79 protein-coding genes (1 of these 79 running past the window's edge) are annotated in these 87,775 nt (G+C 71.5%); 54 read left to right on the plus strand and 25 right to left on the minus strand.

The features are described 5' to 3' along the window. The 4 genes in view from AC3RJ7_RS16235 to AC3RJ7_RS16250 are tightly spaced (at most 15 nt apart) and all read left to right on the plus strand, a layout consistent with a single transcriptional unit that may run on beyond the window. A protein-coding gene (locus AC3RJ7_RS16235) for a radical SAM protein (protein WP_491456875.1) crosses the window boundary here: on the plus strand, positions 1-690 show its end. 936 nt of this gene lie to the left of the window's left edge; the window shows 690 of its 1,626 coding nt (coding positions 937-1,626); the start codon falls outside the window, past its left edge; its stop codon occupies positions 688-690. Positions 691-699: 9 nt separating this feature from the next. Then, a complete protein-coding gene (locus AC3RJ7_RS16240) occupies positions 700-1,077 on the plus strand; it encodes a hypothetical protein (protein ID WP_491456876.1) in 378 nt (125 codons plus the stop codon). A gap of 15 nt (positions 1,078-1,092) precedes the next feature. After that, positions 1,093-1,887, plus strand: coding sequence for a prolipoprotein diacylglyceryl transferase (locus AC3RJ7_RS16245; protein ID WP_491456877.1), 795 nt, complete (start codon positions 1,093-1,095; stop codon positions 1,885-1,887). Beyond that, positions 1,871-2,419, plus strand: coding sequence for a hypothetical protein (locus tag AC3RJ7_RS16250; RefSeq protein WP_491456878.1), 549 nt, complete (start codon positions 1,871-1,873; stop codon positions 2,417-2,419). The genes AC3RJ7_RS16245 and AC3RJ7_RS16250 overlap by 17 nt, the downstream gene beginning before the upstream one ends. A 15-nt stretch (positions 2,420-2,434) precedes the next feature. Here the strand turns inward: AC3RJ7_RS16250 and AC3RJ7_RS16255 are convergent, their stop codons facing one another. Then, positions 2,435-3,172 (minus strand): sirohydrochlorin chelatase, encoded by a 738-nt coding sequence (locus AC3RJ7_RS16255; protein WP_491456879.1) that lies wholly within the window; start codon positions 3,170-3,172, stop codon positions 2,435-2,437. 80 nt (positions 3,173-3,252) lie between these two features. Between AC3RJ7_RS16255 and AC3RJ7_RS16260 the strand changes: the two genes are divergently transcribed. Further along, positions 3,253-4,491, plus strand: a complete 1,239-nt coding sequence (locus AC3RJ7_RS16260; protein ID WP_491456880.1) for a glycosyltransferase — start codon at positions 3,253-3,255, stop codon at positions 4,489-4,491. Positions 4,492-4,501: 10 nt separating this feature from the next. Here AC3RJ7_RS16260 and AC3RJ7_RS16265 read toward each other — a convergent pair whose 3' ends face one another. Together AC3RJ7_RS16265 and AC3RJ7_RS16270 are read right to left on the minus strand one after the other, a co-directional pair. Further along, entirely contained in the window at positions 4,502-5,302 is an 801-nt protein-coding gene (locus AC3RJ7_RS16265; RefSeq protein WP_491456881.1) for a cache domain-containing protein, read from the minus strand. A 52-nt stretch (positions 5,303-5,354) separates the two neighbouring features. Further along, entirely contained in the window at positions 5,355-6,143 is a 789-nt protein-coding gene (locus tag AC3RJ7_RS16270; RefSeq protein ID WP_491456882.1) for a FadR/GntR family transcriptional regulator, read from the minus strand. A gap of 148 nt (positions 6,144-6,291) precedes the next feature. Between AC3RJ7_RS16270 and AC3RJ7_RS16275 the strand changes: the two genes are divergently transcribed. From AC3RJ7_RS16275 to AC3RJ7_RS16290, 4 genes are read left to right on the plus strand one after another with little or no spacing between them, the layout of a single operon-like run. After that, positions 6,292-7,386 (plus strand): ABC transporter ATP-binding protein, encoded by a 1,095-nt coding sequence (locus AC3RJ7_RS16275; protein WP_491456883.1) that lies wholly within the window; start codon positions 6,292-6,294, stop codon positions 7,384-7,386. A gap of 43 nt (positions 7,387-7,429) precedes the next feature. After that, positions 7,430-8,608, plus strand: coding sequence for an ABC transporter substrate-binding protein (locus AC3RJ7_RS16280; protein ID WP_491456884.1), 1,179 nt, complete (start codon positions 7,430-7,432; stop codon positions 8,606-8,608). Then, positions 8,608-9,510, plus strand: coding sequence for an ABC transporter permease (locus AC3RJ7_RS16285; protein ID WP_491456885.1), 903 nt, complete (start codon positions 8,608-8,610; stop codon positions 9,508-9,510). Before AC3RJ7_RS16280 ends, AC3RJ7_RS16285 begins: the two co-directional genes overlap by 1 nt. Before the next feature lie 7 nt (positions 9,511-9,517). Then, positions 9,518-10,318, plus strand: coding sequence for an ABC transporter permease (locus AC3RJ7_RS16290; RefSeq protein ID WP_491456886.1), 801 nt, complete (start codon positions 9,518-9,520; stop codon positions 10,316-10,318). A 183-nt stretch (positions 10,319-10,501) separates the two neighbouring features. Here the strand turns inward: AC3RJ7_RS16290 and AC3RJ7_RS16295 are convergent, their stop codons facing one another. From AC3RJ7_RS16295 to AC3RJ7_RS16305, 3 genes are all read right to left on the minus strand, one after another. Continuing rightward, entirely contained in the window at positions 10,502-12,400 is a 1,899-nt protein-coding gene (locus tag AC3RJ7_RS16295; RefSeq protein WP_491456887.1) for a vWA domain-containing protein, read from the minus strand. A gap of 219 nt (positions 12,401-12,619) precedes the next feature. Then, complete coding sequence (locus tag AC3RJ7_RS16300) at positions 12,620-13,201, minus strand: hypothetical protein (RefSeq protein WP_491456888.1); 582 nt, start codon at positions 13,199-13,201, stop codon at positions 12,620-12,622. 68 nt (positions 13,202-13,269) lie between these two features. Next, positions 13,270-13,920: a MarR family winged helix-turn-helix transcriptional regulator gene (locus AC3RJ7_RS16305; protein ID WP_491456889.1), complete on the minus strand. Its 651-nt coding sequence runs from the start codon at positions 13,918-13,920 to the stop codon at positions 13,270-13,272. 145 nt (positions 13,921-14,065) lie between these two features. On the opposite strand from AC3RJ7_RS16305, the gene AC3RJ7_RS16310 reads away from it, so the two are divergent. The 3 genes from AC3RJ7_RS16310 (at position 14,066) to AC3RJ7_RS16320 (ending at position 18,069) form a co-directional block, all read left to right on the plus strand. Beyond that, positions 14,066-14,677, plus strand: coding sequence for a MarR family winged helix-turn-helix transcriptional regulator (locus AC3RJ7_RS16310; protein ID WP_491456890.1), 612 nt, complete (start codon positions 14,066-14,068; stop codon positions 14,675-14,677). A gap of 353 nt (positions 14,678-15,030) precedes the next feature. Further along, positions 15,031-15,675, plus strand: coding sequence for an RNA polymerase sigma factor (locus tag AC3RJ7_RS16315; RefSeq protein ID WP_491456891.1), 645 nt, complete (start codon positions 15,031-15,033; stop codon positions 15,673-15,675). Positions 15,676-15,762: 87 nt separating this feature from the next. Then, entirely contained in the window at positions 15,763-18,069 is a 2,307-nt protein-coding gene (locus AC3RJ7_RS16320; RefSeq protein ID WP_491456892.1) for a cell wall-binding repeat-containing protein, read from the plus strand. 45 nt (positions 18,070-18,114) lie between these two features. Here AC3RJ7_RS16320 and AC3RJ7_RS16325 read toward each other — a convergent pair whose 3' ends face one another. The 3 genes from AC3RJ7_RS16325 to AC3RJ7_RS16335 form a co-directional block, all read right to left on the minus strand. After that, positions 18,115-19,542 carry an MFS transporter gene (locus AC3RJ7_RS16325; RefSeq protein ID WP_491456893.1) on the minus strand — a complete coding sequence of 476 codons (1,428 nt, stop codon included), beginning with the start codon at positions 19,540-19,542 and terminating at the stop codon, positions 18,115-18,117. 88 nt (positions 19,543-19,630) lie between these two features. Then, positions 19,631-20,563 (minus strand): serine protein kinase RIO, encoded by a 933-nt coding sequence (locus AC3RJ7_RS16330; protein WP_491456894.1) that lies wholly within the window; start codon positions 20,561-20,563, stop codon positions 19,631-19,633. Between the two features lie 291 nt (positions 20,564-20,854). Continuing rightward, positions 20,855-21,838, minus strand: coding sequence for a LacI family DNA-binding transcriptional regulator (locus tag AC3RJ7_RS16335; protein ID WP_491456895.1), 984 nt, complete (start codon positions 21,836-21,838; stop codon positions 20,855-20,857). Positions 21,839-21,974: 136 nt separating this feature from the next. Between AC3RJ7_RS16335 and AC3RJ7_RS16340 the strand changes: the two genes are divergently transcribed. Beyond that, on the plus strand, positions 21,975-23,618 hold the full coding sequence (locus AC3RJ7_RS16340) for an ABC transporter substrate-binding protein (protein WP_491456896.1): 1,644 nt from the start codon (positions 21,975-21,977) through the stop codon (positions 23,616-23,618). Positions 23,619-23,716: 98 nt separating this feature from the next. After that, positions 23,717-25,330, plus strand: a complete 1,614-nt coding sequence (locus AC3RJ7_RS16345) for an amidohydrolase (RefSeq protein ID WP_491456897.1) — start codon at positions 23,717-23,719, stop codon at positions 25,328-25,330. Positions 25,331-25,332: 2 nt separating this feature from the next. On the opposite strand, the gene AC3RJ7_RS16350 is transcribed toward AC3RJ7_RS16345, so the two are convergent. After that, positions 25,333-26,400: a LacI family DNA-binding transcriptional regulator gene (locus AC3RJ7_RS16350; RefSeq protein WP_491456898.1), complete on the minus strand. Its 1,068-nt coding sequence runs from the start codon at positions 26,398-26,400 to the stop codon at positions 25,333-25,335. Between the two features lie 142 nt (positions 26,401-26,542). On the opposite strand from AC3RJ7_RS16350, the gene AC3RJ7_RS16355 reads away from it, so the two are divergent. The 8 genes from AC3RJ7_RS16355 (at position 26,543) to AC3RJ7_RS16390 (ending at position 35,360) form a co-directional block, all read left to right on the plus strand. Next, positions 26,543-27,616, plus strand: a complete 1,074-nt coding sequence (locus tag AC3RJ7_RS16355) for a C45 family autoproteolytic acyltransferase/hydrolase (protein ID WP_491456899.1) — start codon at positions 26,543-26,545, stop codon at positions 27,614-27,616. Then, positions 27,616-29,292 carry an amidohydrolase gene (locus AC3RJ7_RS16360; protein ID WP_491456900.1) on the plus strand — a complete coding sequence of 559 codons (1,677 nt, stop codon included), beginning with the start codon at positions 27,616-27,618 and terminating at the stop codon, positions 29,290-29,292. The genes AC3RJ7_RS16355 and AC3RJ7_RS16360 overlap by 1 nt, the downstream gene beginning before the upstream one ends. Further along, positions 29,289-30,299: an ABC transporter permease gene (locus AC3RJ7_RS16365; protein ID WP_491456901.1), complete on the plus strand. Its 1,011-nt coding sequence runs from the start codon at positions 29,289-29,291 to the stop codon at positions 30,297-30,299. Before AC3RJ7_RS16360 ends, AC3RJ7_RS16365 begins: the two co-directional genes overlap by 4 nt. After that, positions 30,296-31,177 carry an ABC transporter permease gene (locus tag AC3RJ7_RS16370; RefSeq protein WP_491456902.1) on the plus strand — a complete coding sequence of 294 codons (882 nt, stop codon included), beginning with the start codon at positions 30,296-30,298 and terminating at the stop codon, positions 31,175-31,177. Before AC3RJ7_RS16365 ends, AC3RJ7_RS16370 begins: the two co-directional genes overlap by 4 nt. Next, the gene (locus tag AC3RJ7_RS16375; protein WP_491456903.1) at positions 31,174-32,196 is read left to right on the plus strand and encodes an ABC transporter ATP-binding protein; all 1,023 of its coding nucleotides are present in this window, start codon (positions 31,174-31,176) and stop codon (positions 32,194-32,196) included. Before AC3RJ7_RS16370 ends, AC3RJ7_RS16375 begins: the two co-directional genes overlap by 4 nt. Then, complete coding sequence (locus AC3RJ7_RS16380; protein ID WP_491456904.1) at positions 32,193-32,990, plus strand: ABC transporter ATP-binding protein; 798 nt, start codon at positions 32,193-32,195, stop codon at positions 32,988-32,990. Before AC3RJ7_RS16375 ends, AC3RJ7_RS16380 begins: the two co-directional genes overlap by 4 nt. A 28-nt stretch (positions 32,991-33,018) precedes the next feature. Further along, on the plus strand, positions 33,019-34,665 hold the full coding sequence (locus tag AC3RJ7_RS16385; protein ID WP_491456905.1) for an ABC transporter substrate-binding protein: 1,647 nt from the start codon (positions 33,019-33,021) through the stop codon (positions 34,663-34,665). A 116-nt stretch (positions 34,666-34,781) separates the two neighbouring features. After that, positions 34,782-35,360, plus strand: coding sequence for a TOPRIM nucleotidyl transferase/hydrolase domain-containing protein (locus AC3RJ7_RS16390; RefSeq protein WP_491456906.1), 579 nt, complete (start codon positions 34,782-34,784; stop codon positions 35,358-35,360). Between the two features lie 118 nt (positions 35,361-35,478). On the opposite strand, the gene AC3RJ7_RS16395 is transcribed toward AC3RJ7_RS16390, so the two are convergent. The 3 genes from AC3RJ7_RS16395 to AC3RJ7_RS16405 all read right to left on the minus strand — a co-directional run bounded on the left by AC3RJ7_RS16395 (position 35,479) and on the right by AC3RJ7_RS16405 (position 38,647). Further along, on the minus strand, positions 35,479-36,270 hold the full coding sequence (locus AC3RJ7_RS16395; RefSeq protein WP_491456907.1) for a sulfite exporter TauE/SafE family protein: 792 nt from the start codon (positions 36,268-36,270) through the stop codon (positions 35,479-35,481). Further along, a complete protein-coding gene (locus AC3RJ7_RS16400) occupies positions 36,267-37,826 on the minus strand; it encodes a gamma-glutamyltransferase family protein (protein ID WP_491456908.1) in 1,560 nt (519 codons plus the stop codon). The genes AC3RJ7_RS16395 and AC3RJ7_RS16400 overlap by 4 nt, the downstream gene beginning before the upstream one ends. 77 nt (positions 37,827-37,903) lie before the next feature. Beyond that, complete coding sequence (locus tag AC3RJ7_RS16405) at positions 37,904-38,647, minus strand: FadR/GntR family transcriptional regulator (RefSeq protein WP_491456909.1); 744 nt, start codon at positions 38,645-38,647, stop codon at positions 37,904-37,906. A 205-nt stretch (positions 38,648-38,852) separates the two neighbouring features. Between AC3RJ7_RS16405 and AC3RJ7_RS16410 the strand changes: the two genes are divergently transcribed. The 6 genes from AC3RJ7_RS16410 to AC3RJ7_RS16435 are packed head-to-tail and all read left to right on the plus strand — an operon-like array spanning position 38,853 to position 45,288. Continuing rightward, positions 38,853-40,034, plus strand: coding sequence for a M24 family metallopeptidase (locus tag AC3RJ7_RS16410; RefSeq protein WP_491456910.1), 1,182 nt, complete (start codon positions 38,853-38,855; stop codon positions 40,032-40,034). Positions 40,035-40,066: 32 nt separating this feature from the next. Next, on the plus strand, positions 40,067-41,713 hold the full coding sequence (locus AC3RJ7_RS16415) for an ABC transporter substrate-binding protein (RefSeq protein WP_491456911.1): 1,647 nt from the start codon (positions 40,067-40,069) through the stop codon (positions 41,711-41,713). Positions 41,714-41,760: 47 nt separating this feature from the next. Next, positions 41,761-42,711, plus strand: coding sequence for an ABC transporter permease (locus AC3RJ7_RS16420; RefSeq protein ID WP_491456912.1), 951 nt, complete (start codon positions 41,761-41,763; stop codon positions 42,709-42,711). Then, positions 42,708-43,580 (plus strand): ABC transporter permease, encoded by an 873-nt coding sequence (locus AC3RJ7_RS16425; RefSeq protein WP_491456913.1) that lies wholly within the window; start codon positions 42,708-42,710, stop codon positions 43,578-43,580. Before AC3RJ7_RS16420 ends, AC3RJ7_RS16425 begins: the two co-directional genes overlap by 4 nt. Beyond that, a complete protein-coding gene (locus AC3RJ7_RS16430) occupies positions 43,577-44,464 on the plus strand; it encodes an ABC transporter ATP-binding protein (protein ID WP_491456914.1) in 888 nt (295 codons plus the stop codon). Before AC3RJ7_RS16425 ends, AC3RJ7_RS16430 begins: the two co-directional genes overlap by 4 nt. Beyond that, entirely contained in the window at positions 44,461-45,288 is an 828-nt protein-coding gene (locus AC3RJ7_RS16435) for an ABC transporter ATP-binding protein (RefSeq protein ID WP_491456915.1), read from the plus strand. The genes AC3RJ7_RS16430 and AC3RJ7_RS16435 overlap by 4 nt, the downstream gene beginning before the upstream one ends. A 39-nt stretch (positions 45,289-45,327) precedes the next feature. On the opposite strand, the gene AC3RJ7_RS16440 is transcribed toward AC3RJ7_RS16435, so the two are convergent. Further along, entirely contained in the window at positions 45,328-46,086 is a 759-nt protein-coding gene (locus tag AC3RJ7_RS16440; protein ID WP_491456916.1) for a sulfite exporter TauE/SafE family protein, read from the minus strand. A 145-nt stretch (positions 46,087-46,231) separates the two neighbouring features. Here AC3RJ7_RS16440 and AC3RJ7_RS16445 point away from each other — a divergent pair, with 145 nt between their 5' ends. Continuing rightward, positions 46,232-46,636, plus strand: coding sequence for an SRPBCC family protein (locus AC3RJ7_RS16445; RefSeq protein WP_491456917.1), 405 nt, complete (start codon positions 46,232-46,234; stop codon positions 46,634-46,636). Positions 46,637-46,732: 96 nt separating this feature from the next. On the opposite strand, the gene AC3RJ7_RS16450 is transcribed toward AC3RJ7_RS16445, so the two are convergent. From AC3RJ7_RS16450 to AC3RJ7_RS16460, 3 genes are all read right to left on the minus strand, one after another. Beyond that, positions 46,733-47,299: a hypothetical protein gene (locus tag AC3RJ7_RS16450; RefSeq protein ID WP_491456918.1), complete on the minus strand. Its 567-nt coding sequence runs from the start codon at positions 47,297-47,299 to the stop codon at positions 46,733-46,735. 73 nt (positions 47,300-47,372) lie between these two features. Continuing rightward, positions 47,373-47,810 (minus strand): pyridoxamine 5'-phosphate oxidase family protein, encoded by a 438-nt coding sequence (locus tag AC3RJ7_RS16455; protein ID WP_491456919.1) that lies wholly within the window; start codon positions 47,808-47,810, stop codon positions 47,373-47,375. 53 nt (positions 47,811-47,863) lie between these two features. Continuing rightward, positions 47,864-49,042, minus strand: a complete 1,179-nt coding sequence (locus tag AC3RJ7_RS16460) for a GTP pyrophosphokinase (RefSeq protein ID WP_491456920.1) — start codon at positions 49,040-49,042, stop codon at positions 47,864-47,866. Positions 49,043-49,301: 259 nt separating this feature from the next. Between AC3RJ7_RS16460 and dnaK the strand changes: the two genes are divergently transcribed. From dnaK to AC3RJ7_RS16480, 4 genes are all read left to right on the plus strand, one after another. Then, positions 49,302-51,173, plus strand: coding sequence for a molecular chaperone DnaK (gene dnaK, locus AC3RJ7_RS16465; RefSeq protein ID WP_491456921.1), 1,872 nt, complete (start codon positions 49,302-49,304; stop codon positions 51,171-51,173). A 2-nt stretch (positions 51,174-51,175) separates the two neighbouring features. Next, a complete protein-coding gene (locus tag AC3RJ7_RS16470) occupies positions 51,176-51,799 on the plus strand; it encodes a nucleotide exchange factor GrpE (protein ID WP_491456922.1) in 624 nt (207 codons plus the stop codon). 128 nt (positions 51,800-51,927) lie between these two features. Then, positions 51,928-52,914 (plus strand): DnaJ C-terminal domain-containing protein, encoded by a 987-nt coding sequence (locus AC3RJ7_RS16475; protein WP_491456923.1) that lies wholly within the window; start codon positions 51,928-51,930, stop codon positions 52,912-52,914. Between the two features lie 2 nt (positions 52,915-52,916). Beyond that, positions 52,917-53,333, plus strand: coding sequence for a heat shock protein transcriptional repressor HspR (locus AC3RJ7_RS16480; RefSeq protein ID WP_491456924.1), 417 nt, complete (start codon positions 52,917-52,919; stop codon positions 53,331-53,333). A 103-nt stretch (positions 53,334-53,436) separates the two neighbouring features. On the opposite strand, the gene AC3RJ7_RS16485 is transcribed toward AC3RJ7_RS16480, so the two are convergent. Further along, on the minus strand, positions 53,437-54,516 hold the full coding sequence (locus AC3RJ7_RS16485; RefSeq protein ID WP_491456925.1) for a ScyD/ScyE family protein: 1,080 nt from the start codon (positions 54,514-54,516) through the stop codon (positions 53,437-53,439). 167 nt (positions 54,517-54,683) lie between these two features. Further along, positions 54,684-55,367 (minus strand): hypothetical protein, encoded by a 684-nt coding sequence (locus AC3RJ7_RS16490; RefSeq protein ID WP_491456926.1) that lies wholly within the window; start codon positions 55,365-55,367, stop codon positions 54,684-54,686. Positions 55,368-55,478: 111 nt separating this feature from the next. Between AC3RJ7_RS16490 and AC3RJ7_RS16495 the strand changes: the two genes are divergently transcribed. The 6 genes from AC3RJ7_RS16495 (at position 55,479) to AC3RJ7_RS16520 (ending at position 63,156) form a co-directional block, all read left to right on the plus strand. Then, positions 55,479-56,630 (plus strand): class I SAM-dependent methyltransferase, encoded by a 1,152-nt coding sequence (locus AC3RJ7_RS16495; RefSeq protein ID WP_491456927.1) that lies wholly within the window; start codon positions 55,479-55,481, stop codon positions 56,628-56,630. A gap of 261 nt (positions 56,631-56,891) precedes the next feature. Beyond that, positions 56,892-59,588 carry a beta-eliminating lyase-related protein gene (locus AC3RJ7_RS16500; RefSeq protein WP_491456928.1) on the plus strand — a complete coding sequence of 899 codons (2,697 nt, stop codon included), beginning with the start codon at positions 56,892-56,894 and terminating at the stop codon, positions 59,586-59,588. Next, a complete protein-coding gene (locus tag AC3RJ7_RS16505; RefSeq protein ID WP_491456929.1) occupies positions 59,585-61,051 on the plus strand; it encodes an amino acid permease in 1,467 nt (488 codons plus the stop codon). The genes AC3RJ7_RS16500 and AC3RJ7_RS16505 overlap by 4 nt, the downstream gene beginning before the upstream one ends. Before the next feature lie 91 nt (positions 61,052-61,142). Then, on the plus strand, positions 61,143-61,433 hold the full coding sequence (gene clpS / locus AC3RJ7_RS16510; RefSeq protein ID WP_491456930.1) for an ATP-dependent Clp protease adapter ClpS: 291 nt from the start codon (positions 61,143-61,145) through the stop codon (positions 61,431-61,433). Continuing rightward, positions 61,430-61,951 (plus strand): DUF2017 family protein, encoded by a 522-nt coding sequence (locus tag AC3RJ7_RS16515; protein WP_491456931.1) that lies wholly within the window; start codon positions 61,430-61,432, stop codon positions 61,949-61,951. Before clpS ends, AC3RJ7_RS16515 begins: the two co-directional genes overlap by 4 nt. 74 nt (positions 61,952-62,025) lie before the next feature. Then, a complete protein-coding gene (locus tag AC3RJ7_RS16520) occupies positions 62,026-63,156 on the plus strand; it encodes a DUF998 domain-containing protein (RefSeq protein WP_491456932.1) in 1,131 nt (376 codons plus the stop codon). Positions 63,157-63,225: 69 nt separating this feature from the next. On the opposite strand, the gene AC3RJ7_RS16525 is transcribed toward AC3RJ7_RS16520, so the two are convergent. Further along, the gene (locus AC3RJ7_RS16525) at positions 63,226-63,615 is read right to left on the minus strand and encodes an SHOCT domain-containing protein (protein WP_491456933.1); all 390 of its coding nucleotides are present in this window, start codon (positions 63,613-63,615) and stop codon (positions 63,226-63,228) included. A gap of 181 nt (positions 63,616-63,796) precedes the next feature. Between AC3RJ7_RS16525 and AC3RJ7_RS16530 the strand changes: the two genes are divergently transcribed. From AC3RJ7_RS16530 to AC3RJ7_RS16560, 7 genes are all read left to right on the plus strand, one after another. Beyond that, complete coding sequence (locus tag AC3RJ7_RS16530) at positions 63,797-64,642, plus strand: mechanosensitive ion channel family protein (protein WP_491456934.1); 846 nt, start codon at positions 63,797-63,799, stop codon at positions 64,640-64,642. Between the two features lie 96 nt (positions 64,643-64,738). Beyond that, positions 64,739-66,013, plus strand: a complete 1,275-nt coding sequence (locus AC3RJ7_RS16535; RefSeq protein WP_491456935.1) for an ion channel protein — start codon at positions 64,739-64,741, stop codon at positions 66,011-66,013. After that, positions 66,010-67,674 carry a SulP family inorganic anion transporter gene (locus AC3RJ7_RS16540; protein WP_491456936.1) on the plus strand — a complete coding sequence of 555 codons (1,665 nt, stop codon included), beginning with the start codon at positions 66,010-66,012 and terminating at the stop codon, positions 67,672-67,674. The genes AC3RJ7_RS16535 and AC3RJ7_RS16540 overlap by 4 nt, the downstream gene beginning before the upstream one ends. Then, positions 67,671-69,104: a DUF1254 domain-containing protein gene (locus AC3RJ7_RS16545; protein ID WP_491456937.1), complete on the plus strand. Its 1,434-nt coding sequence runs from the start codon at positions 67,671-67,673 to the stop codon at positions 69,102-69,104. The genes AC3RJ7_RS16540 and AC3RJ7_RS16545 overlap by 4 nt, the downstream gene beginning before the upstream one ends. A gap of 21 nt (positions 69,105-69,125) precedes the next feature. After that, the gene (locus AC3RJ7_RS16550) at positions 69,126-69,797 is read left to right on the plus strand and encodes a GAP family protein (protein WP_491456938.1); all 672 of its coding nucleotides are present in this window, start codon (positions 69,126-69,128) and stop codon (positions 69,795-69,797) included. Further along, positions 69,798-70,982: an AI-2E family transporter gene (locus AC3RJ7_RS16555; RefSeq protein WP_491456939.1), complete on the plus strand. Its 1,185-nt coding sequence runs from the start codon at positions 69,798-69,800 to the stop codon at positions 70,980-70,982. Next, the gene (locus tag AC3RJ7_RS16560) at positions 70,960-72,213 is read left to right on the plus strand and encodes an AI-2E family transporter (RefSeq protein WP_491456940.1); all 1,254 of its coding nucleotides are present in this window, start codon (positions 70,960-70,962) and stop codon (positions 72,211-72,213) included. The genes AC3RJ7_RS16555 and AC3RJ7_RS16560 overlap by 23 nt, the downstream gene beginning before the upstream one ends. Positions 72,214-72,306: 93 nt before the next feature. Here the strand turns inward: AC3RJ7_RS16560 and AC3RJ7_RS16565 are convergent, their stop codons facing one another. After that, positions 72,307-74,631 (minus strand): arylsulfatase, encoded by a 2,325-nt coding sequence (locus AC3RJ7_RS16565; protein WP_491456941.1) that lies wholly within the window; start codon positions 74,629-74,631, stop codon positions 72,307-72,309. 228 nt (positions 74,632-74,859) lie between these two features. Here AC3RJ7_RS16565 and AC3RJ7_RS16570 point away from each other — a divergent pair, with 228 nt between their 5' ends. Next, on the plus strand, positions 74,860-75,294 hold the full coding sequence (locus tag AC3RJ7_RS16570) for a DUF6325 family protein (RefSeq protein WP_491456942.1): 435 nt from the start codon (positions 74,860-74,862) through the stop codon (positions 75,292-75,294). Positions 75,295-75,296: 2 nt separating this feature from the next. Then, positions 75,297-75,671 carry an SHOCT domain-containing protein gene (locus tag AC3RJ7_RS16575; protein ID WP_491456943.1) on the plus strand — a complete coding sequence of 125 codons (375 nt, stop codon included), beginning with the start codon at positions 75,297-75,299 and terminating at the stop codon, positions 75,669-75,671. Positions 75,672-75,740: 69 nt separating this feature from the next. Here AC3RJ7_RS16575 and AC3RJ7_RS16580 read toward each other — a convergent pair whose 3' ends face one another. Continuing rightward, positions 75,741-77,369 (minus strand): MFS transporter, encoded by a 1,629-nt coding sequence (locus tag AC3RJ7_RS16580; protein ID WP_491456944.1) that lies wholly within the window; start codon positions 77,367-77,369, stop codon positions 75,741-75,743. Positions 77,370-77,552: 183 nt separating this feature from the next. On the opposite strand from AC3RJ7_RS16580, the gene AC3RJ7_RS16585 reads away from it, so the two are divergent. The 3 genes from AC3RJ7_RS16585 to AC3RJ7_RS16595 are packed head-to-tail and all read left to right on the plus strand — an operon-like array spanning position 77,553 to position 80,635. Continuing rightward, the gene (locus tag AC3RJ7_RS16585; RefSeq protein ID WP_491456945.1) at positions 77,553-78,695 is read left to right on the plus strand and encodes a type III polyketide synthase; all 1,143 of its coding nucleotides are present in this window, start codon (positions 77,553-77,555) and stop codon (positions 78,693-78,695) included. Positions 78,696-78,702: 7 nt separating this feature from the next. Next, a complete protein-coding gene (locus AC3RJ7_RS16590) occupies positions 78,703-79,467 on the plus strand; it encodes a methyltransferase domain-containing protein (protein ID WP_491456946.1) in 765 nt (254 codons plus the stop codon). A 34-nt stretch (positions 79,468-79,501) separates the two neighbouring features. Continuing rightward, a complete protein-coding gene (locus AC3RJ7_RS16595; protein ID WP_491456947.1) occupies positions 79,502-80,635 on the plus strand; it encodes an FAD-dependent oxidoreductase in 1,134 nt (377 codons plus the stop codon). A gap of 18 nt (positions 80,636-80,653) precedes the next feature. Here AC3RJ7_RS16595 and AC3RJ7_RS16600 read toward each other — a convergent pair whose 3' ends face one another. Continuing rightward, positions 80,654-81,097, minus strand: a complete 444-nt coding sequence (locus AC3RJ7_RS16600; RefSeq protein WP_491456948.1) for a nitroreductase family deazaflavin-dependent oxidoreductase — start codon at positions 81,095-81,097, stop codon at positions 80,654-80,656. An 80-nt stretch (positions 81,098-81,177) separates the two neighbouring features. Between AC3RJ7_RS16600 and AC3RJ7_RS16605 the strand changes: the two genes are divergently transcribed. Beyond that, positions 81,178-82,065 carry a LysR family transcriptional regulator gene (locus AC3RJ7_RS16605; protein WP_491456949.1) on the plus strand — a complete coding sequence of 296 codons (888 nt, stop codon included), beginning with the start codon at positions 81,178-81,180 and terminating at the stop codon, positions 82,063-82,065. A 77-nt stretch (positions 82,066-82,142) separates the two neighbouring features. On the opposite strand, the gene AC3RJ7_RS16610 is transcribed toward AC3RJ7_RS16605, so the two are convergent. Both AC3RJ7_RS16610 and AC3RJ7_RS16615 read right to left on the minus strand, forming a co-directional pair. Next, positions 82,143-82,862: a type 1 glutamine amidotransferase domain-containing protein gene (locus tag AC3RJ7_RS16610; protein WP_491456950.1), complete on the minus strand. Its 720-nt coding sequence runs from the start codon at positions 82,860-82,862 to the stop codon at positions 82,143-82,145. Between the two features lie 105 nt (positions 82,863-82,967). Next, positions 82,968-84,404, minus strand: a complete 1,437-nt coding sequence (locus tag AC3RJ7_RS16615; RefSeq protein WP_491456951.1) for a PucR family transcriptional regulator — start codon at positions 84,402-84,404, stop codon at positions 82,968-82,970. 119 nt (positions 84,405-84,523) lie between these two features. Between AC3RJ7_RS16615 and AC3RJ7_RS16620 the strand changes: the two genes are divergently transcribed. Then, complete coding sequence (locus AC3RJ7_RS16620) at positions 84,524-85,621, plus strand: alcohol dehydrogenase catalytic domain-containing protein (RefSeq protein WP_491456952.1); 1,098 nt, start codon at positions 84,524-84,526, stop codon at positions 85,619-85,621. Between the two features lie 123 nt (positions 85,622-85,744). Beyond that, positions 85,745-87,118, plus strand: a complete 1,374-nt coding sequence (locus AC3RJ7_RS16625) for an APC family permease (RefSeq protein WP_491456978.1) — start codon at positions 85,745-85,747, stop codon at positions 87,116-87,118. Positions 87,119-87,775: the final 657 nt, after the last annotated feature.

The following is an 87,775-nucleotide window of genomic DNA, read 5'->3' on the forward strand; positions in this document are numbered from 1 at the left end:
CGGCTCACGCACACGGGCGTGCTCGCGCGGCTCGAGGCGCAGACCGACGGCGAGGTCACCTGGCGCGACCTCACGGCGCTGCCGTGCAGCCATCCGCACTGCTGCTCGGTCGGCTACCTGCTGAAAGACGACTCGGGCACCTGGAACTCGCTCACGAAGCTCGTCGGCCACGACCGCCTCAAGGAGTTCCTCGACCTGAACCCCGACCTCATCGCGAACCGCATCGCCGACAGCGACATCAACCAGGCCTTGAAAGACAGCGTCAAGCAGTCGCTGCTCGACCTGCTGAGCGAGCAGTCGTCGCTCTCGCACCCGTCGATCGGCTCGCTGTGGAAGGACATCTGCACGGGCTGCGACCTCGGCATCGGCACGCTCACGCAGCTCGCGACCTCGGCGCTGCCGGGGCAGCACAAGCGGTTGCGCCGGTTCCTCGGTGAGCGGGTCAAGCGCATCACGGTGAAGCCCTTCATGGACATCAACACGATGATCGAGGAGCGGCTCACGCAGTGCTGCGTGCACGTCGCGACGGTCAACGCCGAGACCTCGGCGCACCAGTGCGCGCCGTTCTGCGCGGTGCAGGCATGGGCGCCGCTCGGGCGCACCCGCATCTCGACGGCGACGGGTTCGGTCGCGGCATCCTCGTCGGACGGCGCGGCCGGCCGGCGGCAGCTGCCGGTGACGGTGGCGTAGGGGGATCGCATGGACGAGTCGGGGGGCCGCGGTCTCGAGGCGGGGGATGCCTCGGGCTTGAAACCGTTCGCCGGGCTGAACCGCTTCGACGAGACCGTCGGCGCGCCCCCGGCCCCGGCGCCGTACGATCCGCTGCGCCTCTGCGTCTTCACGACGATCGCGCTCATCACGTGCGTGTTCGGCCCGATCTCGCTCGCCGTGTTCGCGGGGATCGCGATCGCCGGGTACGCGAAGGCGCGCCGGGCGGGCCTCCTGAGGTCGAAGTGCAAGCTCGGCGACACCCGCAACGTGCTCGCGTACCTCGTCGTGCTCGAGGTGCTCGCGATCGTCGCCGTGCCGTTCTGGGTGATGCTCTGGGCGAATGCGCTCGCGGGGATCGGGGCCTGACCCGTGTATCCGACGTTGCCCGATCTCATCGGCTGGGGTCCGCCGATCGACACCCACTCGTTCTTCGTCGCGCTCGCCATGCTCGCGGCCGGTTTCGTGTTCGTCGTCGAGTCGCGCCGCCGCGGCCAGACCGACGCCCGGGTGGCGGCGCTCGTGCTCGGCGCGCTCGCCGGGGCGGCGATCTTCTCGCGCCTCGGCACGTGGGTGCGGCACCTCGATCCGTCGCAGAACCTCGACCTCATCACGCAGTTGACGCAGGGCAACGCGTCGGTGCTGAGCGCCCTCGTCGGCGCGTGGCTCGGCGTGCACATCGCCAAGCGGCTCGTGAAGTACCCGCTGCGCACGGGCGACCTGTTCGCGCCCGCGGTCGCGCTCGCGATGGCGATCGGCCGGTTCGGATGCCTCTTCACCGAGCTGCCCGGAACGCCGACGGAAGCCGGCTGGGGCATCGTGCTCGACGAGGCCGCCGCCGCCCGCGTCGGCGGGCCCGCCGGGGTGCCGCTGCACCCGAGCTTCGCGTACGAGATCGTCTTCCAGGCGGTCGCGTTCGTCGCCCTGTGGTTCTGGCTGCGCCACCGCCCGATCGCCGCCGGCGAGACGCTCACGATCTACATCGCGGCGTACGCGATCTTCCGCTTCCTCGTCGAGTTCGTCCGCGGCAACGAGGTCGCATGGATGGGGCTCACCCGTCCGCAGTTGTTCCTGCTGGTCACGATTCCCCTGCTGCTGGCGCGTCTCGCCTGGAAGGCGTCGCGCGGCCGGCTCACCGCGAACCGAGAGAGGATGGCCGTCCATGGCGCCGGATCCTGAAGAGCCCACGCCCGGGGAGCCCACGCCGGAGGAGCCCACGCCCGGGCCCGACGAGCCCACGCCCGGGCCCGAGGTGCCCGCGCCCGAGGAGCCCGCACGCGAGGCATCCGAGTCGGAGCAACCTCCCGCCGGCGCCGTGCCGCCCCCGCCACCTCCGCCGCCCCCACCGGCCGGCGCCGTGCCGCCGTACGGCCCGCCGCCCGGGAGCGCGCCGACGCCCCTGCCCTACGACCCGTCCGCTCCGCCGCAGGCCGCCGGCCTCTCCACGGGCGCCGGCATCGGCATCGGCGTCGGCATCGGCTGCGGTGCGCACGTGATCGCGTTCGTGCTGCTGCTCGTGACGCTCATGATGGGCGGCTTCTTCAGCTCGACGGTGATCGGCATGATCTGGCCGTTCGTGCTCGTCGCGCTCGCCGCGGTCGTGATGCTCTTCATCAAGAAGACCCGCGGCATCGCGATCGGCATGCTCATCGTCGCGGCGGCCGCGTGGATCGTCGTGCTCGGTCCCTGCCTCGGCATGACCCAGCTCTGACGAGCGCTCGCGGCATCAGACGGAGTGCGTCGCTGCGGCCTCGTAGCGATCGAGCACGATGTCGACGAGCTCGGGCGGCGTCGCCGAGTCGGGCACGAGCAGCGGCTCGGTGACGACGTGGGCGCCGGCGGCCTCGGCGAGGTCCTGGAAGTACCCGGGCGCGAGCAGGTAGCTCGCGACGACGATGCGCGCGCCCGAGGCATCCGCCCTCGCTCGTGCGACCGCCTCGGGCAGCAGCGGCTCGGCCGCCGAGAGGAACCCGAGCCGGATGTCGCGCCCCGTCGCCGTGGCGAGCCGATCGCGCATGTCGTGGCAGTCGCGCACGGCGCGCTCGTCGCTCGAGCCGGCGACCGAGAGCACGACGAGGTCGTCGTCGCGCACCCCGGCCTCATCGAGCCGGCGGGCGAGCACGGCCGCGAGGCGGTCGTCGGGCCCGAGCGCTCCCGCGAGCACGACCGTGCGGTCGGCAGTCGCCTCGACGGCCTCGGTCAGGTCGACGTGCACGTGGTACCCGGCCGACAGCAGCAGCGGCACCACGACGGCCGGCTCTCCCGGCGCGAGCGACGCGAGGGTCGCGGGCACGTCGGGCTGCTCGACGTCGACGTGTCCGAGCCGGGTCGATGGCGACGCATCCGGATGCCTCGTGCCGAGCGCCTCGGCGACCGCGTCGTGCAGGGCTCGAACCGCCCGTCGCCCTTCGGGCGACGAGGTGCCGTGCGAGATGCCGACCAGGGCGGGAGCGGGCGTCGTCATCGTGCCATGGTCGCAGACGGCGGGGAATCGGCGCTCGCCTGTTCCGTCGTGTGACCGCGTCGGGCCGATAGCGTTCTGGCATGGCGACCGCCCTGTTCTGTCCGGTGACCTTCAACCTCGCCGAGACGACCCGCATGATCCAGGTCGCACGCGCGCTCGACCCCGCGCACCGCGTCGTGTTCCTGGGGTACGAGACCGACTTCGCCGACCTCGTGCGCGAAGCGGGGTTCGACTACCGCGCGGGAACGCCCGCGTGGGGGCGCGCCGAACGCGACCAGGCGATCGCGTTCGACCAGGGGCGGACGTTCCGCAGCCCCTTCACCCGCGAGCTCGTCGAGGCGCGCGTCGCGCTCGAGCGCGAGCTGATCCGCGAGCTCGACGCGGCCGCGGTCGTCACCGGATCGAACCTCACGTCGTTCATCTCGGCGCGCGCCGAAGGCGTGCCGCTGTTCTACCCCGTGCCGTTCCCGCTCACGCGGCCGCAGGTCGCGCAGACGCGGCGCATGGGTTTCGTCACGGGGTCCGGATGGTTCTCACGGGCCGCCGATCGGGTGGCGACGTCGGTGTTCCGGTGGGTCTACAACTCGGCGCCGCTCGCGCCGAAGGCGTTCACGAGCGTCGCGACGGCGAACGGCGTGCCGCCGCTGCGCACGATGTCCGACCTGCTCACGGCCGACCGCAACCTCGTCACCGAGATGCCGTGGGAGATGGACGGGTTCGACCTACCCGAGGCCTTCGAGCTCGTGGGGCCGATCTTCGCCCACCTCGACGCCCCGCTGCCCGACCTCGTCGGCGAACTCGCGGCGGCGCCCGAGCCGCTCGTGTACCTCGGGCTCGGCTCCTCGGCCGACCGGAAGCTCGCGCTCGCGGCCGCCGGGGCGCTCGGTGCGCTGCCCGTGAACGTCATCGCGCCGATCGGCCACTACCTCGAACCCGGCGATCTCGATCGCCTGCCCGCGAACGTGCACGTGACCCCGCTGCTGCCGGCGCATCGGCTCGGCGGGCTCGTCGACGCCGCCGTGCTGCACGGCGGGCAGGGCACCGTGCAGACCGCGTGCGCGACGGGAGTGCCCTTCGTCGGCATGGGCCTGCAGCCCGAGCAGACCTGGCACGTGCGCAGTTGCGCGAGGCGGGGCAACGCGATCGCGGTGTCGCCGAAGCACGTCGGCCGCGCCGAGTTCACGGCCGCGGTGCGGCGAGTGCTCGACGACCCGGGGATCCGCACGGCGGCCGACGAGGTGCGGGTCGCCTACGAGGGTGCCGACGGCGCCGCCGCCTCGGCGCGGCTCATCGAGGCGGCGGTCGCGGTTCGCGGCTGAGCGCCGCGACCTACCCCTCGAGCACGAGCGCGAGCGACGTGTCTCCGCACGGCACGACGATCGCGCCGCCGGGAAGCTCGGTCGACGGGGATGCCGCGACAGAGGCATCCGCACCGCCTTCTCGTTCGCGGAGCGGCGCGAGCGCCTCCGCGAGGCCGTCGAGGCGGAGCAGCGCCCCCGTCGCGCGACGCGCGTCGGTCGAGGTCACGATGCGGCCCGAGGCGTTCACGAGCGTGCACGGATGTCCCGACTCGCGCAGCACGGGCAGCAGCTCGCGTTCGAGGCTCGCGACGTAGAGGTCGGTGCCGACGAGGCCGACCATCGCGCCGTCGACCTCGACCGGCATCGTGATCGTCACGGTGTAGTCGTCGGTGCAGAGGTAGTCGACGTACGGGCCGGTCAGGTGCCTCGCGCCGGTGCGCGCGGGCACGCGCCACCACTCGAGGCCCGTGTAGTCGCGGAACTGCTCGGAGTCGGGGTCGCTCACGGCGTCGAGCCGGCGCAGGCCCGCGCCCGACCCGAACGTGTTCGCCCCGCTCAGCCACCATTCGAGGTGCCAGGGCGCGTCGACGAGGTAGCCCGGGGCCGCGACGAAGCCGGCGCCGGTGATGAGGCTTCCGGCGCGTTCGAGCGGCTCGCCGACGAGCTCGGCGACGACGGGATCGAAGGCGGCGGCACTCGGTTCGGGCAGCCCGGCGAGGATCGCCTCGAGCCGCGCCCGCCAGTCGTCGATCATCGCGAAGACGGGGTCGATGGTCGAGGCGATGCGCTCCGCGATGCGGAGGGCGGAGACGTCGACGGTGACGGCCATGGCCTCGGTCCTTTCTGTGGGGGATGTGGTCCGGTGGTCTCGATACGCTTCGCTAGATCTCGATCCGGCGCTCGACCGACCGGTGATCGACGGGGGATGCCTCGAGTCGGGCCTTCTCGTCGATGAGCCACTCGACGGCGGTGGCGATGTGGTCGGTCGTCGCCCGGCGGGCACCGGCGGCGTCGACGGCGCGGATCGCCTCGATCACCTCGAGACGGGCCTGCCTGCTGCGGTCACGATACGCCTGTTCGCGCATGCACAGCCAGAGCAACGGGCCGGCCTCGGCCTGCAGCCGAAGCTCCTCGTGCACGAGCCGGGGCGACTGGCTGACGGCGGCGATCTCGAGCTGGAACCGGCCGATCGCGCGGCGCGCCCCGCCTGCGTTCGTGAGATCGGCGCGCGCGTCGATGTCGGCGAGGCTCGTGAGGTCGTCGTCGCTCGCCCGGTCGGCGGCGACCTCGGCCGCCATGCCGGCGATCGCGGCGTAGTGCAGCGAGAGGTCGCGCAGCTCGATGCGGCTGAGGGCGCGGACGCGCGCGTCGAGCATGCGCGCGGCGGCGTCGCGGTCGTGGGTGACGAAGCTGCCGCCGTCGCGGCCGCGGCGGGTGAGCACGAGGCCCTTGTCGCGGAGCGAGAGGAGCGCCTCGCGAGCGGTGACGACGGCGACGCCGAGCCGTTTCGCGAGCTCGGACTCGCTCGGCAGTCGTTCGCCGTCGCGCAGCACGCCGGCGACGATCGCGTCGGTGAGGCGCTGCTCGACGAGTTCAGCGCGCCCGGCGCCGTCGAGCGGTGAGAAGACGACCGCGTGCGTGGCGTCGGCGCGGCCGGTGGCCTGGGGCATTCACCCTCCCGTGCTCGCCGTCGTGCAGATCTGTGACACGACCGTAACACGGGGGACTGGACATTTACATCTGGAGTCATATGATTTGAAACCGACGAACATCTGGTTCCAGATGTTTGATCGCAGCGCAAGCATCGAAGGAGATGTGATGACTGAAGCACAGCCGGCGATCCGGCTCTCCGGGCTCACGAAGGAGTTCGGCGCCGTCACGGCGGTCGACCACGTTGACCTCGAGATCGCGGCCGGCGAGTTCTTCTCGATGCTCGGCCCGTCGGGATCGGGCAAGACCACCGTGCTGCGGCTCATCGCCGGATTCGAGCAGCCCACCGGGGGCACGATCGAGCTCTTCGGCGAGGAGGTCACGAAGCGGGCGTCGTTCGACCGCGACGTGAACACGGTCTTCCAGGACTACGCGCTGTTCCCGCACATGAGCGTGCTCGACAACGTGGCCTACGGGCTGCGGGTGCGCGGCCTCGGCAAGAAGGAGCGGAACGAGCGGGCCCGTCGGGCACTCGCGAGCGTGCGGCTCGACCAGCTGGCCGACCGCAAGCCCTCGCAGCTCTCGGGAGGACAGCGCCAGCGCGTCGCCCTCGCCCGCGCGACCGTCGTCGAGCCGAAGGTGCTGCTGCTCGACGAGCCGCTCGGCGCCCTCGACCTCAAGCTCCGCGAGCAGATGCAGGTCGAGCTCAAGCAGATCCAGCGCGAACTCGGCATCACGTTCATCTTCGTCACGCACGACCAGGAGGAGGCGCTCACCCTCTCCGACCGCATCGCCGTCTTCAACGCCGGCCGCATCGAGCAGCTCGGCACCCCCGCCGAGCTCTACGAACGGCCGGTCTCGCGGTTCGTCGCCGACTTCGTCGGCACCTCGAACCTCTTCGGCCCCGAGCACTCGCTCGCGCTGCTCGAGCGCGAGGGCCACCACTCGCTCCGGCCCGAGAAGATGACCGTCTCGACCGACGGCCAGGCGGGGGAGGGCGTGCGCAACGCGGCCGGCACCGTCGTCGAGGCGATCTACCTCGGCAGCGGCGTGCGGCTCGTCGTCGACCTCGACGCGGGCCCGCGCGTGAGCGTGCTCGAGCAGAACGTGCGCGGCCGCATGCACGACGACGAGCACGGCGACCGGGTCGTCGTCTCATGGCACGACGACGACGTCGTCGCAGTGGACGGCACGGCCGTCGGCCCGCAGAACCCCACCCCGACCGCCGCGGTCGGGTCGGTCATGCCGGGGATCTCCGGCTGAGGCATCCACCTTCGAAAACCACCAAGAGAAACAGGAGAGAACCATGATGCGGATGCGGAACGCGCGACGAGGCGCGACCGTCGGACTCGCCCTCGCCTCGGTCGCGCTGCTGACCGCCTGCGGCACGTCGGGCGGCGGAGGCGGCGACGACAACGAGGCGGCGACCGAGCTCGGGGAGACCGAGGGCCAGGTCTCGATCCTCGCGTGGCCCGGCTACGTCGAGGACGGGTCGAACGACCCCGCGATCGACTGGGTCACCCCTTTCGAGGAGGAGACCGGCTGCATGGTCACCACGAAGACGTTCGGCACCTCCGACGAGGCGCTCAACCTCATGAAGACGGGCGAGTACGACGTCGTCTCGGCCTCGGGCGACGCCTCGCTGCGACTCGTCGCCGGCGGCGACGTGGCCCCGGTCAACACCGACCTCCTCGAGAACTACGACGGCATCTACGACTTCCTGAAGGACCAGGCGTGGAACACCGTCGACGGCGTCAACTACGGCGTGCCCCACGGCTACGGTGCCAACCTGCTCATGTACAGCACCGACGTGTTCACCGAGGAGCCCACCTCGTGGGACGTCGTGTTCGACGAGTCCGACCCGTACGCGGGCAAGGTGACCGCGTACGACTCCCCGATCTACATCGCCGACGCCGCGATGTACCTCATGGAGCACCAGCCCGACCTCGGCATCGAGAACCCGTACGCCCTCGACGAGGAGCAGCTCGCGGCGGCCGTCGACCTGCTGAAGCAGCAGCGGGAGAACGTCGGCGAGTACTGGAGCGACTACCTCAAGGAGATCCAGGCGTTCCAGACGGGCGACACCGTCGTCGGCACGAGCTGGCAGGTCATCCAGAACGTGCTCGAGGCGGAGGGCGGCAAGACCGCGGTCACGCTGCCCGAAGAGGGGGCGACGGGATGGTCGGACACCTGGATGATCTCGTCGCAGGCGAAGAACCCGAACTGCGCGTACGCGTGGCTCGACTACATCGCGAGCCCCGAGGCGAACGCCGCGGCCACCTCGTACTTCGGGGAGGCACCCTCGAGCGACGCCGCGTGCGAGTACCGCGAGGACTGCGAGGCGTACCACGCCGGCGACGCCGAGTACGCGTCGCAGATCTGGTACTGGACGACGCCCATCGAGGAGTGCCTCGACGGCCGCACCGACGTGCAGTGCACCGACTATGCCGCGTGGACCTCGGCCTGGCAGGAGATCAAGGGCTGATGACGGCCACCCGTGCGGTGCCCGCCCCGCGTCGCAGTGCGGCGCGGGCGGGCTCCGCCTTCCTCAGTGCGCACCCCCGGGCGAGGCTCGCGCTGCTGCTCGGCGCTCCGCTGTTCTGGCTCGGCGTGGTCTACATCGTCGCGCTCGTGCTGCTGCTCGTCACCGCCTTCTGGTCGGTCGACAGCTTCACCGGCGAGATCACCACCGAGTTCACGTTCGACAACATCATCGAGGTGCTCACCGGCTCGCTGTACCAGACGGTGACGCTCCGCACGATCGGCGTCGCGCTCGCCGTGACCGTGATCGACGTCGCGCTCGCGCTGCCGATCGCGTTCTTCATGGCCAAGGTCGCGAGCCCGCGCATGCAGCGGGTGCTCCTCATCATGGTGCTCACGCCGCTCTGGGCGTCGTACCTCGTCAAGGCCTACGCCTGGCGGTCGGTGCTCTCGCAGGACGGCATCCTCGAATGGCTCGTCTCGCCGTTCGGAGGCAGCACGCCCGGGTACGGGCTGCCCGCGACGATCATCACGCTGAGCTACCTCTGGCTGCCGTACGTGATCCTGCCCATCTACGCCGGGCTCGAGCGCGTGCCGGACTCGCTGCTCGAGGCATCCGGCGACCTCGGCGGCAAGACGTGGTCGACCCTGCGGCTCGTCGTGCTCCCGCTCGCCCTGCCCGCCATCATCGCCGGCACGATCTTCAGCTTCTCGCTCTCGCTCGGCGACTACATCACCGTCAACATCGTCGGCGGCACGAGCCAGATGCTCGGAAACCTCGTCTACACGAACGTGGGCGCCGCCAACAACCTGCCCCTCGCCGCCGCGATCGCGCTCATCCCGATCGTGATCATCTTCGGCTATCTCTTCCTCGTGCGCCGCACCGGCGCGCTCGACAACCTCTAGGGGTCCCATGCGTCTCTCACGCCTGTCTCGCACGGTGCTCGGCGTCGTCACCGGGCTGATCCTGGTCGTCGTCTACGTGCCGCTGTTCGTCGTGCTCGTGAACTCGTTCTCGACCTCGACGTCGCTCACCTGGCCGCCGCCCGGGTTCACGCTCGAGTGGTGGGGCAAGGCGTTCCAGAGCGCCGGCGCGCTCGACGCGGTGGGCACGAGCGTCGGCATCGCGCTCATCGCGACGGCGATCTCGCTCGTGCTCGGCACGCTCATCTCCCTCGCGCTGCAGCGCTTCTCGTTCTTCGGGCGCGACGCGATCAGCCTGCTCGTGATCCTGCCGATCGCGCTGCCCGGCATCATCACCGGTATCGCGCTCAACAACTTCTTCCGCACGATCATGGGCGTGCCCCTCTCGATCTGGACGGTGGTCATCGCGCACGCGACGTTCTGCATCGTGACCGTGTTCAACAACGTGATCGCCCGCCTGCGCCGTCTCGGCACCAACCTCGAGGAGGCGTCGGCCGACCTCGGCGCCGGCATCTGGACGACGTTCCGGCTCGTGACCTTCCCGCAGCTGCGGTCGGCGCTCCTCGCAGGGGGCCTGCTCGCGTTCGCGCTGAGTTTCGACGAGATCATCGTGACGACGTTCACGGCGGGCTCGGGCGTCACGACGCTGCCGATCTTCATCCTCAACAACATGTTCCGGCCCAACCAGGCGCCGATCGTCTCGGTCATCGCGGTCGTGCTGGTGCTCGTGTCGATCATCCCGATCTACATCGCGCAACGGCTCTCCGGCACCGAGGAGCGGCGGCGCTGAGGCATCCGCGCCCCTCACCGATTCAGGAAGAAGGACGCTGCTCAGGACGTTTCGGGGGAACGCGTCCTGAGCAGCGTCCTGTTTCCTGAAACGCGGTGGATGCCTCGGCGCCGGCGCGACGGTCGTCGACGCGGCACGGATGCCTCGGAGTCGACGACGCCGACCCCCGAGGCAACCGCCTGCCTAGAAGCTCGTGACGAGGTCGCCCAGCACGTCGGTGACCTTGGTCGGGTCGGTGGCGTCGTAGAAGTGCGCGCCCGTCGCGGTCGAGATCTCCTGCAGGGTCTTGATATCGGCGTCGGCACCGTAGGCGAGCGTGAAGACGAGCACGGGGGACTCGTGGTGCAGATGCTCGAGGGTCTCGAGCATCTGCTTCTTCGTCGTCGACGGCCCGAGCGTCTCGTTCTTGCCGTCGCTGAGCAGCACGATCGCGTTGATGCGGTCGGGGTCCCAGGCCTCGCCCTGCTGCTTCGCGAACTTGTCGACGGCGGCGTAGAGGGGCGTGAACTCGATCGGCTTGAGCGCGCCGAGCGCGTCGAGGAACTTGGCTCGCTCGGTGCGGGCATCGGCGACGGGGCTCACGAGGCCCGGCGTGATCGGGCCGTCGTCGACGGCGCTGAACGCGGCGAGGCCGATGTTGTCGCCCGCGGTGAAGTGGCCGAGCGACTTCTCGATCGCCTCCTTCGCCGCCGCGAGCTTCGTCTCGCCGGTGGCGATCTTCTCGCCCATCGAGCCGGAGACGTCGAGGAGGAACAGCACCTCGGCGCGCTTGCGGACGTCCGGGAACGCGCTGTCGATCGCGGCGATGACCTCGCGGCTGGGGAAGGCGAGGGAACCCGAGGGCGTCTCGGCCAGTCGCCCGACCTCGCTGACGACGGGGTCGAGCTCGCCGTTGAGGTCGTGGTACCCGGCGGCCCGCACGATCTGCTGGCCCTCCTTGGTGCCCGCGAACCGCAGCAGGTCGGCCGCGGCGGCCGCCTCGGCGTCGTCGACCCACGGACCGGTGAGCACGGTGAACGGGTTGTCGGCCACGTAGTACCCGTCGCTCGGGTAGATCGGCACGAGCTGCTCCTCGGGCGGCGTCGACTCGATGCGGGTCACGCCGTCGCGGCTCGTGATGCCGCGGTTGTAGTCCCAGACGGACTTCTCGTCGACGATGACCGCCGAGAGGAAGTCGGCGACCGATCCCTTCTCCTCCGACTGGCGGGCATGCCAGAGGAAGTGCTCGGGCGTCGCCATGTAGTGGCTCGTGGCGAGTTCGTCTTCGCGCACGCCGTCGACGACCTCGGGTTCGTGGATCTGGTTGACGGTGAGCTCGGGGACGGAGCCGGCCTCGCTGCCGAACTCGGCGAGCATGGCCGCCTGGCCCGAGCTCGCGATGAGCGGACTCGTCTTGCCGAGCTTGAAGGTGCCCCACTCGGGATGGCTCAGCCAGCTCCACGTGGCGTCGTCGCGCGCCGCGTTGAACACGTCGCTCCACGTCGGGCGGGTCTCGCTCCAGCCGATCGCCTCGGCCATCTGCTCGGGCATGGCGAGCACGATCGCCGACGATCCCACGCTCGTCCCCTCGTCGGGCACGTTCGCCGCGCCGCCCGCGTCCTGCGCGACCGAGAGCCACGAGCTCGCGTCGGGCAGCCACACGGTGGGTCGTTCGTCGGCGGGCAGGTCGGGGAAGCCGGCGGCCGCATCGGTCGCCGAGATGCCCGACTTGTCCTTCGTGGCGACGGCGGTCACGCACGCCCCGTCGACGCTGCGCGGCTGGGCGTTGTAGCCCTCCACGAGGCGCGAGACCATCTCGGCATTCTCGAACGACGACAGCACCGAGAGCTCGATGCACGGTTCGGCGCCGGGCTCGGCGGCGGGTTCGTCCGCGGGGAAGACGATGGGCTCGGCGGGCGTCTCGGACACGGCGGCCGGTGGACCCGACGGGGAGCCCTGGGCGAGCACGATCGCGGTCGCGACGCCGCCGCCGACGAGCAGCAGCACGAGGGCGCCGCCCGCGATCGCCCACACCCGGCGCTGCCGGCGCCTGCGCTGCTGCCGCTCGGAGCGATCGCGGCGGGGCGTGCCCTCGGCGCTCATGCCCGCCGTCCGAGCGGGCGGCGGAGTTCGGCGCGCAGGGTCGCCGAAGCGCCGCGGGGCGTCGGATTCGGGGCGGGAGTGACGAATGCGTCGGGCATCATACGTCCTGGGGCTGGGTCGGGGGATTCAGGCGATAGTATCCTGCGCGCGCCTGTGAACCAATGGGATGACGCGACACGGCGCGCGCCGGGGGTCGCGGTGCTCGACGGACGACCCTCGTCAGGCCGTCGAATTGAGCATGCCGATGAGCACGGCCGTCCACCACGCGACCTGCGAGACGACGGCGCTGGTGATGAAGGCGGCGCGGACTCGTGGGCTCAGCGAGCGGAACCGGGTGCGCGCCGGAAGGCGGGTGAGCTCGAAGGTCCAGCGGGTGAGCGCGACGCCGTTGAGGCTCAGCACGAGCACGGCGACGAGCTTGACCTGCGTCATCGGGCTCTGCAGGTTCGGTTCGAGCAGGGCGCCGCTCGTGAGCAGGCCGGCGAGGCCGACCCAGACGGGCAGCACGAGGGTGCGGTCGGCCTGGCGCAGCTCGCGCACGTCGCTCCACTCCGTCATCCAGAGCAGGCCGTGCCAGTCGATCATGAGGACCGCGCCGAAGCCGACGATGAGCGAGGCGAGGTGCACGAAGAGCACCGCCGTGTGCAGTTCGGCGGGCAGGGCGATGACCGTGCTCAGGAAGATGCTGAGCGCCCACGCGACGACCACCGCGGTGTAGGCGAGGGCGCGCCGGTTGCGCCGGCGGCGCTGCTTCTCGCGGAGCGTCATCCGCACGGGGATGACCACCGGTTGCTCAGACATGGCGCTCGCTCTCGCCCTCGGGTTCGGGCGGGGATCAGAATACCGCCCCGCCCGGCCCGGTTCGATGCTCAGCTCGCCGGTGCGTGCGGCTCGTCGAGGTGCACGTGCACGTGGACGTGGCGATCGGCCGAGTGCGCGCGGTCGTGGCCGTGGCGGTGCCGGTCGTGCCCGTGGCGGTGCCGGTCGTGGTGGGCGTGATGCTCGTGACCGTGGTGGCCGTGGCGGTGACCCTTGCCGGAGCCGCGCCCGCGCCGCGCTTCGGGGCGACGGCGAGGCATCCGCTCGCCGTCGTGCCAGCCGAGCTCGCGGGCGATGGCCTCGAGCGTCTCGAGGGTCGTCTGGAAGTCGGCGGGCGCGACCGCGGCCGCGACGCGCGAGCGCAGGTCGACGACCCGCTCGCGGAGGGCGGCGTACGAGGCTTCGCCCTCCTCGGTGAGCCGAGGCGTGGGCTCGTCGGTCACCCAGCCGCGGTCGACGAGCGGCGCGAGGCGCTCGGGGTGAGCCTCGAGCTTCGCGCGAAGGCGCTCGTCGTCGACGGTGCCCGCGATCACGTTGAGGCGCCGCCAGTCTCGACGGCTGATGCCCTCCTCGGCGAAGAGCTCGCGCATGGCGTCGTCGAGCCGGCGGTCGACGACGCGCAGCCAGTAGCCGATCGGGCGGGTGCCCGCGGGCTCGTGGCCGGACGACGGAGTCGGGGTGGAGTGGTTCTCGGAGTTCATGGTGTTCCTTTCCGGACGCGTTGGTGCGTCGAGGCCGGTAGCCGGAGGCCGCCGGCCGGGGCGAGGTCGTCGCGCCGCGGGAACGGTGCGTGCACGACCTCGATCGATTGCATGTCGCATGACATGTATATGTACAATGACATACATGAATGCGGCTCGTCAAGATCCTCCCGGCGAACGCCCAGGCGGCGGTCGGGGCGAGGCGGCGCCGAGCCGGGCCGATGACGCGGTGGCGTCGATCGAGGCCGCCCTCGTCGCGATCCGGCGCGACCAGGGCCGGCGCCGCCTGCAGCGCCGGGGCGAGCACGGCGATCCGCACCACGGGCGCGGCTCGCACGTCGGCGACCACGGCCACCACCACGAGCCGGATGGCTCGGGGCCGGTGCCTCACCATGGTCGGGGCGGCCCGGGGCTCGCCCATGCGGCGCGATTCCGGTTGCTCGACGCACTCGAGGCCGCGCCGCAGCCGCCCTCGATCGGCGAGCTCGCCGAGGCGATCGGGGTCGACCAGCCGCGCGCAAGCCGGCTCGTGCAGGCGGCGGTCGAGGCGGGCCACGCCCGTCGAGAGATCGACCCGTCGGACGCCCGCCGCAGCGCGATCGTGCTGACCGCCGCCGGGCGACGCGTGCTCGCGGGCGCCCGCGACACCCGGCGCGGCGCGGTCGAGTCCGCGCTCGCCGGGTTCACGCCCGAGGAGGCGTCGGAGTTCGCACGACTGCTGTCGCGATTCGTCGCGGCGTGGCCGCGCGAGCGCTGAGCCGGTCGCCGCGTCGCCGCGTCGCCGGGTCGCCGATTCACGGTCGGGAGCACGGAGAAGCGGGGACCGACGCGAACCCGAATCGCGGCGGCCCCCGCACGATCGGACCCATCCGACCGTCGGCCGGGGTTACCCGACCCTGACCTGAACCCGATGCCCGACGCATCCGGTTCTACGGGTTAAGGAGTCGCGGATCCGCCCGCCATTACGCGAGCCGGCCGGAACGTCGGCTTCGCACGTTCTGTGGGATGGCACCTCACCGGCACCTCGGTAGCTTGCTCGGTACCTCGGGGCGGGAGGTCGTCGCGGGGTGCGGTCCTGCCCTACCCGAGACGGATGCCGAGGTACCCGAGATGTCGAAGCCGCCTCCATCGAGCGGCCTGGCCGGCCATACACCCACCGGGCCCGACGAGCGCGCGGAGCCCAACGAGTCGACCGACCCCGCCGAGCCGACCGATCGCGAGCTGCTGCAGCGCACCCGGCTCGGCGACGACGAGGCGTTCGCGCTGCTCTGGCGGCGGCATCACGGGCCGGTCCACCGATGGGCGCGCACGATGACGATGCGGTTCGAGGCGGACGAACTCGTCTCCGAGGCGTTCGTCCGCCTGCTCCAGGCGATCAGGAACGGCCGCGGGCCCGACGCGGCCGTGCGCCCGTACCTGCGCGCCGTCGTGCGGAACCTCTCCATGGAGTGGGCGCGTCGCAGCGTGCCCGTCGCCGTGATGGACGGGCACGACGACCTCCTCGTCGCCGACGATCCGTTCCTGGCGGTCGACGAGGCCGTCGACTGCTCGGCGGCGGTGCGTGCGTTCCGCTCGCTGCCGGCCAGCTGGCAGCGGGTGCTCTGGCTCGGCCAGGTCGAGGGGCTCGGCCCGGGCGAGATCGCGACGGCGCTCGGCATGAACTCGAACGCCGTCTCCGCGCTCCGCTTCCGCGCCGTGCACGGGTTCCGTCGGGCCTACTCGGCGATCGACACGCCGACGGACCGCGTCGCGTAGCCCGTCCCCCGAATGGGGGAGGATGCGTTCGGGGGAGTTTCGCGATCGTTCGGGGGGAGATTCGCGATGGTTCGGGGATGTTTCGGGGTGCGGCGGACTCGGTTCGCCGCTGCGGCGGCCGTGGCGGCGACCGCGGTCGTGCTGTCTATCCTGTCGCCGGAGGGGGCGGGCCACGCGACGGCGGGCTCCGAGGACGCACCGCAGGGCGGTCCGATTCGCGCGATCGACGTCGCGTACGCGCCCGGCGACCCGCAGGATCACGCCGCGGAGGCCGGGGCGCTGCCGGCCGAGCTCGCGACCGCGATCGAGCGCGACCTCGGGATCTCGCCGGCCGAGTACCTCGCCGCCGGCGAGGCCGCAGTCGAGGCCGCCGATCTCGTCGACACGGTCGAGGCCGCCGGCATCGAGGTGCTCGGTTCGCGGCTCGACGGCCTCGAGGCGGTCGTCAACGTCGCCGATGCCGCCTCGGCGGAGGCCGTCGCCGCGACGGGTGCCCGGGCGGAGATCGGCGAGCCCCAGCCGTACCGGCAGGACTCCGGGACCCCGCTCGAGTTCAAGGACGACGTGCGGGGCGGCGCCCCCTACACGTTCTCGAGCTCGGGCCGGATCCGGCGATGCTCGCTCGGATTCTCGGGATACGAGGTGTCCGACGGCAGCCGTCGGAGCCTGACGGCCGGTCACTGCCTCGGCGACGCGTCCGCCATGCGCCGCACGGTCACGGCCTCCTCACCCGGCCGCTTCGACTGGGGTTCTGGCGTCGACCTCGGGCTGCCCGTGCCGGGGTCGTACCGGCTCGGCGGCGGCTACGACCACGGCCTCATCGAGGCCAGGAGCGGCAGGAACACGGTGCCCGAGGTCCTCACCTGGGGCGGCGGCAGCGGTGCGCCGCTCGCGAGCGCACCGGTGAAGGTGCGGGATGCCGCGCGCGCCGTCGTCGGAGCGCCGCTCTGCCGATCGGGGTCGTCGAGCGGCTGGCGATGCGGCGAGATCGTCGCCGTCGACACGCCCGTCTCGGTCGACGGCAAGATCGTCAACACCATCGCCGCGGAGGTCTGCCTCACGAGGGGCGACAGCGGCGGAGCGGCGCTGTCGGGGACGACCGCGGTCGGCATCAGCTCCGCGAGCGACGCGGACGACGTCTGCGAGTCGAACGACGTGTCGTTCTTCTCGGTGCTGTACTCGGACGACGAGCCGAGTGCCCGCAGCCTCTACGGCGGCGGTTGGGAACCGGCGGTCGCCGTCGAGCGACCGGTCGTGACCGCGCCCGACGGCGCCGCCTACCGGGGCGGGGTCATCTCGGGCACCCTCCGGTACGGATCGGTTCGGCACCGCGTCGTCGTCGTCATCGACGGCACGATCACGCGCACGGCCAAGGTGTCGTCGAACGGCTCGTGGTCGGTCGACATCTCCGACCTCGCGGCGGGCCGGCACACGTACTCCGCGCGGGCCTGGTGGGGGAAGCACTCGCGATCGAGCGCGGTCACCGGCGAATGGGACGCGATCACCGCCGATCGCATCGCCGGCGCCGACCGCTACGCGACCGCGGTGGCGATCTCCAAGCAGGGCTTCCCCCGCACCGCGCCCGTCGTCTTCGTCGCGTCGGGCGAGAACTACCCCGACGCCCTCAGCGCCGGGCCGGTCGCGGCTGTCCAGGGCGGGCCGCTCCTGCTCACTCCGCGCGCCTCGGTTCCGTCATCGGTGCGCGCCGAGCTCGACCGGCTGAACCCGCAGCGGATCGTGGTCGTCGGCGGCACCGGTGCCGTCTCGGGCTCGGTCGAGCGCGTCCTCCGCACGTACGCGCCGAAGGTCCAGCGCCTCGGGGGCACCGATCGCTACGGGACCTCGCGTCTCGTCGCCGACTTCGGGTTCGACCATGCCCCGGCGGTCTTCGTCGCGACCGGCCGGAACTTCCCCGACGCGCTCTCAGCGGGCGCGGCGGGGGCCTCGATGAACGCGCCCGTGGTCCTCGTCGACGGCGCCGGCCGCTCGCTCGACACCGCGACGAGGGCACTGCTCGCCGAGCTGGACCCCGACCGGGTGCTCATCGCGGGCGGGGAGGGCGTCGTGTCGCGCGGCATCGCCGATGGCGCCGAGCGCATCGGCGCCGTCGAACGCCTCGCCGGGCAGACCCGTTACGGCACGTCGCTCGCGATCAACGACTACGCGTTCGGTTCGGCAGACCGCGCGTTCCTCGCGCTGGGCACGAACTTCCCCGACGCGCTCGCCGGCGGCGTGCTCGCGGGTCGCAGCGACGCGCCGATGTACATCTCGATGTCGACGTGCGTGCCCCGCGAGATCGTCGATCACGTGCTCGACCTGGACGTCGCGCGGGTGACGCTCTACGGCGGTACGGGCGCCCTGTCGAGCGCGGTCGGCAGGCTTCGCGGTTGCTGATGGCGTGCCGTCGATGCCGACTGCGCGGAGCGAGCAGGTCCGGTGCTATTCGCCGCCGCTGCCGATGCCTGCGCGCGCCGGCGCGTTCGCCTTTACGGGGATGAGCAGTGCGAGCCCGAGCGCGATCACAAGCACGATGCCGAGGATGCCGAAGTACGGCGCCCCGCCGATTGTGACGAACAGCGCGAACGCCGTCGGTGCGAGGAAGCTCACCGCGCGGCCGGTCGTGGCGTAGAGGCCGAACACCTCGCCCTCGCGGCCCGCGGGGATTAGGCGCGCGAGGAACGTGCGGCTCGCCGACTGTGCCGGGCCGACGAAGAGGCAGAGGGCGAGCCCCGCCGTCCAGAACACGATCTGCCCGCCGTCGTGCAGCATGAAGATGAGCAGGCCGCTCACGACGAGTCCGATGAGGGCGGTCATGATCACGGGCTTCGCGCCCAGGCGATCGTCGAGTGCGCCAACGGCGATGGTCGAGACGCCGGCGACGACGTTCGCCGCGATGGCGAAGATGATCACCTCGCCGGCCGAGAAGCCGAACACCGAGGCGGCGAGTACGCCGCCGAAGGTGAAGACGCCTGCCAGTCCGTCGCGGAATACGGCGCTGGCGAGCAGGAACCATACGGTGTTGCGCTGCTCCGTCCAGAGCCGCTTGATGTCGCGACCGAGCCGCGCGTACGAGGCGAAGAATCCGACCTTCTCGCGTTCGACGGCGGCCGGACTCCGGTACTCGGGCACCGCGAGCAGCACCGGGAGCGCGAACAGCCCGAACCACAGGGCCGAGACGACCATGGTCACGCGCACGTCGAGGCCGTCGTCGCCGGTGACCCCGAACAGGCCGACCTCGGGCTGGATGAAGCCGAAGTAGACGATGAGCAGCAGCACGATGCCACCGACATAGCCCATGCCCCAGCCGAAGCCCGACACTTTGCCGATCGAGCGCGGCGTCGACACCTGCACGAGCATCGCGTTGTAGTTGACCCCGGCGAACTCGAAGAACACGTTGCCCGCGGCGACGAGGAAGAGACCGAGCATGAGGTACTCGGGCGCCGGCATGACGAAGAACATCGCGAGCGTAATCGCCACGACGATGTAGGTGTTGATCGCTAGCCAGAACTTGCGTCGCCCGCTCGTATCGGAGCGCTGGCCGGTGATGGGTGCGAGCACCGCGATGAGGAGGCCGGCGATCGCGAGCGCCCAGCCGAGCTGCGCCTCGACGGTGCCGCTCGTGCCGAAGGCTTCGCTCGTGAGGTACACGGTGAACACGAACGTGGTCACGACGGCGTTGAACGCGGCCGAACCCCAGTCCCACAGGCCCCACGCGAGGATGCGTCCCTTGCGGGCCCCCGCGTCGGTGACCGCATCGACCTGGCTCGTCGAGACGCCGATGGTGGCGGCCGCGCCGTCGGGCGGCGTCAGGGGCGACGGCGGGAAGTTGCGCGGCGCGGCGGGGGCGTCGTGATTCGGGTCGGTCATGTGGGCAGTCTCCCGGCGTCCGGTGAACGGGTGGTGTCGGCGCGCACCGGTCGGGCCGATCCGCGTCGATCGAGTGCACTGTATCGCCTCAGAACGCGACCATGCCGACGAGTTCGCCGAACAACTCCTCCGGATCGCACTCGAGGCGCTGCCTCGTGAACCAGGAGCACACGTTGACGCAGTCGCGGTGCAGCAGGTCGAAGCCCTGCGGGTTGGCGATGAGGTCGACGACCTGCGGCAGGTCGATGACGACCACCCGACCGTCCTGCACGAGCAGGTTGTAGGGCGAGAGGTCGCCGTGCGCGAGCCCGCCGGCGGCGAGCACGTGCATGAAGTCGACGATCTGGTGGAACAGCTCGCGCAGCTCGTCGGGCGTCGCGCGCACCTGGGCGAGCCGGGGTGCGGCGACGCCGCCCTCGTCGCCGATGAACTCCATGAGCACCTCGGTGCCGGCGACCTGAACGGGGTAGGGCACCGAGGCGCCGAGCTCGGTGAGGCGCGACAGCGCCTCGAACTCGGCGTACGCCCACTGCACCTTCGCGACCTCGCGGCCGAAGGTCGTGCCCTTCGCGACGGCGCGGGCGTCGCGGCTGCGGCGGGTGCCGCGGCCCTCGGTGTAGATCTGCGACCGGTGGAAGTCGCTGTGCTCGGCGCCGCGGTAGCGCTTGGCCGCGAGGAGCACGGCGTTGCCGGCGATCGCGGGGTCGGCGCCGGGAACGGCGCGTTCGATGAGGAACAGGTCGGCCTCCTTGCCGCTCTTGACGACCCCGAGTTCGGTGTCGATCGCCGCGGCGGAGGTCACGAGCCAGTCGGGTCGCGGCTCGGGGCCTCGCTCCGACGGGGTGGTGGCCGGCCAGGTCGACCAGCGCTGGTCCTCGCCGGGTTCGACCTCCTGGAAGGCGAGGTCGCCCGCGTCGAAGCGCGGGGTCGCGGCGGGGCGCGGGGTCGTGGCCGGGCGCGCCGAGAAGGGGCGCGCCGTGAGGGGCTGGGAATTCGCGCGCGAGTTCACGATGGAACGCACGACGGTGGTCTCGTCGAGTGACGACGTCAGATGCAAGGTGGTTTCTCCGAAGAACGCGGAGGCCACCGCCGCGGGTCAGCGACTGAGGGCGGCCTCGCAGGATGAAGGGATCTCGAGGGGCATGGTGAAGACAGCCATGGTCATCTCTCCTCTCCTTCACCCGGATGCTCCGGGGCCGGCGCCCGTGGTGAACGCAGCTTCGGCAGTCTAGGGCGTTCGCGGGGCCGCGTCCAGAGTCCGGCCCGAATCGGGGCCGACGGGCGGGGCCGGCCGCGAAGGGCCGTGCGCGGATCAGGCGGCGAACCGCACCTTCGCGCCCTCGAACCAGCGGTGCACGGTCGGTGCGGCGGGTGCGTCGAGCAGCTCAGTGAGCAGGCATGCCGCGGCGACGCCGTATCCCGCCGGGTCGAGGTCGATCACCGTGATCGCCGGGTCGGCCAGCTCTGCCGGCGAGGCCGCGAAGGAGACGAGGTCGAGTGCATCGGCGGCGCGGTCGTCGCGGTCGACGGAGAGCAGTCGCAGGATCGCCGCATGCCCCTGCGCGCTGCACACCACGGCGTCGGCGGCATGGCGTCGCCAGGCCAGGTCGAGTGCGTCGGCGAGGGCCTCGGGGGCGAGCTCGGCACCGACCTCGACGACGGCGCCGTCGAGGCTGTTCCGGCGGTTCCATTCGGTGAACGCGGCGGTGGTCTCGGCCGCCCAGGCGGAGTCGAGGGCCTCGTCGACCGCGAGCAGCACAGGTCGGCGTCGGCCGCGCTCGGCGAGGTGGTCGAGGATCGTGCCCTGCAGCTCGGCGTGGCGGGCCTCGAGGACGGCGGTGATCGCGTCGGCGTCGTGACCGCGGTACCGCCCGACCGAGACGACGGGGAGCCCGGCGCCGACGAGCGCCGCGACGACCGGTTCGTCAGGCCCGGGGTCGACGACGACCGCGCCGTCGACCTGGAACGAGCGCGACGGGTTGAGGTCGCTCGTGAAGAGCGTGAGGTCGCAGTGGGCGAGGTCGGCGCCGCGGGCGGCGCCGAAGGCGAGCTCCATGTAGAACGGCAGCTCGCGGGCGATCGCCGGCACGTGCAACCCGTAGGCGCCGAGCCGACCCGATCGCAGGCTCTTGGCCGCGCGGTTCGAGACGTAGCCGAGTCGGGCCGCCGTCTCGTGCACGAGGGCGCCGGTCTCGGCCGAGTAGCGGCCGGTGCCGCTGAGCACGTTCGCGACCGCTGATTTCGAGATGCCGAGCTCGCGGGCGATGTCGACGATCGTCGCTTTCGGCTGGGACATGCCCACATCCTAGGCCGCAGGGGTCTTGACACGGTCGGGGTTCGAGCTCATGATGGTCGCAATGCTGGAACGTTCCAGCATCGCCGTCCACCGGACGCGAACCCCCACCGAGCGCACCTCACCACAGGAGCCCCACATGCACACCCACCCCCGACACCGCGTCGCCGTCGCAGCTGCCGGCGTCGCCGTGCTCGCCGCACTCACCGCCTGCACGGCGTCGGCCGAACCGTCGAAGACAACGCCGCCTGCCGGCGAGCTCACGACGACGACCCCGGCCGCGACGAGCGAGGTCGACCGAGTCGTCTGGAACGTCTTCGCGGGCGAGCCGTACACGATCGACCCGTATCGCTCGGCGAACTATTCGCCCAACATGATCAACTCGAACCTGTGCGAGAGCCTCTTCGTGCAGACGCCCGACTTCGAGATCGAGCCGAACCTGGCGACCGGATTCGAGAACCCCGACCCGCTGACCTGGGTCTACCAGCTGCGCGACGACGTGACCTTCTGGGACGGCACGCCCATGACGGCCGAAGACGTCGCGTTCAGCCTCGACAAGAACCGCACCGACCCGACGAGCTTCCGGCACTCGCTCTACGCCAACGTCGCATCGGTCACTGCGACGGGCGAGCACGAGGTCACGATCAAGCTCACCCAGCCCGACTACCTCATCAACGACGAGCTCGCGAGCTTCGCCGGCGTCGTCGTGCAGAAGCAGTTCACCGAGGAGCACGGCGACCAGGTCGGCACCGCCGACGTCGGGCTCATGTGCACCGGTCCGTTCGTGTTCGACAAGTGGACCCAGGGCACGTCGATCACCGTCAGCCGCAACGACGACTACTGGAACGACGAGCTCCAACCGAAGGCGAAGGAGATCGAATTCACCTTCGTGACCGACGAAGCAGCGATCACCGCGGGCCTGCTCGCGGGCCAGATCGACGGCGCCTACGGCGTGCCCACGTCGGGCCTCGCCCAGCTGCAGAACACATCGGTGGGCAGCTACTACCAGGGCCCTGCCCCCATGGAGACGACCCTCGTCATCGCGAACGCCGAGGGCGCCCTCGCCGACCTGGACGTGCGCAGGGCGCTGCAGATGGCGATCGACTGGAAGGGCATCGGCGAGCAGGTCTACGGCGGCGCAGGCACCCCGAGCGCCCTGCAGACGCCGCCCGCCGCCTACGGCTACGCGGCCGACGCGCTCACGGAGCTCGCCGAAACGGTGAAGACCGACGGCACCCCGCGCATCGATGAGGCGAAGCGGCTCCTCGACGACGTGCCGGCCGACGTGCTCGCCGACGAGATCAGCCTCGTCGTGCCCCAGCAGGCGCAGACCCAGCAGCTCGGCGTCGCGATCGAGTCGGCGGCCGACGCGATCGGCCTGAACTTCCGCCTAGAGGTCGTGCCGGCCGTGAGCTACGGCAACTACCTGTACGACCCCGCGACCCGGGGCGACACCGACCTGCTCTACACGCAGTTCTGGCCCGGCATCCCCGACCCGCTCGACTGGCTTTCGTACACGGCCGTCTCAGGAGCGACCTTCAACCAGTCGAACTACAGCGGCGTCGACGAGCTCTTCGCCGAGGCGCGCGGCACCGCCGACGAGGCCCGTCGCATCGAGCTCATCGTGCAGATGGAACAGCAGCTGCACGATGACATGGGCCCGATGTTCCCCGGAATCGAGGTGCGCAACGACGTATTCATGAATGAGCGCATCACCGGCGCACCCGCATCGTTCGATTACGTCTGGTACCCCTGGGCCGCCTGGCTCGGCGGCACCGAATGAACCCGGCGGGGCGGCTGGCGGGCCGCCCCGTCGCTCATCCGCAACCGTCCCCTCTCGGTGCGCCCCTCCGGCGTGCCGGCACCGCGAAGGAGCTGAACGTGCCCGCAGAGGCGATCATCCGAGCCCGGCGAATCCGCACGCTCGACCCCGAACACTCCGTCGTCACCTCGATCGCCGTCGGCGGCGGCCGCATCCTCGCGGTCGGCGACGGCGACAGCGATGCGGCGGTCGAGGCGCTGCGCGACTCGGCGACGGTCGACCTCGACTTCGGCGACGCCGTCGTGACGCCTGGACTCACCGACAGCCACACCCATGTCGTCTTCGGGGTCGACGTGTCGCGCGGCATCCGCCTCACCGACGTCGGCCCCCTCGCCGAGGTACAGGGCATGATCGAGGATGCCGCGCGGCGAGCCGGCCCCGGCGACTGGGTGCTCGGCTGGGGGCTCGACCCCAACCTGTTCACCGGCATCGGGTTCGGCGGTCGCGTCTTCGACGCGTCGACCGGTGACGTGCCGCTCTACCTGCGCATGCGCGACGGGCACTCGGCGATCGTGAACAGTGCGGCGCTGAGACTGGCGGGCGTGACGGGTGCCGAGCGATTCGACGACGAGGCCGTCGTCGCCGTGGGCGCCGACGGCGCGCCCACCGGGTACCTGCGCGAGCTCTCCGCGATGGAGGTCGTCTCGAGGGCGATCCCGGCAGAGCCGTTCGCCGATCGGGTGGCGCGGCTCGGCGCGGTGCTCGCCGAGATGGCGGGCACCGGCATCTGCGCGACGCACGTACTCGACCTCGAGGGCGACGCCCTCGACCTCGTCGAAGCGCTCGAAGCCCAGGGCGAGCTGCCGGTGCGGTTGAGCTTCTCGCCGATGGTGTCGGCGTCCGACGACGACGAGCTCGAACGGGTTCTCGGCCTGCAGGGCCGTGCCGGCCGCCGATGGGTCGTCGACGGCGTGAAGTTCATGATCGACGGCACCGTCGACAACGGCTCGGCGTGGCTCGAACGACCCGACGCCTACGGCCAGGGCGTTTCCTCGGTCTGGACTCACCCCGCCGCCTACGTCGACGCACTGCGCTTCTTCGCCGAACGCGGCGTGCCGACGGCGACCCACGCGATCGGCGACCAGGGTGTGCGTTACGTGCTCGACGCGCTCGAGTCTCTCGGCTCCGACGTGCGCGCGCGGGCCGCTCATCGCATCGAGCACATCGAGACGATCCCCGACGACCTCGTGCCGCGGTTCGCCGCACTCGGCGTCGCCGCGAGCATGCAGCCCGTGCACGGCACCCACCACACGCGGGCCGACCGTACGGACAACTGGTCGGTGCGGCTCGGCGCCGAGCGGGCGGCGCACGGCTGGCGCTGCCGCGACCTGCGCGATGCGGGGGCCGTGCTCGCACTCGGATCGGATTGGCCGATCACGCCGTTCGATCCACGCGCGATGATGGCCGACACGATCCTGCGTCGGCCGGTCGAGCGGCCCGAGGTCGAGCCGGTGCAGCCCGAGCAGGCGTTGACCGCGTTGCAGGCGCTCGAAGGCTACACCGTGCACGCCGCGATCGCGTGCGGACTGGGCGCCGTCGCCGGCACGATCACGGCCGGCAGACGGGCTGACCTCACCGTATGGGCGCGCGACCCGCTCGAAGCGAGCCCGGAGGCGCTCGCCGCGACGCCGATCATCGCGACCGTCGTCGACGGTGTCGTGGTCCGCGCCTGAGGTCAGCGCCGTTCGGCCGCTGCATCGGCCGTTCGCCCGGTTCTGCGCCTCGTCGAGGCGCGCGGGTGGAACTTCGCCGACGCGAGCACGGGGCCGGCGCTCGGCCGCCCGGCGATGCGGGCCTCGAGCAGGTCGAGCAGCGCCGCCGACGTCGCACGCGAGCTGAGCTCGAAGGCCGAGATCGCCGGACGGCTGTGCCGTGCGTGCTCGGAGTCGGAGGCGGCGGCGACCATGACGTCGTCGGGCACGCGCAGCCCGGCCTCGCCGAGGCGGGCGACGAGACCCGACGCGTGCCGGCCGGTGCCGCACAGCACCGCGTCGGGCAGCGGCCGTCCGGTCGCCGCGGTGTCGAGCAGGCGTTCCGCGGCGACCCGGCCGCCGGGCTCGCCGTCGCGCTCGGGCACCCGGTCGACGAGGGCGTCGAGCCCGTGCTCGTCGCACCACTCGCGATAGGTGAGCTCGGCGTCGATGTTCCACGAGTTCTCGCCCGTGCCGCGCACGAGTGCGAACGTCCGGCCGCCGGCCGCGAGCATGTGGTCGAGCGCGCGCCGCGTCGCGGCCGGGCCGTCCTCCGCGGCCCAGTCGGTGAATCGGGGTCGGTCGGGGTCACGGCCGAGCGTCACGTAGGGGATGCCGCGACGCTCGAGCAGCGCCACGACGGGATCGTCGACGTGCGGCAGGTCGATGATGTAGCCGTCGAGCCCGAGCGCGAGCGGCGGGATCGGCGGCTTCGTGAGGTCGGGTACCAGCATCACGCTGAGCCCCCGCGCCATCGCCTGCGAGCTCGTCTCGCCGATGAAGCGGGCGAAGATGTCGACGCCCTCGGGGGCGTAGTCGCCGAGCAGGTCGAGCGAGCGGATGACGAGGCCGATCGCGCCGACGGAGGAACGCCGGAGGCCGCGTGCGAGCGCGTCGGCCTGGTATTCCATCTCCTCCGCGACCGCGCGGACGCGCGCCCGGGTGGCGGCGCTGAGCGTGCCCGTGCCGTTGAGCGCCATCGACACGGCCGCGATCGACACCCCGGCGCGTCGCGCGACGTCGCGGATCGTGACACCGCCGCTCCTGGCCATCGACGCCCTCCGATCTCCGGTTCGGGACGGTCGGCGAGAATTTCGCCCCTCCGATTGTATAAAACGTTTTACGCGCCTAGCGTGATCCGCGCCACGTCGAAGTGCCCGGCGTGAAGCGATCAACGGAGACCGAGAACACGCGATGAAGCTGCATCACCTGACCACCCAGACGACCGACCCGGCCGAGCGCGGCCGCGCCATCGGACGCCTCTACGGCGGCTTCATCCGGCAGTCGAGCGAGCGCTACCTCGAGCACTTCGCCGTGCTCGGGGTGCCCGACGAGCAGGTGCGCGCCATCGTCGACCGCAGTCGTGCGGCGCTCGAGGCGTGGGCCCCGGCGCTCGTGATCGAGTCCGATGCCACCGCGGCGGCCGCCGGCCTCGAGCCGTGGCAGGCCTTCGCGGTCGGCGCCCGCACCGAGGTGCTCGCCGTCGCTCCCTCGGCGGGCGAGGGCGAGTGCTCGACGGCCGTCCGCGTGCCGATGAGCGGCGCTCCCGAGACGATCCAGACCTGGGACTGGCACGACGAGCTCGCGACCGACGGCCTCCTGCACCGCTTCGCGACCGAGTCGGGCCGCGACGTGAAGCTCTTCACCGAATTCGGCACGGCCGCGAAGATCGGCGTCAACGACGCCGGCCTCGGATTGCACTTCAACATCCTCGCCCACCGGAGCGACAGCGATTCCGGCGGGGTTCCGGTGCACGCCATCGCCCGGCGCATCCTCGAGGAAGCGACGACGGTGGACGAGGCGCGCGCCATCGCCGCCTCCGCCGCGGTCAGCGCCTCGACCGTCTTCACCGTCGTCGCGTACCACGACGGCGTCGCCGAGGCCGCGAGCATCGAGGTCGCCCCTGCGGGCGTCGGCGTCGTGCGCCCGAACGCCGAGGGCTGGCTCGTGCACACGAACCACTTCCTCGACCCCGTGCTCGCCGCTGGCGACACGATGCGCGAGGAATCGACCACTCGCGAGCGCTACGCCCACACGGTCGCCGCCGGCGCCGCCATGGCGGGCCTCGGGGCCGAGCGCCGGGCCGCCGCGTTCTGCGGCGCCGACGGCGCAGCCGCCCCGATCTGCATGCGCCCCGACACGTCCAAGCCGCTGCACGAGCAGTGGGGCACCCTGCTCACGATCGCCCTCGACCTTCCCGCGTTCGAGCTCGCCGTGCACGCCGGCACCCCCGACGAGGTCGCCACGAGCGGGCTGGAGCGATTCTGATGATCACCGAGCTCTACCTGAACGCGCGCGCCTTCACCGCCGACGATCGGCGCCGCGCCGAGGCGTTCGTCGTGGAGGCCGGCCGGTTCCTCTACGTCGGCGACGAGGCATCCGCCCGCCGTATCGCCGGACCCGACGCCCGAGCGACCGACCTCGAGGGCGCGACCGTGCTGCCCGGCTTCGTCGACGGCCACGCGCACGTGGTCGGCACGGGCGAGGCCGCCGCGCAGGTCGACCTGTGGGGCGCCGCCGACCTCGCCGAGATCCAGCGCCGCATCACCGACTGGGCCGAGGCGCACCCCGAGGCGCCGCGCATCCGCGCACAGGGGTGGAACCACGGCATGCTGCCGGGCGGCGTGCCGGACCGGGCCATGCTCGACGCCGTCGTCGCCGACCGCCCGGTCTACGCGCAGGCCTACGACTTCCACTCGATCTGGCTCAACACCGCCGCGCTCGCCGAGGTCGGCATCGACGACCGCACGGTCTCGCCCCCCGGCGGCGCCGTGCACCGCGACGCCGACGGGCAGGCGACGGGCTACGTCGACGAGACCGCGATGCACCGGCTCGTGTGGCCCGTGCTCGATGAGCTGGTCACCGACGCCGATCGCGACGCCGCCCTCGCCGCCGCCCTCCGCGGCTACCGCGAGACGGGCGTCACGGCGACGACCGACATGGCGCTCGACGAGGGCGACCTCGCCGCCATGGTGCGCGCCGACGTCGCCGGCACGCTGACGACCCGCATCGTCGCGCACTGGCGGGTGCAGCCCACGGGCGACGAGGCGCAGAACCTCGCGCAGGTCGCTCGGGCGGCGGAGCTCGCCGACCTGCACCGCGGCGAACGGCTGCGGGTGACCGGCATCAAGGTGCTCATCGACGGCACCGTCGACGGCTGCACGGCCGCGGTCGGCGCGCCCTACGCCGACGGGTCGACCGCCGACCCCGTCTGGAGCCTCGACGAGCTCGCCCCCGTGGTGATCGCGGCCGACGCGGCGGGCCTCCAAGTCGCGATGCACGCGATCGGCGACGAGGCGATCCGCATCGCGATCGCCGCCGTCGAGCGCGCCATCGCGGTGAACGGCCCGCGCGAGCGCCGGCACCGCATCGAGCACCTCGAGGTCGTCGGCCCCGACGAGATCGCGCGGCTGGCCGCGATCGGCATCACGGCGAGCATGCAGCCCGTGCACGCCGACGCGTCGATCCAGGACAACTGGCGGGCCATGCTCGGCGACGAGCGCGTCGAGCGCGGCTACCCGTGGCCCGAGATGACCGACGCGGGCGCCCCGCTCGTCTTCGGCACCGACTCGCCGACCTCGCCCCACCCGCCGCTGCCCAACATGTTCGTCGCCGCGACGCGCCGCTCGGCGCTCGACCCGGCACTGCCGGCGAACCTGCCGCACTACGCGGTGCCGCTCGAGACCGCCGTCGAGCACGGCACCAGGGATGCCGCGTGGGCCTGCCGCGCCGAGCACGAGTTCGGCCGGCTCGCCGCCGGGTTGCACGCCGACTTCATCGTGCTCGACCGCGACGTGTTCGCGGCCCCCGTCGACGAGCTGCTCGAGGCCCGAGTCATCCGCACCGTCGTCGGCGGCCGCACCGTGCACGAACTCGCGCCGGCCGAAGTGGTCGCGCACCCGAGCGACGAGGAGGTCGCCGTGAACCGACAGGATCCAGCATGAGCGAGACGACCGCGGTCGCCGCCCAGACCGCCGCGCGGAAGCGCGGCGCCGGGTGGGGCACCGCCCGATTCATCGGGGGCCGCGTCGTCGGCCTCCTGGCCACCCTGTTCGTGGCGAGCCTCGTCGTCTTCGGTGCGCTCTACGCCGCGCCGGGCAACCCGCTGACGTTCCTCACCCAGGGGCGTTCGATGAGCCCCGAGGCGATCGCGACACTCGCCGCGCAGTATCACCTCGACGACCCGATCTGGCAGCAGTACCTGCTGTGGCTCGGCGGCGCGCTGCACGGCGACTTCGGCACCTCGATCATCTTCAACCAGCCGGTGTCGTCGGTGCTGGCGGCCCGCGCCCCCGCGTCGATCCTGCTGATCGTGATGGCGGCCGCAGTCGTGCTCGTCGCGGGCCTCGCGATCGGGGCGTTCGCCGGCCTCAAGCCCGGCATCCTGTCGCGGTCGACGATGGCCGGCGCGACGGCCGTGATGGCCGTGCCGACGTTCGTCGCGGCGGTCGTGCTCATCCTCGTGTTCGCCGTCCAGCTCGGATGGTTCCCGGTGTTCGGCGCCGGGGTCCCCGGCATCGACGCGGTCTACCACACGGTGCTGCCGGCCATCGCGCTCGCCCTCGCCTCGGTCGCGTTCGTCGCCCGGCTCACCCAGGCCGCGCTCCGCCAGGAACTCTCGGCCGACCACGTGCAGACGGCGATCAGCCGCGGACTGCCGCGCCGGTTCGTCGTGCAGCGCCACGTCATCCGCAACGCGGCGATGCCCGTGCTCACCGTCGCCGGCCTCACGATCGCCGGCCTCATCGCGGGCAGCGTCGTGATCGAGCAGGTCTTCCAGCTCGGCGGCCTGGGCCAGCTCCTCGTGTCGAGCGTGCAGCAGAAGGACTTCCCCGTCGTGCAGGCGATCTGCCTCGTCTACGTCGCCGCGTTCATCGTGCTCAACACCCTCATCGACCTCGCCTACGCGCTGCTCGATCCGCGCGTGACCCCCGGAAGGACGAACTCATGAGCGCCGTCGCCGACAACGTCGCCGTCGAGGCCCGCATCGTCCAGCGCAACGCCCGCCGCCTGCGTCACGCTGGTGCGCTCGGCGCCTCCGGCTGGACCGCGGTGGCCGCCCTGGCCGTGATCGTGCTGATCGCCGTCATCGGGCCGCTCGTCATCGCGGCCGACCCCAACTCGGTCGATCTCTCGGCCGCGTACCAGGGCCCGAGCGCCGCCCACCCGCTCGGCACCGACGCCAGCGGCCGCGACCTGCTCGCCCGGCTCGTGCTGGGCTCGCGCACCGCGCTCATCGGTCCGTTCCTCGTCGTGCTGGCCTCGACCGTGCTCGGCGTGGCGATCGCGCTCGCCGCGGTGTGGTTCGGCGGCTGGTTCGACTCGGCCGTGGTCCGCGTGATCGACGCGATCTTCGCCTTCCCGGGACTGCTGCTCGCGATCCTCGCGACCGCGCTGTTCGGCGCCGGCCTGCCGGCCGCGATCGCCGCGCTCTCGATCGCGTACATCCCGTACATCGCCCGCATCGTGCGCAGCGCCGCGCTCCGCGAGCGCAACCTGCCGTACGTCGCCGCACTGCGCGTGCAGGGCGTGCGCGGCTTCTGGATCTCGACGCGCCACATCCTGCCGAACGTCGCCGGGCTCATCGTCGCGAACGGCACCCTGGCGTTCGGGTTCGCCCTCATGGACCTCGCGGGCCTGTCGTTCATCGGGCTCGGCGTGCAGCCGCCCACCCCCGACTGGGGCGCCATGGTCGGCGCCGGCATGGCCGGACTCCTCCAGGGCCACCCGCAGGAGGCGCTGTACGCGTCGGCGCTCATCGTCGTCACGGTCGCCGCCGTCAACGTGCTCGGCGACCGACTCAACGAACGATCGGAGGCCCGCGCATGACCGCGCTGCTCGACGTCGAAGGCCTCACCGTGCGACTCCCCGTGAAGGGCGAACTGCGCACCGTGCTCCGCGACGTCTCGTTCGACCTCGAAGCGGGCAGGACCCTCGGCCTCGTCGGTGAGTCGGGCTCGGGCAAGTCGATGACCGTCCGTACGATCGCCCGGCTCCTCCCCGACGGTGCCGACGTGCGCGGGCGCATCCGCTTCGACGGCACCGACGTGTTCGACCTGCGCGGCGAGGCACTCCGCCGCTACCGCGCCGGCGACGTCTCGATGGTCTTCCAGGATGCCCGGGCGCACACGAACCCGGTCCGCCGCATCGGCGACTTCCTCACCGAGGCGCTGCGCCTCAACGAGCGGATGCCGCAGAGGGCCGCTGAGGCGAAGGCGGTGCAGCTGCTCGCCGACGTCGGCATCCACGATCCCGAACGCCGACTCCGGCAGTACCCGCACGAGCTCTCGGGCGGCCTCCTGCAGCGCGTCATGATCGCCGCATCGGTCGCGGTGCGGCCGCGGCTCATCCTCGCCGACGAGCCGACGACCGCGCTCGACGTGACGACGCAGGCCGAGGTCATGGCGATCCTCGGCCGCATGCAAGCCGAGTACGGCATGGCGATGCTCTTCATCACGCACGACCTCGAGCTCGCCGGTGCCGTCTGCGACGAGACCGTCGTGCTCTACGCCGGCCAGGTCGTCGAGCGGCAGGCGTCGTCGCGCCTGCACCGCGACCCGCTGCACCCGTACACGGCCGCGCTCGTGCAGGCCCGGCCCGAGATCGACCACCGGGCGGAGCGGCTGCCCGCGATCCCCGGCCACCCGACGACCGCGTACGAGGCGCCCGACGGCTGCGCCTTCGCGCCGCGATGCCGCTTCGCGCAGGATGCCTGCCGCACGGCGGTGCCGCCGCTCCTGCAGATCGGCCGGCCCGGCGAGGCGCCGCAGGGCGACACGCGCTGCATCCGCATGCCCGAGTTGCACGGCCGGCTGCTGACCGACGAGAACGAGGAGGTGACCTCGTGACCGCACTGCTGCAGGTCGAGGGACTGACGAAGCGGTTCGGCAAGGGCCAGGCCGAGACGACCGCCGTCGACGGCGTCGGCTTCGAGCTCGCCGAGGGCGGCTCGCTCGGCATCGTCGGCGAGTCGGGCTCGGGCAAGACCACGACCGCCCGCATGATCATCGGGCTCGAGACGCCGAGCGACGGACGCATCCTGTTCCGCGGCGAGGACCGCACCGAGCCCGCCCGCTCGGTCAAGGTCCTCCGCGAGCGGGGCCGGAACATCCAGATCGTCTTCCAGGACCCGTACACGTCGCTCGACCGGCGGCAGCGCATCGGCGACTGCCTCGCCGAGGTGCTCGGCGTGCACTTCCGCCTCGGACGCGACGAGACGAAGCGCCGCGTGCGCGAGCTGGGCGACCTCGTCGGCCTCGACGAGCGCCAGCTGAACGCGCTGCCGAGGGCGCTCTCTGGCGGACAGCGGCAACGCGTCGCGATCGCCCGGGCCCTCGCGGCCGAACCCGAGATCCTCATCCTCGACGAGGCGGTCTCCGCACTGGACGTCTCCATCCAGGCGCAGATCCTGAACCTCCTCCAAGACATCCGGGAGGAGCGCGGCGTGAGCTACCTGTTCATCAGCCACGACCTCGCCGTGATCCGCCAGGTGTGCGACGACACGATCGTCATGCGTCACGGCGCCGTCGTCGAGCAGGGCCGCACGGCCGACGTGCTCGACGACCCGCAACACCCCTACACCCGGCTGCTGCGCGACAGCGTTCCGCGCGACGGCTGGGACCCCGCCACCATCCGATCCTGACCCCCACCGAGAAACCAGGAGCACCGCCATGCACATCACCACGAGGCGCACCCGCGCAGCCGCCGCCGGCGTCGGCCTGCTCGCCGTCGCCGCACTGACCGCCTGCACCGCCGGCGGCTCGACGACGTCGCCGAGCCAGGGTGCCGAGGAGCTGACCACCTTCACCCCGGCCGCGACGAGCGAGGTCGACAAGGTCACCTGGAACGTCTTCCAGGGCGAGCCGCAGACCATCGACCCGTACCGGTCGGCCGACTACACGCCGAACATGATCAACTCGAACATGTGCGAGACCCTGCTCGCGCAGACGCCCGAGTTCGAGATCGAGCCGAACCTCGCGACGTCGTACGAGAACCCCGACCCGCTGACCTGGGTGTACGAGCTGCGCGACGACGTGACGTTCTGGGACGGCACCCCGATGACGGCCGACGACGTGGTCTACAGCCTGAACCGCAACCTCACCGACCCGACGAGCTTCTACAACTACCTGTACTTCAACGTCGACTCGATCGAGAAGACGGGCGACCACCAGGTCACCGTGCACCTCAAGAACCCCGACTACCTGTTCAACGAGGAGCTCGCCAACTACGCGGGCGTCGTCGTGCAGCAGAAGTTCGCCGAGGAGGCGGGCGACGCGTTCGGCGCCCCCGACACCGGCGTCATGTGCACGGGACCGTTCCAGTTCGAGAAGTGGACCCAGGGCCAGTCGATCACCGCCACGCGGTACGACGGCTACTGGGACGAGACGCGGCAGCCGAAGGTGAAGGAGATCGAGTTCACCTTCCTCACCGATGACGCGGCGATCACCTCGGGCCTGCAGTCGGGACAGCTCGACGGCACGTTCGGCGTGCCCGTCTCGGGCGTCGCGCAGCTGCAGGCCTCGGGCGTCGGCAGCTATTACACGGGCCCGGCCCCGCTCGAGACGACGCTCGTGCTCGCGAACCCCGACGGCCCCGCGGCGAATGCCGAGGTGCGCAAGGCCCTGCAGCTCGCGATCGACTGGAAGGGCATCGGCACTCAGGTCTACGGCGGCCTGGGCACGCCGTCGGCGCTGCAGACGCCGCCCGCGGCCTACGGCTTCGCGACCGACGAGCTCACCGAGTACGCCGACTCGGTCGCGACCGACGGCACGCCCGACCTCGACGCGGCGAAGGAGATCGTCGACGGGCTGCCGGCCGACGTGAAGGCCGACTCGATCAGCCTCGTCGTGCCCCAGCAGGCGGAGACGCAGCAGCTCGGCGTCGCGATCAAGGACGCGGCCGACAAGATCGGCCTGAACTTCGAGCTCGAGGTCGTGCCGGCCACCGGCTACTCGAACTACCTGTACGACCCGGCGACGCGCGGCGACACCGACCTGCTCTACACGCAGTTCTGGCCGGGCGTGCCGAACCCGCTCGACTGGATCGCGGCGACCGCGGTCACCGGCGGCCTCTTCAACCAGTCCGGCTACAGCGGCGTCGACGACCTCTACTACCAGGCCGTCGCGACCGAGGACGAGGCCGAGCGCTCCGCCCTCGTCGTGCAGATCGAGGAGACGCTCCACGACGAGATGGGCCCGATGTTCCCGGGCGTCGCGCTCGACAACGACGTCTTCATGAACAAGCGCATCACGGGCGCGCCCGCCGCGTTCGCGTACACCTACTACCCGTGGGCCGCGTTCCTCGGCGGAACCGAGTGAATCGGTCGGTCGAGTAGGCGCGCAGCGCCGTATCGAGACCACCCCGCGAAGGGCCCGGCCACCCGGCCGGGCCCTTCGCCGTACCCCCATCACGTCACCCCGGGTAGGGTCGGCACATGCACGACATGGTGTTCGTCGAGGCATCCACGGTGGTGCTCGTCGAGGGGGAGAGCGACCGGCTCGCCCTCGAGGCGCTCGCGGCGCGCCTCGATGCCGACCTGCCGGCCGCCGACGCGGCGGTCGTGCCGATGGGCGGCGTGACGAACCTGCGCCACCACCTCGCGGCGCTCGCGCGCGAGTCCGTGCCGCGACGCGTCCTCGGGCTCTTCGACGCCGGCGAGGTCGCCTACGTGCGCAGGGTCGTCGACGACTCGGGGCTCGGGCGCCCCGGCGCCCCGCTCGAGGCGACGGGATTCTTCGCGTGCGAGCCCGACCTCGAGGGCGAGCTCATCCGGGCGCTCGGCGTCGACCGCGTCGAGGACCTGCTCGCCGAGCACGGCGAACTCGGCAGGTTCCGCACCTTCCAGCACCAGCCGTTCCAGCGCGAGCGGGCCGTCGAGGCGCAGCTGCGCCGGTTCATGGGTACGCACGCGGGCCGCAAGGCGCAGTTCGCGCCGATCATGGTCGCCGCGCTCGAGGCCGGGCGCATCCCGCCCGCGATGTCGGGCCTCGTCGCCGCCGCGGTCGCGCGCTGAGGTTCGGTCGGCCGACGATGCCGCCGCGATACCGAGGCGATCTGCCGTTCCGAGGGCCCGCCGGCGGGTTCCCCTCCTCAGTTCGGCAGATCTCCTCGGAACCGCCGCCGACGCGACGTCAGCTCGCCGCGGCCCGCTTCGCCTTCACGTGCTTCTGGATGAGCTGCCACGCGGCGAACGCGAGCAGCAGCGAGAAGGCGACGTTCGAGGCGAACGGCGAGATCGCCTGCGCCGTGAGGGTGCCGAGCGGCGACACGAGGCACGCCGCGATGCCGATCGCGGCCGCCATCCGCAGGTCGACGTTGTTGCGGCGCAGGTTGCCGATCGTGCCCGAGATCGAGCCGGGCACCATCATCGCGAGCGACGTGCCCTTGGCCACGAGATCGCTCGCGCCGAAGAAGAACATCAGGATCGGCACGAGGATGATGCCCCCGCCGACGCCCATGAGCCCCGACAGCACGCCGGTGAGCAGGCCCGCGACCACGAGCAGCGCGCCCGTGAGCACCCCGAGCTCGATCGCGGCGTCGCGCTGCGGCACGACGAGCCAGAGGCTCACGCCGACCACCGCGAGGAACGCGAGGAACGACCAGAACAGGATGTCGCGGGGCAGGCGGGCGAGCAGCCAGGTGCCGAGCTGCGCGCCGAAGACGACGCCGACCGCGATGAGGGCGGCGGCGATCCAGTCGACGTGGCCCGTGATGCCGTAGCTGACGGCACCGACGACGGCGGTCGGCAGGATCGCGGCCGTGGACGTGCCGGCGGCGAGCCGCTGGTCGACGCCGAGCAGCATGAGCAGCGGCACGACGACGACCCCGCCGCCGACGCCGAAGAGGCCGGAGAGGTAGCCGGCGACGAGGCCGATGCCGATGAGCGCGAGGAGTGGGCGGCGGTCGGTCTGCTCGACGGTCATCGGGTGGCCCCCTCGCTCGAGGCCGAGGACCAGACGACGATCGCGGAACCGTCGGAGCGGGGGTCGCTCGCCGCGTCGAAGCCGTCGGAGGTCACGCGGATCAGGTTGGAGTGCCCGAGGCCCTCGTCGCGCGGCCGCACGATCTTGACGTCGAATCGCGCATCCGCGTCGAGCGCCGCGCGGGCCGCAGCCGCGACATCCGATTCGACGGTGACCGTGGTCGCCGTGTCGCCGTCGTCCTGCGCGCCGACGACCCAGCGCGGCGCACTCGTCGCCTCGATGGCGGAGGCGCCGGCGAGCGTGCGCAGCAGCAGGTGGGCGTGGATCTGGGGCTGGGCCTGGCCGCCCATCGTCGCCTGCGCCTGCAGCAGCTCGCCGTCGCGCAGCACGAGCACGGGCATGAGCGTGTGCGGCGGACGCAGGCCGGGCGCGAACGCCGCGGGATGCGCGGGGTCGAGCGAGAACGAGGTGCCCCGGTTCTGGAACAGGATGCCGGTCGAGGGTTCGAGCACGCACGCGCCGAAGGCCCAGTACACGGACTGCACGAGCGAGACCGCCCAGCCGTCGGACGAGACGGCCGTGAGCCCGACCGTGTCGCCGTGGGCCGGGCGCGCGTCGACCGCCTCGGGCGGCGCGTCGACCGCGATGAGCTCGTCGGCGGTCAGCGGTGCGACGTCGGGGTCGCACAGCCAAGCCGTCCGCACCCGGTTCGCCGCGTGGAACAGCTCGGCGAGGTCGGTCGCCTCGGCCCCGAGGGGGTCGGCGAGGCCGCGCCCGGCGAGGCCCTTCACCGTGCGGAGCAGTGAGAAGCCCTGCGTGTTCGGCGGCGCGGTGACGACCTCGACGCCGAACGCCTCCGCCCGGAGGGGGTCTTCGACGACGGGGCGATACGCTGCGGCATCCTGCTCGGTGATGCGGCTGCCGAGCGCGGCGAGGCCGGCGATCCAGCGCGCGGCCACGTCGCCCTCGTAGAACTCGTCGGGCCCGCGCTCGGCGAGGCGGTCGAGCGTGTCGGCGAGTGCCGGCTGCACGAGCGGCGCGCCCTCGTCGAGCGGTGCGCCGCCCGGGAGGAAGACGGCGCGGCAGCCCGGGTCGGCCGCGAGGGCGTCGTGATCGTCGCGGATGGCGCGGCTCACCGAGAGCGCGGTGGGAACGCCGTCGCGCGCGTGGCGCCGGGCGGGTTCGAGCCGGTCGGCCCAGTCGAGCCGTCCGCCGAGCTCTGCGAGCGCTTGCCAGCCGCGCACGCCGCCGGGAACCGTGATCGTGTCGACGCCCCGCTTCGGCAGGGCGTCGCCGTGGCGCTCGCGGAGCGCGTCGAGCGTCTGCGCGGCGGGAGTTCGTCCGGTGGCGTTGACGAAGCGGATCACGCCGTCGGGGCTGCGCACGAGCGCGACCAGGTCGCCCCCGAGCGCGACGTTGTTCGGGTAGACGACGCAGAGCGCCGCCGCCGCGGCGATGGCCGCGTCGATCGCGTTGCCGCCGGCCCGGAGCATGGCCGCACCCGCCTCGGTGGCGAGGTGGTGCGAGGTGGCGACGGCGCCGGAGAGAGTGCTCATGTCGGTCAAGATTGACAGATGGTCTGACCAGAGTCAACGCAGGCGCGACGCGATCGTTCGGCGGGCACGGCGGTCGCTCAGTCGAGTCCGGTCTCGAGTCGCCCGTTCCGCAGGGCGCGCTCGGCGTGGACGATCTGCTCGTGCACGGCGGCGATGTGTGCGGATGCCTCGTGCTGGGCAGCCTCCGCGTCGCCGGCGGCGATGGCCGCGAGAATCCGCCGGTGCGCCGCGGTGGAGGTGTCGCGGCGCTCCTGCGTCTGCAGCGCGGTCGAACGGCTGGGTGCGATGAGGTTGGCGATCTGCTCGTTGAGCATCGCGAGCAGGGGGTTGTGCGTGTACTGGGCGATGGCCTGGTGGAATGCCCGATCGAGCTCCGCGTAGTGCTCGCGCGATTCGGGCGACGCCATCGCCGCGACGAGGTGCTCGAGTTGAACGAGGTCGCGCTCCGTCGCATGCTGCGACGCGAGCGCGGCCATCGGCGGTTCGATGATCGAGCGCAACTCGAGGATGTGCGCGATCTCGGGATCACTCGAGCGCAGCACGCCCCCGAGTGCGGCGCTCGAGGCATCGCGCGCGTCGGAGGGCGAGAGCACGACGGTGCCTCGGCCGGGCTTGCGGTCGATGAGGCCGCGTCGCTCGAGTTCGTGCAGTGCCTGGCGGAGCGAGACCCGCGAGACGCCGAGTCGTTCGGTCAGCTCGAGCTCGGGCGGCAGTTTCTCGCCGGGCTGCAGCGTGCCGTCGAGAATGAGGCGCTCGAGGGTGATCGACAGCCGGTCGGGTACCGACAGCGATCGTTCCCGTTCGATCTCCGACCAATCCATGCGGTTCCCCTCCGAGTCGATTCAAGCAGTTCGCGGTCCTCGCGGCATCGCCCGGCTGCGCCGGCCCGGCGCTCGCAACCGGGTGCTACATGATTTCACCCGCTCGAGCCGAAGGCGTTGACGCGTCGCCGCCGCGCGGCTACTCTCTCACCAATAGTCCTACAAACTGACCAGCAGTCAAGTAGCTCAACGAAGGAGTTGTCGGGTGTCTGTCGTCGAAGAGCCGATCACCGCGGACGAGTACGAGTCCAGGATCCGAGCCGTCCGGGCGCGCATGACCGAGGCGGGGGTCGATGCCCTCGTGGTGTGGGGCCGGGGCGGCGGCACCGTCGAGCGGTACGGCAACGTGCTCTATCTCTGCGGTCACTACCCGGTCTTCCCGACCATCCGCGACCTGCCCGGCGTCTGGGCCGATCGCGGCTACGCCGCCGTCGTGATCACCGACGACGGGGTCGCGCTCTGCTCCGACGACGCCGACGCCGAACCGGTGGGCACGACCGCCCACCTCGCGCTCGACGGCCGGACGGGCGGCCGCCTGGCCGACCTCGTCGGTCAGGTGTTGCAGGGCGGTCGCGGGCTCCGGGTCGGCGTCGCCGGCTCGGACACCATGACCGCCCGCCAGCTCGCTGCCGTCGACGAGTGCACGAGCGGAGTGCGCTCCGGAGACCTCGTCCTCGTCGACGACCTCGTCGAGCATGTGCGGTCGATCAAGTCGCCCGCCGAGATCGCGCGCCTGCAGCGGGCCGGCGCCATCGCCAACTTCGCGCTCGCCGCGGGCGCCGAGCAGCTCGTGCCCGGCGGTCGCGAAACCGACGCGGTCGCGGCGATGGTCGCGGAACTCACCCGCCACGAGGCCGTGATGGCGAACGCCTTCGTCTACACCTTCGGCGCCGAGACGCCCGGCATCCCCGCACCGCCGACGTACTCGAACCGTGAACTGCAGCCCGGCGACCTCTTCACCGTCGACCTCAGCGGCGCCTACCGCGGGTACTTCTTCGACCTCGCTCGCAGCCGGGTCGTCGGTGCCGAGCCGACCGCCGCGCAGGAGGCGGCGTTCCGGCTCGCCCGCACCTCGGTCGACGCCGCGGTCGCGGCGGCCCGGCCCGGTGCGACGGTCGGCGATGTCGCCCGCGCAGCCGACGAGCTGCTCGCCGAGGGCGGCTACGACTTCGAACGCGCCGAGTTCCAAGCCGGGGGCCATGGCCTCGGCCTCGGATTCGAGGCGCCCTGGATCCGTCCGGAGAACGACCGGCCCATCGAGGCGGGCATGACGCTCGCGCTCGAGCGGTTCGTCGTCCTCGGCGGCACCGCCGCCACCTTCGAACGCAACGTCGTCGTGACCGACGACGGGGCGGTCGACCTCGCCCCCGTCCTCGACCTCTGGTAACCCACGCTCCCGCACCCCCGAAGGAGTTCCGCATGTTCCGCACCACGCACCGCATCGCCGCCGCCGCCGTCGTGATCCCGCTCGCGGTCGCCCTCGCCGCCTGCTCGGGCGAACGTCCCCGGCCCAGCGAATCCGCCACGAAGCTCGACCTCGAGATGGTCACCACGACTCCCGCCGCGTCGGGGCCGATCGACCACTTCACCTGGAACCTCACGAGCGGCGAGCCGGCCTCACTCGACTGGATCTACGCCTACAGCGACTCCGAGAACACCGCCCTCGCGAACATGTGCGAGAGCCTCATGCTGCAGGGCCCCGACTTCTCGCTCGAGCCCGGCCTCGCCGAGAAGGTCGATCGGCCCGACGACACCACGATGGTGTTCACGATCCGCGACGGCGTCACCTTCTGGGACGGCACCCCGCTCACCGCCGAGGACGTCGTCTTCAGCCTCGAGCGCCACCTCGACGACGCGGCCGCCTCCTACTGGGGCGTGCCCTTCTACGATCGCGTCGCCTCGATCGAGCAGACTGGCGACCTCGAGGTGACCGTCACGTTCACCGAACCCGACGCCCTCTTCGAGCGCATCCTCGCGACCGCCGCGGGCGTCATCGGGTCGAAGGCCTACGTCCAGCAGGCCGGCGAGTCGTACGGCACCGCCACCGGCGGCGTCATGTGCACCGGGCCCTTCGAGTTCGACGCCTGGAAGCCCGGCACGAGCATCACGATGAAACGCTACGCCGACTACTGGAACGCGGATCGCGCGGCCCTCGCCGAATCGGCCACCCTCACGTTCGTCACCGACGAGTCCACCATCGCCTCGAGTCTGCTCTCGGGCGACATCGACGGCACCTACCGGGTGCCGCTCTCGGCGACCGAGCCGCTCATGGACTCCGACTCGGGCACCTTCTACCTCGGCGCCAGCACGGACTGGACGGCGGTCCGCCCGACCGAGAAGGACGGGCCGTTCCAGAACCCCGACCTCCGACGCGCGCTCAGCCTGGCCTACGACCGCGCCGCGCTCGCCGACACGGTCTACCGCGGCACCGCGACCGCCTCGCTCAGCCCGATCCAGCCCGGCGCCTGGGGCTACTCGAAGGAGATCTGGCAGCAGGGCGCGGACGCCCTGCCCTCGCCCGAGCAGGATCTGGATGCCGCCAAGAACCTCGTCGACGAGCAGGGCCTCACGGGGGAGTCGATCACCGTCGCGCTTCCCGCCGAGACCGAGTCCGACAACAAGGCCGCCGAACTGCTCGTGGCCGCGGGCAAGGCGATCGGCATCGACGTGAAGACGAGCACCCTGCCCGTCACGAGCTTCAACGCGCTCTACTTCGACGCGGCGGCCCGTGCCGAGTACGACGCCTTCATCGTGAACGAATACGGGGCGGGGGTCGCCGACCCGATCGTCTCGCTCAGTGAGTTCACCCCGCTGAGCGCCTACAACTACGGTCTGCTCGACGAGCCGAGCGTCACCGACAACGTCGCCGCGGGCTTCGGCGAGATCGACGACGACGCCCGTGCCGCCTCCCTCGTCGAGGCGCAGGCGGGGCTCGTCGACGCCACCGGGCTGATCAACCTCGTGAACCCGGGCATGCGGATGTACATGAGCGATCGCATCACCGGCGCCACCGCCTCGCTCGCGTTCCTCTATTACCCGTGGGCGGCGGGGATCGGCGCGAAGTAACGCCCGTCCCCGTACTCGACCCGCGAACCCCGACCAGGAGGGCCGCCATGCCCCGCTTCATCGCCATCCGGATCCTCGAGGGAATGGCGACCCTCCTCGTTTCCTCGTTCCTCATCTTCGGGGCGCTGTACCTCGCACCGGGCGACCCGCTGAGCTACCTCATCGGCAACCGCACCCTGAGCGACGAGGCGATCGCCGCCCTGCGCGAGCAGTACCACCTCGACGACCCGTTCCTCGTGCGATGGTTCGCGTGGCTCGGGGACGTGGTGACCGGCGACCTCGGTCGCTCCATCACCTACCGCGACGACGTGATGAGCCTGCTCGGGCCGCGCCTCGCGACCACGACCATGCTCATCGGGTACGCGCTCGTCGTGATCGTGGTGTTCGGCGTCGGACTCGGCATCGTCGCGGCACTGTCGCGGCGGGCGTCGAGCGACGTGATCCTCGCCGGCACCTCGATCGGGGTGGCGATCCCGTCGTTCGTCGCGGCGTCGGTGCTCATCTCCGTGTTCGCGGTCGGGCTCGGCTGGTTCCCGGCGTTCGGCCCCGGCGACGGGTTCTTCGACCGGATCTACCACCTCACGCTCCCGGTCATCGCGCTCACGCTCGCCTCGGGGTCGTACGTGATCCGGGTGACCCGTGCGGCACTGCGCGAGGAGGCCGCCCGCGACCAGGTGAAGGCCGCAGTCGCCAGAGGTGTGCCGCGGGGCACGATCATCAGCCGGCACATCCTGCGCAACGGCCTCACCCCGGTCGCGACGGTCGTCGGCCTCACGCTCACGAGCCTCATCGTCGGCTCGGTCGTGGTCGAGCGCGCCTTCGCCCTCGACGGCATCGGGGCGCTGCTGACGGAGGCGGTCGCGAAGAAGGACTTCGGGGTGGTGCAGGCGATCTGCCTGCTGCTCATCACGGCGGTCGTCATCGTCGTGCTCGTCATCGACGTCATCCAGGTCGTCGTCGACCCGCGGGTGCGCGAGCGTCAGGGGATCTCCGCATGACCACCGCCGTCTTCGAGGCGATCCGCCTCCGCCGTCGCCGCAAGCGCATCGGCCGAGGGCTCGGAGTCGCCGGCACGATCGCCGCCGCGGTCGTCGTGCTCGCGGTGCTCGCCGCGATCCTCGCGCCGCTGCTCGCCCCGTACGATCCGACGGAGGTGAACTTCGACTACACCTATCGGCCGATGGAGCCCGGCGCTCCCCTCGGCACCGACGGCTCCGGCCGCGACATCCTGAGCCGGTTGCTCTACGGTGCCCGCACGAGCCTGCTCGGCCCTGCCGTGGTGGTCCTCGTGGCGGCCGTCGTCGGTACCGCCCTGGCGCTCGTCGCCGCGATCGCGGGTGGCGTCGTCGACCGCGTGCTCAGCCGCATCTTCGACATCGGCTTCGCCTTCCCGGGGCTCCTGCTCGCGATCCTCATGGTGTCGGTGCTCGGACCCGGCTTCACCACCGCGGTGCTCGCCCTCGCGATCGCCTACATCCCGTTCATCGCGAGGATCGTGCGCAGCGTCGCCGTCGGCGAGATGGCGTTGCCGTACATGAGCGCGCTCGTCACGGTCGGGCAGTCGCACACCCGCATCGCGGTGAGACACCTCCTGCCCGCCGTGATGCCGACCGTGCTCGCACAGTCGACGATCTCGTTCGGCTACGCGATGGTCGACCTCGCTGCGCTCTCCTACCTCGGCCTCGGCGTGCAGCCGCCCGAGTCCGACTGGGGTCTCATGGTCGCCGAGGGCCAGCGCGGCGTGCTGCAGGGCTACTGGGAGGAAGCGACCTTCGCGGGCCTCGCGATCGTCATCGTCGTCGGCGCGGTGTCACTGCTCGGCGACCGTCTCGCCGACCGGATCAGCCTGAACCAGGAGGGACGATGACCGGACTGCTCGAGGTCGACGACCTCGCCGTCGAGTTGTTCGACGGCAACGAATGGGTGCGGGCGCTCGACGGCGTCTCGTTCACCGTCGCGCCGGGGGAGATCGTCGGCTTCATCGGCGAGTCGGGCTCGGGCAAGTCGACGACGGTCAACGCCATCGCGCGCCTCCTGCCGGCATCGGCCCGCGTCAGCGGGCGCATCCGCTTCGACGGCCGCGACGTGCTCGCCTTCCGGCCCCGCGAGCTCGCGCGGTTCCGCGCGGGCGAGCTCGGCATGGTGTTCCAGGACCCGCGCGCGTCGGTCAACCCCGTGACGACGGTGGGCGAGTACGTCACGGAGGGGTTGCGAACGACGACGGGGATGCCTCGCGCCGCCGCGTACGCCAGGGCCGAGCAACTCCTCGGCGAGGTCGGCATCGCCGAACCCGCGCAGCGACTGGCCGAGTATCCGCACCAGTTGTCGGGCGGCATGCTTCAACGGGCCGTCATCGCGGCGGCGCTCTCCACCGATCCGAGGCTGATGCTCGCCGACGAGGCCACGACCGCGCTCGACGTCACCAGGCAGGCCGAGATCGCGGCGATCCTGCGCCGGGCGACGCGCGACCGCGGCCTCGGCACGATCTTCATCACGCACGATCTCGAACTCGCCGGGGCGCTCTGCGACCGCGTCTGCGTGATGTACCGCGGCCGGATCGTCGAGGAGGTCGCCGCCGAGCACCTGCACGGGGGCGCGAAGCATCCGTACACGCTCGCCCTGCTGCGGTCGCGTCCGAGCGTCGATGCGCGACGGCCGCGGCTCCCGATGATCACGACGGCCGACCGTGAGCGATTCCTGCTCGCCGAGGGCCCGGCCGGTGGCACGACGGATGAAGGGGACGCACGATGATCGAGGAGCGGGAGGCACCCACCGTCGAGGTCGACGACGTCCGCCGCGTGTTCACGAGACGAGGCCGCAAGACCGTCGCGGTCGACGGCGTCTCGTTCACGATGCGCGCCGGTCGCGACCTCGGCATCGTCGGTGAGTCGGGCTCGGGCAAGTCGACGCTCGCCCGCATCATCATGGGCCTCGATACGCCCACGAGCGGACGGGTGCGGGTGCACGGCGAGGACATGACGGCGAAACCGCGGTCCCGTTCCGAGCGCCTGAGACGGGCGAAGCTCGTGCAGATGGTCTACCAGGACCCGTACGGCTCGCTCGACCCGCGGCAGAGCGTGCGCTCATGCCTCGTCGAGGTGCTTCGCCTCCATCCGCCGCGCGGCATCGACGTCACCGCGCGGGCGAGCGAGCTCGGCGATCTGGTCGGCCTCACCCCGGGGCAGCTCGATCGCAGCCCGACGGGGCTCTCGGGCGGCCAGCGTCAGCGGGTGGCGATCGCTCGCGCGCTCGCCGTCGAGCCGCGCCTCATCATCCTCGACGAGGCCGTCGCGGCGCTCGACATCTCGATCCAGGCGCAGATCCTCAACCTGCTCGCCGAACTGCGCGAGGAGCTGGGCACGGCCTACCTGCTCATCTCGCACGACCTGGCCGTCGTTCGCCAGCTCACCGATGACGTCGTCGTGCTGCACCACGGCCGGGTCGTCGAGCAGGGGGAGACGGGGGCCGTGCTCGACGACCCGGCCGAGGCGTACACGCGGCGGCTGCGCGACAGCATCCCGAGTGCGCACTGGCGCGAACCGGGCGCGCTCGACGCGCTCGTGATGACGGTCTGAGCGCAGTGCCGCTCGGCGTCGCCCGCCGCGCCGACCGCCCTACCGCACCATGAACCACGCGAGCGCGGCGAGGCCGATCACGACGATAACGACGCGATAGGCCGTCTGCGGGATGTACCGCCCGTATCGCCCTCCCAGTGCGCCGCCGACGAACGCGCCGATCGCGATCGCGAGTGCCGCGAGCCAGGCGATCTCGGTGACGAACACGAAGACGATCGCCGCGGCGAGGTTGGCGGTCGTGGCCATGGCGTTCTTGTAGGCGTTCGCACGCACGAGCGAGCCGGCCATGGTGATGGAGAGCAGCGCGATGAGCAGCACGCCCTGCGCGGCGCCGAAGTAGCCGCCGTACACCGCGGTGAGCCCGGCGACGGCCATCGTCGCGGCCGGGTGGTCGCGATGCTCGGCCTGGCCGTGCAGCCTCGCGGTCCAGCGCCGGATCCACGGCCCGAACACGACGAGCAGCAGCGCGAGCACGATGAGCACCGGCACGATCATGTCGAAGGCCTCGCTGGGCAGCTGCAGCAGCAGGAGCGCACCGGCGACGCCGCCCGTGGCGGAGAAGCAGAGGTAGAGCGCGAGCCGGCGCCATTCGCCCGCGAACGCGGAGCGGCCGACGATCGTGGCCGTCAGCGATGCGGGCAGCACGCCGACGTTGTTCGTGACGTTCGCGAGCACGGGCGGGTAGCCGAAGGCGAGCAGCATCGGGAAGGTCACGAGCGAGCCCGAGCCGACGACCGAGTTGATCATGCCGGCGATGATGCCGCCGCCCGTGAGCGCGAGGAATTCGAGCGGGTTCATCGGGTGGTCACGGTTCGGCGCATCCTTCGATTCAATCAGTTCGGACGGGTCTCCGTTCGGCGGCGATCCGCACCACGAATCGCCGCCGGCCGCATTCGTCGAGCGGCACCCATCGGTAGCATTGCGACCCATGCAGAGACTTCCGGTGATCTCGGCGCGCTCGCGAGTCGCGCCCGAACACTTCCATGCCCGCTGGTGCGACGTGGAAACCCATCCGGAGTGGGCTCCCGGCATGGAGTACATCCGGCTCGACGGGCCGGTGCGTCCCGGCGCCCGCGGGGTCATGAAGACCCGCGAAGGCGACGAGACCCCGATGATGATCAGCGATGTCGTTCCCGGGTCGGTCTTCCAGGACACCGTCTTCTTCGAGGGCGGCTCCCTGACGGTCCGCCACGAGTCGCATCCCGACGGCACCGGCAGCCGCTTGGAACTGCATGGATGGTTCGACGGGCCGCAGTCGGCAGAACTCGCGGAGAGCATGGCTGGCCTGGACGAGGTGCTCGCCTCCGATCTGGCCGGCCTGATCGACCTCGTCGAGCGCGAACACTGACCGGCAACGGGCGCCCCGGACTCGTCGCCGGGGTGCCCTCGCTCGTCACCCGGTCGCCGGTTCGAACCAGCGCCCGGGCAGGTGATCGGGGCGGGTCTACTGCCCGGTCGCGGCGATCCAGCCGGCGAACGCGGGCGCGCCCACGTACGTGATCGCGTCGTCCGTCTTGACGACCACCGGGCTCACGCCGGAGCCGGGGTCTGCGGGGCCGGTGTAGGCGCCGGGCACCGGGTCGTCGGTGAGCGTGTAGCCGGCCGCCGCGAGCGCCGCCTCCCATTCGGGCCACGTCGTCTCGTCGACGGGCAGCTGCGCGACGTCGAGCGAGAGGTCGGTGGCCTCCTTGCCCCAGCGGCAGCCGAGCGCACCCGCGTCGAGCATCTCACTCATGAACGCGGCGTGCGCGATCGGGTCGCGGGGGGTGAGCCCGTCGGACTCGAGCCTCGCGTACGCCTCGTCCATGAGCACGGTCTCGCACGTGGCGGCGTCCGCCGGTTCGGTCGCCACGGGGGTCTCCGTCGCCGTGGGGTCGGGGGTCGTCGACGCCGTCGGCTCCGCGGTGGGACCCGCGACGTCGTCCGGCGCGGACGGCGTGCAGGCGCTGAGCCCGAGCACGATGAATGCGGCGACGGCGGGAACGGTGAGGCGTTGCAGGGAACGGCGCATGGCTCGGAGTCTACGGCTCGGAAGCACCGCCGACTTCAGGGGCGTCCCCGATACGGCACGCGCCCCATTCGGCTCAGAGGTGCCCGGTCGCGAGTTCGAATGAGCGCCCGTGCACCTCGGTCGGGACGATCCGCACCCAGCGGTCCTTCGTCTCCGGCGCCCAGGGCCGGATGCCGAGCTCCTCGGCCGCGGCGACCTCGGCCTCGTGGTCGAACTCCTCGGCGCTGCCCTTGACGACCACGCTGAACGCCTCGGTCGCGGAGTACCCGTCGACCTGGAACGCGACGCCGTGGTGGATCGTGAGCTCGAGGAGCTTCGTGCCGGCCGCGGTGCGGAACACGATCACGGGGTGCTCGCCGCGCTCGTCGACGCGGTGATTGACCGGGAAGATGTCGACCTCACCGGCCGCCGACATGGCGACGCGCCCGTACGGGGCGGCGGCGATGCGCTCCCAGCACTCCTCGGGGGGCATCGATCGCGTCGGCGTACGGCCCTCTGTTGTCTCGTCCATGCTTCGATTCTGGTCGCTTCGGCCGGTGGCGGGAAGAGCGGGCGCGGGCGGGCTCAGCCGAGGTCGATCGGCCGGTAGCCCGCGTCGTCGAGCGTGCCGACCGGTGCCGCGATCGCGCCGTAGCGGCTGCGCACGCCGAGGGCCGAGGCATCCGGGTTGGCGTAGAGGTAGGCCGCGACCATGCGGTACTCGGCGAGGCGGCCGTCGGGGACGCGGCTCTCGCGGATCGGCTCGCCCCCGAGCAGTGCCGCCGCCAGCGCGGTCCAGTACGTGCCGATTCCGCGGAACGCGCGCGCTGGGCGCTGGGGCTCGGCGTCGGCCAGGATGAGGTCGTTGCTCGTGCTCGCGCAGGCGATCGCGAGTCGGCGACCGAGCTCCGAGAACTCGGCGAATCCGTCGGCGAGCGCCTCGTACCTGTGCCAGCCGGCGGCGCGGACGACGCTGCGCAGCTCGCGGCCCGCGCCGGTCACGACGCCGAAGGGCACGTCGAGCGCGGCGGTCACGATCTGGTCGAGGGTGCGGGAGTCGCCGTCGTACTGGATGAACCGGCCGATGTAGCCGCGCTCGCCGCCGCCGTCCCCTCGGGCGGCGGGGCCGGCCGTGCGCGCCTCCTCCACCTGACGGCGGATCTGGTCGAGGTTCTCGTCGGCCTGCTCGAGGAGCGCCGCCGACAGGGCGAAGAGGCGGTCGACCTCGCGCGGAAGCTGGCGGGCGGACTTGTAGCGGAAGTCGTGCTCGAGTTCCGACCACGTGTCGGACAGGGCGGTGCGCAGCTGCACCTCGACGAGCGGCGCGTCGGTCTCGGCGGCGTCGTCGGCTCCGTCGCCTGCGCCGGTCGTGTCGGCGATCTGCCCGACGAACTGCACCGATCGGTACCCGAAGGCATCGATCGGGAGGAGCTCGGACTTGTCGACCCAGGAATCGTCGTCGACGATGAGCGCCTCGCGGACGACCTGCTCCATCGCGGGGAGGTCGCCCTCGAAGTGCGCGATCACCCGGACACCGAGGATGTCGCGCACCTCCCGGTCGGGCGCACGACGCACCTTCCGCTCGAACGACTCGCGCGACTTCACCCGCGCGGTCACTTGGAAGTAGCGGAAGCCGGCCGCGTCGAGGCGTCGCGCGAAGTCGGCCTCGATGCGGCTGCGCAGCCGGCGGTACCGTCGCAGCTCGCGGTCGTACCGGGCGAGCTCGGCGGCGACGAGCTGCTCGTCGTCCTCGCGCGCATCCATGATCGGCAGGCTACTGCGTCAGGCGGAGAATCGATGGGAATACTGGGCGCCGGCTGTGAGTTGAGTCAAGTGCACTCAAGTTTCGCCCCGTCGACTTGACACGTTCAATCGGCGCTGAGAGGCTTGAGTCGTCAAGGCTCAAGTCTTGACGCATCTGACTTCGGTCGCGGGCCAGGAAGGCCGGACCGGTATCCCTCGCAAGGGTCTCGATACGCGCTGCGCGCCGACTCGACCGGCGGGAGGGGAGAAGGAGAAACACATGTCACGTGCAGTTGGAATCGACCTGGGCACCACGAACTCCGTGGTGAGCGTCCTCGAGGGCGGCGAGCCCGTCGTCATCGCGAACGCCGAGGGCTTCCGCACCACCCCGTCGGTGGTCGCATTCACCAAGGACGGCGAGGTGCTCGTCGGCGAGACCGCGAAGCGCCAGGCCGTCACCAACGTCGACCGCACCATCGCGTCGGTCAAGCGCCACATGGGCACCGACTGGAAGACCGCCGAGATCGACGGCAAGAAGTACACGCCGCAGGAGATCTCGGCGCGCATCCTCCAGAAGCTCAAGCGCGACGCCGAGCAGTACCTCGGCGACACCGTCACCGACGCGGTCATCACCGTGCCGGCGTACTTCAACGACGCCGAGCGCCAGGCCACGAAGGAGGCCGGTGAGATCGCGGGCCTCAACGTGCTCCGCATCATCAACGAGCCCACCGCGGCCGCCCTCGCGTACGGCCTCGACAAGGGCAAGGAGGACGAGCTCATCCTCGTCTTCGACCTCGGTGGCGGCACCTTCGACGTCTCGCTCCTCGAAGTGGGCAAGGACGACGACTTCTCGACCATCCAGGTCCGCGCGACCTCGGGCGACAACCGCCTCGGCGGCGACGACTGGGACCAGCGCATCGTCGACTGGCTCATCAAGAAGTTCAAGGAGACCACGGGCGTCGACGTCTCGAACGACAAGATCGCCCTGCAGCGCCTCAAGGAGGCCGCCGAGCAGGCCAAGAAGGAGCTCTCGTCGAGCATGTCGACGAACATCCAGCTCCCGTACCTCTCGCTCACCGAGAACGGCCCGGCGAACCTCGACGAGAAGCTCACGCGCGCCGAGTTCGAGAACATGACGAGCGACCTGCTGGACCGCACGAAGAAGCCGTTCGAAGACGTCATCCGCGAGGCGGGCATCAAGCTCTCCGACGTCGCGCACGTCGTGCTCGTCGGCGGCTCGACCCGCATGCCGGCCGTCTCCGACCTCGTCAAGAAGGAGACCGGCCAGGAGCCCAACAAGGGCGTCAACCCCGATGAGGTCGTCGCCGTCGGCGCGGCCCTCCAGGCGGGCGTCCTCAAGGGTGAGCGCAAGGACGTGCTGCTCATCGACGTCACCCCCCTCAGCCTCGGCATCGAGACCAAGGGCGGCATCATGACGAAGCTCATCGAGCGCAACACGGCCATCCCGACCAAGCGGAGCGAGACCTTCACGACCGCCGACGACAACCAGCCGTCGGTCGCGATCCAGGTCTTCCAGGGCGAGCGCGACTTCACGCGCGACAACAAGGCGCTCGGCACGTTCGAGCTGACCGGCATCGCGCCCGCACCGCGCGGCATCCCGCAGATCGAGGTCACCTTCGACATCGACGCGAACGGCATCGTGCACGTGTCCGCGAAGGACAAGGGCACCGGCAAGGAGCAGTCGATGACGATCTCGGGCGGCTCGAGCCTCCCGAAGGACGACATCGACCGCATGGTGCGCGAGGCGGAGGAGCACGCCGCAGAGGACAAGGCGCGCCGCGAGTCGGCCGAGACCCGCAACTCCGCCGAGCAGCTCGCCTACTCGGTCGAGAAGCTCATCAAGGACAACGACGACAAGCTCCCCGCCGACGTCAAGTCCGAGGTGCAGGGCGACGTCGACGCGCTGAAGTCGGCGCTCGCGGGCGACGACGACGACGCGGTCAAGACCGCGTTCGAGAAGCTCTCGCAGTCGCAGACCAAGCTCGGCGAGGCCATCTACGCGCAGTCGCAGGCGGATGCCTCCGCCGCGGCCGGCGAGGACGCCTCGGCGACGGGCCAGGCCGGTGACGCCTCCTCGGACGAGGACGTGGTCGACGCCGAGGTCGTCGACGACGAGGACGAGAAGAAGTAACCATGACCGACGAGCAGAACCAGAACCACGACGAGGAGCCGGTGATCCGCGACAAGCGTCGCATCGACCCCGAGACCGGTGAGGTTCGGCAGCCGGCGGCCGACGGGGCGCCCGAAGAGGGCGCCCCCGAGGCATCCGACTCGTTCGACGACGAGGCCGAGCTCACGGTCGACGACATCCTGAACGCGGCGAACGCCGAGGTGCAGGAGCCGAGCGACGAGCACCTCGCCGACCTGAAGCGGGTCACCGCCGAGTACGCGAACTACCGCAAGCGCACCGAGGCGAACCGCGAGATCGAGCGCGAGCGCGCGGTCGGCGCGGCCGTCGCCGTGCTGCTGCCGGTGCTCGACGACCTCGACCGGGCCGAGAAGCACGGCGACCTCGAGGGCGATTCGCCCTTCGCGACGATCGCCGCGAAGCTGCGCGGCGCCGTCGAGAAGCTCGGGCTGGCCTCGTTCGGCGAGGTCGGCGAGCCGTTCGACCCGCAGCGCCACGAGGCGATCTTCCAGCAGCCCAGTGACGAGGTCGAGGTCGACACGGTCGCCGACGTCGTCGAGACCGGGTACACGCTGGGCGGCGTGCAGCTGCGCGCCGCGAAGGTCGTCGTCAAGACGCCGGCGGCCTAGCCCGCGCATCCGTCCGCCGGTCGAGTAGCGACGAAGGAGCGTATCGAGACCCCTCAGCAGGTCTCGATGCGCTCCGCTACTCGACCGGCGTTCCACATTCAGACAGACTTTTCAGAAAGGAGGTGCCGATGGCCAGTCAGGACTGGTTCGACAAGGACTTCTACCAGGTGCTCGGCGTCTCCAAGGACGCGAGCGACGCGGAGATCAAGAAGGTCTACCGCAAGCTCGCACGCAAGTACCACCCCGACCAGAACCCGGGCGACACCGCCGCCGAGGCGAAGTTCAAGGAGATCAGCGAGGCGAACGCCGTGCTCTCCGACCCCGAGCAGCGCAAGGAGTACGACGCGATCCGGGCGATGGGCTCGGGTGCGCGGTTCACCGCGCCCGGCGCGGGCGGCCAGGGCGGCTTCGACGACGTCTTCGGCGGCATGTTCGGCGGCCAGGGCGGGCAGCGCTACACGTTCCAGCAGGGCGGCGCCGACTACGACGACCTGCTCGGCGGGCTGTTCGGCAGCGGCCGGTTCGGTCAGCCGTCGGGCGGATACCGCGGCTTCGGCGGCCCGAGCAAGGGCCGGGATGTCACGGCGTCGACGACCCTCGACTTCATCACCGCGACGAAGGGCGACCAGATCACGCTGCAGACGGCCGACGGCCGTCCGATCACCGTGCGCATCCCCGCCGGCGTGGCCGACGGCCAGAAGATCCGCCTCCGCGGCAAGGGCCACCCGTCGCCCGACGGCGGCGAGTCCGGTGACCTCATCCTCACCGTGAACGTGCGCAAGCACCCCGTGTTCGAGCGCGACGGGCTGAACCTGCGGGTCACCGTGCCGGTGACGTTCGCCGAGGCGGCGCTCGGTGCGACGATCCAGGTGCCGACGCTCGGCGGCGCCCCAGTGAAGCTCAAGGTCGCCCCCGGCACCCCGAGCGGCCGGGTGCTCCGCGTCAAGGGCCGCGGGGTCGAGACGAAGAAGGGCACGGGCGACCTGCTGGCCGTCGTGCAGGTCGCGGTCCCGTCGCACCTGTCGAAGGACGCGCAGGCCGCCGTCGAGGCGCTCGCCGCGGCCCTGCCCGACGAGAACCCGCGCGACGAACTGCTCGCGAAGGCCCGGGGCTGACGGTGGACGCGTCGAGCCCGCTGTTCGTGATCTCGGTCGCCGCCGAGCTCGCGGGCATGCACCCGCAGACGCTGCGGCAGTACGACCGGCTCGGGCTCGTCTCGCCGGGGCGCACCGCGGGCAAGTCGCGCCGCTACTCGATGCACGACGTCAACCGGCTGCGCGAGATCGCGCAGCTCTCGAGCGAGGGCGTGAGCCTCGAGGGCATCCGCCGGGTGCTCGGGCTCGAGGACGAGGTGCAGTCCCTTCGCGCCCGCGTGCGCGAGCTCGAGGGCGCGCTCGCCGACGAGATGCTGAATCGGCCCGGGCGGCGCGTGTTCGCCGCCGGCTCGGCCGGCGAGGTCGTCACCCTCAAGGCGGGCACCCGCGTCCGGCGCGAGAACGCCGTCGTCGTCTGGCGCCCGCTCGAGCGCGACTGACGCCCGGGCGCGAGTGAGCGCGTTCGCGACGAGCAAGCGCGTTCGGCCACGCGCACTCGTCGCGAACGCGCTCGATCGGCGCGTATCCGGCGGATCCCCGCGCTCAGCCCCTGACGGGGTAGGAGACGATCCGACCGTCGCCGAAGACGCCGGCCGAGACGATCAGCTTGCCGCTCTGCCACTCGACGCCGGCCGGGCTGTCGACCTCGGCGAAGGTCGAGACCGTGCCGTCGCGGGCGATCGTCGACACCTTGCCGCCGAACATCTCGCTGACGAAGATCGTGCCGTTCGGTGCGACGGCGAGTCCCGTCGCCCCGACGAAGCCGGTCGCGAGCTCCTCGATGTCCCCGCTCGCCGGGTCGATGCGGTACACCGAGCCGAACGGGAAGCCGAGTCCGGGTGCACCGGGCAGCGTCGTCACGTAGAGCATGCCGTCGGTGCCCATCTCGACATCGGTCGGCACCGGCTCTGCGTCGTAGGTCAGGCCGACGACGCATTCGTCGAGGACGATCGGCTGCCCCTCGGCCTCGCCGACGACGCGCATCTCGTCGGTCACGACGAGCGGCTGCGGCGGCAGCACGGCGACGGTCGACACCTCGTCGCCGACGACCTTCAGCACGGCGTTCATCCCGGAGTCGGCGACGTAGGTCGCGTCGGCGAGGGTCAGCGTGCCGTACGCGTGCGTGTCGACGATCCCCGAGTAGCGGGGGATCACGAACGGCGGCAGCGTCGCCGCGCACTCGTCGGAGATCGACTCGAAGCCGTACCAGTTCTCGCCGTCGGGGTTGTTCTCCTGCTCCCAGGCGAGCAGGTCGATCGAGGTGTCGCCGCCGGGGCCGCTCGACTTCAGCCACGACCCCTGGATCGAGAACTCGTCACCGGCGCGCTCGCTCCAGGTGACGGTGGGGCCGAGCACCGAGACGCCCGTCGAGTCGGGCCCCTCCGACAGGGTCTCCCGGGTGTCTCCCGCGATGCGCGTCACCTCGCCGAGGAACGACTGGCCGACCGTGATGACCCCGTCGGCGGAGAGATCGAAGGTCAACGGGCCGACGAGATGTTCGGCGAGCACGGCGGGCAGGCCCGGCCTCGGCGCCTTCGGTGCGGCGTTCGCCGGTGCGGCGACGGCGGTCAGTACGCCGATCGCGACGACGGTGCTGAGGGTGAGGATGGATGAACGACGCATCGGTGGACTCCGACCTGTTCGGCTCACGGAACCGCCCTTCACGCGCGCTCCCGCGCGCACGGAAAGCCTCGGGTGGGCGGATCCGCGACCGAAGCTACTCCGGTCGCGCAGGCGCCTCCACCCCCCGTTCGCGTGAGTGCCGGCGTCGCGAGCGGGGCGTCAGCGGCTCAGCGGCCCCACGCCGAGGCGGGCGCCTCGATGACCTCGTACGGCCGGGAGCTCCAATGGGTGCCGTAGCCGTAGTGGCTCGACGCCCAGGGCGAGGCCCAGATCGCCTGCGCCGTCGCGTCGGCCGAGTCGCCGCGCTCCAGCGCGGCCTCGACCTCGGGATACCGGCCCGAGCCGATGTTCGCGGCGGCGTAGTAGGCCGCGTCGACGAGGGTCGTGTAGCTGCCGAGGCCCGAGCCGCCGCCGGAGCCCATGCCGTTATTGAGCGGGTTGTTGCGGTTCCACCAGTTGTCGGCGCCGTTCTCCTGGCGCATCCACCGCATCATGAAGGTCACGTTCTCGTCGGTGAGCGGCCAGCCGCCGTCGACGATGACGAGCTTCGCCCAGTCGAGGTTCGTGCCGCCCGCGATGAGCGTGTCGGGGCCCGTCGAGGCGACGTACGACTCGTGCGAGACGGCGGTCGCGGATGCCTCGCCGTCGACCCGCACCGACTGGGTGGCCGAGCGGAACGAGTCCGCGGCGTCGCTCGCCGCGGACGCCGCTGCGATCGTGGCGGGATTCACCTGCGGCGCGAGCGCGACGCTCGCGAGGAGCCCGAACACCGCGGCCGTTCCGAGTACGCCCGCGAAGCGGCGGACGAATCGCCCGCCGCGAGTCGCGCCCCCGTGCTGTTCTCGCCGCATGCGGAGCCGAGGGTAGCAAACCGAGCCGGAAGCCGCACTCAGCTTCCACGACGTCTGGCCGAGGCTGCGGGCTCGCGAGCGTCGCGAGACCCCGCCGCGTAGCCTTGGGGGATGGCCATCGACTTCGGCGCCCTGCGGCGCGATCCCGACGTCGAAGGTCCCGGGCTCGAGGCCGCCGATGCGGCGGATCGGCTCGTCCTCGACGAGGCCGCCGTGCGGCTCGCCGCGACTCCGCCCGACGCGGTCGTCGTCGTCGACGACGCCTACGGCGCGCTCGCGCTCGGCGCCGCCGATCTCGCGGGAGCCGAGGCGTCCCGCCCGATCCGCGTGCACCAGGACCTGATCACCGGCGAACGCGCCCTCTCGCGCAACGCCGAGCGGCTCGGCCGTGCCGGCCGGGTCGTCTCGCTGCCCCTCGCCGACGACCTCGTCGCGGGCGCGCGGCTCGTGCTCGCACGGCTGCCCCGATCGCTCGACCGGCTCGACGAGGTGGCCGCGCTCGTGGCCGGCCACGCGGCATCCGACGTCGTGCTCGTCGCGGGGGGCCGTATCAAGCACATGTCGCTCGCCATGAACGAGGTGCTGCTCGGGCACTTCGAGCGCGTCGACGTCTCGCACGCGCGGCAGAAGTCCCGGGTGCTCATCGCTTCGGGTGCCCGTTCGCCGGGTGCGGCGCGAGCGTGGCCCCGCCGCGAGCGGCACGACGACCTCGGGCTCGAGGTCGTCGCGCACGGCGGCGTGTTCGCGGGCACCGGTGTCGACATCGGCACGCGGTTCCTGCTCTCCCGGCTGGGCGGGGCGATGCCGGATGCCTCGACCGCGGTCGACCTCGCGTGCGGCACGGGGATCGTGGCCGCGTGGCTCGCGCGGGAACGACCGGGCCTGCGGGTCGTCGCGACGGACCGATCGGCGGCGGCCGCGGCATCCGCCCGTGCCACCGCCGAGGCGAACGGCGTCGCCGCCCGCGTCGTGGTGACGCAGGCCGACGGACTCGAGCGGCTCGGCGATGCGAGCGAGCGCCTCGTCGTGCTGAACCCGCCGTTCCACAGCGACGCCGCGCTCTCGACGGGCATCGCCGCGCACCTCTTCGCCGACGCGGCGCGCGTGCTCGAGCCGGGCGGCGAGCTGTGGTGCGTCTGGAACTCGCACCTGCGCTACCGCCCGCTGCTCGAGCGCACGGTCGGGCCGACCCGGCAGATCGCCCGCAACCCGAAGTTCACGGTGACCGCCTCGAGGCGGGAAGGGTCCGGGTCGGTCGAGTAGGCGCGCGGCGCCGGCGCCCGGTCGGTCGAGTAGGCGCGCAGCGTCGGTCCCGGTCGGTCGAGTAGGCGCGCAGCGCCGTATCGAGACCACCGGCGACTCGCTCTCCGAGCCGCCGGGGCCCAACGACTGTCTGCGATCCCGGACGCTCTGTCTGCATCTCCAGACAGAAGCGCGCGTCTCCCGCCGCGGCCCGATGCGGATTGCGATGTCGTTGAAGGACGGCGCGGACGCGTGGGCAATCGGAGGACGAGGGAGTTCGGTGTGACAGGGGCGGAATCGGTCGTGGCGGTGCCCGCCGGGATCCCCTCGAGCGCCTGGCGCCTCCGGAGCGACGTGTGGGAGTACCTCGGTCACGTCGTGCGCCAGTCCATCGCGACCCCCGACGGCATCGAGACCGACGACGTGGACGTCGCGGGTGAGTTCGCGAGGCTGCTGCCCGTCCTCGAGGCGCTCGAGGGGTACTGGGCGATCCCCGGGATCGAGGCCGTCGGCACGTTGCGCGACCTCATCGAGCAGGGCGACCATGCCTCGGCCGCCGCGTTCCTCGACGAGATCGCCCCGCGATCGGGGTTCCCGCGCCCCGTCGGCGAGGAGCCCGACTCCGCCCCCGCGGACGCCGTCGCGGCCCCGCATGTGTTCCAGGTGCTCGTCGTGGGCAACGACGGCGACGCGGCCGAAGCCGCGATGCGGGCGTCGCTCCGGTCGCAGCGCCGGCCCTCCGACCGGCTCGCCTACGAACTCGTCTTCGTGTCGACCGTCGAGGATGCGCTCGCCGCGGTGCTCGTCAACCCCGACCTGCAGGCCTGCGTCATCCGGCCGGGCTTCGGATGGGCCACCGCGCAACCGCTCAGCCGCGACCTCCGCCGGTTCGTCGACGGCCGCCTCGGCGATGTGCGCCCCTCGGTGCCCATCGAACGCATCACGATGCTCGCCGAGCAGCTCTCGGGGCTGCGCCCCGAACTCGACCTCTACCTCGTCGCCGGGGTGTCGATCGAGCGGCTCGCCCACGCGCTGACGAGCCGGTTCCGTCGCATCTTCCGCACGCAGGACGCGATGGAGCTGCACCTGACGCTGCTCGCCGGGGTCGCCGAGCGGTACGAGGCGCCGTTCTTCAACGCGCTTCAGGAATACAGCCGCCGCCCGACGGGCGCGTTCCACGCCCTGCCCATCTCGAGGGGCGCCTCGGTGCTCGACTCCCGCTGGATCGGAGACCTCGCCGACTTCTACGGCATGAACCTCTTCCTCGCCGAGACCTCGGCGACGTCGGGCGGGCTCGACTCGCTGCTCGATCCGAGCGGGTCGCTGCGACAGGCGCAGCACGCGGCGGCACGCGCGTTCGGGTCGCGCAAGACCGTCTTCGTCACGAACGGAACGTCGACGGCGAACAAGATCGTGCACCAGTCGATCGTGAAGCCCGGCGATGTCGTGCTCGTCGACCGCAACTGCCACAAGTCGCACCACTACGCGCTCATGCTCGCCGGCGCCCGGGTGGCGTACCTCGACGCCTACCCGCTCGACGAGTACTCGTTCTACGGCGCGGTGCCGCTCGAGACGATCAAGGCGACGCTGCTCGCGTACCGCCGGGCCGGGCGCCTCGACGAGGTCAAGATGATCGCGCTCACGAACTGCACGTTCGACGGCATCGTCTACGACCCGGTCCGGGTGATGGAGGAATGCCTCGCCATCAAGCCCGACCTCGTCTTCCTCTGGGACGAGGCGTGGTTCGCCTTCGCCGCGTTCCACCCCGTTTACCGGCGGCGCACGGCGATGGCCGCGGCGCAGGAGCTCGCCCGCGCCTTCGCCGACCCCGCGCACCGGGCCGCGTTCGCCGCCCAGGAGCGCGAGCTGGCCGCAGAGCCGGACGGCGACGCGGCGGCACTCGAGCGCCGGCTCATCGCCGACCCGTCGCGGGCGCGGCTGCGCGTGTACGCCACCCAGTCGACGCACAAGACGCTGACGGCGCTCCGGCAGGGGTCGATGATCCACATCTTCGACGAGGACTTCGCCGAGTCGAACGCCGAGGACTTCCACGAGGCGTACATGACGCACACGTCCACGTCGCCGAACTACCAGATCCTCGCCTCGCTCGACGTCGGCCGCCGGCAGGTCGAGCTCGAGGGCTACGCGCTCGTGCAGCGTCAGGCCGACCTCGCCGTGCACATCGGGCACGCGGTCGCGCGCCACCCCTTGCTGCGGAAGCACTTCCGCATCCTCAGCACGATCGACCTCGTGCCGTCGCGCTTCCGCGACACCGACCGGCCGATGCCGTTGCGCGACGGCCTCGCCGACATGGCGGAGGCCTGGGAGCGCGACGAGTTCGTCGTCGACCCCAGCCGGCTGACGCTGCACATCGGGTTGACGGGCATCGACGGCGACACCTTCAAGCACGAGCACCTGATGGACCGGTACGGCATCCAGGTCAACAAGACCTCCCGCAACACGGTGCTGCTCATGACGAACATCGGCACCTCGCGCAGCGCCGTGGCGTACCTCGTCGAGGTGCTCGTGAAGATCGCGACCGACCTCGAGCACGAGACCAGGTCGTCGGCCGAGCGCGGCGGCCCGGCCCGGCCGGCGGGGCGTGCCGGAACCGCGACGCCGCCGCTGCCCGACTTCAGCCGGTTCGCCGACCGGTTCCGCGCCGCGGGCGACCTGCCCGACGGCGACCTCCGCACCGCCTACTTCATGAGCTACTCGGACGACGCCTGCGAGTACGTCTCATCGGCCGAGATCCGTCGGCGCATCGCCGACGGGGTCGAGGCCGTCTCGGCCGGCTTCGTCACCCCGTACCCGCCGGGCTTCCCCGTGCTCGTGCCGGGGCAGGTCATCACCGAGCAGACGCTCGCGTTCATGGACGCCCTCGACACCCGCGAGATCCACGGGTTCGACCGGCGTCTCGGCTATCGCGTCCTGGCCGCCCGCACCGACCCCGCACAACCGTTCGAAGGAGAATCGTGAGCACCACCGACGAGACGCACGGCAGCCTGCGTCGCGGGCTGAGCGCCCGGCACATCCGCTTCATCGCCCTCGGCTCGGCGATCGGCACGGGCCTCTTCTACGGTTCGTCGGCCGCGATCCAGGCGGCCGGGCCGGCCGTGCTGCTCGCCTACATGCTCGGCGGCGCCGTCATCTTCATCGTCATGCGCGCGCTCGGCGAGATGGCGGTGCGCCACCCCGTCGCCGGTTCGTTCGGCCAGTACGCCTCGCGCTACGTCGGTCCGTTCGCCGGCTTCCTGACGGGGTGGACCTACACGTTCGAGATGTTCGTCGTCGCGCTCGCCGACGTCACGGCCTTCGGCGTGTACATGGGGTTCTGGTTCCCCGACGTGGATCGCTGGGTGTGGATCCTCGCGATCGTCTTCGTCATCGCGGCCGTGAACCTCGCGAGCGTCAAGGTGTTCGGCGAGCTCGAGTTCTGGTTCTCGCTCGTCAAGATCACCGCCATCATCGCGATGATCGTCGGCGGCATCGCCATCATCGTGTTCGGCCTCGCGAACCAGTCGGAGGGCGCCGCCGGCGTGCAGAACCTCTTCGTCGACGGATTCGCACCGCACGGGATCTGGGGCATCCTGGCGTCGCTCACGATCGTCATGTTCGCCTTCGGCGGCACCGAGGTGATCGGCATCACGGCCGGCGAGGCGCAGGACCCGAAGAAGGTGCTCCCCAAGGCCATCAACTCCGTGCCGGTGCGCATCCTGCTGTTCTACGTGCTGACGCTCGCCGTCATCATGATGCTCCAGCCGTGGACCACGATCGACGGCGAGGCGAGCCCCTTCGTCTCCATCTTCAGCAGCCTCGGCCTCGACGGCGCCGCCCACGTGCTCAACGCCGTCGTCATCACGGCGGCGCTCTCGGCGATCAACGCCGACATCTTCGGCGCCGGGCGCATGCTGCACGGGCTCGCCAAGCAGGGCCACGCGCCCAAGGTGTTCCAGCGCACGACCCGCAACGGCGTCCCGTTCATGACGGTGCTCACGATGGTCGCGGCCCTGCTCGTGGGTGTGCTGCTCAACATCTGGTTCCACGACCAGATCTTCTTCCTCATCGCGGCGCTCGCGACCTTCGCGACGGTCGTGGTCTGGCTCATGATCCTCGTCTCGCACATCCGCATGAAGCGCGAGATCGCCCGCGAGCGCCGGCTCCCGTCGGAGTTCCCGATGCCGTTCTGGCCGGTCGCGGCGTGGGCGGCGGTCGCCGTCGTCGGACTCGTGATCGTGCTCATCGGCATCATCCCCGAGTCGCGGCCGGCCCTCGTCGTCGGCGTCGTCTGGCTCGCCGTGCTCGGCGTCTGCTACCTCGTCTTCGTGCGCGGCGCGGGCCGCAGGCGGGTCGAGCTGGTCGATGAGACGGCGGCGATCCCGGTCGTCGGCGACGGCCCGGTCGTCGCCGAGTACGAGGACGCGTCCCGGCCGGCCGAGTAGGACCGCGCGGTCGTATCGAGGCCGCCGGCGGCGGTCGCGGCCTCGATACGGCCCGCTACTGGACCGACGCAAAACGTGTCAGGCTGGAGGGGTGACCGACACCCTCGAAGCACTCGACCTCGACCTGGCCGCGCAGGGCGCCGCCGAGGTGCCGTGGCGGGTCGTCGTGTGGGACGACCCGGTCAATCTCACGACCTACGTGAGCTTCGTCTTCCGCAGCTACTTCGGCTACCCGCGCGACGAGGCGGAGCGCCTGATGCTGCGCGTCCACACCGAGGGGCGGGCGGTCGTCGCCTCCGGCAACCGCGAGGCGATGGAGCGGCACGTGCACGCGATGCACGCCTACGGGCTGCAGGCCACCGTCATGAGGGGCGACGCATGATCGTCGCGGGGCTCGGCGGCGGCGAGGGGGTCCGGCTCGTCCTCGAGTCGGAGGAGGCGATGCTGCTCTCGGAGCTCGCCGACCAGGTCGACTCCGTGCTGCTGCTCGGCGAACCGAGCGATCCCGCACTCGGGCGCCTGCTGCCCAGTGCCTACCCCGACGATGCGGATGCCTCGGCCGAGTTCAGCCGGTACACGCGCGAGAGCCTCGTCGACGGCAAGCGCCAGGCGGCGCAGCGGGTGCGGGACGCGACCGCGGTGGCCGACGGCGGCATCGTGCAGATCGAGCTCGACCAGTCGGAGGCGTGGGGCTGGCTGACGTTCCTCACCGACCTGCGGTTGATCCTCGCCGAGCGGGTGGGCGCGGTCGACGAGCTCGACGAGCTCGACGAGCTCGACGAGTCGGGCGACGAGGGCGACCGCGCCGAGTCGCGCGACGACTACCTCCGCGCGGCCTACGAGTGGGCGGGTTTCGTCCAGGGGTCGATGCTCGAGGTGCTCGACCCGACCGACGCCTGACCGACCCGACCGTCGCCTGACGGCGCGGCCGCACCGCCGGCCCTAGAGTGGCACTCGAAACGGAGGCCACACACATGAGTCGCAGCGAATCCCTGTCGATCGCGAAAGCCATTCGCAACCCCGGTGCGAGCGCGGAGTCGCTCGAGTCGGTCGCGCTGATCGTCGGCGCCCTGGCGTTCGTCGCCGGGGTGCTCGTCGCCCTGATCGCGTTCTGGTCGGTCGACGTGCCGATCTCCGGGCCCGGGTCGATCGGCCAGTTCGCCGCGATCGCGTCCGCGGTGGTCGCCCTGATCGCCTATCCGCTCGGCCGCTTCGCCGTGGCGAATCGCAGTCGCGAGCTCGCCGCCGCGGTCCGCCCCGCGATGCCGGTGCCAGGGGCGAAGCTCCACTGGTTCGACATCCTCGCCATCTCGATCGCGCACGCCGTCATCGCCCTGCTCGGCTGGGTCGCGCTGAGCGATGTGCTCGCCGCGAGCTTCCAGGGTGCGGTGCTCTACCCCCTGCCGGCGATGGTCCTCGGAGGGGTCACCCTCGCGATGACCGCGTACATCACCTTCCTCTCGTCGGTGCGGCTCACGCCGATGCTGCTGTCGCTCGTCGTCGCGGTCTTCCTCGTGGTCGGCGCCCTCACGGCGATGCTCTCGGCGAGCGACCCGCAGTGGTGGAAGGAGAACCTCTCGGCCCTCGGCATGACCGACGACTTCTCGGCGCGCGCCTTCAACCTCACGCTCATCGTGGCCGGCGCGATCGTCACGATCATCGCGCGCTACGCGACCGCGGTGCTCCCCGCCGGCACGCCCGAGCTCGCGCGCAAGCGCAACGTCGTCCGCGCCCTGCTCGTGCTCATCGGCATCTTCCTCGCGTGCGTCGGCATCTTCCCCGTCGACGAGTTCTTCGCGGTGCACAACACGGTGGCGACGGGCATGGCCGTCGCGTTCATCGCGATCGTGGTCGGCCTGCGCTGGTTCGTGCCCTCGTTCCCCAAGCCGTTCCTGTGGTTCGGCTACCTGCTGAGCCTCGCGATCGTGGTCTCGGCGGTGTTCTTCTTCAGCGGCTACTACAACCTGACCGCGGTGGAGCTCATCGCGGGCGTCGCGGTGTTCAGCTGGATCATCGTCTTCCTGCGCACGGCGGGCGCCGCCGGCGATCGGGCGAACGCGGTCGAGGACGCCGCCGACGAGGCATCCGTGCCGGTCGCGGTCTGACCTGCCGACTGCACGCGGAAGGGCCGGATGCCTCGTGGCATCCGGCCCTTCCGTCTGGGCGTCAGGCGCTTACGCGAGCGCCTTGGCCTTGAGGGCGTCGTACTCGGCCTGGCTGATGGTGCCGGCGTCGAGCAGTGCCTTCGCCTTCGCGATCTCGTCGGAGGCGCTCCCCGAGGAGGCGGTCTGGCGGATGTAGGCGTCGGTGGCCTCCTGGGCGGCCTTCGCGTCGCGCGCGGCGCGCTCGGCCATGCCGTTGCCGCGGGCGATCAGGTAGATCAGCGCCGTGAGGAACGGCACGAAGATCAGGAAGATGATCCACACGGCCTTCCACCAGCCGTTGAGCTTGGTGTCGCGGAACAGGTCACCGATGATCGCGAAGAGGGCGAACAGGTAGGCGATGAACGCGAAAGCCCAGAAGAACCACCAGATCAGTTCCCAGAAGTTGCTCCAGAACGTCATGTCGTGCGTGCCTTTCGATACGAGGTGAGAGAGGCATCGCCGGATGCGATGCCGGGAAGCCCCGTCTCAGTTACGGCAACGCCCAGCGGACGATGCCCTCCCCCTGACCGAAGACCATCCTGAGCATGACAATAGCGCGAACCCGCCCGGGATCGCGCGGGTCGGCGGGGCGGCGCCGGTAATGTCCACAGGGGAGGTCGGCATGAACGAGTGGTGGAAGACGCTCGAGATCAACGGCTGGAGCATCTTCGCGGTCGTCGTGACGGTGATCGCCACCTGGATCATCGCGCACTTCGTGCGCAAGGGGGTCCGCGCCGGGCTCGCCCGCGTGCCGAACCTCAGCCCCGCCGTGGGCGTGCTCGCCGAGAGCGTCGTCGTCTACGGCATCTGGCTCGGCGGCATCGGCATCGCCCTCACGTTCATCGGCGCCTCCGTGCAGCCGCTCCTCGCGATCGTCCTCATCGTCGTCGTGGTGCTCGTGCTCGTGCTGCGCGGCATCGCCGACAACTTCGCGGCCGGCGTCGTGCTGCAGACCCGTCGCCCGCTCGGCGTCGGCGACGAGATCGAGAGCGGCGAGTACACGGGCACCGTGCGCGAGGTCAACGGCCGGTCGGTGGTCATCCGGACCGCCGACGGGCGAACGGTGCACGTCCCCAATGCGCAGATCCTCTCGGACCCCCTCGTCAACCACTCGGAGCACGGCTCCCGGCGCAGCGAGGTCGAGGTGCGCACCGGCGGGCACCACGGGGATGCCTCGGCCGAGGCATCCTTCAGGGAGGCCGTCGCCGACGCGGCTTCGGGTGCCCAGGGCGTGCACCGCAAGGAGGGCGTGCACGTGCTGCCGCTCACGCTCGGCGGGGGCCGCGCCGTCTACCGCGTGCAGTTCTGGCATCACCCGCTGCACGGCGTCGCAGTGCGCGCCGCGGTCGTCGACGCCGTCGCCGGCGCGCTCGCCGAACGCGACGTCGACGCGGTGGTCACGAGCACGCCTCCGCCCGCGCCGCTCGCCGCGCAGACCGAGTTCTGACCCCGCACGCCGTCGCCCGCGGGGAGACGGCTTGCGGCATGATGGCCTGAGGGTGGGGGCTCGAGCCGCGGGCGGCCCACGAGAAGGGGATAGCGCGTGACGGAGACGCAGCCGGCGCCGAGGGTCCGCGACCTCGCGATCATGGCCATTCCGACGATCGTGGTCGGCGCAGGGTCGGCCGTCATGCTGTGGTTGCTCGACCTCGCCGCGGAGGGCCTGCACGACGTCATCTGGGGCACCGTGCCCGACGCCTTCGGCATCGGACCCGAGAGCCCGATCTGGATCTTCACGGTGCTGACGCTCACGGGCGCCGCGGTCGGCGCCGCCGTGTGGCTGCTGCCGGGCCACGGCGGACCCGATTCCGCGCTCGGCGAGCTCGACGCGCCGCCGCCGAAGCTCATGCAGCTGCCGTCGCTCGCGCTCGTCGTGGTGCTCGGCCTCGCCGGCGGCGTCAGCCTCGGCCCCGAGAACCCGATCATCGGCATCAACACCGCCCTGGCGATCGCCCTGCTCGCCCGGTTCGCGGCGAAGATCCCGACGCGGCTCGCCGCGACGCTCGCGATGGCCGCGACGATCGGTGCGCTCTTCGGCACCCCCGTCGCCGCCGCGCTCGTGCTCACTGGGGCGGTCGCCGCCGTCAAGGGCGGCGGTTCGCTGTGGGACAAGCTCTTCCTGCCGCTCGCCGCGGCAGGGTCCGGCGCGATCACGATGCACGTGCTCGGCGGGGCATCACTGGCCTTCCGGCTCGACCCGATGGACGGTGTGGAGGCGATCGACCTCGTGAGCGGCACCGTGATCGCCTCGGTCGCCGCCCTCGTCGGACTGATCGGGGTCTTCGCGCTGCCGTCCCTGCACCGGATCTTCCATTCGATGCGCAACCCGATGATCTACACGACCCTCGGCGGCGCGCTGCTCGGTGTGCTCGGCATCATCGGCGGGCCGATCACCCTCTTCAAGGGACTCGACGAGACCGGCGAGCTGCTCTCGAACCCCGACGACTACACCGCCGGGCAGCTGGCCCTGTTCGCCGCCGTCAAGCTCGTCGCGCTGCTCATCGCCGCGGCTGCGGGATTCCGCGGCGGCCGGGTGTTCCCGATCGTCTTCATCGGTACGGCGCTCGGCCTGCTCGCCTACCACCTCGTCCCCGACATCCCCGTCTCGCTGTCGGTCGCCTGCGCCGTCCTCGGCATCACGCTCGTCGCCACCCGCGACGGATGGATCGGGATCTTCCTCGGGGCGGCGATCGTCGGCGACACCCAGGTGCTGCCGCTGCTCTGCGTGATCGTGCTGCCGGTGTGGCTCATCGTGACGAAGGCGCCCGAGTTCATCGCCCACGACGACCGATCCGTCCTGAAGGAGGCGACCCCATGACCACCCGGCCGCTCGCTGGCCTCACCCGCAAGAACGTCGGACGCGAACTCCTGGCCGGCGTCACCCTCATCGCGATCGCGATCCCGCTCAACATCGGCTACGCCCAGATCGCGGGACTGCCGCCGACCGCCGGCCTCTACGCGCTCATCGTGCCGACGGTGATCTACGCCCTCGTCGTCTCGAGCCGCCAGGTCGTCGCCTCGCCCGATGCCGCGGCCGCGGCGCTCGTGGCGAGCTCGATCGGCGGGCTGGCGATCGCCGGCGACGCGGAGGACTACGCGAAGCTCGCGCTCGCCCAGGCGATCCTCTCCGGCATCATGTTCCTGCTGCTGTCCGTGTTCAAGCTCGGCTTCCTGGCGAACTTCCTCTCGAAGCCGATCCTCGTCGGCTTCGTCGGCGGCCTCGCCCTCGACATCCTCGTCAGCCAGATCGCGAAGATGCTCGGCGTCAAGATCCCGTCGGGCGGCGAGTTCGTCGAGAAGACCACGGCCCTCGTCGAGGGGCTCGGCACGGCCAACCTCGTCGCGGTCGCGATCTCGGCCGGTTCGGTCGCGGTGCTCCTGCTGGGCCGGCGGTTCCTCCGGGCCGTGCCGTGGGCGCTCGTCGTGCTCGTCGTGAGCACGATCCTCGTCTACCTGCTCGACCTCGACGACGCCGGTGTCGACGTGCTCGGCGAGGTGCCCGCCGGCCCGCCGACGCTCACGTGGCCGATCATCGAGTGGTCGATGTGGTTCGCGCTCATCCCGTCGGCGATGGCGCTGACGCTCGTGACGACCGCCGAGGGCCTCCTCGTCTCCCGCTCGTACGGGGAGAAGCGCGGCTACTCGACGAATCCCAACCGCGACCTCTTCGCCTTCGGCCTCGGCAACATCGCGTCCGGCGCATCGGGCAGCTTCGCGGTCGGCTCGTCCACGTCGCGCACCGCCGCGATGGACCAGGCGGGCTCGCGCACGCAGCTGCCGTCGCTCGTGCTCGCGGGCGGCACGCTGCTGCTGCTCCTCTTCGGCACGGCGCTGCTCGCCGACATCCCCTCGCCCGCCATCGGCGCGATCGTCGGCGTCGCGATCCTGCCGCTGCTCGGCATCAAGGAGTTCGCGGGGCTCTGGAGGGCCGATCGGTTCGAGTTCGGCGTCGGCGCGGCGTGCTTCCTCACGACGCTGTTCGTGGGCGCCATCCCCGGCATCCTGGTCGCGTTCGTGCTCGCCCTCATCAACCTCGCCCAGCGCGCGGCGAATCCCGCGATCGATGTGCTGCAGGCGGGCGGAGAGCCGGGCGACTCGCTGCTCGACGAGGCGCCGAAGGGGCACGTCACCGCGCCGGGCGTCATCGTCGTGCGGCTCGCCGCACCGCTCTTCTTCGCGAACGGCTCCGTGTTCAGCGATGCCGTCAAGAAGGCCGTCCGCAGCGCCCAGGCCGCCGGCAACGGACCCGTGGAGCACCTCGTGATCGACATGGAGGCCGTCACCGACATCGACGTGACCGGAGCCGAGAGCTTCGAGGCACTGCTCGCGTGGCTCGACCAGGAGCACGTCGAGCTCTCGTTCAGCCGGGTCCGGCCGGGCGCGCACGACCGACTCGTCGAGCTCGGCCTGCTCGGCGAGCACCCGACCTACGAGACGAACCGCGCCGCGCTCGCGGCGCTGACCAGGGGGAGCGCATGACCGATACCGAAGCCACCAGCATGACCGCCGACGCACTCGCCGAGGCCATCCGCCGCGTGAGCACGCCCGATGAGCTCGAGACGCCGTTCGGGCGCATCGAGCTCTTCGACGGCGTGCCGCGCGCGGCATCCGTCGACACGTTGTACGACGCGCTCGACCTGATGCGCGCCGCCGAGGCGTTCCTGAACGCCGTGCCGGGCGCCTCGCTCGTCGCGTTGCGCAAGGGCCTGCGCGAGGCCGGGCTCACGAGTGGCGAGGTCATCGGCTTCACCGATCCCCGGGCGAACTCGGGCGGCATCTACCTGACGCCGAACACCGAGACGACCTACGGCACGACCTTCATCGACCTCAAGGCCTGGGGCCCGACCGTGATCGAGGCACCGCCGCAGTCGCTGTGCGTGGTGGACGACTTCTGGTTCCGCTACGTGGCCGACATGGGCATCGCCGGGCCCGACAAGGGGGCGGGCGGCAAGTACCTCTTCCTCCCGCCGGGCTACGCCGGCGAGCGGCCCGACGGCTACTACACGTACGAGTCGCCGACCTACACGAACTGGGTCGTACTGCGCGCGCTCGGCGGCGTGCCGGCGATGAAGCAGACTCGCATCTACCCGCTCGCCGAGGCGTCGGCGCCGCGCGAGAACGTCTTCCTCAACATCGCCGCGGCGCAGATCAACACGGTCCACGCGAACGACATCTCGTTCTTCCGCGAGGTCGACGAGCTCATCCAGGAGGAGCCGGTCGAGGCGATCGACGTCGAACGCGCGGGGCAGCTCGCCGCGCTCGGCATCGTGCACGGCACACCGTTCGCGCCCGACGAACGTCGCAGCCGCCTCCTCGACGAAGGGGCGAAGCTCGGTGCCGCGATCTCCCGCGCGCTCGTGTACCAGCCCCGCGACCCGGCCGCCTACTTCTGGGAGGGCGTCTCGTGGAAGAACGCGTTCGTCGGCGGCAGCTACGAGTTCCTCCGCGAGGGTGCGCGCCTGCTCGACGCCCGCTCGGCGTTCCACTACTTCGCCACCGTGATCACCCCGGCGATGGCGCACGCGCAGATCGGGGCCGGCTCGGCGTACGCGTACACCGCCGAAGACGCCGACGGCCACGTGCTCGACGGATCGGCGAACTACTCGCTGACGATCCCCGCGGACCCGCCCGCGAAGAACTTCTGGTCGGTCGACCTGTACGACACCCAGACGCGGTCGCTCCTGCAGTCGGCGCCGTACCCGGCGCTGTCGAGCCTCAAGGGCACGGTGCAGGCAGAAGCCGACGGCAGCTACGTGCTGCATTTCGGCCCCGAGGCACCCGCCGGCAAGGAGTCGAACTGGATCCCGACCACGCCGGGCAAGAGCTGGTTCCCGATGGTGCGGCTGTACGGTCCGCTCGAACCCTGGTTCGACGGCAGCTGGCGCATCCCCGAGATCGTCAAGCAGTAGCGAACGAAGGAGTACGAGCCCATGGGCAGCGTCATCGGAGACATCCTCCCCCTCGCCGTCGGCATCGCGATCAGCCCGATCCCGATCATCGCGGCCATCCTCATGCTCCTGTCGCCGAAGGCGAAGGGGACGAGCGTCGGATTCCTGATCGGCTGGGTGCTCGGCATCGTCGTGGCGGTGGTGCTGTTCACCCTGCTGGCCGGGGTCATCCCCGAGAGCGATTCGGATGCCTCGAAGCCGGTCGCGGGCACGGTCAAGCTGCTCCTCGGCGCCCTGCTGCTGCTGCTCGCGGTCAAGCAGTGGCGCTCGCGGCCGAAGCCGGGCGAGGAGCCGGCGATGCCGAAGTGGATGTCGGCGATCGACCAGATGACGTTCGGCAAGGGCCTCGGCCTCGGGTTCCTGCTGTCGGCGGTCAACCCGAAGAACCTCATCATGGGCGTCGGTGCGGGCGTCGCGATCGGCTCGGCCGGCCTCTCCGGCGGTGAGCAGACGATCGCCATCGTGGTCTTCGTGCTCATCGCGGCGTGCTCGGTCGCGATCCCCGTGATCGGCTACCTCGTCGCCTCGAAGCAGATGGCGGGCCCCCTCGAGTCGCTGCGGAAGTGGCTCGTGCACAACAACGCGACCGTCATGGCCGTGCTGCTCCTCGTCATCGGGGTCGTCATGATCGGCAAGGGCATCGGGAGCTTCTGAGTGGGCGAGGAGATCACTGCGGGCGGGGCGGACGCCTCGCGGCACCGCCTCACCCCGGCGACGATGACCCTGATCGGGCTCGCGGCCTCGGTCGTGCTGTTCGCGGGGGTCTGGCTCGCCCGCGACCTGTTCGCACCCGCCGCGCTCGCCGCGGTCGTCGTGATCATCGCGTACCCCTTGCGGCGCCCGCTCGAGCGGGCCGGATGGCCGATCTGGCTCGCCTCGACGGCGGTCATCGTGCTCGCCTACCTGATCCTCGCGGTGCTCGCCGTGCTGCTCGTCTACGCCGCCGGGCAGTTCGTCGGCATGCTTCCCGAGCTCGCCGCCGACCTGCAGTCGACGGCCGGCGGAGTCGTCGACTGGCTGAAGGACCTGGGCTTCTCGGCGCCCTCGGCCCAGACCGCGATGGGATGGCTCGACCCCGCCGCGATCGGCCGGGCGGCCCTCGGCGTCGCCGACCAGGTGCTCGGCTTCGCGACGGCGTTCTTCTTCGTGCTCACCTACGTCATCTTCATGACGGTCGACGGCGCCCGCTTCCGCGCGGCCGCGGCCGGGGCATCCGCGCACGTCTTCGGCAACCCGACGGGCGACGGTATCGCCCGCCGTTACTTCACCGGCGTCCGCCGCTACTACGTCGTGAACGCGACGTTCGGTGCGATCGTCGCCGTGCTCGACGGCCTGCTGCTCTGGGCCGTGGGCGTGCCGATCCCGGCCGTGTGGGCGATCCTCGCGTTCGTCACGAACTTCATCCCGAACATCGGGTTCGTGATCGGGCTGATCCCGCCCGCGATCCTCGCGCTCGTCGTCGGCGGCCCGCCGCTCATGCTCACGGTCATCGCGATCTATTGCATCATCAACGTCGTGCTGCAGGTCCTCGTGCAGCCGAAGTTCGTGAGCGACGCCGTGGGGCTGAGCCTCACGCTCACGTTCTTCTCGGTCGTGTTCTGGACATTCGTCATCGGGCCGATCGGCGCCATCCTCTCGGTGCCGCTGTCGCTGCTCGTGCGAGCCCTGCTGTTCGAGCACGACCCCGGCGCCGTCACGATCCGTCGACTCTCGGGCGAGAGCGAGGACTCGTTGCGAGCCCGGACATCACGCGGGATGCACGATGCCGCCCGGGTGCCGAACCCCGATACTGGAACTCGAAGCCAGGAGGAACGCGATGTGGTGGAAGAAGAAGCATGACGACGCGTCGCCCGCGGAGAAGCCCGATCGTCCCGCGGCGACCGCGGTGATCCCGCACCGCAACGCGTTCCTGCTGATGGGGCTCGCCGGACTCGTCGTCACGTTGTTCGGCATCGCGGCCATGCGCGACATCTTCTCCGCGATCTTCCTCGCGCTCGTGCTCGTGATCTGCGTGCACCCGGTTCGTCGCGGCCTGGAGCGCCGCGGGGTATCGCGCGGCATCTCGACCATGGTCGTGCTCGTCACGGTCGTGCTGCTGCTCGGCGGCTTCGTGTTCCTGCTCGTCATCTCGTTCGCGCAGTTCGCGACGCTGTTGCCCGACTACCTGCCCGAGTTCGAGACGTGGGCGAACTCCATCGAGTCGTGGCTCTCGAGCCTCGGTGTCGGACAGGAGCAGATCAACGCGATGATGGGGTCGTTCAACCCGGCCGACATCGTCAGCGCGATCGGCGGCTTCGTGAGCGGCCTGCTCGGGGGTGCGGCCGGATTCATCTCGTTCGCCGTGATCCTGTTGACCATGCTCATGCTCATCACGTTCGACTCGTCGTACGTGCCGACGGTCGTCGCCGGCATCGGGCGCAAGCGACCCGAGGTCGCGACCGGCCTCGTGCGCTTCGCCGACGGCGTGCGTCGCTACATGGTCGCCACGACGGGGTTGGGCGTCGCGCAGGGCATCGTCAACTGGATCGCTCTCGCGCTGCTCGGCATCCCGGGCGCGGCCCTGTGGGGCATGCTGTCGTTCCTCTGCAGCTTCATCCCCAACATCGGGTACTTCATCGCCCTGATCCCGCCGCTCGTGTTCGGCGCGCTCGTCGGCGGCTGGCCGATGGTCGTCGCCGTCATCGTCGTGTACGGCGTCATCAATGCGGTGATCCAGTCGGTCATCCAGCCGAGGATCGTCGGCAACGCGGTCTCGCTCAGCCAGTCGCTCACCTTCGCGTCCGTGCTCGTCTGGGCCGTCATCCTCGGGCCCATGGGCGCCATCCTCGCGGTGCCGCTGACGCTGCTCATGCGGATGCTGCTCGTCGACACGAACCCGGCGACCGCGTGGGTGCTTCCGGCGCTCGGCGAGGTCGACGACGCGAAGCGGGAGATGAGCGAGCTCGATGCCGAGGCGAAGGTCGCACGAATGCAGCGCCGCGTGGAGAAGAAGCAGGAGCACGCGGTCGCTCGCGCGGAGCACGCCGCCGAGAAGGCGGAGAAGGTCGACGAGACCACTCCCGCGCCCTGATCGGTTGCGGGCCGGCCGCCGGCCGGCTCTCGAACGGCGGATGCCTCGGCGAGCAGCCGCTCGCCGAGGCATCCGTGTTCGTGGGGGAGCCCGTTACTCGCGCGCGAGCGCCGCGAGCGCCTCGAGCTCGAGGTCGAGGTACTGCTCCTCGCTGACGTCGACGCCCACGCCCAGGAGCTTGCCGCCCGTGAACGGGAACGAGTCGCCGTAGAGGTCGCTCACCGCGTCGCCGCTGTCGTAGCCGACGCACAGGCCGTCGCCGCACAGCGTGAACTTGCCGACCTGCGCCCGCATCGGGCCCTCTGCGACGACCCGGTCGTCGACGTAGAGCCGGCAGGTGCCGAGCGACTCGCCGTGCTCGCCGGCGCCCTCTCTCACGAACTCCATGCCGAGCGCGTGCTTGCCCGGCGTCAGCGCCTCCGACGTGAACACCTGTTCGGGCGGGATGCCGAGGAAGTTGTACACGTAGTGGAGCCTGCCGTCCTTGATGAACAGCGAGTGTCCGCCGAAGCGGGAGCCGTGCGCGAAGAGCACGCCCTGCGCGCCCTCCTCGAGCACGACGTCGGCGATGATCTTGTACGACCGCCCGCGAACATTCACGGCGACCGACTCGGCCACCGCGCCCGTGTCGGGGTAGTAGACGTAGCGGGTGCGCGGCGGCTCCGATTGCGGACGCTCGATGGTGAGCTGGTCGCGCGCCGAGCGGTCGTCGAGGGGGAGCACGTTGTTCTTCTCCGCCTCCTCGAACCAGGCGTCGACGAGCTCCTGGAGTTTCTCGGGGTGCTCGGCGGCGAGGTTCTTCGACTCCGAGCGGTCGATCTCGACGTGATAGAGCTCCCACTCGTCCTCGTCGAAGCGGCCGTGGCCGGTGAGCGGCGCGTGGATCGCGGCGGCCTTCCAGCCGTCCTTCCAGATGCCGCGCGTGCCGAGCATCGCGTAGTACTGCACCTTCTTCTCGGTCGGGCCGTCGGGCGCCGCGTCGAAGGAGTACTTCATCGAGACCCCGTCGAGGGGCCGCTGCTTCACGCCGCGGAACTCGTCGGGGAACTCGATGCCGATGACGTCGAGGATCGTGGCGACGATGTCGGTCGAGTGGTGGTACTGGTGACGGATCTCGCCCTTCGCCGAGATGCCCGCGGGCCAGTGGATGACCATCGGGTCGCACGTGCCGCCCGCGAACTGCGAGTAGCGCTTGAACATCTGGTAGGGCGTCGAGAACGCGGCCGCCCACCCGGTCGGGTAGTGGTTGTAGGTCTCGGGTCCGCCGAGCACGTCGATCTTCGAGAGGTTCTCGGCGAGGTCGTCGGGGAAGCCGTTGAAGAACTTGTTCTCGTTGACCGAGCCGTCGGGCGACCCCTCGCCCGACGCGCCGTTGTCGGCGCAGTAGAAGATGAGCGTGTTCTCGAGCTGGCCCGAGGCCTCGAGGTAGTCGACGATGCGACCGATCTGCGCATCGGTGTACTCGCTGAAGCCGGCGAAGACCTCGGCCATGCGGCTGAACAGGCGCTTCTCGTCGTCGGAGAGCGAGTCCCACGGCTTGACGAAGTCGGCGGCGTTCGCCTGGTCGTCGGGCAGCGGGTTGAAGGGCGTGAGCTCGGTGTCGGCGGGAAGCACGCCGCGCTCGACCATGCGTTCGAGCACCCACGTGCGGTAGGCGTCGTAGCCGTCGTCGAACTTGCCCTTGTACTTCTCGATGTACTCGGCGGGCGCGTGGTGCGGGGCGTGGTTCGCACCGGGGCAGAACCACGTGTACCAGGGCTTCGACGGGTTCGAGGCCTTCTGGTCGCGGATCATGCGGATGGCCTGGTCGGCGAGGTCCTTCGAGAGGTGGTAGCCCTCTTCGGGCGAGTACGGCTGCTCGATGAACCGGTTGTCCTCGGTGAGGTCGGGGTACCAGTTGTTCGTCTCGCCGCCGAGGAACCCGTAGAAGCGGTCGAAGCCCATCGCGAGCGGCCATTGCGACTTCGAGCCGCCGGCCGAGACGTCCTCTTCGGGCACGTTGTGGTTCTTGCCGACCCAGAAGGTGGAGTACCCGTTCTGCTGCAGCACCTGCCCGATGGTCGCGCACTCGTCGGGGATGTGGCCCGACAGGCCGGGGAAGCCGTTCGTGCCCTCCATGATGTTGCCCATGCCGTTGACGTGGTGGTTCCGGCCGGTGAGGAACGTCGAGCGCGTCGGTGAGCACAGCGCCGTGGTGTGCCACTGCGTGTAGGTGAGGCCGTTCGCCGCGAGCCGGTCCATCGTGGGCATGTCGATGCGGCCGCCGTACGGCGACCACGATGCCTGGCCCGTGTCGTCGTAGAGGATCACCAGGATGTTGGGTGCCCCCTCCGGCGCCTTCGGCTTCTCGTACGGCGACCAGTCGGCCACCGAGTCGCGGACGTCGAGCTTGATCGTCCCCGTGAATTCCTTGGACATGTGAAGTTGCTTCCCCTCGTCGACTGCGCGGGGCGGTCGAGCCCCGCTGTCGACGCTATCGGGAGGTGCGATGCCGTGGAAGGGTTCCTCCGGGTCGTGTCGCCCGAACGGGGGCCCGCAGTTCGCGTTCAGCGAATGATCCGCGATGGTCGCGCGCCCGCCTCCGGGGTTAGTCTTCGAGAGTCACCGGTGATCGCCGGTGTCTGATCGTCGAACCCAAGGGGAATCATGGCGGAGTTCGAGTACGGCCCGGTGGAGCTGTACCTGGTTGGATTCGAGGGGGACCGGCTCGACGCCGGCACGGTTGAGGCCCTCGAGGAGTTGGTCGGCGACGGCGAGGTGCGCCTGCTGGACCTCGTCATCGTGTCGCGCGAGCCCGACGGCTCGGTGCGCATCGTCGAGATCGAGGACGAGGGCGAGTCGTACGGCTTCGGCGTGCTCGAGCTCGAGCAGTCGGGCCTCGTCGGCGCGGAGGACGTCGACGACTTCGCCGAGCTCATCCCCCCGGGCACGTCGGCGGCGCTCGCCGCCTTCGAGCTGCTGTGGGCCAAGAAGCTCGCATCGCGCTTCGCCGAGGGCGGCGGCGTGGTGCTGTCGACCGAGCGCATTCCCGCGCCCGTCGTCAACGAGTTGCTCGCCCAGGCGAGCGGTGAGGAGAACTGATCATGCCTCTGGGTCGTATGGGCCGTCCCGGCCTCATCGGAATGGCCGCGCGCACCGCGGTCGTCGCCGGCACCGCCACGGCGGTCTCGGGCAACGTCGCGCGTCGTCAGAACGAGCGTGCTCAGCAGAAGTACGAGGCGCAGGCCTACGAGCAGCAGCAGGCGTACGAGCAGCAGCAGGCTTACGAGCAGCAGCAGGCGGCTGCTCAGCAGCAGGCGTACGCGCAGCAGCAGGCCGCGGCCGCAGCTGCAGCGCCCGCCGCTCCGGCCGGCGGCACCGACGTCGTCGCCGAGCTCCAGAAGCTCGCGACGCTCCAGCAGCAGGGCATCCTGACCGCCGAGGAGTTCGCCGCCGCGAAGGCGAAGCTGCTCGCCTGACGCCGAGCACGCACGAACGGGATGCCGCGGGCCTTCGCCCGCGGCATCCCGTTTCGCATCGGTGTGCGGTCAGTCGGCGGCCGCGACCACCGGCGTCGCCGGCGACTCGTCGTTGCGGCCGGGAAGCCGGCGGGTCGCCGGCAGGGCGAGGAGCGCCGCGACGGCGCACGCGAACATGCCGACCTTCACGCCCCAGAGCTGCGCTGCCGAATAGTGCTCCACGAGGTCGTCGACCTGGTCGGCCGGGTACCCGGCGTCGAGGAGGGCCGCCTCCGCCTCCGCGGGGGTGACGTACTCGAGGCCCTGCGACACCTGGACCGTCGCCTGCTCGGCCACGGCCGACTCGATGTCGGGGTCGGCGGCGATGAGTCCGAGCACCGAGGCCGTGAGCGCGCCGATCATGAGCGAGCCGATGAGCGCGGTGCCGAGCGAGGAGCCGAGGTTCTGCGCGGTGTACTGCAGGCCGCCGGCCTCGCTGCGGGCCTCGGGCGGCACCGAGGACTGCACGACGTTGCCGAGCTGGGACGCCAGCAGGCCCGTGCCGAGGCCGACGAGCGTCATCCCGATCGCGAACGGCGTCGTCGCGAGCTGCGGTTCGACCGTCGAGATGATCACGAGACACGCGAGCGCGATCGTGAGGAGCCCGGTGCGGACGACGGCGCGCGAGCCGAACCTCGCCCCGACCTTCGCGCCGAGCGCGGCGGCGATGAGCATCGCGATCGACGTGGGCAGCAGTCGCAGGCCGGTCTGGAACGCGTCCATGCCCTGGGTGACCTGCAGGTAGAGCGGCACGGCGAAGAAGATGCCGAGCAGTACGAGGTTCTGCGCGAGCAGGCTCGCGAGCCCTGAGCGGAGCGCCGGGATGCGCAGGTTGCGCACATCGAGCAGGGGCGTCCGGCCGGCCGCGGTGACGTGGCGCTCCCAGGCGAAGAACGCCCAGAGCACGGCGAGGCCCGCCCCGATCACGAAGGGCGTGAGTGCGAAGCCGAACGGCGTGACCGGCGACTGCAGGGGCTGCAGCCAGCCCCACGTGCCGCTCTGCAGCACGCCGACGACGACGAGCGCCAGGCCGAGCGCCGAGAGGAGGGCGCCGACGACGTCGAGCTTGAACTTCTCGCGCACGTGGTCGTCGGTGATCCACTTGCCGACGGCGAGCACGAAGATCACGAACACGACCTCGCCGGCGAAGACCCAGCGCCACGAGTACTCGGTGGTGAGCCAGCCGCCGAGGAGCGGGCCGATCGCGATGCCCGCGCCGGCCACGCCGCCGATGATGCCGTACGCGCGCGCCCGCGCCGGCCCCTCGTAGCTGCCCGCGACGAGGGCAGCGAGGGCCGGCAGCACGAGGGCGGCGCCGGCGCCCTCGATGAACGACCATCCCACGATGAGCACCTCGACCGTGGGTGCGAGCGCTGTCATGAGCGAGCCGATCGCGTAGATCACGAGCCCGATGCGGAACATGCGGAGCCGCCCGAACAGGTCGCCGATCTTGCCGCCCGTGAGCATGAGTGCGGCCATCACGAGCGCGTAGAGCGTGATCGCGAGCTGGATCATCGACACCGTCGTGTCGAACTCCTCGACGAGCTGGCTGATCGAGACGCTCATCACCGAGCTGTCGAGCACCATGATGAACTGCGCGATCGCGAGCGGGATGATCGCCCGCGAGCTCGTGCTCTTCGCTGCTTCCGTCGTGGCCATGCATCCCCCGCTCCGCGCGCGCCGGGACTCCGACGATCGTGACTGCAGGATACGGCTCCCGCCCTGCCCGTGGATACCCCGCGATGCGCGGCCCGCACGAGTCGGCGAACCGAGTCTGCGAACCAGCGGTGAGCCCATCGGATCCCCTTGCCGCGGCATCCCCCCGCGACCCTACGATGGGGCATGACCGTCGCACTGCGAGGACTCTCCACCGTCGTCCCGCCGACCGTGCTCGTCCAGCCCGAGGTGCGCGACGTGTTCGCGGCGCAGCCGGGTCTCAACCGGCTCGGCCAGCGCATCATCACGACGAGCTTCGATGTCTCGGGCATCGAGACGCGGCACACCGTGCTGAGCGAGCTCAGCCGCGACGCGCACCCCGACGATCCGGTGTTCTTCGACATCGCGTCGGGCGAGCTGCTGTTCCCGGGAACCAAGGCGCGCAACGAGCTCTACGCGGAGCACGCGACGGGTCTCTACGTCGCGGCCGGCCGTGCCGCGATCGACGCGACCCCCGGCATCGATGCGAGCGACGTGACGCACGTCGTCACGGTGAGCTGCACGGGCTTCTACGCGCCGGGACCCGACTTCATGATCGCGCGCGAGCTCGGCCTCGACGAGGGCGTCCAGCGCTATCACCTCGGATTCATGGGCTGCTACGCGTCCATCCCGGCGCTGCGGCTGGCGGCCCAGCTCTGCGAGGCGGATGCCTCGGCGGTCGTGCTCGTCGTCTCGGTCGAGCTGTGCACGCTCCACCTGCGGTCGTCGAACGACCCCGACACGATCGTCGCGTCGTCGCTCTTCGCCGACGGAGCCGGAGCGGCCGTGGTCACCGCGCGCGAGCCCGAGCCGGGTGAGCGCGCGTTCGCCCTCGACCGGTTCGCGACGCGCATCACGCCCACCGGGGAGGGCGACATGGCGTGGAAGATCGGCGACCACGGCTTCGAGATGGTGCTCTCGAACGCGGTGCCCGCGATCATCGACGAGCACATCACGGGGGCGCTCGAGCCGCTCTTCGCCCACGACGAGGCGCTCGCCGAGGCGCTCGCGACGGATGCCTCCGGGCGGGCGATCGAGCACTGGGCGATCCACCCCGGCGGGCGCAGCATCCTCGACAAGGTGGAGGCGCGACTCGCACTCAGCGAGGCGCAGCTCGTGCCCGCGCGCGCGACGCTCCGCGACTTCGGCAACATGTCGAGCGCGACCGTGCTGTTCGTGCTGCGCCGCATCCTCGACGGCGACGCCGGCTCCGGCGACCGGGTCGCCGCCATGGCGTTCGGCCCCGGGCTCACGGTCGAGTCGGCGCTCATGACGGTGCTGCACGCATGAGGGCCCGGTGGTGAGCGTGCGGGGCGGGCTCTGGCGGTCGCTCGGTTCCCGCGACGAGTCGGCGCGCGAGGTGATGGACGATCCCGCGTGCGACCCCGAGCGGCTCGCCCGGACCTTCGAGCAGTTCCGGCTCGTGAACCGGGTGGTGTCGGGCGGCGGTTCGGTGTACCGCGACTGGATCCGACCGCGTCTCTCGCCGGTGTGGACGACCCGCCTCCTCGACGTGGGTACCGGGGCCGCCGACCTGCCGCGGGCCTGGCTGCGCCGGGCGGCGGCCGAGGGCATGCGGCTCGAGATCACCGCGATCGACCCCGATCCCCGGGCGCTCGCGGCGGCTCGCGCCGCGGCCGAACGCGATCGGGTGCCGGGGCTCGAGCTGCTCGGCGTCACGACGGGCGAGCTGGCCGCGGCCGACCGGCACTTCGATCTCGTGACGTCGAACCACCTGCTGCACCATCTCGACGGGCGGGAGTTCGGCGCGCTGCTGGCCGACTCCGAGCGGCTCGCCGAGTTCGGCGGCACCGTCGTCCACGGCGACATCGAGCGCAGCCGCTTCGCCTATGCTGCGTTCGCAGCCGGAACGCTGCTGTTCTCGGCGAACCTGCTGCGCGGCTCCTACATCCGGGTCGACGGGCTCGCGTCGATCCGGCGCAGCCACACGGCGGTCGAGCTGGCTGCGGCGCTCCCGCCGGGCTGGCGCGTCCGTCGGGCCGTGCCGTCGCGCCTCGAGGTGGTCTGGCAGGCCGACGCCGCGGGGCGTCCGCGGGACTGACCGGGCCGATGCCGGCCCCGACGGGAGGGAACGGATGGGCGCGTCCGTCGACGTCGTGATCGTCGGTGGCGGCGCGGTCGGCCTGTTGACCGCCTGCCTCGCGGCCTCGCGCGGGCTCGAGGTCGCCGTGGTCGAACGCCGCCCGGCACGTTCGACGCGGCCGAAGGCGATCGGCGTGCACGCGCCTGGCGTCCGCGCGCTCGGCGAGGTCGGCGCGGCCGCGGTGCTCGAGCGGGAGGGCACGCTCATCACCGCGGGCGAGGTCGGTTGCGGGGGACGGACGCTCGGACGCATGCGCTTCGCCGAGGCGTCCGGGGTGCTGTCGGTGCCCCAGCACCTCGTCGAGGCGTCGCTCGAGCGGCGCCTCGGCGAGCTCGCACCCGGGGCGATGCGCCGCGGCGCCGAGGTGCTCCGGGTCGCTCCGACCCGGGCCGGGGTCGTCGCCCGGCTGGCGGACGGCTCGGAGATCGCGGCCCGATGGGCGGTGGCCGCCGACGGCGTGCGCAGCACGACGAGGGCGGGGCTCGGCATCGCGTGGCGCCGCCGACCCGGTGCGGCGACGTACGCGATGGCCGATGTGCCCGGCCCGAGCGACGAGGTCGCCCGGTTGCACTTCGAGCCGGGCGGCGTCGTCGAGGCGCTGCCGCTGCCCGGCGGGCGGCGGTGGGTCGCCCATCTCGGACGGACTGCGGATCGCCGCGACCCCGTCGGCGCCTCCCGTTTCGCGGCGATCGTGCACGAGCGCGTGGGGGCCGGGCTCGAGGTCGGCGCCCTCGAGCCGAGCGTCTTCGAGGCGCGCCAGCACCTCGCGCGCCGCTTCGCGCTCGGCCGGGTCGCGCTCGCCGGCGACGCGGCGCACGAGGTGAGCCCGATCGGCGGGCAGGGCATGACCCTCGGATTCCTCGACGCGCTCGCGGTCGTCGACGCGCTCGGTGCCGCGGTCGCCGGGGAGAGTCGCGGCGCGCCGCTCCGGCACCCCTTCGCCGGCTACGACCGGCGGCGACGGCGCGCGGCGCGCCGGGCGTGCCGCCGCGCGCGCTTCAACATGGCGATGGGTGCACCGGCACGAGGCATCCGCCTCTTCGCCCGCAACGCCGCCGTGCGCCTGCTCGCCGTGCCGCCGATGCGGAGCCTGCTCGCCCAGGTGTTCACGATGCGCGGACTGTGACCGCGCCGTCGTGCGGGGTCAGAGCACGACGCGCGGCGTGAGCACGAAGACCGGGATCAGCCGATCGGTCTTCGTCTGGTAGTTCGCGTAGTCGGGCCACGTCTCGTTGGCCCGTGCCCACCAGGCGTCGCGTTCGGCGCCCTCGACCTCGCGGGCGACGTAGTCCAGCTTGCGGTCGCCGTCCTGCAGCTCGACCTCGGGGTGCGCATTGAGGTTCCAGTACCACTGCGGCTGCTCGGGCGAGCCGCCCTTGGAGGCGACGACCGCGTACTCCCCGTCGTGCTCGACGCGCATGAGCGCGGTCTTGCGCAGCTTGCCGCTCTTCGCGCCGCGCGTCGTGAGCACGACGATCGGCCGCCCGCGCAGCGTGTTGGCCGCGGCGCCGTCCGACGCCTCGAACGTCTCGGCCTGCTTGCGGGCCCAGTCGGAGGTGCTGGGTGCATACTCGCCCTCGAGTGGCATGGAGAACTCCTTCGTGTTCGGTCTCCTTGCGACAACGGGGAACGGCGCCGCGATCTTCCCCGTGTGCGAGAATCGCGCCGATGGCGGCCCACGATCTCGATCATCTGCGTACGTTCCTCACCGTGCTGCGGGCGGGATCGGTGAGCGAGGGCGCGCGGCTGCTCGGAATCTCGCAGGCGGCCGCCAGCTCGCACGTGCAGGCCCTCGAGCGGCAGCTCGGTGCGACGCTCTTCGAGCGCACGCCCGGCGGCGTCGTCGCGACGCCGGCCGGCCTCGACCTCGGCCGACGGGTCGGCGGGCACCTCGATGCGCTCGACGACGTGCTCGCGCCGGCGGTCGGGGGCGAGCCCGTGACGGTCGACGTCGGCGGGGCGGCCGAGTTCCTCGGCGAGGTGGTCGCGCCCCGCGTCGGTCGAGTGGCGGATGCCTCGGCCATCCGCCTGCGGATGCGCTTCGGGCTCGCCGAACCGCTGCTCGAGGAGCTCCGGGCGGGCGACCTCGACCTCGTCGTGAGCTCGGTGCGACCGACCGGGCGCGGGCTCAGCGCGGCGCCGCTCGTCGATGAGGAGTTCCTGCTCGTGGCGGCCCCGGGCTTCCGCCCGGCGGGGCCGCTCGACGAGGCGGCACTCGCCGCGATCCCGCTCATCGCCTACGGCGACGAGCTGCCGATCGTGCGGCGGTACTGGCGTTCGGTGTTCGGCCGGCGCCCCGACGACCTCGTGGTGACGGCGGTGATGCCGGACCTCCGCGCGATCAGGGCCGCCGTCGTCGCCGGCGCGGGCATGTCGGTGCTGCCCGGGTATCTCGTGGAGCGCGAGCTCGCTGCGGGAGCGCTCGTCGAGCTGCACGAGCCCGAGTTCGCACCGCTCAACACGCTCCACCTCGTCGCCCGCACGGGTGAGCTCGAGCGCCGCGGGCCGCTGCGGATTGTGGCGGCGGCGCTCCGCGAGATCGCGGCGCCGCGCTGACCGCCGGCCCGCGGGCGCGCACCCGCGGGAGTGCCGCGCGCACGGGCCGACCGCCGTCCCCGGCCCCGGGGCCTCGCTCAGGGCGCGGGGTGCGCCCCGCGCTCGCCGAGCGCCGCCAGCAGGGCGGCGGCGACCGCCTCGCTCGACTGCGGGTTCTGGCCCGTGATGAGGTTGCCGTCGCGCACGACGTGGCTCGACCACGGCTCGCCGCCCTCGACGCGGGCGCCCCGCTCGGCGAGGGTCGCTGCGACGAACCAGGGCGTGCCCGCGCCGAGGCCGCCCGTGCGCTCCTCCTCGTCGGTGAAGACCGTGAGGGCCCGGCCCGCGAACGCGAAGCCGCCGTCGCGGCTCGCGCTGAGGAGGGCGGCCGGGCCGTGGCAGAACGGCGCGATGAGCACGTCCGCCGCGTCGGCCGCGACGAGCGCCGCGCCGACGCCCGGATCGTGCGCGAGGTCGACCATCGGGCCGTGGCCGCCGGGCAGCACGACGGCGTCGTAGGTCGCCGCGTCGAGTTCCGCGATCGCGCGCGGCGTCGCGAGTCCGGTTGCGATCGTCTCGAGGTAGGCGCGGAACTCCTCGACCTTCGCGGCGTCGCCGACGATCTCGGCGGAAAGCGAGTTCGGGTCGACCGGGGCGGGCGCACCGCCCGGCGTCGCGAGCGTGATCTCGGCGCCCGCCCGGGCGAGCGCCCGGTGCGCGACGACGAGCTCCTCGGCCCAGAAGCCCGTGGGGCGCGTGCTGCCGTCGGCGAGTTCGATCGCGTCGGCGGCGGTGACGATCATGAGGATGCGGGGCATGGGATTCCTTTCGACTCCGAGAGTGTCGCGCCGAGGCATCCGCTCGGGGCACCGGAAAACCGATGACGGGTATCGCGTGCGCCGGACGCCCGGGCCGACGGTGGGTCAGCGATCGAGCGCGCGCACCGCGAGCCACGCCGCGGTGCGGTCGTCGGGACTCGACATCGACAGCCCGGTGAGCTCCTCGACACGGGCGAGGCGGGTCGCCAGCGTCTGCCGGTGCACGCCGAGTGCGGTGGCGGTCGCGCCGAGGGCGCCGTGCTCGGCGAGGTAGACGCGCAGGGTCCTCAGCAGCTCGCCGTGCGCGCCGTCCGCATCGCGCAACGGGTCGAGCAGTTCGCCGATGCGCGAGGCCGCATCGCCGTCGAGTCGTTCGAGGACGTACTCGACCGTGGGCAGCGAACGGTAGCGGACGACGGTGCGCGCCTCGGCGACGGCGGCCTCGTGCGCCTGCCGAGCCTCGCCCGCGCTGCGCGCGAGGGCGTCGCTCGGGGCCGAAGAACCGAGGCCGAGCCGCAGCACCGCGCGCCCGTCGAGTGCGAAATCCTCGGCGCGGCGCGCGAACGCATCGACCTGGTCGTCGCGCAGGAACCCGAGCACGCGTTCGTGCGCCTCGGTCACGACGTGCACGGCGCCGAGCTCGTCGAGCCACCGCGTGACGAGGCGCTCGAGGTCGACGGCCTTCGACCGGCTCGACATGGCGAACGCGGTGAGGCTCCGCTCGCGCACGCCCCAGCGTCCGAGCAGGGCGGATGCCTCGCCGCCGCCCGCGAGCAGGGTGGCGACCATGACGGCACGGCCCAGGCGCTCGGTGCCGCTGTGATCGTGCGTGCGCAGCACGAGGTCGAGGAGGGCAGCCGCCTGCGACGCGAGGTCGCGGCTCCGGCTCGTCGAGCCGTCCCGGGAGGCGATGACGAGGTGGGCGGTGAGGTCCTCGCCGGGACCCACCGGATGCACCTGGAGCCCCGGGTGCCGGACCCGCACCGGGCGGTTGAACGCCACCGCGATCGCGTCCTGCACGTGCAGGCCGCCCGCTCCCGCGGTCGTGATCACCTGGCCGTGCACGTCGAGGAGCACGGCCCAGCCGTCGATCCGGTGGGCGAGTTCCGCGATGACCGCCTTCGCCCCGCCTCGGCGGGCGACCTGGGTGAGCACCTTCGTGCCGGTCGTGACGAGGCGGTCCTCGGCCGCCTGGTCGGCGGCCAGCAGCGCCACGAGCGTCGGGAGCAGCGCTTCGGGCGAGAGGGCCGCGGCGACGAGGCCCGTCGCCCCGGCCCGCTCGAGCGCGCTCCGCAGTTCGGGCGCGTCGCCGCTCGTCACGAGCACGGCGGCGGCGAGCTCGTCGGCCCGGGCGTCGCCGGCGCCGAGGCCCGCCGCGAGTTCGTGCGGGTCGCCGACGACGAGGGTCGCGAACGACGGGTGGCCGACGACCGCGAAATCGGTGAGCGGAACCGCCGAGTCGACGGGAGTCGAGCCGTCGAGGCGCCCGGCGACGAATCGCGCGTCGAGGTGCGCGGCGATGGAGTCGAGTCGGCGCGCCACGAAGCGATTGTACGAAATGTCGAAGCTCGCCGGTTTGCATCACAACTCTTCGCAATGACGCGGGCTCCCGTCGCTGCCTACCATCGGCATGCCCGAGCAATCGATCCAAGGGAGCATCAATGAAAGCCATCGTCTTCCGTCAGCCGGAGACGCCGATCGAGGTCGCCGATGTCGACCTCGCCGCCCCGAAGGCCGGCGAGGTCCGCGTGAAGATCGCCGCGGCCGGGGTCTGCCACTCCGACCTGCACGTGAAGCGAGGGGAATGGGACGCCCCGGCTCCGCTCGTCATGGGTCATGAGGGCTCGGGTGTGGTCGTCGAGCTCGGCGAGGGCGTCACCTCCCTCGCCGTCGGCGACCACGTCGTGCTCAGCTGGGTGCCGCCGTGCGGCGAGTGCCGCTACTGCCGTTCGGGCCACGAGGCCCGCTGCCAGAAGGTCGCGACCGTCGTCGCCCCGAAGGGCGTGCTGTTCGACGGCACCTCGCGCCTCGCGCAGGACGGCGAGGAGCTGCACCACTACCTCGGCGTCTCGTCGTTCGCGGAGGAGGTCGTCGTGCCGGCCTCGGGCGCCGTGAAGGTGCGCGACGACGCCCCGCTCGACGTCATCGCCGTCGTCGGCTGCGCGGTCGCGACCGGCGTCGGCGCCGTGCTCAACACCGCCGCCGTCGAGCCCGGGTCGACCGTCGCCGTCATCGGCTGCGGCGGGGTCGGCCTCAACGTCGTGCAGGGCGCGAAGCTCGCGGGTGCCGAGCGCATCATCGCGATCGACGTGCTGCCCGAGAAGACGCAGCTCGCCCTGCAGTTCGGCGCGACCGACCGCATCGACGCCTCCCAGGGCGACGCGGTCGAGCAGCTCATGGAGCTCATCCCCGACGGCGTCGACTACGCGTTCGACGCCATCGGCCGCACGGTCACGACCGAGCAGGCGATCCGCATGCTCGGCCTCGGCGGAGCCGCCGTCATCGTCGGTCTCCCGCCGACCGGCGCGAAGGCGTCGTTCGAGCCGCTCGTGCTGGCCGAGGCCGACCAGCGCATCCTGGGCTCGAACTACGGCTCGGTGCGTCCCTCGATCGACATCCCCGCGCTCGTCGACCGCTACATGGACGGCCAGCTGAAGCTCGATCCGCTGATCTCGGCGCGCCGGCCGCTCGCCGAGGCCGCCGACGCGTTCGACGACCTCGAATCCGGCGAGGCGCTGCGCACGCTGCTCATCCCGTAACCCCCGCTCGACCCCCGACCCGCCCGCACCACCCGACTCATTGGAGAGTTGCCCATGTCAGCCCCCACCAAGACCGGCGCCCCCGCGTCGGCCCCCGTCGACGCCGGCCTCCGCCGCGGCGTCATGAGCGGGCCGGAGCTCGCCGCCCAGGCCATCGCCAACATCGCCCCGAGCGCGGTCATCGCATTCACCGCCGCGGGCATCTACATCGGCGCCGGCAACGGCACGATGCTCTCGTTCGTGCTCGCCACGCTCGTGATCCTCGCCGTCGGCTACTGCGTCGCGGTGTTCGCGAAGCGGCACGCCTCGGCCGGCTCCCTGTACACCTACGTCGCCAAGGGCCTCGGCCCGTTCGGCGCCTACCTCGCGGGCATCGCCCTCCTCGTCGGCTGCTGGGGCATCGCGGCCGGGTCGCTCGGCGGCGCGGTCTCGTACATGAACCAGTTCCTCGTGCTCATCGGCATCCCCGCCGAGGGCCCGGGGTGGTCGATGGCGCTCGCCGTGGTGCTCGGGGGGCTCGCGACGCTCTTCACGATCCGGGGCATCCGGCTGTCGGCGCGCGTCTCGCTCGTGCTCGAGCTCGTGTCGGTCACCATCATCCTGATCCTGCTGATCCTCGCGCTCGTCTGGGCCGGTCCCGACGCCTGGGATCCGGCGCAGTTCTCGCTCGAGGGCGTGCCGTTCCAGGGCGTCGCGGCGGGCATGGTGCTCGGCATCCTCGGGTTCGTGGGCTTCTCCTCGGCCGACGCCCTCGGTCGCGAGGCGAAGAACCCGTACACCGCCATTCCCCGCGCGATCATGTGGAGCGCGGTCACGGTCGGCATCCTCTACGTGTTCTCCGCGTACACCCAGATCGCGATCCTCGGCGAGGACCTCGCCACGGTCGCGAGCCCGCTCGAGGCGATCGCCACGCAGATCGGCATGCCGGCGTGGTTCGCCCCGATCCTCACGTTCGGCGTCGGCGCGTCGTTCTTCGCCGTGGTGGTGGCGCCGCTCAACGTCGTGGGACGCATCATCTACGTGATGGGCAAGGAGGGCGTCGTCGCCGAGCGCTTCGGGCGGACGCACGACACCCACCTGACCCCGCACCGCGTGCTGCTCATCGCGGGGCCGGCCGCGATCGTGCTCGATCTCGTGCTGCTCGCGATCGGTGTGAACCCGATGGACATCGTCGTGTGGGTCGACACGTACGGCACCAACGGCTACATGGTCGCGTACGCGCTCGTGGCGATCGCCTGCGTCGCGTACACGCGCCGCGAGAGGATGCGGAACGGGCTCGTCTGGTTCTGCGCGGTCGTCTCGGTCGGTGCCATGGCGTACGTGTTCTTCGCGAACGTCTGGCCCGTGCCGGCGTGGCCCCTCAACGTGATCCCGTACCTGTTCCTCATCACGATGATCGCCGCGATCGCCTGGTACCTGCACCTCGCCAAGCACCGTCCGGAGGTCATCGCGAACATCGGCAACACCGAGACCGACGCGCTCGACGGCGTCGGCTGATCGTCACGAATGCCACGATGGCGCCCCTCCGCGATCGGAGGGGCGCCGTCGTCGTCTGCGCCGTGCGGCCCGGCTGCGCCTCGAGCCGCGATGCGGTTCCGACGGCGGGGCGCCGGCAGTTGCGACGCGGGTCCGCGAGGGGTTCGAACCACGTGTGGATGCCTCGCACCGACGCCCGTCGCGGGCCGTTCCGACCGCGCGACACGCCCGGGATGCACGGCCGATTTGTCGCTTCGGGGTTCGGCCGCGTAGATTCTTTCTTGTCGCCACGGCGGAGCGGAAAGCGAGAAGCGGACCGGCCGCGAAGACGATGATCTTAGCCAAATAACCTCGAAGGCGCAGTATTGCGACTCGGTGATTTCAAGCCTAAGATGAAACTCCACCTCAACTGATGGCACAGCTTCTGGCTGGTGTCGATCACGCATGTGATCCGATCGCGTATCGGAGGCCGGCGAAGAGGTGGTATGTTAGACAGGTTGCCCTGAGGGCAGGTCGAGAGACTGAAACTCGGGTGCGTCCGTTCCTTGAGAACTCAACAGCGTGCACTATGTTCAATGCCAATTTTTTGAACCCCGACCGACCTTTTGGTTGGTGGGATTCCTTTGATTGATGGACAATTTGATTTTCGAGTCAGTTGTTTCTCTGTCAGTGATTTGA

The organism is Agromyces solani, assembly GCF_058349925.1.

Coding starts and splice junctions, on each gene's coding strand:
- AC3RJ7_RS16240 (WP_491456876.1), top strand. CDS start 700: ATGGACGAGTCGGGGGGCCGCGGTCTCGAGGCGGGGGATGCCTCGGGC.
- AC3RJ7_RS16250 (WP_491456878.1), top strand. CDS start 1,871: ATGGCGCCGGATCCTGAAGAGCCCACGCCCGGGGAGCCCACGCCGGAG.
- AC3RJ7_RS16255 (WP_491456879.1), bottom strand. CDS start 3,172: ATGACGACGCCCGCTCCCGCCCTGGTCGGCATCTCGCACGGCACCTCG.
- AC3RJ7_RS16260 (WP_491456880.1), top strand. CDS start 3,253: ATGGCGACCGCCCTGTTCTGTCCGGTGACCTTCAACCTCGCCGAGACG.
- AC3RJ7_RS16265 (WP_491456881.1), bottom strand. CDS start 5,302: ATGGCCGTCACCGTCGACGTCTCCGCCCTCCGCATCGCGGAGCGCATC.
- AC3RJ7_RS16270 (WP_491456882.1), bottom strand. CDS start 6,143: ATGCCCCAGGCCACCGGCCGCGCCGACGCCACGCACGCGGTCGTCTTC.
- AC3RJ7_RS16275 (WP_491456883.1), top strand. CDS start 6,292: ATGACTGAAGCACAGCCGGCGATCCGGCTCTCCGGGCTCACGAAGGAG.
- AC3RJ7_RS16280 (WP_491456884.1), top strand. CDS start 7,430: ATGATGCGGATGCGGAACGCGCGACGAGGCGCGACCGTCGGACTCGCC.
- AC3RJ7_RS16285 (WP_491456885.1), top strand. CDS start 8,608: ATGACGGCCACCCGTGCGGTGCCCGCCCCGCGTCGCAGTGCGGCGCGG.
- AC3RJ7_RS16290 (WP_491456886.1), top strand. CDS start 9,518: ATGCGTCTCTCACGCCTGTCTCGCACGGTGCTCGGCGTCGTCACCGGG.
- AC3RJ7_RS16295 (WP_491456887.1), bottom strand. CDS start 12,400: ATGAGCGCCGAGGGCACGCCCCGCCGCGATCGCTCCGAGCGGCAGCAG.
- AC3RJ7_RS16300 (WP_491456888.1), bottom strand. CDS start 13,201: ATGTCTGAGCAACCGGTGGTCATCCCCGTGCGGATGACGCTCCGCGAG.
- AC3RJ7_RS16305 (WP_491456889.1), bottom strand. CDS start 13,920: ATGAACTCCGAGAACCACTCCACCCCGACTCCGTCGTCCGGCCACGAG.
- AC3RJ7_RS16310 (WP_491456890.1), top strand. CDS start 14,066: ATGAATGCGGCTCGTCAAGATCCTCCCGGCGAACGCCCAGGCGGCGGT.
- AC3RJ7_RS16315 (WP_491456891.1), top strand. CDS start 15,031: ATGTCGAAGCCGCCTCCATCGAGCGGCCTGGCCGGCCATACACCCACC.
- AC3RJ7_RS16325 (WP_491456893.1), bottom strand. CDS start 19,542: ATGACCGACCCGAATCACGACGCCCCCGCCGCGCCGCGCAACTTCCCG.
- AC3RJ7_RS16335 (WP_491456895.1), bottom strand. CDS start 21,838: ATGTCCCAGCCGAAAGCGACGATCGTCGACATCGCCCGCGAGCTCGGC.
- AC3RJ7_RS16340 (WP_491456896.1), top strand. CDS start 21,975: ATGCACACCCACCCCCGACACCGCGTCGCCGTCGCAGCTGCCGGCGTC.
- AC3RJ7_RS16350 (WP_491456898.1), bottom strand. CDS start 26,400: ATGGCCAGGAGCGGCGGTGTCACGATCCGCGACGTCGCGCGACGCGCC.
- AC3RJ7_RS16355 (WP_491456899.1), top strand. CDS start 26,543: ATGAAGCTGCATCACCTGACCACCCAGACGACCGACCCGGCCGAGCGC.
- AC3RJ7_RS16360 (WP_491456900.1), top strand. CDS start 27,616: ATGATCACCGAGCTCTACCTGAACGCGCGCGCCTTCACCGCCGACGAT.
- AC3RJ7_RS16365 (WP_491456901.1), top strand. CDS start 29,289: ATGAGCGAGACGACCGCGGTCGCCGCCCAGACCGCCGCGCGGAAGCGC.
- AC3RJ7_RS16370 (WP_491456902.1), top strand. CDS start 30,296: ATGAGCGCCGTCGCCGACAACGTCGCCGTCGAGGCCCGCATCGTCCAG.
- AC3RJ7_RS16375 (WP_491456903.1), top strand. CDS start 31,174: ATGACCGCGCTGCTCGACGTCGAAGGCCTCACCGTGCGACTCCCCGTG.
- AC3RJ7_RS16385 (WP_491456905.1), top strand. CDS start 33,019: ATGCACATCACCACGAGGCGCACCCGCGCAGCCGCCGCCGGCGTCGGC.
- AC3RJ7_RS16390 (WP_491456906.1), top strand. CDS start 34,782: ATGCACGACATGGTGTTCGTCGAGGCATCCACGGTGGTGCTCGTCGAG.
- AC3RJ7_RS16395 (WP_491456907.1), bottom strand. CDS start 36,270: ATGACCGTCGAGCAGACCGACCGCCGCCCACTCCTCGCGCTCATCGGC.
- AC3RJ7_RS16400 (WP_491456908.1), bottom strand. CDS start 37,826: ATGAGCACTCTCTCCGGCGCCGTCGCCACCTCGCACCACCTCGCCACC.
- AC3RJ7_RS16405 (WP_491456909.1), bottom strand. CDS start 38,647: ATGGATTGGTCGGAGATCGAACGGGAACGATCGCTGTCGGTACCCGAC.
- AC3RJ7_RS16415 (WP_491456911.1), top strand. CDS start 40,067: ATGTTCCGCACCACGCACCGCATCGCCGCCGCCGCCGTCGTGATCCCG.
- AC3RJ7_RS16420 (WP_491456912.1), top strand. CDS start 41,761: ATGCCCCGCTTCATCGCCATCCGGATCCTCGAGGGAATGGCGACCCTC.
- AC3RJ7_RS16425 (WP_491456913.1), top strand. CDS start 42,708: ATGACCACCGCCGTCTTCGAGGCGATCCGCCTCCGCCGTCGCCGCAAG.
- AC3RJ7_RS16430 (WP_491456914.1), top strand. CDS start 43,577: ATGACCGGACTGCTCGAGGTCGACGACCTCGCCGTCGAGTTGTTCGAC.
- AC3RJ7_RS16435 (WP_491456915.1), top strand. CDS start 44,461: ATGATCGAGGAGCGGGAGGCACCCACCGTCGAGGTCGACGACGTCCGC.
- AC3RJ7_RS16440 (WP_491456916.1), bottom strand. CDS start 46,086: ATGAACCCGCTCGAATTCCTCGCGCTCACGGGCGGCGGCATCATCGCC.
- AC3RJ7_RS16450 (WP_491456918.1), bottom strand. CDS start 47,299: ATGCGCCGTTCCCTGCAACGCCTCACCGTTCCCGCCGTCGCCGCATTC.
- AC3RJ7_RS16455 (WP_491456919.1), bottom strand. CDS start 47,810: ATGGACGAGACAACAGAGGGCCGTACGCCGACGCGATCGATGCCCCCC.
- AC3RJ7_RS16460 (WP_491456920.1), bottom strand. CDS start 49,042: ATGGATGCGCGCGAGGACGACGAGCAGCTCGTCGCCGCCGAGCTCGCC.
- dnaK (WP_491456921.1), top strand. CDS start 49,302: ATGTCACGTGCAGTTGGAATCGACCTGGGCACCACGAACTCCGTGGTG.
- AC3RJ7_RS16470 (WP_491456922.1), top strand. CDS start 51,176: ATGACCGACGAGCAGAACCAGAACCACGACGAGGAGCCGGTGATCCGC.
- AC3RJ7_RS16475 (WP_491456923.1), top strand. CDS start 51,928: ATGGCCAGTCAGGACTGGTTCGACAAGGACTTCTACCAGGTGCTCGGC.
- AC3RJ7_RS16485 (WP_491456925.1), bottom strand. CDS start 54,516: ATGCGTCGTTCATCCATCCTCACCCTCAGCACCGTCGTCGCGATCGGC.
- AC3RJ7_RS16490 (WP_491456926.1), bottom strand. CDS start 55,367: ATGCGGCGAGAACAGCACGGGGGCGCGACTCGCGGCGGGCGATTCGTC.
- AC3RJ7_RS16495 (WP_491456927.1), top strand. CDS start 55,479: ATGGCCATCGACTTCGGCGCCCTGCGGCGCGATCCCGACGTCGAAGGT.
- AC3RJ7_RS16515 (WP_491456931.1), top strand. CDS start 61,430: ATGATCGTCGCGGGGCTCGGCGGCGGCGAGGGGGTCCGGCTCGTCCTC.
- AC3RJ7_RS16520 (WP_491456932.1), top strand. CDS start 62,026: ATGAGTCGCAGCGAATCCCTGTCGATCGCGAAAGCCATTCGCAACCCC.
- AC3RJ7_RS16525 (WP_491456933.1), bottom strand. CDS start 63,615: ATGACGTTCTGGAGCAACTTCTGGGAACTGATCTGGTGGTTCTTCTGG.
- AC3RJ7_RS16530 (WP_491456934.1), top strand. CDS start 63,797: ATGTCCACAGGGGAGGTCGGCATGAACGAGTGGTGGAAGACGCTCGAG.
- AC3RJ7_RS16540 (WP_491456936.1), top strand. CDS start 66,010: ATGACCACCCGGCCGCTCGCTGGCCTCACCCGCAAGAACGTCGGACGC.
- AC3RJ7_RS16545 (WP_491456937.1), top strand. CDS start 67,671: ATGACCGATACCGAAGCCACCAGCATGACCGCCGACGCACTCGCCGAG.
- AC3RJ7_RS16550 (WP_491456938.1), top strand. CDS start 69,126: ATGGGCAGCGTCATCGGAGACATCCTCCCCCTCGCCGTCGGCATCGCG.
- AC3RJ7_RS16560 (WP_491456940.1), top strand. CDS start 70,960: ATGTGGTGGAAGAAGAAGCATGACGACGCGTCGCCCGCGGAGAAGCCC.
- AC3RJ7_RS16565 (WP_491456941.1), bottom strand. CDS start 74,631: ATGTCCAAGGAATTCACGGGGACGATCAAGCTCGACGTCCGCGACTCG.
- AC3RJ7_RS16570 (WP_491456942.1), top strand. CDS start 74,860: ATGGCGGAGTTCGAGTACGGCCCGGTGGAGCTGTACCTGGTTGGATTC.
- AC3RJ7_RS16575 (WP_491456943.1), top strand. CDS start 75,297: ATGCCTCTGGGTCGTATGGGCCGTCCCGGCCTCATCGGAATGGCCGCG.
- AC3RJ7_RS16580 (WP_491456944.1), bottom strand. CDS start 77,369: ATGGCCACGACGGAAGCAGCGAAGAGCACGAGCTCGCGGGCGATCATC.
- AC3RJ7_RS16585 (WP_491456945.1), top strand. CDS start 77,553: ATGACCGTCGCACTGCGAGGACTCTCCACCGTCGTCCCGCCGACCGTG.
- AC3RJ7_RS16595 (WP_491456947.1), top strand. CDS start 79,502: ATGGGCGCGTCCGTCGACGTCGTGATCGTCGGTGGCGGCGCGGTCGGC.
- AC3RJ7_RS16600 (WP_491456948.1), bottom strand. CDS start 81,097: ATGCCACTCGAGGGCGAGTATGCACCCAGCACCTCCGACTGGGCCCGC.
- AC3RJ7_RS16605 (WP_491456949.1), top strand. CDS start 81,178: ATGGCGGCCCACGATCTCGATCATCTGCGTACGTTCCTCACCGTGCTG.
- AC3RJ7_RS16610 (WP_491456950.1), bottom strand. CDS start 82,862: ATGCCCCGCATCCTCATGATCGTCACCGCCGCCGACGCGATCGAACTC.
- AC3RJ7_RS16620 (WP_491456952.1), top strand. CDS start 84,524: ATGAAAGCCATCGTCTTCCGTCAGCCGGAGACGCCGATCGAGGTCGCC.
- AC3RJ7_RS16625 (WP_491456978.1), top strand. CDS start 85,745: ATGAGCGGGCCGGAGCTCGCCGCCCAGGCCATCGCCAACATCGCCCCG.